At 65.6% G+C, this 110,256-nt stretch carries 112 protein-coding genes and 1 pseudogene (1 of these 113 cut by a window edge); 66 read left to right on the plus strand and 47 right to left on the minus strand.

The features are described from left to right. The first annotated feature begins 103 nt into the window (after positions 1 to 103). The gene (locus ACS5PJ_RS05230) at positions 104 to 418 is read left to right on the plus strand and encodes an ArsR/SmtB family transcription factor (protein WP_439433853.1); all 315 of its coding nucleotides are present in this window, start codon (positions 104 to 106) and stop codon (positions 416 to 418) included. Continuing rightward, positions 415 to 822 carry an SRPBCC family protein gene (locus tag ACS5PJ_RS05235; protein ID WP_439433854.1) on the plus strand — a complete coding sequence of 136 codons (408 nt, stop codon included), beginning with the start codon at positions 415 to 417 and terminating at the stop codon, positions 820 to 822. The genes ACS5PJ_RS05230 and ACS5PJ_RS05235 overlap by 4 nt, the downstream gene beginning before the upstream one ends. Positions 823 to 892: 70 nt before the next feature. On the opposite strand, the gene ACS5PJ_RS05240 is transcribed toward ACS5PJ_RS05235, so the two are convergent. Together ACS5PJ_RS05240 and ACS5PJ_RS05245 are read right to left on the minus strand one after the other, a co-directional pair. Then, a complete protein-coding gene (locus ACS5PJ_RS05240; protein ID WP_439433855.1) occupies positions 893 to 1,759 on the minus strand; it encodes a hypothetical protein in 867 nt (288 codons plus the stop codon). Continuing rightward, positions 1,743 to 3,527 (minus strand): NAD(P)/FAD-dependent oxidoreductase, encoded by a 1,785-nt coding sequence (locus ACS5PJ_RS05245; RefSeq protein ID WP_439433856.1) that lies wholly within the window; start codon positions 3,525 to 3,527, stop codon positions 1,743 to 1,745. Before ACS5PJ_RS05245 ends, ACS5PJ_RS05240 begins: the two co-directional genes overlap by 17 nt. A 150-nt stretch (positions 3,528 to 3,677) precedes the next feature. Between ACS5PJ_RS05245 and ACS5PJ_RS05250 the strand changes: the two genes are divergently transcribed. After that, a complete protein-coding gene (locus ACS5PJ_RS05250; RefSeq protein WP_439433857.1) occupies positions 3,678 to 4,040 on the plus strand; it encodes a UBP-type zinc finger domain-containing protein in 363 nt (120 codons plus the stop codon). Positions 4,041 to 4,077: 37 nt separating this feature from the next. Here the strand turns inward: ACS5PJ_RS05250 and ACS5PJ_RS05255 are convergent, their stop codons facing one another. Beyond that, on the minus strand, positions 4,078 to 5,952 hold the full coding sequence (locus ACS5PJ_RS05255; RefSeq protein ID WP_439433858.1) for a Na+/H+ antiporter: 1,875 nt from the start codon (positions 5,950 to 5,952) through the stop codon (positions 4,078 to 4,080). A 207-nt stretch (positions 5,953 to 6,159) separates the two neighbouring features. Between ACS5PJ_RS05255 and ACS5PJ_RS05260 the strand changes: the two genes are divergently transcribed. Then, the gene (locus ACS5PJ_RS05260; protein WP_439433859.1) at positions 6,160 to 6,801 is read left to right on the plus strand and encodes an NADPH-dependent F420 reductase; all 642 of its coding nucleotides are present in this window, start codon (positions 6,160 to 6,162) and stop codon (positions 6,799 to 6,801) included. After that, positions 6,802 to 7,443, plus strand: a complete 642-nt coding sequence (locus ACS5PJ_RS05265; protein ID WP_439433860.1) for an alpha/beta hydrolase — start codon at positions 6,802 to 6,804, stop codon at positions 7,441 to 7,443. Here the strand turns inward: ACS5PJ_RS05265 and ACS5PJ_RS05270 are convergent. After that, the gene (locus tag ACS5PJ_RS05270) at positions 7,429 to 8,664 is read right to left on the minus strand and encodes an NYN domain-containing protein (RefSeq protein WP_439433861.1); all 1,236 of its coding nucleotides are present in this window, start codon (positions 8,662 to 8,664) and stop codon (positions 7,429 to 7,431) included. The genes ACS5PJ_RS05265 and ACS5PJ_RS05270 overlap by 15 nt on opposite strands. Positions 8,665 to 8,673: 9 nt before the next feature. After that, positions 8,674 to 8,997 carry a hypothetical protein gene (locus ACS5PJ_RS05275; RefSeq protein WP_439433862.1) on the minus strand — a complete coding sequence of 108 codons (324 nt, stop codon included), beginning with the start codon at positions 8,995 to 8,997 and terminating at the stop codon, positions 8,674 to 8,676. Positions 8,998 to 9,158: 161 nt separating this feature from the next. Between ACS5PJ_RS05275 and ACS5PJ_RS05280 the strand changes: the two genes are divergently transcribed. Together ACS5PJ_RS05280 and ACS5PJ_RS05285 are read left to right on the plus strand one after the other, a co-directional pair. Beyond that, positions 9,159 to 9,950, plus strand: coding sequence for a GOLPH3/VPS74 family protein (locus ACS5PJ_RS05280; protein ID WP_439433863.1), 792 nt, complete (start codon positions 9,159 to 9,161; stop codon positions 9,948 to 9,950). A 102-nt stretch (positions 9,951 to 10,052) separates the two neighbouring features. After that, positions 10,053 to 10,424, plus strand: coding sequence for a VOC family protein (locus tag ACS5PJ_RS05285; RefSeq protein ID WP_439433864.1), 372 nt, complete (start codon positions 10,053 to 10,055; stop codon positions 10,422 to 10,424). Between the two features lie 3 nt (positions 10,425 to 10,427). Here the strand turns inward: ACS5PJ_RS05285 and ACS5PJ_RS05290 are convergent, their stop codons facing one another. Beyond that, positions 10,428 to 11,048, minus strand: coding sequence for a TetR/AcrR family transcriptional regulator (locus ACS5PJ_RS05290; protein WP_439433865.1), 621 nt, complete (start codon positions 11,046 to 11,048; stop codon positions 10,428 to 10,430). A gap of 83 nt (positions 11,049 to 11,131) precedes the next feature. On the opposite strand from ACS5PJ_RS05290, the gene ACS5PJ_RS05295 reads away from it, so the two are divergent. Beyond that, positions 11,132 to 11,911: an SDR family NAD(P)-dependent oxidoreductase gene (locus ACS5PJ_RS05295; RefSeq protein ID WP_439433866.1), complete on the plus strand. Its 780-nt coding sequence runs from the start codon at positions 11,132 to 11,134 to the stop codon at positions 11,909 to 11,911. Positions 11,912 to 11,997: 86 nt separating this feature from the next. Here the strand turns inward: ACS5PJ_RS05295 and ACS5PJ_RS05300 are convergent, their stop codons facing one another. Further along, complete coding sequence (locus ACS5PJ_RS05300; RefSeq protein ID WP_439433867.1) at positions 11,998 to 12,594, minus strand: hypothetical protein; 597 nt, start codon at positions 12,592 to 12,594, stop codon at positions 11,998 to 12,000. 544 nt (positions 12,595 to 13,138) lie between these two features. Between ACS5PJ_RS05300 and ACS5PJ_RS05305 the strand changes: the two genes are divergently transcribed. The 5 genes from ACS5PJ_RS05305 to ACS5PJ_RS05325 all read left to right on the plus strand — a co-directional run bounded on the left by ACS5PJ_RS05305 (position 13,139) and on the right by ACS5PJ_RS05325 (position 19,073). Then, complete coding sequence (locus ACS5PJ_RS05305; protein ID WP_439433868.1) at positions 13,139 to 14,161, plus strand: LacI family DNA-binding transcriptional regulator; 1,023 nt, start codon at positions 13,139 to 13,141, stop codon at positions 14,159 to 14,161. A gap of 140 nt (positions 14,162 to 14,301) precedes the next feature. Further along, positions 14,302 to 15,597: a sugar ABC transporter substrate-binding protein gene (locus ACS5PJ_RS05310; RefSeq protein ID WP_439433869.1), complete on the plus strand. Its 1,296-nt coding sequence runs from the start codon at positions 14,302 to 14,304 to the stop codon at positions 15,595 to 15,597. Between the two features lie 78 nt (positions 15,598 to 15,675). Continuing rightward, positions 15,676 to 16,641: a carbohydrate ABC transporter permease gene (locus ACS5PJ_RS05315; protein ID WP_439433870.1), complete on the plus strand. Its 966-nt coding sequence runs from the start codon at positions 15,676 to 15,678 to the stop codon at positions 16,639 to 16,641. 46 nt (positions 16,642 to 16,687) lie between these two features. Beyond that, a complete protein-coding gene (locus tag ACS5PJ_RS05320; RefSeq protein ID WP_426228307.1) occupies positions 16,688 to 17,530 on the plus strand; it encodes a carbohydrate ABC transporter permease in 843 nt (280 codons plus the stop codon). A gap of 46 nt (positions 17,531 to 17,576) precedes the next feature. After that, complete coding sequence (locus ACS5PJ_RS05325; protein WP_439434117.1) at positions 17,577 to 19,073, plus strand: glycoside hydrolase family 32 protein; 1,497 nt, start codon at positions 17,577 to 17,579, stop codon at positions 19,071 to 19,073. 17 nt (positions 19,074 to 19,090) lie between these two features. On the opposite strand, the gene ACS5PJ_RS05330 is transcribed toward ACS5PJ_RS05325, so the two are convergent. The 7 genes from ACS5PJ_RS05330 to ACS5PJ_RS05360 all read right to left on the minus strand — a co-directional run bounded on the left by ACS5PJ_RS05330 (position 19,091) and on the right by ACS5PJ_RS05360 (position 25,594). Beyond that, positions 19,091 to 20,371 carry an alkaline phosphatase family protein gene (locus ACS5PJ_RS05330; RefSeq protein WP_439433871.1) on the minus strand — a complete coding sequence of 427 codons (1,281 nt, stop codon included), beginning with the start codon at positions 20,369 to 20,371 and terminating at the stop codon, positions 19,091 to 19,093. After that, positions 20,368 to 22,020, minus strand: a complete 1,653-nt coding sequence (locus ACS5PJ_RS05335; protein WP_439433872.1) for an alkaline phosphatase D family protein — start codon at positions 22,018 to 22,020, stop codon at positions 20,368 to 20,370. The genes ACS5PJ_RS05330 and ACS5PJ_RS05335 overlap by 4 nt, the downstream gene beginning before the upstream one ends. Positions 22,021 to 22,103: 83 nt before the next feature. Further along, the gene (locus ACS5PJ_RS05340) at positions 22,104 to 22,358 is read right to left on the minus strand and encodes a CDGSH iron-sulfur domain-containing protein (protein WP_439433873.1); all 255 of its coding nucleotides are present in this window, start codon (positions 22,356 to 22,358) and stop codon (positions 22,104 to 22,106) included. Next, the gene (locus tag ACS5PJ_RS05345) at positions 22,355 to 23,422 is read right to left on the minus strand and encodes an iron-containing redox enzyme family protein (protein ID WP_439433874.1); all 1,068 of its coding nucleotides are present in this window, start codon (positions 23,420 to 23,422) and stop codon (positions 22,355 to 22,357) included. The genes ACS5PJ_RS05340 and ACS5PJ_RS05345 overlap by 4 nt, the downstream gene beginning before the upstream one ends. Before the next feature lie 275 nt (positions 23,423 to 23,697). Then, positions 23,698 to 24,306, minus strand: a complete 609-nt coding sequence (locus ACS5PJ_RS05350) for a DUF3618 domain-containing protein (RefSeq protein WP_439433875.1) — start codon at positions 24,304 to 24,306, stop codon at positions 23,698 to 23,700. Beyond that, a complete protein-coding gene (locus ACS5PJ_RS05355; RefSeq protein ID WP_439433876.1) occupies positions 24,303 to 24,734 on the minus strand; it encodes a phage holin family protein in 432 nt (143 codons plus the stop codon). The genes ACS5PJ_RS05350 and ACS5PJ_RS05355 overlap by 4 nt, the downstream gene beginning before the upstream one ends. Beyond that, positions 24,731 to 25,594, minus strand: coding sequence for a hypothetical protein (locus tag ACS5PJ_RS05360; RefSeq protein WP_439433877.1), 864 nt, complete (start codon positions 25,592 to 25,594; stop codon positions 24,731 to 24,733). Before ACS5PJ_RS05360 ends, ACS5PJ_RS05355 begins: the two co-directional genes overlap by 4 nt. A 261-nt stretch (positions 25,595 to 25,855) precedes the next feature. On the opposite strand from ACS5PJ_RS05360, the gene ACS5PJ_RS05365 reads away from it, so the two are divergent. Then, positions 25,856 to 26,305: a MarR family winged helix-turn-helix transcriptional regulator gene (locus ACS5PJ_RS05365; protein ID WP_439433878.1), complete on the plus strand. Its 450-nt coding sequence runs from the start codon at positions 25,856 to 25,858 to the stop codon at positions 26,303 to 26,305. Between the two features lie 25 nt (positions 26,306 to 26,330). Here the strand turns inward: ACS5PJ_RS05365 and ACS5PJ_RS05370 are convergent, their stop codons facing one another. Both ACS5PJ_RS05370 and ACS5PJ_RS05375 read right to left on the minus strand, forming a co-directional pair. Beyond that, positions 26,331 to 27,581: a hypothetical protein gene (locus ACS5PJ_RS05370; RefSeq protein WP_439433879.1), complete on the minus strand. Its 1,251-nt coding sequence runs from the start codon at positions 27,579 to 27,581 to the stop codon at positions 26,331 to 26,333. A gap of 187 nt (positions 27,582 to 27,768) precedes the next feature. Continuing rightward, the gene (locus ACS5PJ_RS05375) at positions 27,769 to 29,235 is read right to left on the minus strand and encodes a hypothetical protein (protein ID WP_439433880.1); all 1,467 of its coding nucleotides are present in this window, start codon (positions 29,233 to 29,235) and stop codon (positions 27,769 to 27,771) included. Positions 29,236 to 29,426: 191 nt separating this feature from the next. Here ACS5PJ_RS05375 and ACS5PJ_RS05380 point away from each other — a divergent pair, with 191 nt between their 5' ends. After that, positions 29,427 to 30,170, plus strand: a complete 744-nt coding sequence (locus tag ACS5PJ_RS05380) for a GAF and ANTAR domain-containing protein (RefSeq protein ID WP_439433881.1) — start codon at positions 29,427 to 29,429, stop codon at positions 30,168 to 30,170. Here ACS5PJ_RS05380 and arsA read toward each other — a convergent pair. Then, on the minus strand, positions 30,167 to 31,930 hold the full coding sequence (gene arsA, locus ACS5PJ_RS05385) for an arsenical pump-driving ATPase (protein WP_439433882.1): 1,764 nt from the start codon (positions 31,928 to 31,930) through the stop codon (positions 30,167 to 30,169). The two genes, ACS5PJ_RS05380 and arsA, sit on opposite strands and share 4 nt — an antisense overlap. A gap of 8 nt (positions 31,931 to 31,938) precedes the next feature. Further along, positions 31,939 to 32,331: an arsenite efflux transporter metallochaperone ArsD gene (gene arsD, locus ACS5PJ_RS05390; protein WP_439433883.1), complete on the minus strand. Its 393-nt coding sequence runs from the start codon at positions 32,329 to 32,331 to the stop codon at positions 31,939 to 31,941. A gap of 141 nt (positions 32,332 to 32,472) precedes the next feature. On the opposite strand from arsD, the gene ACS5PJ_RS05395 reads away from it, so the two are divergent. Then, complete coding sequence (locus ACS5PJ_RS05395) at positions 32,473 to 33,255, plus strand: oxygenase MpaB family protein (protein WP_439433884.1); 783 nt, start codon at positions 32,473 to 32,475, stop codon at positions 33,253 to 33,255. Here the strand turns inward: ACS5PJ_RS05395 and ACS5PJ_RS05400 are convergent. From ACS5PJ_RS05400 to ACS5PJ_RS05415, 4 genes are all read right to left on the minus strand, one after another. Further along, positions 33,232 to 34,191: a DMT family transporter gene (locus tag ACS5PJ_RS05400; RefSeq protein ID WP_439433885.1), complete on the minus strand. Its 960-nt coding sequence runs from the start codon at positions 34,189 to 34,191 to the stop codon at positions 33,232 to 33,234. The two genes, ACS5PJ_RS05395 and ACS5PJ_RS05400, sit on opposite strands and share 24 nt — an antisense overlap. After that, the gene (locus tag ACS5PJ_RS05405) at positions 34,188 to 34,793 is read right to left on the minus strand and encodes a TetR/AcrR family transcriptional regulator (protein ID WP_439433886.1); all 606 of its coding nucleotides are present in this window, start codon (positions 34,791 to 34,793) and stop codon (positions 34,188 to 34,190) included. The genes ACS5PJ_RS05400 and ACS5PJ_RS05405 overlap by 4 nt, the downstream gene beginning before the upstream one ends. Positions 34,794 to 34,903: 110 nt before the next feature. Beyond that, the gene (locus ACS5PJ_RS05410) at positions 34,904 to 35,476 is read right to left on the minus strand and encodes an MOSC domain-containing protein (RefSeq protein ID WP_439433887.1); all 573 of its coding nucleotides are present in this window, start codon (positions 35,474 to 35,476) and stop codon (positions 34,904 to 34,906) included. Positions 35,477 to 35,507: 31 nt separating this feature from the next. Then, entirely contained in the window at positions 35,508 to 36,182 is a 675-nt protein-coding gene (locus ACS5PJ_RS05415; RefSeq protein ID WP_439433888.1) for a DUF2306 domain-containing protein, read from the minus strand. Between the two features lie 141 nt (positions 36,183 to 36,323). Between ACS5PJ_RS05415 and ACS5PJ_RS05420 the strand changes: the two genes are divergently transcribed. Continuing rightward, positions 36,324 to 37,070, plus strand: a complete 747-nt coding sequence (locus tag ACS5PJ_RS05420) for a TetR/AcrR family transcriptional regulator (protein WP_439433889.1) — start codon at positions 36,324 to 36,326, stop codon at positions 37,068 to 37,070. Here the strand turns inward: ACS5PJ_RS05420 and ACS5PJ_RS05425 are convergent. After that, positions 37,059 to 38,105 (minus strand): hypothetical protein, encoded by a 1,047-nt coding sequence (locus ACS5PJ_RS05425; protein ID WP_439433890.1) that lies wholly within the window; start codon positions 38,103 to 38,105, stop codon positions 37,059 to 37,061. The two genes, ACS5PJ_RS05420 and ACS5PJ_RS05425, sit on opposite strands and share 12 nt — an antisense overlap. A gap of 173 nt (positions 38,106 to 38,278) precedes the next feature. Between ACS5PJ_RS05425 and ACS5PJ_RS05430 the strand changes: the two genes are divergently transcribed. Next, positions 38,279 to 38,986, plus strand: coding sequence for a Pr6Pr family membrane protein (locus tag ACS5PJ_RS05430; RefSeq protein WP_439433891.1), 708 nt, complete (start codon positions 38,279 to 38,281; stop codon positions 38,984 to 38,986). A gap of 23 nt (positions 38,987 to 39,009) precedes the next feature. On the opposite strand, the gene ACS5PJ_RS05435 is transcribed toward ACS5PJ_RS05430, so the two are convergent. Further along, the gene (locus tag ACS5PJ_RS05435; RefSeq protein ID WP_439433892.1) at positions 39,010 to 39,591 is read right to left on the minus strand and encodes a hypothetical protein; all 582 of its coding nucleotides are present in this window, start codon (positions 39,589 to 39,591) and stop codon (positions 39,010 to 39,012) included. Positions 39,592 to 39,739: 148 nt separating this feature from the next. Further along, a complete protein-coding gene (locus ACS5PJ_RS05440; protein WP_439433893.1) occupies positions 39,740 to 40,663 on the minus strand; it encodes an AraC family transcriptional regulator in 924 nt (307 codons plus the stop codon). 277 nt (positions 40,664 to 40,940) lie between these two features. Here ACS5PJ_RS05440 and ACS5PJ_RS05445 point away from each other — a divergent pair, with 277 nt between their 5' ends. Genes ACS5PJ_RS05445 through ACS5PJ_RS05470 form a run of 6 tightly spaced genes read left to right on the plus strand, consistent with a single transcriptional unit; the run spans position 40,941 to position 47,740 of the window. Continuing rightward, positions 40,941 to 42,287: an ABC transporter substrate-binding protein gene (locus ACS5PJ_RS05445; protein ID WP_439433894.1), complete on the plus strand. Its 1,347-nt coding sequence runs from the start codon at positions 40,941 to 40,943 to the stop codon at positions 42,285 to 42,287. A gap of 26 nt (positions 42,288 to 42,313) precedes the next feature. Continuing rightward, positions 42,314 to 43,282, plus strand: a complete 969-nt coding sequence (locus ACS5PJ_RS05450) for a carbohydrate ABC transporter permease (protein ID WP_439433895.1) — start codon at positions 42,314 to 42,316, stop codon at positions 43,280 to 43,282. Continuing rightward, positions 43,279 to 44,199, plus strand: a complete 921-nt coding sequence (locus ACS5PJ_RS05455; protein ID WP_439433896.1) for a carbohydrate ABC transporter permease — start codon at positions 43,279 to 43,281, stop codon at positions 44,197 to 44,199. The genes ACS5PJ_RS05450 and ACS5PJ_RS05455 overlap by 4 nt, the downstream gene beginning before the upstream one ends. A 35-nt stretch (positions 44,200 to 44,234) precedes the next feature. Then, the gene (locus ACS5PJ_RS05460; protein ID WP_439433897.1) at positions 44,235 to 45,296 is read left to right on the plus strand and encodes an NAD(P)-dependent alcohol dehydrogenase; all 1,062 of its coding nucleotides are present in this window, start codon (positions 44,235 to 44,237) and stop codon (positions 45,294 to 45,296) included. After that, positions 45,293 to 46,264, plus strand: a complete 972-nt coding sequence (locus ACS5PJ_RS05465; protein WP_439433898.1) for a carbohydrate kinase family protein — start codon at positions 45,293 to 45,295, stop codon at positions 46,262 to 46,264. Before ACS5PJ_RS05460 ends, ACS5PJ_RS05465 begins: the two co-directional genes overlap by 4 nt. Before the next feature lie 3 nt (positions 46,265 to 46,267). Continuing rightward, positions 46,268 to 47,740 carry a mannitol dehydrogenase family protein gene (locus ACS5PJ_RS05470; RefSeq protein WP_439433899.1) on the plus strand — a complete coding sequence of 491 codons (1,473 nt, stop codon included), beginning with the start codon at positions 46,268 to 46,270 and terminating at the stop codon, positions 47,738 to 47,740. 76 nt (positions 47,741 to 47,816) lie between these two features. Here ACS5PJ_RS05470 and ACS5PJ_RS05475 read toward each other — a convergent pair whose 3' ends face one another. Further along, a complete protein-coding gene (locus ACS5PJ_RS05475) occupies positions 47,817 to 47,993 on the minus strand; it encodes a CsbD family protein (RefSeq protein ID WP_439433900.1) in 177 nt (58 codons plus the stop codon). 203 nt (positions 47,994 to 48,196) lie between these two features. Here ACS5PJ_RS05475 and ppk2 point away from each other — a divergent pair, with 203 nt between their 5' ends. Next, complete coding sequence (gene ppk2 / locus ACS5PJ_RS05480; protein WP_439433901.1) at positions 48,197 to 49,135, plus strand: polyphosphate kinase 2; 939 nt, start codon at positions 48,197 to 48,199, stop codon at positions 49,133 to 49,135. Positions 49,136 to 49,182: 47 nt separating this feature from the next. Continuing rightward, positions 49,183 to 49,695, plus strand: a complete 513-nt coding sequence (locus ACS5PJ_RS05485; RefSeq protein WP_439433902.1) for a hypothetical protein — start codon at positions 49,183 to 49,185, stop codon at positions 49,693 to 49,695. Between the two features lie 88 nt (positions 49,696 to 49,783). Here the strand turns inward: ACS5PJ_RS05485 and ACS5PJ_RS05490 are convergent, their stop codons facing one another. Continuing rightward, positions 49,784 to 50,920 carry a glutamate--cysteine ligase gene (locus ACS5PJ_RS05490; RefSeq protein ID WP_439433903.1) on the minus strand — a complete coding sequence of 379 codons (1,137 nt, stop codon included), beginning with the start codon at positions 50,918 to 50,920 and terminating at the stop codon, positions 49,784 to 49,786. Between the two features lie 168 nt (positions 50,921 to 51,088). Between ACS5PJ_RS05490 and ACS5PJ_RS05495 the strand changes: the two genes are divergently transcribed. Together ACS5PJ_RS05495 and ACS5PJ_RS05500 are read left to right on the plus strand one after the other, a co-directional pair. Then, positions 51,089 to 52,138, plus strand: coding sequence for a metallophosphoesterase family protein (locus tag ACS5PJ_RS05495; protein ID WP_439433904.1), 1,050 nt, complete (start codon positions 51,089 to 51,091; stop codon positions 52,136 to 52,138). A gap of 91 nt (positions 52,139 to 52,229) precedes the next feature. Next, positions 52,230 to 53,261 carry an LLM class flavin-dependent oxidoreductase gene (locus tag ACS5PJ_RS05500; protein ID WP_439433905.1) on the plus strand — a complete coding sequence of 344 codons (1,032 nt, stop codon included), beginning with the start codon at positions 52,230 to 52,232 and terminating at the stop codon, positions 53,259 to 53,261. A 41-nt stretch (positions 53,262 to 53,302) separates the two neighbouring features. Here ACS5PJ_RS05500 and ACS5PJ_RS05505 read toward each other — a convergent pair whose 3' ends face one another. Both ACS5PJ_RS05505 and ACS5PJ_RS05510 read right to left on the minus strand, forming a co-directional pair. Then, the gene (locus tag ACS5PJ_RS05505; protein WP_439433906.1) at positions 53,303 to 54,670 is read right to left on the minus strand and encodes an MFS transporter; all 1,368 of its coding nucleotides are present in this window, start codon (positions 54,668 to 54,670) and stop codon (positions 53,303 to 53,305) included. A gap of 254 nt (positions 54,671 to 54,924) precedes the next feature. Next, a complete protein-coding gene (locus ACS5PJ_RS05510) occupies positions 54,925 to 56,283 on the minus strand; it encodes an MFS transporter (RefSeq protein ID WP_439433907.1) in 1,359 nt (452 codons plus the stop codon). Between the two features lie 172 nt (positions 56,284 to 56,455). On the opposite strand from ACS5PJ_RS05510, the gene ACS5PJ_RS05515 reads away from it, so the two are divergent. The 6 genes and pseudogenes from ACS5PJ_RS05515 to ACS5PJ_RS05540 all read left to right on the plus strand — a co-directional run bounded on the left by ACS5PJ_RS05515 (position 56,456) and on the right by ACS5PJ_RS05540 (position 64,094). After that, positions 56,456 to 57,289: a PaaX family transcriptional regulator gene (locus ACS5PJ_RS05515; RefSeq protein WP_439433908.1), complete on the plus strand. Its 834-nt coding sequence runs from the start codon at positions 56,456 to 56,458 to the stop codon at positions 57,287 to 57,289. A gap of 63 nt (positions 57,290 to 57,352) precedes the next feature. Then, positions 57,353 to 58,036, plus strand: coding sequence for a DNA alkylation repair protein (locus ACS5PJ_RS05520; RefSeq protein WP_439434118.1), 684 nt, complete (start codon positions 57,353 to 57,355; stop codon positions 58,034 to 58,036). A 108-nt stretch (positions 58,037 to 58,144) separates the two neighbouring features. Beyond that, positions 58,145 to 60,352: a PaaX family transcriptional regulator C-terminal domain-containing protein gene (locus ACS5PJ_RS05525; protein ID WP_439433909.1), complete on the plus strand. Its 2,208-nt coding sequence runs from the start codon at positions 58,145 to 58,147 to the stop codon at positions 60,350 to 60,352. Beyond that, complete coding sequence (locus ACS5PJ_RS05530) at positions 60,345 to 62,381, plus strand: acetate--CoA ligase family protein (protein WP_439433910.1); 2,037 nt, start codon at positions 60,345 to 60,347, stop codon at positions 62,379 to 62,381. The genes ACS5PJ_RS05525 and ACS5PJ_RS05530 overlap by 8 nt, the downstream gene beginning before the upstream one ends. Continuing rightward, a pseudogene (locus ACS5PJ_RS05535) lies at positions 62,378 to 62,788 on the plus strand (AMP-binding protein); the annotation flags it as partial. The gene ACS5PJ_RS05530 and the pseudogene ACS5PJ_RS05535, both read left to right, overlap by 4 nt. A 100-nt stretch (positions 62,789 to 62,888) precedes the next feature. Continuing rightward, positions 62,889 to 64,094, plus strand: coding sequence for a (2,3-dihydroxybenzoyl)adenylate synthase (locus tag ACS5PJ_RS05540; RefSeq protein WP_439433911.1), 1,206 nt, complete (start codon positions 62,889 to 62,891; stop codon positions 64,092 to 64,094). Between the two features lie 101 nt (positions 64,095 to 64,195). Here ACS5PJ_RS05540 and ACS5PJ_RS05545 read toward each other — a convergent pair whose 3' ends face one another. Together ACS5PJ_RS05545 and ACS5PJ_RS05550 are read right to left on the minus strand one after the other, a co-directional pair. Beyond that, positions 64,196 to 64,369, minus strand: a complete 174-nt coding sequence (locus tag ACS5PJ_RS05545) for a hypothetical protein (protein ID WP_354149141.1) — start codon at positions 64,367 to 64,369, stop codon at positions 64,196 to 64,198. Between the two features lie 195 nt (positions 64,370 to 64,564). Then, entirely contained in the window at positions 64,565 to 65,107 is a 543-nt protein-coding gene (locus ACS5PJ_RS05550; RefSeq protein ID WP_439433912.1) for a TspO/MBR family protein, read from the minus strand. A 252-nt stretch (positions 65,108 to 65,359) separates the two neighbouring features. On the opposite strand from ACS5PJ_RS05550, the gene ACS5PJ_RS05555 reads away from it, so the two are divergent. From ACS5PJ_RS05555 to ACS5PJ_RS05570, 4 genes are all read left to right on the plus strand, one after another. Next, positions 65,360 to 65,953, plus strand: a complete 594-nt coding sequence (locus tag ACS5PJ_RS05555) for a hypothetical protein (protein WP_439433913.1) — start codon at positions 65,360 to 65,362, stop codon at positions 65,951 to 65,953. 81 nt (positions 65,954 to 66,034) lie between these two features. After that, positions 66,035 to 66,289 (plus strand): hypothetical protein, encoded by a 255-nt coding sequence (locus ACS5PJ_RS05560; protein ID WP_439433914.1) that lies wholly within the window; start codon positions 66,035 to 66,037, stop codon positions 66,287 to 66,289. A 61-nt stretch (positions 66,290 to 66,350) separates the two neighbouring features. Further along, positions 66,351 to 66,683 carry an ArsR/SmtB family transcription factor gene (locus tag ACS5PJ_RS05565; protein ID WP_439433915.1) on the plus strand — a complete coding sequence of 111 codons (333 nt, stop codon included), beginning with the start codon at positions 66,351 to 66,353 and terminating at the stop codon, positions 66,681 to 66,683. 12 nt (positions 66,684 to 66,695) lie between these two features. Continuing rightward, positions 66,696 to 67,196 (plus strand): SRPBCC family protein, encoded by a 501-nt coding sequence (locus tag ACS5PJ_RS05570; protein ID WP_439433916.1) that lies wholly within the window; start codon positions 66,696 to 66,698, stop codon positions 67,194 to 67,196. 90 nt (positions 67,197 to 67,286) lie between these two features. On the opposite strand, the gene ACS5PJ_RS05575 is transcribed toward ACS5PJ_RS05570, so the two are convergent. Next, positions 67,287 to 68,018, minus strand: a complete 732-nt coding sequence (locus tag ACS5PJ_RS05575; RefSeq protein ID WP_439433917.1) for a GntR family transcriptional regulator — start codon at positions 68,016 to 68,018, stop codon at positions 67,287 to 67,289. A 150-nt stretch (positions 68,019 to 68,168) separates the two neighbouring features. On the opposite strand from ACS5PJ_RS05575, the gene ACS5PJ_RS05580 reads away from it, so the two are divergent. Genes ACS5PJ_RS05580 through ACS5PJ_RS05595 form a run of 4 tightly spaced genes read left to right on the plus strand, consistent with a single transcriptional unit; the run spans position 68,169 to position 72,808 of the window. Beyond that, positions 68,169 to 69,551, plus strand: coding sequence for an MFS transporter (locus ACS5PJ_RS05580; RefSeq protein WP_439433918.1), 1,383 nt, complete (start codon positions 68,169 to 68,171; stop codon positions 69,549 to 69,551). Beyond that, positions 69,548 to 70,570 carry an L-idonate 5-dehydrogenase gene (locus ACS5PJ_RS05585; protein WP_439433919.1) on the plus strand — a complete coding sequence of 341 codons (1,023 nt, stop codon included), beginning with the start codon at positions 69,548 to 69,550 and terminating at the stop codon, positions 70,568 to 70,570. Before ACS5PJ_RS05580 ends, ACS5PJ_RS05585 begins: the two co-directional genes overlap by 4 nt. A gap of 49 nt (positions 70,571 to 70,619) precedes the next feature. Then, positions 70,620 to 71,831, plus strand: coding sequence for a D-mannonate dehydratase ManD (manD, locus tag ACS5PJ_RS05590; RefSeq protein ID WP_439433920.1), 1,212 nt, complete (start codon positions 70,620 to 70,622; stop codon positions 71,829 to 71,831). Positions 71,832 to 71,878: 47 nt separating this feature from the next. Further along, the gene (locus ACS5PJ_RS05595; RefSeq protein WP_439434119.1) at positions 71,879 to 72,808 is read left to right on the plus strand and encodes a PfkB family carbohydrate kinase; all 930 of its coding nucleotides are present in this window, start codon (positions 71,879 to 71,881) and stop codon (positions 72,806 to 72,808) included. Here ACS5PJ_RS05595 and ACS5PJ_RS05600 read toward each other — a convergent pair. Further along, positions 72,805 to 72,942 carry a hypothetical protein gene (locus ACS5PJ_RS05600; protein ID WP_439433921.1) on the minus strand — a complete coding sequence of 46 codons (138 nt, stop codon included), beginning with the start codon at positions 72,940 to 72,942 and terminating at the stop codon, positions 72,805 to 72,807. The two genes, ACS5PJ_RS05595 and ACS5PJ_RS05600, sit on opposite strands and share 4 nt — an antisense overlap. 6 nt (positions 72,943 to 72,948) lie before the next feature. Here ACS5PJ_RS05600 and ACS5PJ_RS05605 point away from each other — a divergent pair, with 6 nt between their 5' ends. Then, entirely contained in the window at positions 72,949 to 74,292 is a 1,344-nt protein-coding gene (locus tag ACS5PJ_RS05605; RefSeq protein WP_439433922.1) for a mannitol dehydrogenase family protein, read from the plus strand. Next, positions 74,285 to 74,914, plus strand: a complete 630-nt coding sequence (gene eda, locus ACS5PJ_RS05610; protein WP_439433923.1) for a bifunctional 4-hydroxy-2-oxoglutarate aldolase/2-dehydro-3-deoxy-phosphogluconate aldolase — start codon at positions 74,285 to 74,287, stop codon at positions 74,912 to 74,914. Before ACS5PJ_RS05605 ends, eda begins: the two co-directional genes overlap by 8 nt. A 17-nt stretch (positions 74,915 to 74,931) precedes the next feature. Here eda and ACS5PJ_RS05615 read toward each other — a convergent pair whose 3' ends face one another. From ACS5PJ_RS05615 to ACS5PJ_RS05625, 3 genes are all read right to left on the minus strand, one after another. Then, complete coding sequence (locus tag ACS5PJ_RS05615; RefSeq protein ID WP_439433924.1) at positions 74,932 to 75,681, minus strand: ABC transporter permease; 750 nt, start codon at positions 75,679 to 75,681, stop codon at positions 74,932 to 74,934. Positions 75,682 to 75,761: 80 nt separating this feature from the next. After that, positions 75,762 to 76,805, minus strand: coding sequence for an NAD(P)-dependent oxidoreductase (locus ACS5PJ_RS05620; RefSeq protein WP_439434120.1), 1,044 nt, complete (start codon positions 76,803 to 76,805; stop codon positions 75,762 to 75,764). Next, the gene (locus ACS5PJ_RS05625) at positions 76,700 to 78,013 is read right to left on the minus strand and encodes a GntP family permease (RefSeq protein WP_439433925.1); all 1,314 of its coding nucleotides are present in this window, start codon (positions 78,011 to 78,013) and stop codon (positions 76,700 to 76,702) included. The genes ACS5PJ_RS05620 and ACS5PJ_RS05625 overlap by 106 nt, the downstream gene beginning before the upstream one ends. A 236-nt stretch (positions 78,014 to 78,249) precedes the next feature. Between ACS5PJ_RS05625 and ACS5PJ_RS05630 the strand changes: the two genes are divergently transcribed. After that, positions 78,250 to 78,795: a hypothetical protein gene (locus tag ACS5PJ_RS05630; protein WP_439433926.1), complete on the plus strand. Its 546-nt coding sequence runs from the start codon at positions 78,250 to 78,252 to the stop codon at positions 78,793 to 78,795. Here the strand turns inward: ACS5PJ_RS05630 and ACS5PJ_RS05635 are convergent. Then, positions 78,776 to 79,141, minus strand: a complete 366-nt coding sequence (locus ACS5PJ_RS05635) for an EamA family transporter (protein WP_439433927.1) — start codon at positions 79,139 to 79,141, stop codon at positions 78,776 to 78,778. The genes ACS5PJ_RS05630 and ACS5PJ_RS05635 overlap by 20 nt on opposite strands. An 18-nt stretch (positions 79,142 to 79,159) precedes the next feature. Further along, positions 79,160 to 79,642 (minus strand): EamA family transporter, encoded by a 483-nt coding sequence (locus tag ACS5PJ_RS05640; protein WP_439433928.1) that lies wholly within the window; start codon positions 79,640 to 79,642, stop codon positions 79,160 to 79,162. A gap of 85 nt (positions 79,643 to 79,727) precedes the next feature. Here ACS5PJ_RS05640 and ACS5PJ_RS05645 point away from each other — a divergent pair, with 85 nt between their 5' ends. Then, entirely contained in the window at positions 79,728 to 80,579 is an 852-nt protein-coding gene (locus ACS5PJ_RS05645; protein ID WP_439433929.1) for a LysR family transcriptional regulator, read from the plus strand. 33 nt (positions 80,580 to 80,612) lie between these two features. Here ACS5PJ_RS05645 and ACS5PJ_RS05650 read toward each other — a convergent pair whose 3' ends face one another. From ACS5PJ_RS05650 to ACS5PJ_RS05660, 3 genes are all read right to left on the minus strand, one after another. Next, positions 80,613 to 81,323, minus strand: coding sequence for a substrate-binding domain-containing protein (locus ACS5PJ_RS05650; RefSeq protein ID WP_439433930.1), 711 nt, complete (start codon positions 81,321 to 81,323; stop codon positions 80,613 to 80,615). A gap of 276 nt (positions 81,324 to 81,599) precedes the next feature. Continuing rightward, positions 81,600 to 82,892 (minus strand): MFS transporter, encoded by a 1,293-nt coding sequence (locus ACS5PJ_RS05655; protein ID WP_439433931.1) that lies wholly within the window; start codon positions 82,890 to 82,892, stop codon positions 81,600 to 81,602. A gap of 25 nt (positions 82,893 to 82,917) precedes the next feature. Continuing rightward, positions 82,918 to 84,141, minus strand: coding sequence for a M20 metallopeptidase family protein (locus ACS5PJ_RS05660; RefSeq protein WP_439433932.1), 1,224 nt, complete (start codon positions 84,139 to 84,141; stop codon positions 82,918 to 82,920). A gap of 150 nt (positions 84,142 to 84,291) precedes the next feature. Here ACS5PJ_RS05660 and ACS5PJ_RS05665 point away from each other — a divergent pair, with 150 nt between their 5' ends. Both ACS5PJ_RS05665 and ACS5PJ_RS05670 read left to right on the plus strand, forming a co-directional pair. Then, complete coding sequence (locus tag ACS5PJ_RS05665; protein ID WP_439434121.1) at positions 84,292 to 85,326, plus strand: Lrp/AsnC family transcriptional regulator; 1,035 nt, start codon at positions 84,292 to 84,294, stop codon at positions 85,324 to 85,326. A gap of 96 nt (positions 85,327 to 85,422) precedes the next feature. Next, positions 85,423 to 86,019 (plus strand): DnaJ family domain-containing protein, encoded by a 597-nt coding sequence (locus ACS5PJ_RS05670; protein WP_439433933.1) that lies wholly within the window; start codon positions 85,423 to 85,425, stop codon positions 86,017 to 86,019. A gap of 42 nt (positions 86,020 to 86,061) precedes the next feature. On the opposite strand, the gene ACS5PJ_RS05675 is transcribed toward ACS5PJ_RS05670, so the two are convergent. Continuing rightward, a complete protein-coding gene (locus tag ACS5PJ_RS05675; RefSeq protein WP_439433934.1) occupies positions 86,062 to 88,413 on the minus strand; it encodes a transglycosylase domain-containing protein in 2,352 nt (783 codons plus the stop codon). 232 nt (positions 88,414 to 88,645) lie between these two features. Here ACS5PJ_RS05675 and ACS5PJ_RS05680 point away from each other — a divergent pair, with 232 nt between their 5' ends. Further along, entirely contained in the window at positions 88,646 to 89,281 is a 636-nt protein-coding gene (locus ACS5PJ_RS05680) for a PadR family transcriptional regulator (RefSeq protein WP_439433935.1), read from the plus strand. On the opposite strand, the gene ACS5PJ_RS05685 is transcribed toward ACS5PJ_RS05680, so the two are convergent. Further along, a complete protein-coding gene (locus ACS5PJ_RS05685) occupies positions 89,260 to 90,561 on the minus strand; it encodes an ammonium transporter (protein ID WP_439434122.1) in 1,302 nt (433 codons plus the stop codon). The genes ACS5PJ_RS05680 and ACS5PJ_RS05685 overlap by 22 nt on opposite strands. Positions 90,562 to 90,823: 262 nt before the next feature. Further along, positions 90,824 to 91,057, minus strand: a complete 234-nt coding sequence (locus ACS5PJ_RS05690) for a DUF2630 family protein (RefSeq protein ID WP_439434123.1) — start codon at positions 91,055 to 91,057, stop codon at positions 90,824 to 90,826. 99 nt (positions 91,058 to 91,156) lie between these two features. On the opposite strand from ACS5PJ_RS05690, the gene ACS5PJ_RS05695 reads away from it, so the two are divergent. The 6 genes from ACS5PJ_RS05695 to ACS5PJ_RS05720 all read left to right on the plus strand — a co-directional run bounded on the left by ACS5PJ_RS05695 (position 91,157) and on the right by ACS5PJ_RS05720 (position 99,875). Continuing rightward, positions 91,157 to 91,555 carry a hypothetical protein gene (locus tag ACS5PJ_RS05695; protein WP_439433936.1) on the plus strand — a complete coding sequence of 133 codons (399 nt, stop codon included), beginning with the start codon at positions 91,157 to 91,159 and terminating at the stop codon, positions 91,553 to 91,555. Between the two features lie 75 nt (positions 91,556 to 91,630). Continuing rightward, entirely contained in the window at positions 91,631 to 95,341 is a 3,711-nt protein-coding gene (locus tag ACS5PJ_RS05700) for a nitrate reductase subunit alpha (RefSeq protein ID WP_439433937.1), read from the plus strand. Next, complete coding sequence (narH, locus tag ACS5PJ_RS05705; protein WP_439433938.1) at positions 95,341 to 97,053, plus strand: nitrate reductase subunit beta; 1,713 nt, start codon at positions 95,341 to 95,343, stop codon at positions 97,051 to 97,053. The genes ACS5PJ_RS05700 and narH overlap by 1 nt, the downstream gene beginning before the upstream one ends. After that, on the plus strand, positions 97,050 to 97,670 hold the full coding sequence (gene narJ / locus ACS5PJ_RS05710) for a nitrate reductase molybdenum cofactor assembly chaperone (protein WP_439433939.1): 621 nt from the start codon (positions 97,050 to 97,052) through the stop codon (positions 97,668 to 97,670). The genes narH and narJ overlap by 4 nt, the downstream gene beginning before the upstream one ends. Before the next feature lie 2 nt (positions 97,671 to 97,672). Next, on the plus strand, positions 97,673 to 98,527 hold the full coding sequence (narI, locus tag ACS5PJ_RS05715) for a respiratory nitrate reductase subunit gamma (RefSeq protein WP_439433940.1): 855 nt from the start codon (positions 97,673 to 97,675) through the stop codon (positions 98,525 to 98,527). A gap of 34 nt (positions 98,528 to 98,561) precedes the next feature. Further along, positions 98,562 to 99,875, plus strand: coding sequence for an MFS transporter (locus tag ACS5PJ_RS05720; RefSeq protein WP_439433941.1), 1,314 nt, complete (start codon positions 98,562 to 98,564; stop codon positions 99,873 to 99,875). 38 nt (positions 99,876 to 99,913) lie between these two features. Here ACS5PJ_RS05720 and ACS5PJ_RS05725 read toward each other — a convergent pair whose 3' ends face one another. Next, positions 99,914 to 100,252, minus strand: a complete 339-nt coding sequence (locus tag ACS5PJ_RS05725; protein WP_439433942.1) for a DUF202 domain-containing protein — start codon at positions 100,250 to 100,252, stop codon at positions 99,914 to 99,916. Between the two features lie 2 nt (positions 100,253 to 100,254). Further along, a complete protein-coding gene (locus ACS5PJ_RS05730; protein ID WP_439433943.1) occupies positions 100,255 to 100,659 on the minus strand; it encodes a YidH family protein in 405 nt (134 codons plus the stop codon). Between the two features lie 107 nt (positions 100,660 to 100,766). On the opposite strand from ACS5PJ_RS05730, the gene ACS5PJ_RS05735 reads away from it, so the two are divergent. From ACS5PJ_RS05735 to ACS5PJ_RS05750, 4 genes are all read left to right on the plus strand, one after another. Further along, on the plus strand, positions 100,767 to 101,828 hold the full coding sequence (locus tag ACS5PJ_RS05735; protein WP_439433944.1) for an LLM class flavin-dependent oxidoreductase: 1,062 nt from the start codon (positions 100,767 to 100,769) through the stop codon (positions 101,826 to 101,828). 92 nt (positions 101,829 to 101,920) lie between these two features. Next, positions 101,921 to 102,124 (plus strand): hypothetical protein, encoded by a 204-nt coding sequence (locus tag ACS5PJ_RS05740; protein ID WP_439433945.1) that lies wholly within the window; start codon positions 101,921 to 101,923, stop codon positions 102,122 to 102,124. A gap of 166 nt (positions 102,125 to 102,290) precedes the next feature. Further along, on the plus strand, positions 102,291 to 103,388 hold the full coding sequence (locus ACS5PJ_RS05745; RefSeq protein ID WP_439433946.1) for a ferredoxin reductase: 1,098 nt from the start codon (positions 102,291 to 102,293) through the stop codon (positions 103,386 to 103,388). 14 nt (positions 103,389 to 103,402) lie between these two features. Continuing rightward, complete coding sequence (locus ACS5PJ_RS05750; protein ID WP_439433947.1) at positions 103,403 to 104,572, plus strand: fatty acid desaturase family protein; 1,170 nt, start codon at positions 103,403 to 103,405, stop codon at positions 104,570 to 104,572. Between the two features lie 75 nt (positions 104,573 to 104,647). Here the strand turns inward: ACS5PJ_RS05750 and ACS5PJ_RS05755 are convergent, their stop codons facing one another. Next, entirely contained in the window at positions 104,648 to 104,905 is a 258-nt protein-coding gene (locus ACS5PJ_RS05755; RefSeq protein WP_056626479.1) for a metal-sensitive transcriptional regulator, read from the minus strand. Positions 104,906 to 105,026: 121 nt separating this feature from the next. Between ACS5PJ_RS05755 and ACS5PJ_RS05760 the strand changes: the two genes are divergently transcribed. The 7 genes from ACS5PJ_RS05760 to ACS5PJ_RS05790 all read left to right on the plus strand — a co-directional run. Next, the gene (locus ACS5PJ_RS05760; RefSeq protein ID WP_439433948.1) at positions 105,027 to 105,644 is read left to right on the plus strand and encodes a rhodanese-like domain-containing protein; all 618 of its coding nucleotides are present in this window, start codon (positions 105,027 to 105,029) and stop codon (positions 105,642 to 105,644) included. After that, the gene (locus tag ACS5PJ_RS05765) at positions 105,641 to 106,399 is read left to right on the plus strand and encodes a sulfite exporter TauE/SafE family protein (RefSeq protein ID WP_439433949.1); all 759 of its coding nucleotides are present in this window, start codon (positions 105,641 to 105,643) and stop codon (positions 106,397 to 106,399) included. Before ACS5PJ_RS05760 ends, ACS5PJ_RS05765 begins: the two co-directional genes overlap by 4 nt. 30 nt (positions 106,400 to 106,429) lie before the next feature. Continuing rightward, entirely contained in the window at positions 106,430 to 106,771 is a 342-nt protein-coding gene (locus tag ACS5PJ_RS05770; RefSeq protein ID WP_439433950.1) for a rhodanese-like domain-containing protein, read from the plus strand. Positions 106,772 to 106,844: 73 nt separating this feature from the next. Then, entirely contained in the window at positions 106,845 to 107,141 is a 297-nt protein-coding gene (locus tag ACS5PJ_RS05775) for a rhodanese-like domain-containing protein (RefSeq protein ID WP_439433951.1), read from the plus strand. A gap of 69 nt (positions 107,142 to 107,210) precedes the next feature. Further along, positions 107,211 to 107,573, plus strand: a complete 363-nt coding sequence (locus ACS5PJ_RS05780; RefSeq protein WP_439433952.1) for a thioredoxin family protein — start codon at positions 107,211 to 107,213, stop codon at positions 107,571 to 107,573. 111 nt (positions 107,574 to 107,684) lie between these two features. Then, a complete protein-coding gene (locus tag ACS5PJ_RS05785; RefSeq protein WP_439433953.1) occupies positions 107,685 to 109,091 on the plus strand; it encodes an MBL fold metallo-hydrolase in 1,407 nt (468 codons plus the stop codon). A 9-nt stretch (positions 109,092 to 109,100) separates the two neighbouring features. Continuing rightward, positions 109,101 to 110,256, plus strand: partial view of an MFS transporter gene (locus tag ACS5PJ_RS05790; RefSeq protein ID WP_439433954.1) — the 5' portion only. The gene runs 89 nt beyond the window's last position; 1,156 of the gene's 1,245 nt are visible here — the first part of the coding sequence; the start codon lies at positions 109,101 to 109,103; its stop codon lies beyond the right edge, outside the window.

The following is a 110,256-nucleotide window of genomic DNA, read 5'->3' on the forward strand; positions in this document are numbered from 1 at the left end:
GGCATTTGCACGCGAACGCACGACGGCGGAACGTGCCGGCGTCGTTCGTGCACTCTCACGCCGATGGTCGATATGTCGGAAATTTCCGACGTATACTGATTTGGTGCTTCCTGATGTGTTCGGCGCTGTCGCAAACCCCGCCCGGCGGATCATTCTCGACGAGCTGTGCAATGGGCCCCGGACGGCAGGGGAACTTACGGGGCTGTTGGATCTCAGCCGTTCCGCGGCGTCCGAACACCTGGCTGTGCTACGCGAAGCCGGGCTTGTCCGGGAAGAGCGGCATGGCCGAAACCGGCTGTACCATCTCCAGCCTGCAGGCCTCGCCGAGGTCAGCGGCTGGGTGAAGCACATTGAGCATTACTGGAACCGGCGCCTCGACGCGCTGGCAGAACTTCTGGACGAGGAGAAACCGTCATGACCGAAAACGCGATCCGGCTCGAGCGCCGCTTCCCGCACCCGACGCCCGCTGTGTGGGCCGCCCTGACTACGCCCGAACTGCTGGCGCGCTGGTGGGCGCCTGGAGATATTGCGCCGGTGGTGGGCCACCGCTTCACCTTGGACATGGGCGCCTGGGGCCAGCAGCAGTGCGAAGTCCTGGCCGTGGAACCGGGCAGTTCAATCACCTTCCTGTTCTCCGAGGGCAACCTGGACACCACCATTACGTGGCGGCTCGAGTCCGTCGAAGACGGGACCGTCCTCCACTTCGAGCATGCCGGCTTCCGTCTGGACACGCCAATGGGGCGGCAGGCCCTTGAAGGCATGGGCAACGGTTGGCCGGGCCTGCTGAACCGGATCGACGGGCTACTCGCCGAGGTGTCCTGACCCTTCCGGGCTGCCGACGCAGAACGGGTTTCCATCGGACCGGAGGATTAATCCCCTGCGGGTAGGCCGCTCACGTCATTCCGGTCCGGGCCGCCGGCGAGCGGGACAGTGCGAGTGCCCATGCGCCGGCCATTCCAATGGCGAGCAGTACGGTGACGAAGCCGATCGCCTGTGCGCTTGGCCAATTCAGGGCGCTGCCATACCGCAGCAGGGCAAGCGCCTGCAGAATGACGAAGGCCACGGAGGTCAGGGCCACAGGGCGGACGGTGCGGAGGTCGCGGCTGAACTGGCCCTGGGCGGCCGACCACCCCAGACCGACCAGCCACGCTCCCACCGCCCTCGCCGTGAGCTCGGACAGCTGCCACGGCCACCACGTCGCGGCTGGAACGGGTACTGCCAGGAGCGCCACTCCGTATAACAGCAGTACTCCGGCGATTCCCACCATGAGCAGCCGGAGTGCAGGGGGCAGCACTGGCCGTCCCGCCGTTACAGACTGGGGGCCAGGACGCCGCGACCGGATCTGCATCCAGCCGATGACCAGCATCGCCACGGGCACGATGGCGTAGATTGCCAGCCACGCCCAGGTGGCTATCTGGGCAGTGGGGGCAGTGTTTGGCGACAGATGGAAGCGATCGAGATGAAGCAGGGTGACTCCGAGGGTCAACGTCGTGAAGATGAACACCGGCCAGACCGCCAGCCTCGCTGAACCCCAGCTCGATGACCGGGCCCCCGTCACCTCCAAACCGGCAGCCGACCAATATGCCGCCCCGAGGAAGACCGCCGTCATGGGCGGATTGACTGTCCACGCGAAGAATTCATCAGTCCGGAGCGGAAACACGAACAGCACCAGCCCGGCAAGAAACACGAGGAATGCAGCGACGTAGAGCAGCCACCGCATCGGCGGAATCAACGGTGTGACCTCAGCTAAAGGGGACATCACTGGGCGACTCTTCGGGTGCGGCTGCCTGACCAGGGGCAGGGGCAGGGGCAGCGGCAGGGGGCGAGGCAGGCAGGGGGTTCTCCGCCAGGTAGGTGTGCAGCATCGAGACCACGGTGGCGCCGTCCCCCACGGCGGTAGCCACCCGTTTGATCGAACCGGCCCGCACGTCGCCGATCGCGAAAACGCCGGGCACGCTGGTCTCCAGGGCCAATGGCGGCCTGTCCGGCCCAAAAGACCCGGCCTTCTGGACATCACGGCTGACGCCCGTGCGCAGGAAACCGGCTGGGTCACGCTCTACGGTGTCGGGCAGCCAGGAGGCCCGCGGCATCGAACCGATCAGCACGAACAAGCCGACCGCTTCGATCTCATCGCTCGGGGTTGCATCAGTGGCTCCCGATGGGGCGAGCCTGACGGCGGCCAGGAACCCGTCCTGATCGCGGGCCCCCACAACCATGGTGCTATAGCGGATGGCTACGTTCCGGGTGGCCTCAAGTTGGGAGATGAGGTACTCCGACATGCTGGCCGCCAGAGTGGGTCCGCGCACCAGCAGCGTCACGTCCTTTGCGAATTTCGCAAGGTGCAGAACCGCCTGTCCGGCCGAGTTGCCGCCACCCACAACACAGACGTGTTTTCCGGCCATCGACGGCGCTTCGGAGACCGTGGCCCCGTAGAAGACGCCTCTGCCGACCAGATTCTCCAGCTGGGGTATGCCCAGGCGGCGGTAGTCCACCCCGGTGGCCACCACGACGGTGCGGCACTTCACCACGTTGCCATCGGAAATGGCCACGGTGTGCAGTACTCCGTCGGCGCCGAGCCCCTCCACCTTCCGCAAAAACAGGAAGTCCGTGCCCAAAGTCCAGGCCTGGTGGAATGAGCGGTAGGCCAGGTGGGCGCCGCTCACACCCCGGGAGAAGCCGGGGTAGTTGCGGATCAACGAGCTGGTGCCGGCCTGGCCTCCCACAGCCTCTCCCTCCACCACCATGGTGGAGAGGCCCTCGGAGGAGGCGTACACGGCGGTCGCGAGACCGGAGGGACCGGCGCCCACCACCACCACATCGAAGATCTTGTCTGCCGGTGGCGGCCGCGTGACACCCATCGCTTCGGCAATCTCCAGGTCGGTGGGGTTCTGGAGGACAACCGGTGCGGCGGTGAACTGCAGCACCATGACCGGTAGCACCGGGTCGCGGAGGCCCAGGCTCTCCAGCGTCCGTTCCGCGGTCTCGGTCCCCACAGCGTGGAAGCCCACCGGGATGTGGTTCCGGTTCAGGTTGTCACGCAACATATGGGTCCGTTCGTCGCCCACCTCCCCGATCAGCCGGACCGCCTCGAATCCGACCCCTTGGGCCAGGTGCCAGTCGTCGAGGGCGTCGGTAATCGCACCATGGAATTCTTCGTCGCGCGTTTTTTCGGGACGTATGATCAACAACTCGGCGTGGCCCTGCGCGATCGCGCGGAAGATGGTGGGGGCGCTGGCGAAGTCACCCCATGTCACCACAACAGCACGCTTGGCGGCCGGGTGAAAGCCATAGGCGCGCCGGAGGAAATCGAGGCCACCGCGGTCAGCCGGTCCGTAGCACCCGAGGATGAGCGCGACCGGGCGATCCCAGCGCCGGAGCCCCTCAAGTGCTGCCCGTCCGTGGGCGTAGCCGGCGCAGGCCACCACCTCGTAGTCGGCCCCGTAGCGTCGGCGTAACTCATCTTCGAGAATCCGCCGGGAATCCGGGTCTGTGGTGGCAATCAGCAAGATCGGAACCGAGTCATCCATGGCCGCCGTCTTTCCGGTTCAATGGTTCGGTGGCGATCACGATACTCGCGCTGGGACAGTGGGGACAAGGGCTGTTTGTCGCCTCCGTCCTGACATTCCAAGGACGCGGAGATTCTGCCAGAATTGCTCCCTACGGAACAGGAGGAGCCCATGGAAGATCGCCCTATTCCGGGAATCAGCCTCGCCGCCACGCCCAGTGGAACAGGGTGTCTGGAGTGCCTTAGCGGTGACGGCCCGGGATGGTGGCTGCATCTTCGCCGCTGCGCCCAATGCGGCCACATCGGATGCTGCGATTCATCACCCTCACAGCATGCCAGTGCCCACGCACGTACCGAAGGTCACCCCGTCATGAGGTCCTTTGAACCTGGGGAGGACTGGTTCTACGAACAGACCACGAAGAAGTTCTTCCGCGGCCCGAGGCTTCCGGATCCTCAGTCCAGGCCGCCGGAGCAACCTTCACCTGCACCGGCAGAGAAGGTACCCGCAGACTGGCGGGAGCGCATACACCGGTAACTGCGGATCCAGAACCCACCCGCCGACGCCGGGAGAGTCACCCCAGCAGGTCGTCCTGGTAGCACCAGCGCCAGTCCTCGCCGGGTTCGATGCTGCGCATCACCGGGTGCCGGGTGATCCCGAAGTGCTTGGACGCGTGGGTGCCGGGGGAGGAATCACAGCACCCCACCTTCCCGCAGCCCAGGCACATCCGCAGGTGGACCGGCGTCGTGCCTTCCCTCAGGCAGTCGTCGCAGTACGCGTCGCGTGGCACCTCCCGGGACCGGGCTGACTCGAGGTGGGCGCACACCCCGCCGGGCCTCGCGATCCCCTCCCCGCCGCCCTCGCCGGACGTGTCCACCTCGTCCAGCGACAGGTCCAGCATGGATTCCTCAATATCCAGCCGGTCGAGCACTTCGCTGAGGACCTCCTGCGCATATTCGCCGCCGCTCCGCAGTTCCAGCACCTTGGCCCGCTCCGCCTCCAGCATGGCGAGCCGCAGCCGGGCGTACCGCTGGCTGGGCGTCGCGGCCTCCGCAGTGGGCCGGCCGAGCCGCTCCCAGGCCGCCAATCCGCGCTCCTGGGTGCGCCGTTTCAGCATGGCCACCACCTCCGGAGGATCGTCCTCGGTGCGCAGTTCCTGCAGGCGGGCCACGCCGGCCGCGGTGGCAAGCTGCATCAGTGAAGCCTGGTTCAGCGCGTCCTCGCGCGGATCCGGACCTTGGACCCGGAGGGCCCGGACCAGCGCCGGAAGCGTGAAACCCTGCAGCACCAGCGTGCCGCCCACCACTACCAGGGCAGCGAGGATCAGCACCGAACGGTGCTCCAGGTCCTCGGGCAGCACCAGCACTGCTGCCAGGGTGACCACGCCGCGCATCCCGGCCCACGAAACCACCGCGGCGTACTGCCACGGCGGAGCCGGGTCGTGCCGCCGCACCGCCGGGATCAGCCGGGGCAGGTACGTCGCCGGGAACACCCAGACCGGCCGGAGCACCAGCACCGCAAGCAGGATGATGGCGCAGCCGGCCCAGATCCGGCCTGCCCCGAGGGAGTCATCCTGGACGCCGTCGATGATGGTCCGCACCTGCAGGCCGATCAGCAGGAACACCGTGTTTTCCAGCAGGAACTGCACGGTGTTCCAGTTGCTGCGCTGGCTGAGCCGGGCGGCGCCGTTGGGCATGGACGGCGCCTTCGTGCCCATCACCAGCCCGGTCACGACGACGGCGAGCACGCCGGACGCGTGGATCGCCTCCGCCGGAAGATACGCCACCAAGGGGGCCACCAGCGACGTCGAGGTATTGATCGGGACGTTCCTGATCCGCTTGCGAAGCTCGGTCAGCATGTAGGCGGCGGCCAGGCCCACCACCACCCCGCCGCCGGCTGCGAGCAGGAATCCACCGGCGATCTCCGCGGCTGACACCGCCCCCGCGATGGCGGCGATCGCGGCCCGGAGGCAGATCAGTGCGGTGGCGTCGTTGACCAGGGACTCGCCCTCGAGGATGGTGACGATCCTGCGCGGCATCCCCACCTTCCGGGCGATCGCGGTTGCGGCCACGGCGTCCGGCGGCGCCACGACGGCACCGAGCGCGATGGCTGCCGCCAGCGGAATTTCAGGAAACAGCCACCAAACCACCAGGCCCACGGTGACGGTGCCGAAGATGACATAGCCCACCGACAGCAACCCGATGGCCCGGCGGTTTGAACCGAAATCGAAGAGTGACGTCCGCAGCGCCGCGGCATACAGCAGCGGCGGCAACAAGCCCACGAGGACCAGTTCCGGGTTCAGCTCGATGCGCGGAACGAAAGGCAGGAAGGAAGCTGCGACGCCGGCCAGTACCAGCAGCAGCGGAACGGAAATGTTGAGCTTCCTGCCCACGGCGCTCCCGGCGCAGACCACCGCGACGAGAGCCAGAAGTCCCAGCGCGATGTCCATTGGGCCATTGTCTCAGTCAGGCGGAAACGGGAACCAGAGCAATTCCTCGGGCAGAGTTCCAGAGGACCGATGTGGAGGGGAAAGAAGACTATTGACACTTCAACCTTCGACGCCTATATTTAGTTGTAGCTTCAAGTAACCAACCAGCAGACAGAACAGAACCTGATGAAGAACCTCCTGGCACGCATATTCGGAAAGAAGAATCCCATGACGAACATCACCATCATCGGCAACGGCAACATGGCCCGAGGCATCGCCACCCGCGCACTCGCCGCCAACCAGAGCGTGGAGATCCTTGGCCAGGAGGCCGGCAAGGCCCAGGCCCTCGCCAGCGAGCTCGGCGCCGGAGTCACCTTCGGCACCACCGCCCAGGCCCCCAAAGGCGACATTGTGGTCCTGGCCGTCCCGTTCGATGCCGCGAAATCCCTGATAACCACCTACGGTGAGGCTTTGGCCGGCAAGACCATCGTGGATATCACCAACCCGGTCAACTTCGAAACCTTCGACTCATTGGTCGTGGCGCCGGGAACGTCCGCCGCGGAGGAGCTCGCCAAGCTCGCCCCCGCCAGCGCCCACGTGGTCAAGGCCTTCAACACCACCTTCGCAGGCCCCCTGGTGGCCGGCGAATCCGGCGGCCAGCCCCTGGATGTGTTCATCGCCGGTGACAACGCCGACTCCACCAATGCCGTTGGCAGCTTCGCCAGCGCCGCAGGCATGCGGCCCCTGGTGGTGGGACCGCTCAAGCGGGCCCGGGAACTCGAAGGCTTCCAGTTCGTCCTGATGACAATGCAGGCCAACCCCGAGTTCGCCGATTTCAACTGGGACACCGGACTCCAGGTCACCAAGTAGATGGCAACCACCGACACCGGGCACGTCGTCGCCACCGCAGGATCCACCGATCCGGCCAAGCCACTGGTGGTTCTGCTGCACGGCCGCGGCTCCAACGAACGTGACATCATCGGCCTCGCCGACCACCTGCCGGAAGGCCCCGCCTACGCCGCGGTGCGGGCACCGATTGCCGAAGGCGGCGGCTACGCCTGGTTCGCCAACCGGGGAATCGGCCGCCCCACCGTGGAATCACTGGCCGAGACCATGGCCTGGTTCCGGACCTGGCTTGATGCTGCGGCTCCGGCCGGCCGGCCCGTGGTGCTGGTCGGGTTCAGCGGCGGGGCAGCCTTCGCGGGCGGCCTGCTGCTGGCGGACCCGTCACGCTTCGCGGGTGCCGCCATCCTGTACGGCACCCTGCCGTTCGACGCCGGCGTGCCGGTTACGCCTGCGCGTTTGGCGGGCGTTCCGGTCTTCGTTGCCCATGGCGAGCAGGACCGGGTGATCCCCGCGGACCTGCTGCAGCGCACCTGGGACTATCTGCACGGTGAATCCGGTGCAGCCGTCTCATCCCGCCGCGACCCGGGCGGGCATGGCATCACCGGCCAGACGCTGGCGGAGCTCGGCGGCTGGATTGCGGGACTTCCGTTGTTACGCGCCGAGTAGGCCGCCGCTGGCCCAGCGGCGCACCGCGAGCTTCTCGCCGGCGTCGAACTCCAGCAGAGCCACCCGGCAAAGTTCCTCAACGTTCGCGGTCCACGCCGCCGCCAGTTCCGCCGCCGTCGGCTCGTCATTGAGCGGAAAATTGACGTAGGCGAGGCCCTGAAGGACGAAGCTCACGGCGTTGCGGGAGACGGGCTGGCCGGCACTGACGCAGTCATCCCGCACCGTCCGGGAGAGTTCGGTGCGGTTGGCCGGATGCTCACGGAGCCTGGCTTCCATTGCCTGGAACATCTGCCGGAACTGCGCCGCGGAAAGCGCCGGTACGTCTGTCACCCGCGTGACCTGCTCCTCGATGCCGGGCTGCAGTTCGGCCGGGGAGGGAAGATCCTCGGCGGAGAACCTCTTCGCGTCCCAGACCCAGCCGCCCTGAGCCGGGGAGTACTCGATTTCCTGGCCGATCTGGGAGACCCAGGTGCCGAATTTTCCGTGGCCGCCCCAGTCTGTCTTCAGGGACGGGTCCGCTGTCAGTGCGCGGTGGGCCACCAGCGCGCCCACCACCGGCCCGGGAGCGGTACGGACGAACTCCAGGACCTCCCGTACCCCGGGCGAGGCCTTCTTGGCCTTGGTCTTGGCAACCGTGGGGGCATTCTGCTGTTTGTCGGAGGCCACCGCATGAACAGGCTCCACCGCTGTCCCGTTGAGGATGGCGACGAAGTCGTGGGATTCCACCACATGGTCAGCCATCTCGCGGTAGGCGAAGGCCACGGCGCCGGCTGCGATGACGGTGGTCATCCGGTCGGCGGCCCGGAAGCGCTGGATCAGGGAGGTGAAGTCGGCGTCGGCCGAGGCGATGAAGAACTCCTCGATGCCAACGTTGCCCGAGAGCGCATCCATGGCATCGAGCACCAGATTGATGTCCGTGCTGCTCTTTCCCCGCTGGGTCAGGGACGGGCAGTCAATCACCCGGAACCCGGCGCGGGTCCAGTACGTCCGGTACTTCGAGTAGACCACCGGGTTCAGGTAGCAGTTGCGGATCAGGAAGCGGCGGGCATCCTCGCCCGATCCCCCCGAGGACAACGCATCGGCCCAGTGCTTGGGGTCTTCGGCAAACCGTTTCGCTGCCATCGGGTCAAGAGCCTGCAGGCCGGTGAAGACATTGTCGAAGTCAACGAACATTGCGGCGCGGATGCCGGGCCTGCGGGAAGGTGGGACGGCCTCATTCATTCGTACAGCCTAGGTGCTGAGGTCCCAGTGGACTCGGATTGCCTCGGCAATGGGGCCGGTGGCGGCGTCCACCCGGAAAGCAACGGGCGCTGTCCCGGTCTCTTCGATGACCGCGTCACGGTACACGCGGCCGCAGGAGGGGCACAGGGTGTAGAGATCCTCATCCGCAGGCCATTCCGCCAGCCCTGAAGGGACCGCGGTGTTCTCGCCGATGTACACGGGGACGCCCTGTGAATTGGCCTGGATCAGCCCGTCCTTGCTGACGGTGTTGCCGCACACGCAGGTGATGGTGGTGACATCATGATCCACCACTTCGGCGGTTTCAGTGTCCATGATGAACCTCCCGGCGCTGGACGAGACGTGCTGGTACCAGCTTATGCCTGCTGATCCCCGCGAGCGCCTGGCGGATTCCAAATAGCGTGGACGCGGACGGCTCCGTCAGTCCCTTGCAAATTCTCATTGTGATGGGTGCCCAACAGGGCCACCATGTTGATATGAACGCTGACATACCGAAGGCGGCGGAGCTGAACCTTCCCCAGGCCTTCCTCCTTCTGGCAACGAATGACAAAGACGGCAAACCTGAAGTGCCGGTGTTCGCACTCAGGACCACCTTGGCAGGGGCGATACTCGCCGAGCTGGACCTCATCGGTGCAATAGAGCTGCAGGGAAAGCGCGTCAGGGCTACCGGCGACGCCCCGCAAACGGACCTCCAGCACGAGCTGGAGCTCATCCGCGGCAAATCCAGGCCCCACACGCCCAAGCGTTGGGTCTCCATGCTGGAGGGCCGGGCCGAAGTGCAGCGCTTCTACGAGGGGATGGCGGCGCAGGGCATCATTGAACATGTCGGCGAAAAGCGCCTGGGCCGGTTCCGGGCCGTGCGGTACCCGGAGAAGGACCACGCTCCTGAAGCCGCGCTCCTGGAAAAAATCCAGGCCGCACTCAGCGGTCCGGCGTCCCATCTCGTGGCCCCTGATTCCGGGACGGCCGATTCTCCGGCCGCTGACGCCGGTGCGCCTGACTCTGGTGAACCCGGTGCTGGGGCGGCTGATGCGGGAGCGCCCGATGCGGGAGCCGCTGAGGCAGCGAAGCCGGCTGCCAAGGCACCCGACGCCAGGACCAAGGCGCTGATCGCCCTCCTTCAGGCGGCCGGGCTGCTCGGCAAGCTCTTCCCGGCAGCAGACCGGGTCCGGGCAAGCCAGCTGGCGAAGGAATACTGGCCAACCCGTGCGGTGGAGGACGAACTTCGGCTGATCAGGCTGGCGCAGGAAGAAGCCGCAAACCTCTGATAGAGGCTGCAGGAGCACTGCGCTGGCAGCAGGGCGGGGGAGTCATCGGTCTGCAGCCACGTAACATCGGACGCATCCGTCCCTTTGAGAGTGGAGTAAGCAATGGAGCTCGGCGCTTTTTCGATCAGCCTCACAGTCAAGGACATCGCGGCGTCCGCTGCGTTCTACGAGAAGCTGGGCTTCAGCAGTTTCGGCGGCGACATCACGCAGAACTGGCTGATCCTGAAGAACGGCGAGACGGTCATCGGCCTGTTCCAGGGGATGTTTGAGCAGAACATGCTCACGTTCAATCCGGGCTGGAACCAGAACGCGGAAGCCGTGGAGTCGTTCACCGATGTTCGCGAACTCCAGCGGGATCTCAAAGCCAAGGGCGTGGAGTTCCTCTCCGAGGCGGACGAGGGAACCTCCGGGCCGGCGAGCTTCATGCTCGCGGACCCCGACGGCAACCCGGTGCTGTTCGACCAGCACGTCTGAGGACTAAGCCTCAGGCACCCGGAGCACCCTGACGGCTGCCTCCAGGTAAGGCGCCGGATCGGGATCAGTTCCGGCGGCCCACTGCATCCACGCCTCAAAGGTTGCCCCGAGGTACGCGGCACAGAGATACCCGGCCGCATCTTCCCGGACCCCCGCCGCAACCAGGTAGGTCCGGGCCACCTCGCGCTGCGGTGCAAGGGACGCGTAGCTCTGGCTGCCCAGTTCGGGGTGTTCGGCGATCAGGCGGAGCCGGCCGCGGGTCACCGCGAGATCGGGCAGAACCGCAACCCCGGCGACAGCTGCCTCGCGCAATCCCGCCAGGATGCTGCCGTCGGCCAGGATGCCGCCGTCGTCCGCTGACGCGAGTGCTGATTCCAGAATCCGGCCGGACGCCTCGACCACGGGTTCCATCCCGCCCCAAATGAGTTCCGCCTTGCTGGAGAAGTACCGGTACAGGCTCTTGCGGCCAACGCCGGCCTCGCGGGCGATGTCCTCCATGGAGGTCTGCTCGTAACCGCGCTCGGCAAAAAGCCGCAGGGCGATGGCGGCCACGGCATCGGGATCGATGGTCGCCGGGCGGCCCGTGGGGCGCGGAACTGAGGTCTTCGCAGCATCCGAAGGCATCGCATCAGTATTCACCCTTACATAATGACACAGGGTGTCATAAAGTAGTTGGCATCAGCTCCAACAACGTTCGGGAGGACACCATGGGCACCGAAGCCACCTGGCAAGAAGCCATCACCAGCGGCCGCTTTTCCGGCAGGACGGTCATCGTCACCGGCGCGGGGTCGGGCATCGGTCAGGCCACAGCCCTGCGGATCGCCAAGGAGGGCGGGCGCGTCATCGCCGCCGATATCAGCAAGGAACGCCTGGACGATCTGATGACCGCGAACGCCGGACTGGACCTGGTCCCCGTGGCCGGCGACATCTCCACCGAGGAGACGGTGGCCGCCGTCGTGGCTGCCGCGGGCGGAAGGGTTGATGCCCTGGCCAACGTTGCCGGCATCATGGACAGTTTCGCGCCCGTCCATGAAGTGGACGACGACACCTGGGACCGCGTCTTCCGGATCAACGTCACTGCGCTAATGCGCCTCACCCGCGCCGTGGTGCCGCTGATGCTCGAGGCCGGGACCGGCTCCGTGGTCAACGTGTCCTCCGAGGCGGGCCTGCGCGGTTCGGCCGCCGGCGCCGCCTATACCGCCTCCAAGCACGCCGTTATCGGCCTGACCAAGAACTCGGCCGTGATGTACGGGCCCAAGGGACTGCGTTTCAACGCCGTTGCACCCGGCGCCACCATTACCAATATCGTTGCGAACTGGGGATCGCAGCTGGCGGCCGAACGCCTGGGGCCGCTGATGCAGGTCAACATCCCCACGCCCGCCACCTCGGCACAGCTCGCTGCCTCGATCACCTTCCTGCTCAGCGACGACGGCACCAACCTCAACGGCGCGGTCCTGGCGTCCGACGGCGGCTGGTCGGCACTGTAGGAGAGCGGCACTGTAGGGGAGCGGCACTATAGGGGAGCGGCAGAGTAGGGGAGCGGCACTTAACAACAGCGGGCAAGCCCCGGGGATTACCCGCGAGCAGATTTACCCGCTTCGTCGACGAGCTGCTGCGCGACCTGCTCCATGAGGGCGAGCGCGTCTGCGTCGGACACCCCAAGTTCCCTGTTGGAGCCCATGTCAATGGAGAGGGTCCCGGCGAGGACGCGAAGCCCGAGCCTGATGTCGTTCCCCTGCCACGATGTCTTCATGGCGTAAGCCTTCTCTCCAATCTTGGGCGAGGGCAGCAGATGGACGGTAAAGACCTCGGGGCCACGAGTATCGGTAACTGTGGTGTCGAAAGTCGCGCAGCGGGACAGGAGCTCGTCGGTGTAGTCGAAGTCAGCTTTGGCGAGGACGTCCCTCGGGGCGCTGCGCAGGTCGAGCAGGATCAACCCCGGGCCCGGCCAGCCACCAATCGGCACGAGGCCCAGGGCCAATCCCATCGTCAGGTCCAGCTGCGGTTCATGCTGCCAGGGCTCATGGAATACGGCGCATTCGCTTGGTTCAGCTGGGCGTGGGTACCACCCTGGTGGCGGTGAAGGCATCAGGGCGTACGATTTCCGGACCTGTTCGCTGTCTGCCATCGGGCGGCCGTGTTGCTGCAGTACGGCATTACCGATCGTCATGAGTTCCTGGTCTGTGAAGACCTTCGAAGGCATTCCGTCCGTTTCGGCGGGCGAAGAGCTGCTGCTCGGTGACGCTTGACTGGTTGTTAACGCTGGACTGGTGGCTGGTTCAGATGTGCATGCCGGCAGCACCAGCAGGATCCCGGCCGCGGCGGCTGCCACGACGGACCGGCGCAACGCACCAGGGCTTCGGCTGTCCGATAAGTAGCCCATGGCATCCACGCCTCCACGAATTCAACGGCCGCAGGGGTCGCGAAATCACTCCCCGTCAGGGCCTGGCGATTCCCACCATCCGTGAGTGACGCACTGGGGCAAGCGTCACTGATTTTGCGGCGATGGAGAAGGGCCGATGGTCCTGATCCCAGTGAAATGCCCAGAAGGGCCGGAGTGTACCGACCGGTAAAGATTTGCAGTGACGGCGCCATTCTTGCATCCGACGGCGGCTGGCCGGCGCAAAGATTAAGCGTCAGGGCTTGACAGTTGCAAAACGTTTTGGCTACTGTGATCAACACAACAAGCAAAACGTTTTGCAAAGGAACAGTCAATGGCGACAAAGATCGGCATCCGGGAAGTGGCCAAGGCCGCCGGAGTTTCAGTGACAACGGTTTCCCACGCCCTCAATGACGCCACAAGCGCCCGGGTCAACCAGCAGACCCAGCAGCATGTCCGGGCCGTGGCGAGGGAACTCGGCTACGCCCCCAACAGGCTTGCCAGCGGACTGCGCAACCAGCGGTCGCAGATCCTCGGCCTTGTCAGTGACGAAATCACCACCACCCCCTTTGCCGGCGCGATGATCCGCGGAGCCCAGGATGCCGCCTACGAACGCGGCTACGTGCTGATGGTGGTGAATTCCGGGCTGGACAGCGAGCTGGAAAAACGCGAAATCCGCATACTCCAGCAGCACCAGGTGGACGGCATTGTCTACGCCAAGATGTACCACCAGGGCGTGATGCTGCCGGAAGAACTGGACGGGCTGCCCACCGTCCTCCTCGACGCAGTCTCCACCGATGCGTCGGTCTCCTCGGTGGTGCCGGACGAGACCGCCGCTGCCGAGGCGGCAGTTGAAACCCTGATCAATGCCGGCCACACCCGGATCGGAATGATCAACAACGTGGACGACATCCCGGCAACCCATGGCCGGTTGGCGGGATTCCAGAACGCCCTCCGCCGGCACGGCCTGACGCCTGATCCGCGGCATATCACCGCCGGAGTGGCGGATACAGCGGGTGGACGGGAAACGGCGATGGATCTGCTGGCGCTCCGGGACCGGCCGTCGGGCCTGTTCTGTTTCAGCGACAGGGTGGCGATGGGCGTGTACCAGGCGGCCTCGGCCCTTGGGCTGCGCATCCCGGAAGACGTCTCGATTGTCGGAATGGACAACCTTGAGCTCATCGCCGACGCCCTGTGGCCCGGGCTCACCACTGTGGCCCTTCCGCACTACGAAATGGGGCGTTGGGCCGTGGTCCGGCTCCTCAACGATATCGAAGGCCCAGTCTCACCGGCGGTCCAGGAAAAACTCGACTGCCCGGTGGTCCACCGCGGTTCGGTTGGCCCGCCACCGCTCTAAGGCGGTTCCAGCCCTCAAACCCCAAACACGTCACGAACCCCGCCTCCGCCAGCAAGAAGGGACGCAGCCGTTGCACCGGCTACGCCCCTCACGGAAACGGGCTACTCATCCATGCACGAAATCAGCAGAAAGACTCAACCATGAACAAGCGATTCACCCGTATCCTGGCCACCAGCCTAGCCGCAGCCTCACTCCTCGGCACCCTGGGCGCCTGCAGCAAAGGAAGCGCCTCATCCTCCTCGGAGGGCGCCAACGAAATCACCATGTGGACCCACAATGCAGGCAATCCCGAGGAGCTGAAGGCCATCGAGGACGTTGTCGCCGCCTACAACAGCAGCAGCAGCGCGAAGGCAAAGGTCAAGGTCCAGGCCTTCCCCCAGGATTCCTACAACGACTCCGTGGTGTCCGCCGCATCCGCCGGGAACCTCCCGTGCATCGTGGACATCGACGGTCCCAACGTTCCCAACTGGGCCTGGGCGGAATACCTCACGCCGCTGAAACTGTCCGCAGACCTTGCCGGCAACCTCCCCAGCACTGTGGCCAAGTGGGACGGAAAGACCTATGCAGTGGGTTACTACGATGTCGCCCTGGCCATGATGGCCCGTGCCTCGGACCTCAAAGCAGCCGGGGTGCGCGTGGCCACCATCGAGAAGCCGTGGACCGCTGACGAGTTCCAGGACGCCCTCACCAAGCTCAAAGGCCTGGGCAAATGGGAGCACCCGCTGGACATGGGAACAGCCGGCACCGGTGAATGGCTGCCCTACGCCTACTCGCCGCTGCTGCAGTCCTTTGGCGGGGACCTCATCAACCGCGACGGATTCCAGTCAGCGGACGGCGTCCTGAACGGTGACAAGGCCGTTGAGTGGGCGGGCTGGTTCCGGGGCCTTGTGGACCAGGGCTTCATGGCCCAGAAGAGCGGCAAGGACTCCACCCAGGACTTCCTGAACAACAAGAGCGCCATCCTGTACACCGGGTCCTGGGCCGCGGACAAAGCCAAAACCGCCCTCGGCGAGGACCTGGTGGTCATGCCCACCGTGGACCTCGGCAACGGCCCGAAAATCGGCGGAGCGTCCTGGCAGTGGGGCGTAACCAGCGGCTGCGAGAACGCCGAGGCCGCCATGGACTACCTCTCCTACTCCCTGAAGCCGGAGAACCTCGCCGCCGTGGCCAAAGCCACCGGCACCATCCCCGCGACCAATGACGCCGCCGCACTTATCCCGGCCTTCGCCGAAGGCGGCGCCAACCGCATCTTCATGGAGTTCTCCCGCAACTACGCCGTGATGCGGCCGGAGACCCCCGCCTATCCGTTCATCGCCACCGAATTCGGCAAGGCAGCCCAGGACGTCCTGGCCGGAGCTGATCCCCAGGGTGCGCTGGACAAGGCCGCCAAGGCGATTGACGCCAACATCAAATCCAACGGCGGCTACAAGAAATAGCCAGCGATCAGAGGGTACGGACGACGGCGGGCACGCGCCGCCCTCGTCCGTACCCCAGGTCCTGTCAAGGAGACCCGCATGACACTCAGCCCACTCCCCACCCGTCCACCCCGGGCCGCTACCGAGCCGGCACAGGCCAGCGGCCCAACCCGCTCCCGCCGCACCCGCCCCGGTTTCCTCCGCGAGCAGATCAGCGGCTGGGGCATGATCGCCCCCGCGGCCGCTTTACTCCTGCTGTTTGTTTTCCTGCCCGCAATCATGGGCTTCGGCCTGGCCTTCACCAACGCCCGCCTGATTTCACCGCGGCCGGTGGAGTTTGTGGGGGCGGATAACTTTGCCCGGCTCTTCGCTGATCCCACGTTCTGGCGTGCTTTGCTCAACGTCACCTACTTTGCGGTGATCGTGGTGCCGGTGCAGTCCGCCCTTGCCCTGGCCATGGCCCTGCTCATCAACAAGAAGTTCCGCGGCGTGAACTTCTTCCGGACCATCTACTTCCTGCCGGTGGTCACCTCCATGGTGGTGGTGTCGCTCCTGTGGATGTTCATGTACCGCCGTGAAGGCCTGATCAACGAGCTGCTCTCCACGTTCAGCTTCGGCCTGATCCAGGGCGCCGACTGGCTCAACGACCCCGCCACGGCCATGCCGGCCATCATCGCACTGTCGATCTGGCAGGCAGCCGGCTTCCACATGATCATCTGGCTGGCCGGGCTTCAAAGCGTTCCGGGTGAGCTGTACGAGGCTGCACAGCTGGACGGCGCCAGCCACTGGCAGCAGTTCCGGTTCGTCACCTGGCCGGGCCTGAAGCACACCCGCAGCCTGGTCCTGGTGACCATCACCATCCAGGCGCTGGGACTCTTTGACCAGGTCAGCGTGATGACCCAGGGCGGTCCCCTGGATTCGACCACCACCATCATCTACGAGGCGGTGCGGTCCGGGTTCAAGCAGCAGGAAACCTCCTACGCCTCGGCCATCTCGCTCGTATTCTTCGTCCTCGTGCTGCTGGTTTCCGCAGTGCAGCGCTACCTGACCCGAGAGAAGGACTGACGTGAAACCGACCCTCATTTCCACGAACCTGACCAGCCTGGGGACCATGGCTGTGCGCGTACTGTTCGCCGCCGTCGCCGTTTTCCCCATCGTGTTCATGCTGGTGTCCTCGCTCAAGCCGGACCAGCAGATCTTCGGTGACATGTCCTCCGTGGCGGCCTTCCTGCCGATCGGGAACATCTCCTTCGATAACTACGCCGCAGTGTTCGACCGCGTCCCCGCCGCCCGCTTCCTGGTCAACTCCATCGGGGTCTCGGCGGTGACGGTGGTGCTGGGAATCTTCGTCAACAGCCTCTGCGCCTTCGCACTCTCCCGCATGGAGGTCCGCGGCAAGCGGATCGTCTTCAGCGCCATCCTCGCCACCCTGATTGTGCCGTTCCAGACCCTGGCGCTGCCGCTGGTGTGGTGGGTCAACCAGTTGCCCTACTTTGAGCTGGACGGCTTCAGCCTCGAGTTCTCCAAGGGCTGGCTGGACACCTACCAGGTCCAGATCATCCCGTTCATTGCCAATGCCTTCTCCATCTACCTGTACCACCAGTACTTTGAGTCCATTCCCAAGGAACTGGATGAGGCGGCCCGGATCGACGGCGCCGGGTGGTTCAAGATCTACCGGCAGGTGGTCATGCCCCTCGCCGGGCCGGCCACGGCCACCGTGGCCATCCTGACCTTCCTGCCCGCCTGGAACTCCTATCTCTGGCCGCTCATGGTGGTCCAGTCCGAGGAGCTGCGCCCCGTGATGATCGGCATCCAGTACTTCTTCCAGCTCAACGTCTCCTGGGGCGAAGTCATGGCCTACGCCTCACTCATCACCGTGCCCGTGGTGATCCTCTTCATCGCGTTCCAGAAGTCCTTCATCAACAGCATCGCCTCCAGCGGCGTCAAAGGCTGATGCCCTCATGACCTCAGCCCTCAGTTCGAAAGAAGCACACGCAGCCATGGCAGCAGCCCTCACCGTAGACTCCCGGTTCCGGCCGGAGTACCACTTCACCGCCGCCCGCAACTGGCTGAACGATCCCAACGGGCTGCTCTACTCCAACGGCGTCTACCACCTCTTCTACCAGCACAACCCCCACGGCGTGGACTGGGGCAACATGTCCTGGGGCCACGCCACCTCGGCGGACCTGGTGCACTGGGACGAGCAGCCGGTAGCCATCATGTGCGACGCGCAGGAAGCCATTTTTTCCGGTTCCGCCGTCGTTGATGTCCACAACACCAGCGGATTCGGAACCGGGGGCACCGCCCCGCTGGTTGCCATTTACACCAGCGCCTACTCCGCCGGGTCCCCTTTGGCGGGACGCCAGGCGCAGTCCCTCGCGTACAGCACCGACGACGGCGCCACGTGGCGGAAGTACGCCGGGAACCCCGTGCTTGACCGGGCCTCCGCCGAGTTCCGTGACCCGAAAGTCTTCTGGTACGACGGCGGCGTGGAGAGTTACTGGGTCATGGTGGCGGTCGAGGCGGTGGACCGGGAAGTCCTCCTCTACAAGTCCCACGACCTGAAGACCTGGGACTACCTGAGCACCTTCGGCCCGGCGAACGCCACCGGCGGCGTGTGGGAGTGCCCGGACCTCTTTGAACTGCCGGTCGACGGGGAACCCGGCACGTCCAAGTGGATGCTGGTGGTGAACCTGAACCCCGGCGGCATCGCCGGCGGTTCCGGCGGCCAGTACTTCCTCGGGGAGTTCGACGGCGTCCGGTTCCGTTCCGAAAGTACGGTCACGGAAGGGATGCAGGAGGACGGCAGCAGGATGGGGGAGTACGGCTGGCTCGATTGGGGCCGGGACTACTACGCCGCCGTCTCCTTCAGCAATGCTCCGGACGGGCGCAGGCTGATGATCGGCTGGATGAACAACTGGCAGTACGGTGCCTTGACACCCACCGGCGGCTGGCGGGGCGCCATGACCCTGGTGCGCGAAGTCACCCTTATCCGGCAGTCGGGGCAGGTGGTGCTGAAGCAGCAGCCGGTTGATCCCTTTGCGGTAACCGGTGACGTGGTGTGCTCGCTACCACTGCGGCAGCTTTCCGGTTGTTTCCCTATCCCTTTGGATGGTCCCGCAGAGGTGCTGCGGATTGATGCCGAGTTTGTGCCTGGCACGGCGGACGAGGTTGGCCTGGTGCTGCGCGAGGGCACCGGCGAGCGGACGGTCCTGGCCTACAACGTCGCCCAAGGGGTGCTTCGCCTGGACCGGGCAGCGTCCGGGGAGACCCGCTTCCACGAGGACTTTGCCTCCGTGGAGCGGGTCCCCGTGGAGCTGGAGAATGGCCGGTTGCGGCTTCAGGTTTTCCTGGACCGCTGTTCGGTGGAAGTCTTCGCCCAGGACGGGCTGGCCACCATCACGGACCAGATCTTCCCCAGCGAAACGAGCACGTCGCTGTCTGCCTTCGCCAACGGTGAGGGTGCCACCCTGGTGGGCCTCGCCGTCGTCCGTTAGCTGTCCAGGGCCCGAAGTCAGAGCCGCAGGGCCCCGGAGCGGGCAGTTCCGTCGTACCCGCCGCGGGGATCTTTGAGTCCGTACACGGCGCCGACAGTCGGGGCCACGTCCACAGTCCTTGCCGGTTCCGACGACACTGCCCCCGGGACCACCAACGGGCTGCCGCCGGAGATGAAGAACGGAATCGGCTCGGTGGCGGGGTGCCCGTGGTTACCCGGGATCGGGTTGGAGGCCACGTACGGGTCGGAGAAGCGCCAGCCGGCCCGGCAATAAGCCACCAGGTCTCCGGCTTCGGCCCCCAGGCGGAGATCGCCCGGCCTGTTGACCGAGAGCACGCCCTCATGCGCACTGACCAGTTGTTCGACGGCGGCCAAACCGGCCGCGCGGTCTGCGTCCGGCCCGGTCCAGTAGAGCAGGTCCGCCCCGCCGTTCTGCGCAATCCTGATGTTCGACTGCAGTTCCGGCCGGGACTGCAGGATCAGGTCGACCGAAACCACGTTCGTGGGGATGGACCAGTCCATGGAGTGGTCTGCGAGCACCATCACCACACTGGACTCCCACTTGCCGGTGGCCTTGAGGTGGTCGATGAAGCGGCCCACCTGGGTGTCGGTGTCTGCAAGGGCGGCCGTCCGGGCCGCCCGCAGGGTGGTACCGGAGAGGTCGGAGTGGCCCACGCGGTCAATGTCGCCCAGGTTGGTGAACACGAAGTCGGGGTCCGGCCCGCCCACCATCGCCAGGAGGGCGTCCATCGTGGCCGCATCGGGCGCATGACCGGTCACCGGAAGGAGCGGCTGGGGCTCCCACCGGTAAGTGGCCCGGGTTCCGAAGACGCCGTACAGGTACTTTTTGCTGAGCACCGAAGCAGTGGTCAGCCCCTGCTCCTGGAGCCGCTCCAGCAGGGTCGGAAAGTGCAGGTCAGTGGGCCGGTCGAGGTCGCGGACCACTCCTTCGGCGCTGTCGTATACGGAGTTGGCAGGAACGCCTGAGCGGTCCGGACGCACGCCCGTCATCATCATCACGTGGTTGGGAATTGTTTCCATCACGGGGAGGGATCGTGCGGCCGGAAAGTTCGTGCCCGCCGCACGCAGGCCCGCCAGCCGGGGTGTCAGCGTGGTGGTGATCTCGTCCGGGCGGCAGCCGTCCACCACCAGCACATAGGTCCGGGTGCGTCCCGCCGCCGGGGCGGCCCACGCCGTTCCCGGCGCGGCGGAAAGTACGACGGCGGCGCCCCCGGCAGCGGCGAACTGCAGGAACTGCCGGCGTCCCGGCGTCGGGCGTGCGGATGCTGAATAGGTCACTGGAGTCCTCCCGGAGTGGGCGTAACTTTGCTGGTGCCGGCAGGCACCGTGAACGATGTGGACAGGCTGGAGCCCGAACTCGCGGACGTGCGTTCGGCCAGCACGTACCAGTCCATCCGGACACCGGCAGGGGTCACGTCCAGGACTGAGTAGCCGTGCGAGTCGAAATCAAGGTACTTCACGTGCGGGTTGGCTGCCTTGATGGCGTTCTCGACGGCAAGGGACCCGGTGCGCGGCGGAACGTTGAGGATGTCGTCGAGGTTATCGCTGGTGACTGAGGTGCAGACCAGTTCCGCAGCCACGGAGTCGCCCGTGAGCGGGTACGCGGCCGGATCCGCGGGAATGTCGCAGGCCCAGCCGGAGTGGATGTCGCCGGTGAGGAAAACGGTGTCCTTGACGGCGTTGTCCCGCAGGTGCCGGACCACGCGGTTGCGGTCCGCCTCGTAGCCGTCCCACTGGTCCACGTTGTAGGGGACGCCGCTGATGCTCGTCCCGCCCATCAGCTTCTGCACACCGCCCAGTTCCGCGGTGCTGAGGGTCGAAGGAACCCTGACCGGTGCGATCATGACCGGATTGCCCACCAGCTTCCACTGCGGCCCGGCGGACTTCAGGTTGCCCAGCAGCCAGTCCATCTGCGCGGCACCGGTGATGGTGCGGTTGGGATCCTTAACCGCAGCGTCCGTTCCGTTGACGGCCTGCTGGTCCCGGTAGGACCGCAGGTCCAGCATGGACAGGCTGGCCAGGGAGCCGAAGTCGAGGCGCCGGTAAATCTGGCCGCCCGGCTCGTAGCGGACGGGCATCCATTCCGCGTAGGCCCGGTGCGCGGCGGCAAACCGTTCGCTCCAGGCACCTTCGGCGCCCTCGGTGTGGTTCTCAGCGCCGCCCTTCCAGGCGTCGTTTGCTGATTCGTGGTCGTCCCAGGTCACGATGAACGGCGCGGCGGCGTGCAGTGCCTGCAGGTCGGGATCCGTCTTGTACTGGGCATGACGGCGGCGGTAGTGGGCGAGCTGGGTCATTTCGTGGGCGGGCTCGTGCGGACGGACCACCACGTCGCGCGCCTGGTATTCGCCGGGTCCGTATTCGTACAGGTAGTCGCCGAGGTGGAGCACGGCGTCGAGGTCTCCCCGGGCGGCAAGTTGGCGGTAGGAGGAGAAGTATCCTGCCTGCCAGTTGGCGCAGGACACGACTCCGAACTTCAGCCGGTCCACCGCGGCCCCGGCCGCCGGGGCCGTTCGCGTGCGGCCCACAGGGGACACCCACTGATCAAGTGTGAACCTGAACCAGTACCTTGTGCCGGGCGTGAGGCCGCCCGCGATGACCTTGACCGTGTGGTCCCGGGCCGCTCCTGTAGTGGCCTTACCCCGGGCAACGATTTTCCTGAAGTCCGCATCAGCGGCAACTTCCCAGCCCACCGGAACATCCTTGCCCAGTCCGCTTCCGGGCAGGGCCTCGGGCGACGGGGTGACACGGGTCCAGAGCAGCACGCTGTCAGCCATCGGGTCACCGGAGGCAACACCGTGACCGAACGCTCCGGCGCTGGCAGCGGCAGCAGGGGAGAGCGCAGTTCCTGCCCACGCGGAGCCCGCGGCCCCTGCGGCAGTGACAGCTGCGGCAGAACGCAGTATTTGACGACGAGTTAAGTTAGGCATTATTCGAGTATTCCTACTCGCGAGTAGCGGATCAGGCTTTCCCGGCTTTTGTTCCCCCGCTGTTTGCCCAGTGTTTGCTTTGGCTAGGCTTCAGGCCCTGCAGGGCCGGGCGGTTCGGTCCGGAATTTGATCAGCTTGTGTGTCCCGTCGCAGTAGGGCTTGATCGCCGACGCGCCGCACCGGCAGAGCGCAACGGTCCGGCGCTGCCGCGGCACCGGCTCCCCTGAGGGCGTGAGGATTTCGAAGTTTCCGCGGACCAGCAGCGGGCCGTCCGGGCAAACGATGATTTCCCCGTCGGCGGGTTCCCGGTCCGCTTGGCCGTCCTGAGGCGTTCTCATGCGGCTGCGGCTCCGGCTGCGGCGAGGCCGGAGCGGAGCGACGACTGCCCGTTTTCCCACGCATCCATCATGCGAAGGGTGAGCCGGGCGTCCACGGCGATGGCCGCCGTCGCGCCGAACAGGACATCGGGGAGCAGGTCCGGCTCCGCCTCCACCAGGCCGCCTGCGAGGTCCCGTCCGGCGATCTGTTCGTGGACAGCGTCTGCCTCGACGTGCTCGTCGAAGTAGGCCGTTGCTGCGGCGTCAAAGTTGAGGCGGCGGAACCCGTTGCCGTAGAGCTGGTTGGGCCGGGAGGACGTCATTTCGTACATCGCCAGATGCCCGGCGATGGCACCGCGGAGCCGGCGGTTCAGCCCGAAGAGCGACATCATGTTCACGGACGCGAGGGCGATCGCTGGCACGGTGTCTACGTACGCGCCGTACCCGTCGTCGAGTCCGAGGGCACGCATGGTGCGGGCGAACAGGGCGCTGTGCATCCGGTCCGCGCGGCCGCCGCCGTATTCGTCAGCCTGGATCTCCACCAGCGCGGCCTTTGCCCGGCCGGTCAGGCGGGGAATGGCCCACGTGTGCGGGTCCGCTTCCTTCAGCTGGTAGATGGACTTATGGACAAGGAACTCCCTGAGCTGGGAGACGGTGGCCTTCTTTGCCACATGCTTTGAGAGGCTGGGTCCGGTGTCCAAAGCTGCCAGTGCGAACAGGACCGTGGCAACGCCGTCGCTCACCGGACCTGCAGCCGGCACCTGAGGGACGTCAGAAACCGCCGCCGAGGACGCCGCCCGCAAGGCCTGTTCGAACGGCTGCTCAAGGAGCCGGCGGACGGTGATCACGCCAGGGTGCCATTCCCAGCCGTCATCCACGCCGTCCAGCCCGCCGTAGTGGAGCTCGTAAAGACAGAAGAGGGCCAGCTGGACGTCCTCGTCCTCGACCACGTCCCCAGCCTCGGCAAGCCGGGCGGTGACGAGGGACGGAAGGCCGGCCAGGCCCTCAGGGATGTCTTCAGGCCGGCCGGCCAGGATTGCGAGCAGGGCGGCGCTGATGGGGCCCCGCGGTTCCGGGATGTGCAATTGCGCTCCTAAAGAGTCTTCGGCTCATGCAGAGCGTCTCCGTGCGGCATAGCTGGCAGGGTCAGTACCGGTTCCGGCTGCGCGTCGGCGCCGCCGTGGGGTTCTGCTTGGCCCGGCGGGCACGCAGGATGCGGCTGATGATGGCCGGGAGGACAGCGAAAAGCAGTTTCTTCATGACGGTGGGTTCCTTCGAAGTGATGAACGCATAGGTGCCGTAAAGCAGCCAAGAGGGCCGCCCTTCCCTGAGGAAGGACGGCCCTCTCAGAGCTCAGGGATCAGGTGTTCTGGACGTGGTCCTTGGCGTCTGTGGCGCGGTCTTTGACGTCTGCTGCTGCGACCTGGCCTTCGGCTTTGACGTGTTCGGCGGCGTCGGTGGCGGTGGCTTTGACGTTTTCCATGGCCTCGCGGGCTGGTTCCTTCAGTCCCTGGCCCATGTCTTTGGCGGCCTCGGTCAGTTCCGTGGTCATCGGTTCCGCGGCGGTTCTGAGGGCGTCCGCGGCTTCGCGTTCCTTTTCGCTGGCCGGGATCAGGGAGGAGAGCAGCATTCCGGCGCCGAACGCGACCAGGCCTGCGGCCAGGGGGTTGCCCTGGGTTTTGGCTTTGACCTGGGCCGGGGCGTCGCCGATGGCCTCGCCGGCATCGTGCAGGGCGTTCCCGGCGCTGTCGGTCCGGGCGTGGACACCGCTGTGGACGCCGGTGGTGGCGTCGTCGGCTGTTCCCATGACTTTCTCCTTCACGCCGAAGACGGCGTCTTTTACCTTGTCCGTTTGCCGGTGGACGATGTTGGACGGGGTGACCTTGTCGGCCACGGCGTCCACGTTGGTGCCCAGGCGGGCGCGGGTTGCTTCAATGTCTGAACGGATTGCGTCCGGGTTTTCGCTCATCGTTTTACCTCACCGGGTTTCAGGGTTGGGGGAATTTCTGAGAGTGTTTCGGCGGTCTGGGGCATGCCCTGGACCTGCTTGAGGTTCTTCCGGCCCACCGAGGCCAGGACCGCGGCGATGATGGCCCAGATGAGGGCGACGACGACGGCGGACCAGCCCAGGCCCATCAGCGCGCCCAGGGCGTACCAGAGGGCGATGGAGAGGAACAGCAGGACGAAGTGCCCCGCGACGCCGGCGCCGGCGAGCATGCCGCCGCCCTTGCCGGCCCGGGTGGCGGACTGCTTCAGTTCGGCCTTGGCGAGCTCCACTTCCTGGCGCATCAGCGTGGACAGGTCGCGGGTCACCTCACCGAGCAGGTCACCAAGGGAGGTGTTGTCCGCCTTCACGTGCGCCGCACTTGGCGGCGACTCGGGAATCTGGCTGCTCACAGGTGACGCCCTTCCGTGTCGCGTTCAGCCTGGCTGCGGAACGGATCGTCCTCGTACCGCAACGGCTCATCGTCGTACCGCAACGGAGTGTCTGCGGCGGTGCCGGTCGGCAGGGACTGGGTGGAATTCGGGTAGCCTGCGGCGATGACCGGTTCGTCAAAGAGGCCGCGGTCATCCCCTGCGGCGAAAACTGTCTCCTGGCGGATGGGGGCGCCATGCTGAACCGGGGCAGTCCTCGGAACGGGAGGAAGGGTCTGGCCGGTGGCGCGGCCCTGGGTCTCCGGTGCACCGGCGGCCAGGCCCCGGGTGAGGCGTCCGGCAAGGATGCCGGCTCCGGCCGCAAGCAGGAGGAAAGTGCCGGGACGCTGCCGGGCAAACGACTTGACCTCGGTGAGCAATGAACCCGGATCGCGGCCGTCAAGCCATGACGCCACAGACTGTGAACGCTCGGCAGCCTGCCGGATGAGGTCGGAGGCAACACCGGGCTGGTCGGAGGCGTCCGCCATGGTGCGCAGTTCGGAGGAGATGGTGCGGATGCCCTCTGCGACCTTCTGCTGCTGGGTGCCTGCCTGGCTGGTGAGGTCCGACTTGGCCTGGTACAGGAGTTCCCGGGCGCTGGTTGAAACTTCGGCGGCGACATTGGAAGCCTCGGCCTTGGCCGTCTCGGCGACGTTCTGGGCCGCGCCGGCTGCCTGGCTGGCAACCTGTGAGGCCTCTTCCTTAGCCGTGTCGGTCTTGGATCCGGAGTTGGCGCTGGTGCTGACGGGAGTCGCCGGGACCTGGTTTCCGTACTGGTCAACGTTTCCGTAAGGGTCGACGCCGGCCGGGGAGCCCGTCTGGGGCCATTGGTTTTCAGTCATGGTCGCTCTCTCTTTCGTGAAGGGTTCGCTGACAGGAGCTGCCAGCGTTACTGGCTTCGCAATAGTAAGCAAGGTTACTAACTAGATACTAAGCACACTTGCTATTGGATGCGCAAGGCCTGCCTCTAATTGGGCCGACGTGCATGGATGAATGCGGCGTGGGGATTTGCGGCTGACGCCAGGCCTGCTTGCCAAATGGATACTAAGCATGCTTATGGTGGGTTGCATGCCGGAGGCTCTCTAGGGAAGGAACAGCTTGCCATGACAACTGAATCAGAGCGCGAACTCCGGAACTTCTGCCAGCTCCTCTCGCAGGCCGCGCGCTTGGTTCAGCGCCGCCAGGATGACGTCCTCGGACCACTGGGGCTCACCCGCGCCGCGGTCATAGCCCTTGAGGGTCTCGCCCCCGGCGCTCTGAACCAGGAACAGCTGGCCAGTTCCGTCCACGCCAAAAGCCAGACCATGGGCAAAATCCTGGCGAGGTTGCAGCTGGCCGGGCTTGTCAGCAGGAGCAGGCACCCCCAGGACCGGCGCCAACTCATCATCGGACTCACCGGAGCGGGCCGCGAGGCACTTAAGGCTGCGCAGGAGGCCGAGGCCCACGCCCTCCCGCCGGAGGTGGACGTCCGGGGCTGGCAAACTTTGCAGGACGAACTTGCCAGGTTCGTGAAGTCACTGCAAAACCGGGAAATGAACGGGCGATCTGCGTAGGCACAAACACAAACGGACGGCGGCGCTAGCCAGCCTTCTCGAGAACCTGCCCGATGATGGTCGCCGCAGCGTCGGCGGCCGGCTGGACCTCGCTCTCCTCGAGCGACCGCCACTTCACGCTGGAAACCTCTATTGACGTTGTTCCCTTTCGGGCGCCCAGGCGGATCTGCCAGTGGCCGGGTTCCCCGGCGGTCTGGTAGCGGAAAGCGTAGCTGGAGTCGCCGTCGAGCTTCACGTCCAAAGGCTGCACCGGCTCCAGTGTGATCGCGCCCTGGCCGATGATATTGGCCTGGACGGTGGTGCACTTTTTGATGGCCAACGTCCGGTGATCGAAGGGGTACGGCTGCCGGATCGCCGTGCCCATGCTGATGAGACTGAGGTCAAATGCGATCGCCTTGTCGCCTGTGGAGGCTATCGCCTGGGCCATGGCGGCATTGCCCGCCAGCGCTGCGAAGTAGGTGGCGTCGTCATAGGCGCAGCCGGTTTGGGACGGCGCCGGCGAGCCCGGCGCTCCGGTGATCGCCCGGGCTTCGGTGGGGCTCACGTAGTACTTCGTGTCAGCCGGGCCTGTCACCCCGGCGAGCAGCCGGGCCAGCTCGTCAGGGGTGCGGGCGCCGGCAGGATTCGGCTGCGGGGAGCTGGGCGGGTTCTTCACGGCCTGATCGATGAGTTCGCGGGCGAAGGCAGCCATGGAATCCAGGGCCCGTCCGGTCGTCTCCGCATTCACCGGCCAGAGGCCGAGGGCCAGGTCAATCGAGACGGTCCCGGCCAACACCTGCATCCCCGCGGTTCCCATGTCCGCCGTGCCCAGGCCTTTCGCCTTCTGTACGGTTGCGTAGGCCTTCTGGCCAACCGGCGGCGGGGTGACCAGCCGGACGAGGTAAGTGGTGGTCAAACCCCCGGCAGGTCCGCCCGGCACTGACATGGTGGACGACCGTTCGAATTCGGCGCACTGCGACGCCAGATCATCGGTGCCGTTGAAGTCAGCTGCCAGCTTCCCGTCCGCCGCACTTTTAACCGTAAACACAACGGTGGATTGAGGAGACTCAGTGGGGCCCAGCGGGAGACGCCCCTGCGCAAAACTCACCCCGGTGTCCGTCATCCAGGCGCCGGTTTCCCCGCCGCCAGGCAACCGGAACGGCGTGCACCGGTCCGGGATGGTGGCATTGGTGGCCTCCGCCCCCGGGGCCACCCCGGCCGTGCTGCGGAGGCTCCGGGTATCGATCACCATCGCCTTCAGGTTCCGCGAACGCACCACGGTGGTTGCAATGTCCACGAGCTGTTGGTCGCTGTAGATCCATGTCGGAACGGCGGACGAAGGCGATGGTGACGTTGGTGAAGCGGACGACGCCGACGGGTTGCCGGGGGCCGGGCTGCTGGGAGTCGGAGAGCATGCGGCAAGGATCAGCACCGCCATCGCGCCCGTGACCAACCGGCCACGGCGGAAACCGCTGCGGAAACCGCTACAGCCCGGCACGGGAGAACACGCTGCCGAAAAATGCCGCGAAGCCGTCGGCGGTGGCCTGGGCTTCCGCCTGCGAGTATCGCTGGCTGCTGGCCTCCACCGTAAGCGTCCCCTTGCGGGCGCCGGCGCGGACGTGCCACTCGCCCGTGCCATCGGACAACTGATATGCGACCGCGTAGCTGGCATCGGCGGCCAGGGCGGTGTTCAGCTGCGAGATGGCTGACCATGGACGTGAACTGCCCATCATGTCCTCCTGGATGGTGCCGCAAGTTCTGAGGGTGGCGGCCCGGGTGTCAAACGGATACGGCGGTGCGGCTGTCGCGGGCATGCTGATGACGGTGAAATCGCTGTAGGCCATCTTGTTCGCGCCCCCGATCTGCCCTTGGCCGAGCACCGCGCCCGTGAGCGATCCGTAATATGCTTCGTCGCTGTAGGTGCACGGAGCCGCAGGCTGTTGCGGCGGGGGAGCGGCGGTGAAACCGGGCGCGGGGCCGATGACGTTAGCACCACGCAGGGTCACGGGACTCCCGTCAGGTCCCGTGATGTCCTTGACCAGCGCGACGAGATCGTCAGCGGTGCGGGGGTTGGGCGGCGGCGGGGCCACAGTCGGCGGATTCTTCGTGGCCTGGTCGATTAGCTCCTTGGCCAGGCCGGCCATGGAGTCCAGGGCCGGCTGAGCATCGGCCTCCGAGTTGAGCTCCGCCACCGCGAGGCTCAGCGTGATGGACAGCGTTCCCGCCAGCACCCGCAGCCCGGCCGAGCCGTAATCCCCTGGCCCCTTCGGCTTTGTGGTCTGTGTCACGGCGTGCTGCTTTTCTCCGATCGGGGGAGCAGCCAGCAGTTGCACCGCGTACGTGGAAGTCCGGCCGGATTCAGTTGCAGCCAGATCAAACTGCCCGCAACGGGCCGCGAGATCATCCGTATAGTCGAAATCAGCCTTGGCAATGGCGTCCTTCCCGGCGCTCCGAAGCGTGATCATGATGGTGGTGGTGGGTCCGGACTGCCCGGCGATGGGCATGGCCCCCTCGGCAAAATTCACGCTCTTGTCCGCCCACCTGACGAAGGGGTTCTCGGGGACGAAGACCACGCATTCGGCGGGCGTCGCGTCGGTGCTGACCTGCGGAAAGGTCCCGCTGGATGCTCCGCTGCGTTGGGAGGAGGAGTCCCGGGCAGTGGGGTACTGCAGGTTCCGGCTTTGGGCCACTCCGTTGATGATCGCGACGAGTTCAGCATCCGTGAAGACGGTCTCCGGGAATCCGGTAGCTGCAGATCCGCCTGAGGAGGTGGGGGAGGGCGACTCTGGTGACGCGGACGGTGACGCGTCCGATGGGGTGGGGCTCGTCGTCGTACTCCCCGGCGAACAGCCGGCCATCGCCAGCAGGGCGGCCACGGCGCACGCCAACAGCCTTCTGCTGTCCTTGCCTATCCTGAACCCACAGCCTTTTTCAGCTCCGCCAGCGGACATGTTCGGCCTCCTCTGCCGGGCCAAGGCTATGATGCCGGGCATATACGGGCTAGGGTATTTGGGCCTCAAGCAGTCCCCTATTTTGCACCGCAAAAACCCAAGCGCGAGCGGCCGGATAGAGGGATACTCAGTACGACGGCGGATTTTCACGGCGGCGGAATTTCGAAGCCGCATCAGAGGAGGGCGCACCCATGACTCCCGGCAGCGGAAGTCCCAAAGGCACGGCCAATCGTGACGCAGCAGTGGTCGGTGGCCTGGCCAGCAGACTCGGCGATCTGGCCAGGGAGCTTCAGCAGGAGCAGGACACTGAAGCTCTCCTGACGGACATTGTCCACGCCGCGCTGGATCTGATCCCGCACGTTGCCGATGCCTCGGTCAGCCTGGTGATGGGCAGGAGAACCGTGGAGTCCAGGGCAGCCTCCGGTGAGCTTCCCCGGAAAATCGATGCCCTTCAAAGCGCCGCTGGGGAGGGCCCCTGTGTTGATGCCGCCTACGACGAGCGGATCGTCCGGGTCCCGGACATGGGCCACGAGGCGCGCTGGCCAAAGTTTGCCAAGCTGGCTTACGCGGCCGGGGCTCGGAGCATGCTGTCGTTTCAGCTTTTCGTCGAGGGGGACACCCTGGGTGCCCTTAATCTGTACGGCGACGACGTCAACATTTTTGACGAGGAATCCGAACAGGTGGGCTTGCTGGTGGCAGCCCACGCCGCCGTCGCGTTCTCCGGTGCGCAGGAAATCAGCCAGCTCAACCAGGCGCTGGGCACCCGTGACCTTATTGGCCAGGCCAAGGGAATCCTGATGGAAAGGTTCAAGATCAGTCCCCAGCAGGCGTTCCATATCCTGACCAGGGCAAGTTCCGAAACCAACATCAAACTCCGCGACGTGGCAGATCACCTGGCCAGCAGCGGAGAGATCCTCACCCGTAACGGCAGCTAGGCAGGCTGGGTGCTGAACGCGGTCAGCGCCGAGAGCTTCGCCTCCCCGATGGGTTCTTCGGGCAGAAGTGGGATCACGGCCACCCGGTCCGCCAGATTGCGCACCTTGATGATCTGTTCGGTCTCGTTCCCGGCGCGTGCCCGCAGGAACGGGGTCCGGGGGTGGGCAGCGGCGATTGAATTGTTGATCACCCAGGCCCACGGGTGGATCCCGGCTCTTACCAGATCGTCCTGCAGCTCTTCAGCTTCCAGTACGGGGGTGGTTTCAGCGAGGGTGACGAGGACGACCTTCGTCTGCGCAGGGTCCTGAAGCCGCATGAGCGGCGTCACGAAACCCATGGTGTCGCCGACCTGCCGGGAGATCTCCCGATGGTACGAACCCGTGGCATCGAGCAGCAGCAGCGTGTGGCCGGTGGGGGCGGTGTCCATCACCACAAAGTGCCGACGGGATTCCTGGACCACGCGGGAGAACTGACGGAACACGGCCACTTCGTCTGTGCAGGGGGACAGCAGGTCCTCGGCCAGCGCCGCGCGTCCTGCATCGTCAAGGTTCCGGCCCTTGGTTTCCATCACGTGGCTTCGGTATTCCTGGATGGCTGCTTCCGGATCGATGCGTGAAACCTTCAGACCTGGAACGGCCGTCTGGAGTGTTTCGGCCAGGTGTGCCGCCGGATCGGTGGTGGTCAGGTGAACCTCGTGCCCGCGTTTGGCCAGGGCAACGGCGATCGCAGCAGCGACAGTAGTTTTCCCGACACCGCCCTTGCCCATGCACATCACCAGACCGTGGCCGTCCAGTTCCACCTCGTTGACAAGCGCTGCCAGGGCGGCATCCCCAACCTCGGAGGCGTGCGCTACGTTGCCGGTGATGCCGGCGTCGGAAGTGCCCTCGAACAGTGACTCCAGCGCCGGGATGCCCACCATGTTGTTTGGTTTCAGGTCCAGGACATCGCGGGGCAGGCCGGCGACACCCGGGGGAATGGCGGCGACCGCCGCTGCTTCCCGGGCGCGCAGGGCCTGCGCCAACTCCTCGTCACCGGCCGCTTGCGGCAGGACGCCGTTCACCACGACGTAACCGCTGCCTATGCCGATCTGGTTGAGTTCGAGGTAGGTCCGCTCAATCTCACTCAGTGAGGAAGTCTGGGCGCGGCTGACCAGCACGAGCCGTGTGCGGGCCGGATCAGTTAGCGCCTGGACTGCCTTCGCATACACCTGCTTGTGCTTCTCGAGGCCTGAGAGCGGGCCCAAGCAGGACGGGTCGCCTTTGCCGGCCGCCAGGAAATCCGTCCAGGACCCGGGCAGCTGCAACAGCCGGATGGTGTGGCCTGTCGGGGCGGTGTCAAAGATGATGTGGTCATACTGGCCGTAAGAGTTGTCGTCCGCGAGCAGGTTGGTAAATTCGTCGAAGGAGGCGATCTCGGTGGTGCAGGAACCCGAGAGGCTTTCCGCGATGCCGACCAATTCGGCCTCGGGGAGGAGGCCGCGGACGGGCGCGATGATCCGTTCCCGGTACGCCTCGGCTGCCTGTTCCGGATCAATTTCCAGCGCAGACAGACCCGCAACGTCGTAGATGGCCGTGACGGAGTTCCCGATGGTCAGGCCGAAGACCTGGCCGACATTGGACGCGGGATCCGTGCTGACCAGCAGGACTTTCCTGCCTTTCCTCGCAAGGGCGAGTGCTGTTGCGCACGCGACGGAGGTCTTACCCACCCCGCCCTTGCCGGTGAAAAACAGGAACCGTGGCGGGTCCTCGAGAAACTTCATAGTTGGACCTAGCAGCAGCCCGTTGAGCCGCCGCAGCAGCCGCCGGACTTTTCGTGCAGGCCCAGCAGGGCCCGGGACCCGGGCGCGACCGCAGCGTCGCCCAAGCCGGCGAAAGCCAGTAACTGGCTCCTGTCCGGGTAGGTGCCGGCGGCGACCGTCACGCCGTCGACGACGATAAGCGGAAGGCCCTTGGACCCCACCAGGTGCATGAACCCACGGACCGTCTCCTCCTCCGCGAAAGCGGTCGGCTCGCTGGCCAGGTTGTAGCGGGCGATGTCGGCACCCAGACCTTGGAGGTGACGCACGTCTGCGGTCACGTCCACCAGGGACTGGTCAACATCGGGGCCGCAGACGCCGGTGTCACAGCACAGGGCGGACTCGTAAATTCGGATGGCGGGCATGCGGCTCTCCTTGGCTGGTGTCATGGTTCCCTCAGTGTATCGACAATCATCGATACGCTAAAGGTGCACGAAGGACGCGCTGGGTGCGATTGCACAGGTGACCAGGTTTCTGCCGTCCCAACGCTCCGGTACCCTGTTGCAATGGTGCGTGGACTTGCGGACATGGGCGCGGAGGGAATCCTGCTGGCCGGGGCAGGGCGGGCTATCCTCATGCAGCTCGCCGATCCTGCCGTGGGCCATGGCGTGGCCGAGCACAGCACATTTACCGAACGCCCCGTCAACAGGCTCCGCGGCACCCTCACGTACGTTTACGCCATCGTGTACGGCACCGACGAGCAGGTGAAAGAGGTCCGCCGCAGGGTGAACCGGGCGCACGCGCCGGTACGCCGCGCTCCGGATGAAACCTCCGCCGGCTACAGCGCCTTCGACGCGCACGCGCAGCTGTGGGTGGTCGCTACGCTGTACGACACCGCCGTCACCGTCTTCGAAAAAATCTATGGCCCGTTCGACGACGGCACTGCCGATGAGATGTACCGCGACTACGCGAAGCTCGGGACAGCCCTGCAGCTCCCCGAGGAATTGTGGCCCGCGGACCGCGCAGCCTTCCGCCGCTACTGGGACGAACGCGTCCAGGCCCTGCGCGCAGACGACGCCGCCGTACGCGTGGGCCGCGGCCTCCTCTATCCCGGCAGCGCGGCGCTGTGGTACCGCGCCGTGATGCCGTTCGCACGGTTCCTGACCGCAGGCCTTCTGCCCGATCAGCTCCGCCGGGACTTCGGGCTGCCATGGAGCCCTGGCCACGACCGCCGGTTCCACCTCACCATGCGCGGCCTGGCAGTGTTCTACCCTCGGCTGCCCAGGCGCATCAGGCACTGGTTCAAGGACTACTGCCTGGCCGGGTTAGCGGCCGACCTCGGCCATTAGGCGCCTGCGCGACGGCGCGACGGGCAGCGTCAGGACGAAGAGGCTGCCGGTGATCAGGGCGGCGCCCACCCACGCGAGTGCCGGAAGCCGTTCACCCACCACCACCACTGCCAGGACGGCCGCCACCACAGTCTCCGCCAGGGAGACGGTGGTGGCCGTGCTGGCGCGGACCCGGGCCAGGCCCCAGCCGAACAGCACGTAACCGGCGAACATCGGGACGATTGCCATGTACGCACCGACCGCAAAGTTCTGCGGGGACGCCAGAAATGGCGCTCCGGTGGCTGCGAGAACCGGCATCAGCATCAGGCCGCCAACGCCGAAGACCGTACCCATGACCGCCCGCGAAGGTAGCCCGGTGCTGATCAGCCGGTGGGCAGCCCACGAATACAGGGCGTAGGTGAGCCCGGCCAGCAGCCCAAGTGCGATGCCCGCGGACGATTCCCAGGCCGAACCTGTGGCCCGCGCCTCGCCGGAGTTTCCTGCTTCTGCGAGACCTTCGGCGAGACACAGCAGGACAGCCCCGGAGACGCCGAGCACCGCGCCGACGGTCCACCGCCGGGTGAATGGTCTCTTGTCCACCACCCGTTCGACGACGGCGGAAGCCAGCGGGGCCGAGCCGATGGAGACGACTGTCCCCACCGCCACCCCGGCCAGATGCATGGAGGAGTAGAACGCAAGCGGGTACAGGGCAACGGCCAGTGCGCCCAACCCCACCGTGGCCCAGTTGCCGCGCAGTGAAGGGCTGAAAGCCAGCATGGGCCGCGCGGCGATCGCCGCCTGCAGCAGGCCGCCGAAACCCATTGCTGCCGCGCCGATTGCCAGCGGGCTGACCTCCGGAGCGAATGTCGCAGCAGTGCCGGTGGTGCCCCACAGGACCGAGGCGGCGAGGACAAACAGCGCACCCCACGTGGTTCCCTGGTACCGCGCGGGCTTCACAAATTATCGATCAGGGTGGTGGCGATCCGGCGGGCTTCCAGGATGCAGCTGTCGTCTCCTTCGAGCCCGGCGCGGGCCATGGACCCCTCAAGGAGGAAAGCCAGGTGCCGTGCCATGGACGCAACCCGCCCGGGTGCATTCGGCAGCAGCTCTTCCAGATGATCGGAGAGCAGCGCTTCGACGTCTTCCTTGTGCCGCCGGACCACTGCCCGGCCGGGGTCGCCGGCCGGCAGTTCGGCGGCTGCGTTCAGCAGGCCGCAGCCGCGGAACCCGTTCTCGTAGGCCAGATCGGCGTGGTCAGCGTACGCGTCGAAGACGGCAAGGATGCGCTCTTCAGGGGTGGCCGCCGTCTCCAGCCTCGAACGGTACAGCCCCAGCCATTCCTCATGGCGGGCGTAAAGGTACGCCGTCACCAGATCGGCCTTCGAGGCGAAGTTGTTGTAGAGGCTCTTTTTCGCCACGCCTGCTTCGGCGGTAATGGTATCGATTCCCGTGCCGGTCAGGCCGTTGGCGTAGAAGCGCCGGGAAGCCGCCTCGAGGAGGGCATCGCGCGCAGGCCTGCGGGCACGGGCGCTTGGGGCCACGGTCTGTTTCTCGGTCACTGCCTGTCCTTTGGCTGCTGCTGCGGTGTGGGTAGGTAGACCAGTCTACCTACTTTTCTACGCAGCCGCCAGAGACGTCTTCAAGGCGGGAAGCGCGGAGTCCGCGGGGCCTAAGGAAGCCTCGACGGCCGCAGGAGGGTGGGTGTTCCGGCGCTGGCGGGGTCGAGTGGAACGGGGCTGGTCAGAACGGCCGGGCCCCGGTGGAGGATGCCGTCCGAGAGCGGAGTGCAGCGCACGCCGCCCCGCCCCCGCATGGCCTTGTGCGCCCCCGGGGCGAGCATCTGGTCCATCCAGGCGCAAGGATGGGCGGGCCGTCCCGCCCGGATCTGCACCAGTTCCCCGCGCGATGCCAACGTGAAGTCCTCGCCGATCAGGGGAGCCAGATGGGCGCCTCTGAGCACCACATTGCGGCGGGTCAGCAGCGGGTCCAGCGGGCCGGACCCCAGCTCCGCGGCGATGGCTTCGAGGGCCTCGATCGAGAACAGCGTCACCGCGGCATCCATATGCGCGGCCTTGCCGAAGAACCGGTCGCCGACAATGCCTTTCCCGGCCACCAGTTCCACCCGGTCGGCATCTGAGGTGGGGACATCCGCAGCGCCTTCGCGGGCACGGCCGAAGTAGGCGTGAGCCGGCGACACGAGAAGGTGGAGGATCTCGACGTCGTACTTAAAGCTTTCCGTCATGACTCAAAACTATCCCTCCGGGTCCCGGCCATCACGCCACATGCCGCCTCCGGATGCGGTACTCCGCCACGGCGAGGTTGATCACCCAGGCGGCTCCCATGAGGACGGCCCTCGTGGTGGCGTCCGGCGGGCTCGCCAGGAGTTCCGGCACGATGAGGATCACGGCCTGGGTTCCGGCGCCGAGCGCAATGGCGTAGGCCCGCGTCATCCACGCCCCGTGTTGAATGAAGTCCCGGCGGACGATTGCCATGACGGCGAGAATGAGGCTCACTGCCATGGCCGAGCCGACAATGAGTCTGAGGATGAGGAGGAGCTGACCATCGCTGGGTGGCAGCTCGTAGAAGACTGCCATCCACAGGCCGGAGAGGGCCGTCAGTAAGCCGGCGGGCAGCAGGATCATTCCGGCGACCCGATGCCAGCTTCGCCTTCCCGTGCGGAGGGACGGGACGAACTGGAATGCCCCGAGCAGCGAGTAAATGGTGACGCTGACAATGTGGATCACCACGGGGACGGGCGAGTCGAAGAACCTGGCGTTGCGCTCCGTCACGGCGGCGCCAACCGATAATTCGGTCAGCCTGGCAGCGCCGGCGATGACAGGGATCAGGCTCAGGAGGATCAGGCCGGCGGGCACCAGCCATGACGGCCGACGCCGGCGGGAAGCTTTGATCTGCGGCTGATGGGGCGCAATCTGTCTGGTGACGTTCACGGTGGTCCTTTTCCTGTGGGTCTGGTCCAAAATATTTGCCGGTTCACTTCAAGGTGTACGGCGTACACCTTCCTGTGACTCAGGTTAGGTGTACGCCGTACACTGGTCAAGGGGTCAAGAATTATCGGGAAGGAAATTCACATGGGCGAGCCAGCTGCCGCGTCCGGGCGGCCGCGTCTGAGCAGGGACAGGGTGCTCCGGGCCGCGGTCTCATTGGCTGATGAACTCGGCATCGGCGAATTGAGCATGCGCAGGCTCGCCCAGGAGCTTGAGGTGGTGCCGATGGCGCTCTACAAGCACGTTGCCAACAAGGATGAACTTCTCGACGGCATGGTGGATGTGATCGTCAGGGAAATTGATCCGCCGGCTGATGAGCCAGGGTGGAGGGACGTTGTCCGGCGCAGGATCCTTTCCGCGAGGAGCGTGCTGCAGCGGCATCAATGGGCACGGCAGGTCCTCGAAACACGAACCAGGATGACACCTGGCGTCCTCGCATATATGAACTCGTTTATCGGCATCTTCCTTGACCGGGGCTTCTCGGACGATCTGACCCATCACGTCATGCACGCCATGGGCAGCCGCATGTGGGGTTTCACCCAGGAACTGTTCAATGAACCTGGCGATCCAGCGGATGGCGAAATGAACGGGGCGGATGGTGCCGCCCAGCAGGCCATGCTCCAGGAGCTGGCGAAGCGATATCCGAATCTCGTGCGGATTGCCAGGGCTTCCGCACACGATGAAGGCGGGGTGGTGGGGCAGGGGTGCGACGACCAGTTCGAATTCGAGTTCGCCCTTGATCTCCTGCTGAACGGCATCGAAAAACTGCACGCAGAAGGCTGGACATCGGCGCGGTCTGACAGGGCGCCGACGATGACCTCAGCTGTCTAACTGTTTCCCGAACCGGCTGACCGTAGGGGCAATCGCTGATCGGACGTCGGGACGGTCATGCCAGGTGCGGAGGTTCTCGGCTGCAGCGTCGCCGATGAAGGATATGACGTCCACAGCCGTGAAGAGGCCTACGCCGCGAGGGGACCATCTGCCGCCGCTGATAATCGCAGTGCCTGATGCGATCGTGATGAGGGGGATGACCTTGACGTCTTGACCCAGAACGGCTCTGTAGCGTTCGGCGGCGTCAGCTATCGCGGTATGACGGTGACCGTCGTCACCCTTGACCAGGATCGCCCGCCCTCTGCGGTTCGTGGCCCACTCATAATTTGTGTCGTGACCGAACCATGAGTCAATCAGACAGACATTGCTCCCGTGAGTTACTGCGTGCTCCACGTCCAGCCGCCTGCCTCCCGGCGACTTGAGTCCATGGAATATGTACACGCCGGGAATCCTCACGAGTTTGTTCAGTAGAAATCCGATGACCCAGATACTGCTCCGAGTGGAATCGCCGGCGCCCCTGCCCCACTCGGTTGGCTGCATCCCATAGAGCCTTTGGCCGGGAGCAAGAACAATCTCCCCCGCCTTGAAGATGGGCGCTCCGAACCAGCCGATACCCACTGCGGAAGCCAGACCAAGAAGCATCACCACGGCGCTGCTCACATTCCCGTTAGTCAACGACCAGACTGAAGCAGCCACGAACAGCGAAGCCACCACCGAGCCAATTACAACAAGGACTTTTCCCCCGGTCCAGATGAAAAGAGCGGCCATGAGCATCGCAGCTCCTCTGGAAACGTTCAGAAACAATGCGCTTTCCCCGCTGTCCTGCGCTGGTCCCAACAGGCCCATTAACGACAGGAAACCGGCGACGAGAACAATGAACGCCAGGCCCCTGCCGGAATCAGATTTCCGCTTCGAATCCTGCTCTGACGATCCTCGAGTGGGTTGTTGCTCGTAATTGCTGTAACCGGTGTTCAGCCATTTCCACTGAGGCGTCTTGATACCGAGCCGCTCCAGTTCCGCTTCCATGCTGTCCATTAAGGAATTCCGTATCTACTTTTGCCAGGTGTTCCCGGCAAGGTGGCGGTTGCGTGCCTCGATCAGTTGCCGGAGCCGCCGAAACGGACCCTTGACCTGATCAACATCCCATGCTGACAGCCACGGGCCGAAAGGCCGTTCCGACGCGCCCCTCTGCCTGCGACACTGGGCGAATGAACGGCTCTCCGGTGTTGATCCCCCCGATCGAGCGTCACCTTGACGCCAACCATGCCCTGCACCCTGACAACCTCTGGATCCGTATCGTCCGGTTCTCGCTTGGCATCGTCGTGCTCGTCGCCCTCATGCAGAAAACGTTCGACGCGACGCTGCCGGGCAACGACGTCGATGTCGTGCAACTCTTTTCGGAGTTTACGGTCCAGTCAAACCTTGCGGTCGGGCTGGTGCTCATCGCATCCGCGGCGTGGCCGAGGGCGCAGTTGCCGGCGTGGTGGGACCACGTTTTCGGTGCCCTGGTTGTTTATCTGGTGATGACCGGACTCATCTACGTGGTCCTCGTGGCGCCACCGGACGAGCCCTGGTGGAGCCTGGACATGTACTGGCCGCAACTGGTGCACCACCGGCTCGCTCCGCTGGCCGTTGCGCTCGACTGGCTTGTGGTCACGAGGACGGTCCGCGGTCCGTGGTGGCGGCCTCTCATATGGCTGGGCTACCCGGCGGCGTTCCTTGTTTTTTCCTGGGTGCGCGGATCCATCGATGGCTGGTACGTCTACGACTTCCTCGATCCCACGGTCGACGGCGGCTGGTCGGCCATGCTGCTGGTCATCGCTCAGGTGCTGGTTGCGTTCCTGGTGGTCGCGCTCCTCGTGCATGTCGCCGGCAACCGGCGTGCCGCGCTCGCGGCAGGGCCCCCGCGGCGCTGACCACGGGGGCCCTGGCACGCTCCTTAGACGTTGGAGATGATCACCTGCATTGAGGAGCCAGTTGAAGCTGAGATGAAGGCGTTCTCAAATGACAGCGTCCCTGTGACCACCGCCTGCTGGGTGGTGCCGCGGATGGAGTTTCGCTGCACGAACTGTCCGGGCAGGATATCCCTCGAGATGCTGCCCCCGCGTTCGACAGTTCCCGTTCCCTGCCAGGTGAGGTCAAGGTAAATCTCGGTCCCGTCAGAGAGCGGCACTGTGGCGGTGGCGTGCACCGACGAGCGCGCGAAATCGAAGAGTTCGGTCGGCGCCTCGCCATAGGTTGAGTAGCCCTCACCGGTGCACTTGTTGTAGGTGGAAGAAGAGTAGAACATGGCGGTGCCGCCGTCATACATGGTTCCGGCGCCAGCCGCCGTGGAGCTGTACGTGCAGCCGTCGGCTGAGAGGGCGCTCGTATAGCCCTGCGCGAACTCGGAGCTGTAGTGCACCTGGAGGACAGCGGCGGCAGAAGCCGGCGGTGCCACCAGGATGGCGCTCCCCAAGGCGGCGAGCAGGCCCGCGATCGTTGCAACGCGGGTTCTTGGGCTTGAATTTGGTGCACGCATGACGCGCCTCTTCTTCCATTCGTCGTCGTCCCCGGACGGGGTGGATCCCCGAAACGTACTCCCGCACCGGGCGCGCAGGTAGGGTCCTTCGGCGGTGCCGACGGCGGACGTTCCGACGTCGGGCGTTTCCCTTTGGTTGACGTCCCGGTCAGCCCTGCAGGCGCTGGCGGTATAGCCGCGGCGTTTCGCCGGCGTCGTTGAGGAAATGACGGTTGAAGTTGGACAGGTTGGAAAAGCCGACTTCGTAGCAGATGTCGGAAATGGCTTTGTCGCTGCGCTCCAACAGGCGCCGCGCGTGGGCCAGGCGCAGCTTGCGGACCAGGTCGCTGAAATTCTGGCCGGTGGCCCGTTTGAAGTACTTCGAAAACGTCGGTTCCGGCATGCCAACCAGGGCAGCGGCCTCCGCCATCGAGACGCTGCCCGCATGGTTGCTGAAGACATACTCCAAAACGATGTCGACGACCGCGGCCGCCTGACCGTCCAGCTGCGGCCTGAACCATTCGTCCGCGAGGTAGCGCCGCTCCTCCTGCGGGGCCCCGGCGAGGATTCCGAACAGCGCAAAGAGGTGCTCAAGGCGCTGGAGACCGGTGGTGGTTCCCATGGCCTCCATGGCCGCGGCCGCCGTTTCGGCTGATTGCCCCAGGAACTCGATTCCCCGGGCAGACTGTTCCAGCAGCGGCTTGACCTCCGCCATCTCCGGGATCAGGGACGCGGCCTGTTCCACCCACTTCCCGTCGAACTGGATGACGACATCCCGGTCTTCGAGCACTTCACCGGGCTCAAGGTCACTGACCCAGTCGTGCGGCAGTCCCGACCCGACGATGGACACATGGCCCGCCTCGAACGTGCCGATGTGGTCCCCGACGATGAACTTTCCGGTGCCCTTGCGGATGAGGTGGATCTCGTACTCCGGGTGGTAGTTCCACCGGGCCACCGGGCTGGGGTAGCTGTGCTGGTGCCACCGGACCGAGTGGTTGGGGTCAGGCGGGATGACCTCGCGGTTGGCCCGCATCCCCAGCAGCCTCTCGGCCAGCCTGGCTGTTGCTCCGTCCGTTACATCGGCGGCAGTCATGGTGATCTCCGTTGGTCAGGCGGTTATGAAATCCGGACGGCACTTTCGGGGGCCTTCCCCCAGATTAGACCCTGTAATTGCACGAAGCGGGAAAATTAGTATCAGAAACCGGCAACCAGGGCGCTAGTTGTGCCCTATGACACAGGCCTATCGTTGAGGAACACCAGCGGGGTACACCGGATTTCCCGGTTAGCGGCCCCACCTCCGGTCCCCGGTACATCGACATGGCAGTTGATGCACGGTGACTGCGCACCCCCGAAGAACAAAGGAGTCCTAAATGCGCTCAAAATTGCGTGCAGCGACCCTCGCCGCCGGCGCTTTGTGCGTCGCCCTCAGTGCCACGGCCTGCGCGGGAGCCGGCGGAGGCAATTCCGCCGGCGATCCCAACAGCATCAACGTCCTGATGGTCAACAACCCCCAGATGGAGGATCTGCAGCGGCTGACGGCGGATAACTTCACCAAGGAAACGGGCATCAAGGTCAACTACACGATCCTGCCCGAGAACGACGTGCGGGCAAAGATCAGCCAGGAGTTCTCCAGCCAGGCCGGACAGTACGACGTCGCGTCGCTGTCCAACTACGAGATCCCGTTCTATTCCGCCAACGGCTGGCTCGCTCCCTTGGACAAGGTGGCTGCGGATCCGGCGTTCGACCAGGACGACATCCTCCCCGCCTACACCGCATCCCTCACCGGCGCAGACGGAAAGCTCTACGGCGAACCTTTCTACGGCGAATCGTCCTTCCTGATGTACCGGAAAGACATCCTGGATGCCAAGGGCCTGACCATGCCTGAGAAGCCCACCTGGGATGAGGTCGCGGACATCGCGGCGAAAGTGGACGGTGCCGCCCCGGGAATGAAGGGCATCTGCCTGCGCGGCCAGCCCGGCTGGGGACAGGTCTTCGCCCCGCTGACCACAGTGGTCAACACCTTCGGCGGCACCTGGTTCGACAAGGACTGGAACGCCAAGGTCAGCTCGCCGGAATTCACCGAGGCAGTGGAGTTCTACACCAAACTGGTCCGCGAGCACGGTGAACTGGGAGCCGCCCAGGCCGGCTTCACGGAGTGCCTGAACAACATGAGCCAGAGCAAAGTGGCCATGTGGTACGACGCCACGTCCGCCGCCGGAGCCCTGGAAGCAGACGCCTCACCGGTGAAGGGCAAGATGGGCTACGCCCAGGCCCCGATCAAGGAAACCAAGTCCTCCGGCTGGCTGTGGACCTGGTCCTGGGCGATGCAGGCCGCCTCAAAGAAGCAGGACGCTGCGGGCAAGTTCATCGCGTGGGCCAGCTCGAAGAAGTACGAAGATCTGGTTGCCGCCAAGCTCGGCTGGGCGAAGGTCCCCTCCGGCAAGCGCATCTCCACCTACGAGAATGCGGATTTCCAGAAGGCGGCCCCGTTCTTTGAGGCCGAGCGCTTCGCCATTGAGAACGCTGACCCCAAAAACCCCGGCGCCCAGGAACGTCCCGCCGTCGGCATCCAGTTTGTCGGCATTCCGGAGTTCGCCGCTCTGGGCACCAATGTGTCCCAGGGAGTCAGCTCCGCCATCGCAGGCCAGGGTTCTGTGGCTGATGCGCTGGCCAAGGGCCAGGAAGCGGCCCAAAAAATCGGCAATAAGTACAAGTAGCAACAACCGAACCGCAGGAGAACCTCATGACTACCGCAACGGCGCGTATCTCCCGATCGGGGCACAGCGCAGCCAAACCATCCAAGAATGCACGGACGCGGGAACGCGCCCTGGCCTGGGCACGGCGGGCACCACTGCTTCCGGCACTGATCTTCCTCATCGTTGTCACCCAGCTGCCGTTTGTGGTGACCCTGATCATCTCGTTCCTGAACTGGAACAGCCTCAGCCCTGACAAGACCGCCTTCGCCGGGCTGGAAAACTATGCCACGGTCCTCACCGACCCGGACCTGCGCCAGGCGATCTTCACCACGATCCTGCTGACCGTCTCCGTGGTCCTGGTGAGCCTGCTCATCGGCCTGGGCCTGGCGCTGCTGCTGGATAAGAAGTTCATCGGCCGCGGCCTGGCCCGGACCCTGCTGATCGCACCCTTCCTGGTGGTGCCCGTAGCCGCGGCGCTGATCTGGAAGCACGCCCTCCTCAACCCCACCTACGGGCTGATCAACGGCATCCTGACCTGGCTCTGGTCCCTCTTCGGCAGCGCCTCGGCACCCCAGCTGGACCTCCTGTCCCAGGCACCCATGATGGCCGTCATCGTCTCGCTTGTCTGGCAGTGGACCCCGTTCATGATGCTCATCCTGCTCGCCGGCCTGCAGTCCCGCCCCATGGACACCGTGGAAGCGGCGCAGATGGACGGCGCGACACCCTGGGCCATCTTCCGGCACCTCACGCTGCCGCACCTGCGCCAGTACCTGGAGCTGGGTGGCCTGCTAGGGGCGATCTACATCGTGCAGAACTTCGACGCCGTCTTTACGCTGACCGCCGGCGGACTGGGCACGGCCAACCTGCCCTACGCCATCTACCAGACGTTCTACTTCGCCAACGAATACGGCCTGGCATCCGCCGCCGGCGTCGTGGTGGTCATCGGCACCATCATCGTGGCCACGTTCGCACTCCGCACCGTCTTTTCACTCTTCAAGAAGGAGGCAGCACGATGAGCACCCTCACCCCCGCCGCACCCCAAAGCGCCCCGTCCGGGCCCACGGCGTTGAACACCGGCCTCTCTCCGCGGCGTGGAAAATCGCGCATGGACCCCACCCGCAACAACACCGCCGCCGGCATCGGGGCCTGGCTGCTCGCCCTGCTCTTCGCCGCCCCCGTCGTGTGGATGATCCTGACCTCCTTCCACTCCGAAACCGACGCAGCAACCAACCCGCCGTCCATCGCAGCGAACCTCACCCTGGACGCGTACCGGGAATTCTTCGGGGAAACGTCCGGCGTCAGCCCCTGGCCTTCCCTGATCAACTCCGCCACCGCCTCGATCCTGTCCACGGTCCTCGTCCTGGTCCTGGCCATCCCCGCGGCCTATGCACTGTCCATCCGGCCGGTGAAGAAGTGGACCGACGTGATGTTCTTCTTCCTCTCCACCAAAATGATGCCCGTGGTGGCTGCGATCCTGCCGCTGTACCTGTTCGCCCGGACAGTCGGCGCCCTGGACAATATCTGGTTCCTGATCCTGATGTACACCTCAATGAACCTCCCCATCGCGGTCTGGATGATGCGGTCGTTCCTCGCCGAGGTACCGGTGGAAATGCTCGAAGCGGCCCAGATCGACGGCGCCAACCTCCTGCTGACCCTCCGCAAGATCATCGCTCCGGTGGCCATGCCCGGCATCGCCGCCACTGCCCTGATCTGCTTCATCTTCAGCTGGAACGAACTCCTCCTGGCCCGGGTCCTCACCGGCGTGGTGGCAGGCACGGCCCCTGTCTTCCTCACCGGCTTCGTCTCCGGGCAGGGACTGTTCCTCGCCAAGGTCTGCGCAGCCGCCGTCGTCATCTCCCTGCCGGTGCTGTTCGCCGGGTTCGCCGCCCAGGACAAGCTCGTCCAGGGCCTCTCCCTCGGCGCCGTCAAGTAGCGCCGTCCCCTTTCGATTCCCACAGGAGTACTTCGATGACAACCCCCACAGCACAGTCCAGCACGCTCGCACACCCCGCACTGCCGGCCACCATGCGCGCCAACATCCTGAAGAGCCAGGGCGACATGGCGATGGAGACCCTGCCCCTGCCGCAGCTCGACGCCGACCAGGTCCTGGTGCAGGTGGCCGCGGTCGGCGTCTGCGGAAGCGATGTCCACTACTACGAGCACGGCCGGATCGGCCCGTACGTGGTGGACCACCCGCTGATCCTCGGCCACGAACTCTCCGGCCGGATCGCCGCCGTTGGAAGCGCCGTTGACCCGGTCCGCATCGGCAAACGGGTCGCCGTCGAGCCCCAGCGGCCCTGCCGTAAGTGCAAGCAGTGCAAGGCCGGCCGCTACAACCTCTGCCCGGACATCGAGTTCTACGCCACCCCGCCGATCGACGGCGCGTTCGCCGAATACGTCACCATCCAGTCCGACTTCGCGTACGACATCCCCGACAGTGTCAGCGACGAGGCAGCAGCACTGATCGAACCGCTCTCCGTCGGGCTGTGGGCCTGCGAGCGCGCGGAGATCAAACCCGGCAGCCGTGTCCTGATCGCGGGTGCGGGCCCCATAGGCATCATTGCCGCGCAGGCCGCCCGGGCTTTCGGTGCCACGGAGATCTACATCAGCGACATCGCCGAGGACCGGCTCGCTTTCGCCCTCAAACACGGGGCAACGCACGCGCTGAACGCGAAAACGGACAGCACGGAAGGGCTCGACGTCGACGCGTTCATTGACGCTTCCGGCGCACCGCAGGCAGTCCGTTCCGGGATCAAGGCCGTGGGCCCGGCCGGCCGGGTCATACTGGTCGGGCTGGGGGCGGACGACGTCGAACTGCCCGTCTCCTTCATCCAGAACCGCGAGATCTGGCTCTCCGGCGTGTTCCGTTACACCAACACCTGGCCGCTGGCGATCCAGCTGATCGCCGACGGCAAAGTGGACCTGGACATCCTGGTCACCGGCAAATTCAGCCTCGCTGAATCCGAGAATGCGCTCAAAGCCGGCAAACAGCCCGGCCAGCTCAAAGCCGTGGTTTACCCGGGCCGATGACCGCCGTCACCGTGATCGGCGAATCCCTCGTCGACATCATCAGCGATCCGCGCCAGGCCGCCCCCGCCCTGACCAGGTCTGTCAAGGCACACCCCGGCGGCAGCCCCCTCAACGTGGCGGTGGGGGCTGCGCGGCTGGGCCTGCAGACCAGCCTCGTGACCCACTACGCCGATGACCGGCACGGCCGGATGATCGAGCAGCACCTGCAGGCCAACGGTGTCACGGCGATCGTGGGCGGGAGCGCACCCACGTCAACGGCAACCGCCACGCTCAGTTCCGACGGTTCCGCCAGGTACGCCTTCGACATCAGCTGGGACTTCAACGGCGCATCCCTGCCCGCCCTCGCCGCCGTCGAAGGTTCCGCCCACGTCCACACCGGCTCGATCGCCTCCATGCTGGGGCCGGGGGACAAGGCCACCCTGGCGCTGGTGCACGCGGCACGGGACTTCGCGACTGTCAGCTACGATCCCAACTGCCGGCCAGCCATCAGCCCGAACACCGCCGCAACCCGCACACAGGTGGAACTCTTCGTGGCGGCCAGCGACATCGTCAAAGCCAGCGACGAGGACCTGTCCTGGCTCTACCCGGACCGGACCCCGGAGCAAACCCTGGCAGCATGGCTGGAGCTCGGCCCGGCCCTGGTGGCACTGACGCGCGGCGCCTCCGGTCCTGTGGTTCTGACCCGGCGGGGGAGAGTGGAAATGCCCGCCGAAGACATCACGCTGGTGGACACCGTAGGCGCCGGCGACTCGTTCATAGCCGCGCTCATCTCCGGCCTGGCCCAGCTCGAAGCGCTCGGACCCGGCGGAAGGAAACGGCTCGAAATCCTGGACCGGGAAGAACTGCATGACCTCGCCGCCTACGCCAACCGTGCCGCGGCGATCACCTGCTCCCGGCCGGGAGCCAACCCACCCACGTCAGCGGAGCTCGGTTCCTTGACCGGTTCCCTTACTGCACCGGAAGGTTAGGCAATGCCTGCACTCGAATCCAACGTACTTTCCGGGCTGTCATCCTCCGTGGCGGTACCCGCTTACGACCGTTCCGGCCTGACCGCCGGCATCGTCCACTTCGGTGTGGGGGGTTTCCACCGGGCCCACCAGGCCATGTACCTGGACCGGCTGATGAACGCCGGCAAGGCGCACGACTGGGCCATCTGCGGCGTCGGCGTCCTGCCCGGCGATGCGCGGATGAAGCAGGTCATGGACGGCCAGGACTGCCTCTACACCCTGGTGGTGAAGAACCCTGACGGAACAAGGGAAGGACGGGTCATCGGTTCAATCGTCGAGTACCTGTTCGCCCCCGAGGATCCCGAAGCCGTCATCGAGAAGATGGCCTCCGAGGCAGTCCGGATCGTCTCGCTAACCGTCACCGAGGGAGGCTACAACTTCCACCACGTCACCGGAGAGTTCGACCCCGGCACCCCCGACGTCGTCCATGACCTCCAGCCCGGGAATCCGCCACGGACAACCTTCGGGCTGGTCACCGAAGCGCTCGCCCGGCGTCGGGCACGCGGGCTGGCCCCGTTCACCGTGATGTCCTGCGACAACATCCAGGGCAACGGCGATGTGGCCCGCAGGATGTTCACGGCCTTCGCAAACCTCAAGGACCCGGAACTCGGCGCCTGGATAGAGAACAATGTTCCCTTCCCCAACAGCATGGTGGACCGCATCACGCCGGTGACCACGGACGCAGACCGTGCGGCCATCAGCGAAGAATTCGGGATCGAGGACGCATGGCCGGTGGTGTGCGAACCGTTCGAGCAATGGGTACTGGAAGACAACTTCAGCCTGGGCCGGCCTCCGTTCGAGGAGGCCGGTGTGCAGCTGGTGGCAGATGTTGAACCCTATGAACTGATGAAGCTGCGCCTCCTCAATGCCAGCCACCAGGGCATGTGCTATTTCGGCTACCTCGCCGGGTACCGGTACGCCCACGAGGCGGCGCAGGACGAAATGTTCGCGCAGTTCCTGCTCGGCTACATGGACAGGGAAGCCACACCCACGCTCCACCCCGTCCCGGGCATCGACCTCAATGCCTACAAGCGGACCCTTATTGAGCGGTTTTCCAACGAACACGTGCGGGACACCCTGGCCCGGCTGTGCGCCGAAAGCTCGGACCGGATCCCCAAATGGCTGGTCCCGGTCATCCGCATCAATCTCGAACACGGGGGAGAGGTCCGCCGCTCCGCCGCGATCGTGGCCAGCTGGGCCCGCTATGACGAGGGGATCGACGAGCAGGGAAACCCGATCGACGTCGTCGACCGGTTGAGAGAGCCGCTGATGGCAGCCGCGGCACGCCAGCACGAGGAACCGCTCGCGTTCATTTCCAACCGTGAGGTTTTCGGTGACCTGATCGACAGCCCGGTGTTCGTGGCCGCCTACACCAAGGCGTTGAACGACCTGCACGGCAAAGGAGCCCGGGCTGCCCTGGAGGCGCTGACGTCGTGACAACAAGTCCCTGACAGCAGGAAGGGTGCCACCCCGCTTGGGGTGGCACCCTTCCGTTTGCTGTATCTACAGCCGGCTAGTCCCTCTTGAAGGCGTCCTTGACCTTCTCGCCGGCCTGCTTCAGGTCCGCCTTGCTTTGGTCGGTCTGACCCTCGGCCTTCAGGCCCGGATCATTCGTGGCTTCCCCTGCGGCTTCCTTGCCCTTGCCGCCAAGCTTCTCAGCAGTGTTCTCAATCTTGTCATCCAGACCCACGGTGATACTCCCTCCGATTGGTTGCTGCGGGCATCCGCCCGCCGCTTACTCTTTCATCGTAAACCCGAATCGGGCTTAATGCTAAGTATGCTGACTTAATCGGACGACGGCGGGTTGTCCCGCCGTCGTCCGGCCACCGTGGTGGGGGCCGGACCGGCTTGTTATGATTCCGACGACGGCACTCATGTCCGGAGGGAGACCTGATGGCGCAGGGAAGCAGCAGCCCGTGGACTCCCGCGGACCAGTCGTGGGTCCGGGAAAACCTCCGTGAGGCAATCGACCAGCTCGTGGAGCTGGGGTACAGCGTGCGCGGCGGGGAGGGCGAGGATCCGGAGCTCATTGATCCCGGAGGTTCGGCGGTGGAGACCTGGCGGGAGGGCTACCCGTACAACGAGCGGATGTCACGCCAGGAGTATGAACTCGAGAAATACCGCCTGCAGGTGGAACTGCTGAAATTCCAGTACTGGGGCCAGGACCGGGGCCTTAAAAACGTGGTCGTCTTCGAGGGACGCGACGCCGCCGGCAAAGGCGGAACCATCAAACGCTTCACCGAGCACCTGAATCCGCGCTCGGCCAGGACCGTGGCCCTCAGCAAACCCTCGGACCGTGAACAGAGCCAGTGGTACTTCCAGCGCTACATCCAGCACCTGCCCTCCGCGGGCGAAATCGTGCTGTTCGACCGCTCCTGGTACAACCGGGCAAACGTGGAACGTGTGATGGGCTTTTGCACGGAGGAGGAGTACCAGACCTTTATGGGCCAGGCGCCGCTCTTTGAGAAAATGCTGGTCGACTCCGGCGTCCATCTCCACAAATTCTGGTTCTCCGTGACCCGCCACGAACAGCGCACCCGCTTTGCGATCCGCCAGATTGACCCGGTCCGGCGCTGGAAGCTTTCGCCGATGGATCTTGCCTCCCTGGACCGCTGGGAGGCGTACACCCAGGCCAAGGAACAGACCTTTCTGCGGACGGACACGGATCATGCGCCGTGGATCACCATCAAGTCCAACGACAAGAAGCGCGGCCGGATCAACGCCATGCGCTGGTTCCTGAACCAGTTCGATTATGACCAGAAGGACACCTCGGTGGTCTATGAGCCCGACGCCCTCATCGTGCGCCGGGCGCGGGAAGCCGTTGGCGACTGAGCGGGCCGGCTCTGGGAAGCTGCCCGCCGCGGGCGTACGATCGGCCCATGATGGACGCTGATGAGGCGGAACTGCGGCGACGGCTTGAACCGCTTGCACCTTTCCTGCGGGAACTGGGGTTGCGGACGCTGGAGACCTACGCGGCAGCAGGAATCCTCGACGCCATCCCCGGAACGGCCTACCCGGTGGCCGACGCCCTCTTCACTCGGGAGGGCGGGACCTTCACCTACCATCCGCATGGTGCCGTGTACCTGAACGTCACGCACGAGGGGGCGCTCCAGCTCGCCCTCCCCAGCGGGGACGTCCCCCTGCAGGAGGGCATCACGCATTATCTGCAGCTGGCCCATGAGCCGGATCTTGCGGATTCCAGGCCGCTGGACGGAGCGACTGAATGGTTCCCGCCGCCGCGCTTTGTGCTCGTGGCCGAGACCTCCCGGCTGTACATCGCCGCGGCTGCCTCCATCCGGCGTGCCAAGAACACGACAGGTTTCGTGCCACTGGAGCAGTACGTCAACGAGCGGGCGAACCTGTTCGTCGAAGGCTTCCTGGGAGCCATCTGAGAACCATGGATCCGGCAGTTGCCGAGCCGGTGCTTTTCTTCCGGGAGAGCCGGGAATTCATGGAGAGTTCATTCACCCATCCGGCCGCTTAGGCGGCGGCTGCCCCGCCCAGGACCAGGTGATCGGCAGGATCACGGTGGGTCAGGGAAACAGCGTTGGCGACGACGTACGCCAATCCGCCGTGCGGGAAGGCCTGCCGTTGGAGGGTGGAACCCGTGCCGTGGTGGAGGATTCGCTGCAGTGACTCTGCAACGTAACCGGTGTCCCCGGCGTCCTCCAATGCGTCCCGCACATGGTTGCCCAGTGCGGTGAGGACGGTTCGCGCCGGCGCGGGCCGGTGGGTCAGCGGATGGAGCAGCTGGCCATGTACACCGAAGCGGCTGGCAAGCCACGCACCCTGGCGCAGTATTGCCGCGGGGACCATATCCGGTTGCCGGCCCGCCTGCCACTCCCTCGCCGCCGTCTCGACCAGTGCCCGCACCAAAGCCGCGATCAGGACAGCGTCCCGCGCGTCCAGGCAGACATCGGAAACCCGGACCTCGACTGTCGGGTGACGTGCTGACAAGCGGGCATCAAAATCCGGGTTGGCAACGACTCCGGTGACCGCGAGCCCGCGCACCAGTGAGTGGTAGGCGCCTGCGGAGCCGAAGACCTCAGCCGGCCCGGCGCTTGACCAGCGGTTCCAGGCCTGGGTCCGGAAACTGGCATAGCCGCTGTCGGTGCCGTTCCAGAACGGTGAATTGGAGCTCAAGGCAGTCAGCGACGGCAGCCAGGCTCTGATCCGGTCAAGGACCGCGACGCCTTCCTCGTCCGAGCTGACTGACACATGGACGTGGTATCCGCAGGTCAGCTGCTCCCGGGCTGTCAGGGCAAACTTGTCCATGAGCGCGTCGTACCGGTCGTTCCTCGTGGCGTGCGTGGTGACGGGCAGCGGTGACGTGGCCAAGGCCGCGAGCCTGGCTCCGATCCCTTGTGCCAGCGAGTCCGCATAGCTCCGGCCCGCCCGGATGTCGCCGGCCAGTGCGGGCAGGCTGCTGTGGGGACGGGTGATGACTTCAAGCTGCTCCTGATGGAGTTCGGCCGCAAGTTCGGGGACACGTGAGGTGTGGCCGGCGGAGTGTTCGCCGGGATCGTGGAGCCGAAGCAGCTCCCCGGCCAGCGGGAGGGCACGGCCGCTGGTTGGGTCAACGATCAGGAATTCTTCTTCAACACCGAATGTACGCACGTGCTAAGTGTGTGGGACCGGAACGGGCGTGCCGGACGTGTTCATGTCCCGTCTACCTTGGGACTGCCGGGGCGACAGTGTTCACTGCCGCGCAACCTGAGCGTCGGCCGGCGTTGGTCCGCGGCGGGAAGTCTGTTCACGCACCCCTTCATGAAGTTAGGAATCCCCATGCGCCTGAACAGATTCAACACCGCCGCACTAGTGGCCCTCATCGCGGCCGGCATCGGCACGTGGGCCCTGCCCGCCAACGCCGCCGAGGACAAGGCCCCCGGCGAACAGGCCTTCACGTTCGGTGTCATCGGCGACATCCCGTACGGCGCCGCCGAGATCGCGAAGTTCCCCGCCCGCATCCAGGACATCAACGCCGACAGTGACCTGAAGTTTGTGGCCCATGTGGGCGACATCAAGAACGGGTCGTCAGTCTGTTCAGACGAATACTTCGAGCACATCCGCTCCGAGTTCGACACGTTCGAGCACCCGCTGGTCTTCACTCCGGGCGACAACGAATGGGTGGACTGCCACCGGACCAACAACGGCGCATACAACCCCCTGGAGCGCCTGGACAAGCTGCGCGAAGTCTTCTTCAATGAACCCGGCAAGACCCTCGGCGAGACCATGCCGGTTAAGACCCAGGAAAGCCTCGGACTGCCGGAGAACGTCCGCTTCACCCAGAACCGCGTGGCCTTCTCGGTGGTGAACATCCAGGGCAGCAACAACTCGCTCCTGCCGTGGACGGGTCTCCGCAAAACGGCCCCAACGCCGGAGCAGTTGGCTGAAGTGGAGCACAGGGTCGGGGCTGACCTGGCCCAAATCCGCGAAACCTTCAGTGATGCCACCCGCCGCAACGACCGTGCGGTGGTCCTGATGACCCAGGCCGACATGTTCGACCCGTCACTGCTCGACGCCGCCCTCGCCAACCCCGAAACGATGTCCGGTTTCCGGGAGATTGTGCAGACGATCATTGCGGAGACCAACCGTTTTGACGGGCCCGTTTACCTCATCAACGGGGACAGCCACGTGTTCGCCCAGAACCAGCCACTTGCCGAAGGCTCACCCTGGCTTCAGGTCTACGGCGGCGGTTCGGGAGCGGATAACCTGCAGCGCATCACGGTGGACGGCTCCAACAACGCCACCAACTACGTCAGGTTCACGGTGGCCGGGAACAGCGCCGCCGGCAGCGAGGTCCTCTCCTGGGATAAGGTCCCCTTCAGGGGTTAACAACAGATGGTGAGCGGACGACGGCGGCATCCGCCCGCCGTCGTCCGCCCGCCTCAGGAATGTATTCAGAAGATTGAATGTTCAAATAACCATGGACTTTGGCATCATCACCTTCGGCGAACTTTCCCGCAACACCACCACAGGCACCGCCCTCTCCCCGCAGCAGCGGCTCAAGGAAATCATTGAGCTGGCCAAGCTGGCGGACCAGGCAGGCCTCAGCTTCCTGGGGTTGGGGGAGCACCACCGGCACGACTTCGCCATCTCGGCCCCGGAGATACTGCTTGCGGCGATTGCCCGGGAAACCACCAACCTCAGGCTCAGCACCGCCGTCACCGTGCTGTCCACGCAGGACCCCGTCCGGCTTTTTGAGCAGTTCGCCACCCTGGACCTCATCAGTGACGGACGCGCCGAGATCATAGCCGGCCGCGGGGCGTTCATTGAGTCCTACCCCCTGTTCGGCCACCGGACCGAAGACTACGACGGCCTGTTCGACGAGAAGCTCCGGATGCTCCTCGAACTGCGGGACAACGCCACCCTGACCTGGAACGGAGACCTGACCCAAAGCATTCCGGGCATGGACATCGCGCCCAGGCCCCTGCAGGAAAAGCTCCCGGTCTGGGTGGGCGTGGGCGGGACCCCGGCAAGCTTCGCCCGGGCAGGACGGCTGGGCCTGCCCCTGTTCATCGCGCTGTTGTCCGGGCCGGAACGGTTCCGGCGCCTTGCGGAGCTCTACCGGCACTCCGCTGACGAAGCAGGCCATGACTCCGCGGCCCTGCCGGTCGGGGTGGGCGGCCACTTCTACGCTGCGGCCACCTCGCAGCAGGCCCGCGACACCTTCTACCCGCACTACCGGGCCTACTTCGAACAGAACATGCCCCGCCCCGTGGACCACTTTCCGCGCTCCACCTTTGACGACTGGAGCGAGCCGGGCGGCGGGCTGCTGGTGGGAAGCCCGCAGCAGGTCACCGAGAAGCTCCTGGAAATCCACCAGACCCTGGGCAACAGCCGCTACATGGCACAGATCGGCCTTGGCGGCCTGCCGTTCGCTGAAACCGCGCGCTCCATCGAGCTCCTCGCCACCGAAATCATGCCTGCGGTAAACCGCGAAATCGGCGCCGCCTGACCTCTGTGCCCCGGGCGGCTCCACGTGCGTCCAGTAGAAAGTCAGCGGGCGGGTTCATTCTCGAGGGGCATCGTCGGGCTGCTTGCAACCGCAGCGGAAGCTGCGGAGCTACGGACCATCAGCGTCGCCACGCCGGCCAGGACCAGCGGCACGGCCAACGCCATGAAGTAGCCGGAGGCGCCCAGGCTGGTGAGGATCAGGCCACCGAGGGCTGACCCGACGATCGAGCCGAGGCGGCCGATGCCGATTCCCCAGCCCGTCGCCGTGGCGCGCAGTTGGGTGGGATAGGCGTTGGCGATCAAATAGTTCAAGGCCAGTTGCTGGCCACCGATTCCGAAGCCTGCCAAGCCGATGAGGATGAAGACCAGGGCGAAGTTTGATCCGGCCATGCCCAGACCCAGCGCAATCAGTACGCCCGCGCCAAACATTGCCAACAGCAATTTCCGGGCGTTGACCTTCGGCAGGAGGATGGACAGCGGGATGGCAAACAGGATGAAGGCACCATTCACGGTCACGGTGCCCATGGCCGCCTGCGAGGCGGCCAACCCCAAGGTCTTGAGGGCGGTGGGCATCCACAACAGCAGCAGGTACCAGGCGATCCAGTTCAGCAGGTAAGTGGCAAATACTGCGATGGTAACCATGCGATATCTCGCCGAAAACAGGGCCGCAATGGAGCTCCGCTCTTCCTTCTTGTCACCGGTGACAAGTTCGGCCTCCGGGTCCACCAACTTGCCGGAGATGGCTTCCATGATTCGGCGTGCCTCCGCCTGCGCAGCCGGAGTGCGCTTTGTTGCAAGGAAGACCGGTGATTCAGGCAGGAATTTGAGGCAGACCAGCAAAAGGGCAAGCGGCAGCACGCCGCCCACCAGGAAGATGCCTCGCCAGCCCATCACAGGAAGCCAGGCCGCGGCCACCAGGCCGCCGAGCAACGCGCCACCAGGCAGCCCCAGCAGCACCAGTGTCATGAAAGTGCCGCGGCGGGCTTTTGGACTGAATTCCGCGGTGAGAGCAAGCAAGGCGGGCGTGGCGCCGCCCATGCCCAATCCGATCAGGAAACGGAGGACGACGATCTGCTCCAGCGTCTGTGCGAAGGCACCCGCAAGGGAAAAAACGCCGAAAAGGATGAGGGCCAGCAGGATGGTCTTCTTACGGCCGATCCTGTCGCCGAAGGTTCCCAGCGTCATAGCGCCGGCACACATGCCAACTGTGCTCGCGGTGATGACCCAGGTCATGTCGGTGGCCTGGAGGCCGAAGTCCTCAGCAATAGCCGGGCCAATGAAGGCAATCGACTGCGTATCAAACCCGTCCAGCAGGGCGATGATGAAGCACAGGACCACAACGGACCAGCGTTTAACCCCCATGGGCGTGGTGTTGATAACGTCCTGGACGTTATAAGCCGCTTTAGTCACCGATGACTCTCCTTCAACATTGAGGGCTGTGTTGCCCATGAATCTTCCGGCCAGTGACCCAGCGGCACACATCATTGTGTGCCTGGCATCACGTCCGTAACGTGAGTCAGCGTAAGGGATTCATTCGTCAATGAAAAATATCTAATTTCGATTGATTGGTACTTTGAAAGTATGAATGGCAAAGCGTGGCGCAAACGGAAGCGGACGACGCCGGGAGGTCCCGGCGTCGTCCGCTTCTGTCATTCTCGCTGGGGTCAGTGTGAGATGACGCCGGCAGCCGGCTCGCCGGCGGTTGCCTCTGCACCGGAGCCGACCGGCTCGGCGGCCAGGAGCCTGGGGACGCACAGGACGGCGGCTACGCCGATTGCCGCGGCGATGGCCCATACGGAGAAGTTGATGAAGTTGCCCAGGGCTGCAGCCACCAGGATGCCGCCTCCAGAAATGGCCAGTACGGCGCCGATCCGGCCAATCCCGAGTGTGATGCCCAAAGCGGTGGCCCGCGTTGCGCCGGAGAAGTAGGTGGCGACGAACCCGTTGACGAGGATCTGGGCGCCCACCGAGCCGAACCCGACCACGGCGACGAGCAGGTACATGGCCGGCAGGGGCATGATGCCCGTGCCCATCAGGACCAGGGCGAGTCCGGAGCTTGCAAAGGCCACAGCCGTGACCGGGCGGGGACCAAAGCGGTCTGCCAGGCGTGAGGACACAATGACGCCAATGACGGCACCGATGTTCACCGTCAGCAGGAATGTCAGGGACGATGCCAGGGAGTATTTGGCGATAACCATCAGCTGCGGGAGCCAGGTGTTGAGCCCGTAGACGAGGGTCTGTCCACAGATGCCGGCCAGGCAGAAGAGGATCATTGCCCCGAGCAGCCGTCCGGTCAGCAGGGTGCGGAAGCGGCCCGCAGCAGGTGCTGCGCCCTCGGCCGGCGCCGCAGGCAGGGGCTCCAGGCCGTACTCGCTGATGATGCGCTCGGCCCGTGCCCGGTCACCCTTTGCAGCCAGGTATGCAGGGGATTCGGGCAGGAACTTGAACAGTACGGGGACGACGGCGATGAGCGGGATTCCGCCCAAGGCCAGCATCCCTTGGAAGCCAAGGGTGTTCAGGAACGCCAGCGAGAGGAGTGCCGCGAGAATGCCGCCCACCGCGTAGCCGGAAAACATCAGCGCGTTGTTGAAGTTGCGGCGGTTGGACTTGGAGAACTCGACCGTGAGGGCGATCGCCGTCGGGATCACACCGCCGAGGCCCAGTCCGGCCAGGAAGCGGAACAGGCCGAAGAGTTCCGGGGTCGGCGCCCAGGCAGTGAGCATCATCAGCAGCGAGAAGGATGCGATGGACACCATCATCACCCTGCGGCGACCCACAATGTCCGTGAGGTACCCGATGAGGATGGCGCCGATGAACATGCCGGCCAGCGCGTAGCTGCCGATTGCGCCGGTCTCCACCGGTGTGAGGCCCCAGGGCTGGTAGGCCAGCAGCTTGGGGACGATTGCGCCGTAGACCACCAGATCGTATCCGTCGAAGACGATGGCCAGGAAGCAGAGGAAGATGACTGCGGCTGCCGATTTGGGAGGGCGAACCGGAGATGAAGCAGGCGATTTAAAAGCCATTTGGGGGACTCCAGGTGATATACACGACGTTGTGGCTGTGCCAGAGATCGGGTCGGCTGTGATCTGACCCACAACTGAATGTAACACAAACATGTTGCGCGTCAATCATTTTGTTTCACGTTTACCGGCCGCCGGTCGATGCGCCGCCGCACAAAGAATTGGAGGAGCTGCCATGCAGTGGAAACCCAGGGCCCTGATCCTGGACCTGTTCGGGGACTATCTCCGCTACGCCGGGGGCGAGGTCAGGCTTGCGGACATCACAGAGCTCCTGGCTGTCTTCGATGTCGAGGCGGCCACCGTCCGGGTCAACTTGTCGCGCCTGCGGAAAGAAGGCTGGTTCACCACCAGGCGCGTGGGACGTGAAACGCTCTATGCCCTGACTCCACACCTGCTCGAGATCCTGGACGAGGGGCGGGAAAGGATCTTCCGACGGCGGGACGAGCACTGGGAGGGCCGCTGGACCATGGCGATCTACCAGGTCCCCGAGTCCGAACGTGCGGTCCGGGAGCAGCTCCGGAAGCAGCTCGCGTGGCACGGGTTCGGCCAGCTCTCGCCCTCTACTTGGCTGAGTCCGCATGACCTGATGCTGGAGGTTCGCGAGATCGCCGCCGAGCACCCCCTGGCGAAGGTGGATGCCCTCTGGTGCGGGACGGACGATCTTCAGGAGGACAGGGAGCTTGCCGGCCGTTGCTGGGACCTGGATCAGCTGGGCGCGGACTACCGGCAGTTCATCCGCACCTATTCAGCCTTCAATAACGAAGCGGGGAACGCCCGAAGGGATGGCCGGGAAGCCCTCCTGGAGCGGATGCGAATCATCGGTGACTTCCGCCGCTTCCCTTTCCGTGACCCGTACTTGCCGCTCGAGCTGCAGCCCGCTGAGTGGCCGAGCAGCGAGGCTTATCAGCTTTTTGGTGCAGTGCACCGCCAGCTCGGGCCCGCCGCGACGGGCTTTGTCTCCGGCATCATCGGGCAGCCGGTAGGACAAGGCGAGGAAGTGGTGGCTTAGCAGTCCCGCGGCGATCCGGCCGGCCGTAGGCTGGAACCCATGCAAGCTAACCGGGAGGAAAACATGTCCGCGACGACAATGGCCGGGGCGCTGGCCGATGTAATGGCCGAACTTGCCCGGCTGGACGATCCGAAGGTTCGCGCGGCGAACGAGAAGCGCGGCGATGACCACGGGGTGAACCTGTCCCGGCTCCGCGCTGTGGCCACGCGGCTGAAGACGCAGCAGGAACTTGCGCGGGCGCTGTGGGCGACGAACGAGACCTCGGCGAGACTGCTCGCCCTGCTGATCTGCCGGCCGAAGGACTTCGGCCGCGGCGAACTGGATGCCATGTTGCGCGAGGCACGCTCTCCCAAGGTGCACGACTGGCTCGTCAACTACGTGGTGAAGAAGAGCCCGCATGCGGAGGACCTGCGCCTGGCCTGGACGGCTGACCCGGATCCGGTCGTGGCAAGTGCCGGCTGGGCTCTGACGAGCGAGCGGGTGGTAAAGAAGCCGGAGGGGCTCAACCTCACGGAGCTGCTGGACATCATCGAGGCGGAGATGAAGGACGCCCCGGACCGGCTGCAATGGGCGATGAACACCACACTGGCCTTCATCGGGATCGAGCACGCAGAGTACCGGGCCCGCGCGCTCGATATTGGCGAGCGGCTTGAGGTCCTCAAGGACTACCCCACGCCGCCGAACTGCACGTCGCCGTTCGCGCCGGTCTGGATCAACGAGATGGTGGGCCGCCAGGCCAGGATGTAAGGCCGGTTGGCGGGCCCGGGCGGGCATGGCCCCTCTTGGTGCTGTGTAACATCTTGCTGCGTAGCGCTATCTTTGATGTTACATATCACATCAACCAGAGGAATCCCCATGCCGGAGACGCCCCGGTCGCTCGTGCTGAACCTCTTCGGCGACTATCTTCGTTACGCCGGCGGCGAGATCAAACTGGGCGAACTCACCGAGCTGATGGTGGCGTTCGGCATGGAGCCTGCCACTGTCAGGGTCAGTATGTCCCGGCTGAAGAAGGAGGGGTGGTTCACCACCCGCCGGGAGGGCCGCGAGACGGTCTATGTCCTGAGTGAGCACATGCTTGAGCTGCTGGTCCACGGCCGCCGCCGGATCTTCCGCCCCAAGGTTGAGCCCTGGCGGGGGCGCTGGACCATGGTCATTTACCAGGTGCCGGAATCTGACCGCTCGGTACGTGAACAGCTACGAAAGCAACTGGCGTGGACCGGCTTCGGCCAGCTCTCACCTTCCACATGGCTAGCCCCGCACGACCTCGCCCAGGAGGCCCGTGAGCTTGCAGTCCGGTATACCAGCGCACGCCTCGACGTCCTCTGGTGCGGCTCGGATGATGCGGAAGCGGCGCGGGAACTGGCAGCGCGCTGCTGGGACCTGGAATCGCTGCGGAGGGACTATGCGGACTTCCTGGCCGAATATGGGCACCTGGACAATGCGCAGGGCAACCTCGCCAAGGATGGGAAGCTCGCGCTCGTTGAGCGGACCCGGATCACCGATGATTTCCGGCGCTTTCCCTTCCGTGACCCAGAGCTGCCCGCTGAGCTGCAGCCCGCGGATTGGCCAGGCCCGGCAGCATTCAGCCTGTTCAGCCGCGTTCATGGACAGCTGGGGCTCCAGGCCCGCGCGTTCGTGGAGGGCGTTATTGGCAGGCCCGTCCCAGATCCTGTTGTCCGCAACGGGCTGATGGACTTCGGCACCCACTGGGATGACATCGAGGTCTGGCTCAAAGGCGAGCAGAAGTCCTTCGGTGGCAACGGCATGGCGGCCATCAACCGCAAGACTCTCCTTCAGCTGATGCAGGAACGCGCGGCGGAAGCCGGCGTCGACATGCGCTTCGGTGAAAACGTCCCTGATCTGTCAGGGCTGGATGGTTTCGACCTGATCGTGGGCGCCGACGGTGCCAACTCATCCACGCGCGTACAGCTCGGAGAAGACCTGGGCCACACGGCGGAGATGGCCACGGCCAAGTTCATCTGGTTCGGCACGAGCCACAGGTTCAAAGGCATGACGTTCGTCCACCGCAAAAGCGAGTTCGGCAACTTCGCCGTCCATGGCTACCCGATCAGCAAGGACCTGAGCACCTTCATCGTCGAAACGGACGAGGAAACCTGGCGCAGGGCCGGCCTGGACGAGTTCGACGTCAGCCAGCCCCCGGGCGCCTCCGACCTGAAAACCCAGCGGTTCCTCGAAAAGCTGTTCGCTGAGGACATCGCGGGTGAGCCGCTGGTGGCCAACAACTCCCGGTGGGCCAACTTCCGCACCCGCCGCACCCGGACCTGGCATAAAGGAAACGTCGTCCTGCTAGGCGATGCTGTGCATACCGCGCACTTCTCCGTCGGCTCCGGCACCAAAATGGCCATGGAAGACGCCATCACCCTGGTCCGTGAAGTCGCCGCCCACGAGGATGACCTTGAAACCGCTTTCGTCAACTACGAAAACGAGCGTCAGCCGCAAGTCGCCAAGATCCAGAACCAGGCACGCGGCGGACTGAGCTGGTGGGAACATTTCGGCAGGTACTACGACGCTTTCGATCCAGCCCAGTTCACCTTCCACTTCTTCTCCCGCAGCATCACCATCGACAAGATCCGACTGCGCGACGCAGGCCTCGTGGATGCAGTCGAGCAGGACTGGCTCGCCAGGCACGGGCACACACCGCTGGACACACCGCTCGACGCCGGATCCGTGCGGCTCGGCGGGCGCCTGCTGTCACTGACTCAGGAGAACGGCCGGCCGGCACTGAGCGGCCCCGGCGGAAGCATCAGACTGGTCACCGACCCGGCCGACGCCGACGCCACCACCGGAATGCTGCTCACCGCACCCGACACCGAGCAGGGCCTCGCCGCATCCTTTGACCAGCTGCCTGCCCAGGCAGCGGTGGTTGTGATCCAGGGCGGCAACCCGTTCACCCGCACCCTGCTTTCCGAGGAAGCCCGGCTGGGCCGCGGCCTGACGAGCGTCATCGTCGATGACCGGGGCCCGGTGTCCGCGCTGACGCTGGTTCTCTCCGGCCGGGCCGACGCCGTCGCCACAACAGTGGGGGCAAAAACCGATGCATAACCTGAGCCCGCTCTTCGCGCCCCGCGGCATCATCGTCGTCGGCGCATCCTCCAGCCCCGAGAAACTCGGCGCTGTCATGGCGCAGTCGCTCTCAGCCTTCCCTGCCCCAGTGGAACTGGTGAATAATCGCGGCGAGAACGGGATGCACACCAGCATCGCCGGCGCCGCGACCGCCATCCCCGGCGGCCCCGATCTCGCCGTGCTCTGTGTTCCGGCCTCGGCCACCGCCCAGGCCCTGCGCGACAGTGCCGCCAGCGGCGTGAAAGCCGCCTTGGTCTGCGCCGGCGGTTTCGCCGAAGCGGGCGGCCCCGGCATCGGCTTTGCCCACGATGTCGAGGCAGCTGTCCGCGAGACCAGAATCCGGCTCCTCGGACCCAACACCTCCGGCTTCTTCGTTCCGCACCGGAATCTCCGCGCGAGCTTCGTGCCCGGCGTCGCCGAACTGCAACCCGGCTCCGTGGCTGTGGTGGCAGCCAGCGGCGGCGTAAACCATGTCCTGGCCTTCCACCTGCAGCGCGCCGGAGTGGGCGTCAGCCTCGCCGTGGGCATCGGCGCGGGTACGGACATCACCGCACCCGATGTCCTGGACTACCTGATCTCCGACGAACAGACCAAGGCCGTTGCCCTGCATCTGGAAACCGTCGCCGACGGCCCGGCCCTGATCGATGCCGTCGCACGCCTCAGCGCCGTCAAGCCGGTGGTGGCCCTGGTCGTTGGACGGAACGACGTTTCCGAGTTCGCGCAGTCCCACACCGGCGCGTTGGCGACGTCCTGGCGTACTACGCGGTCGGTCCTCAAACAGGCCGGCGCCGTCATCGTCGAGGACGAGACCCAGCTGGTTGCCGCCGTCACCGCACTCGCCGGCCGCCGCCTTGCACCCGCGGCCAACCCCGGCGTCGCACTCATCACCGGGCAGGCCGGCCCCGGCCTGCTCATTGCCGACGCCCTGCACAGCGCAGGCGTGACCCTGCCCCGGCTGGCCCAGTCGAGCCAGGACACCATCGCCACGCTGCTTCCGCCGATCACCTTCCAGGCAAACCCCGTGGACACCGGCCGCCCCGGACCCGGTTACGGACAGATCGTGGCGGCCGTCGCCGCAGACCCGGCCATCGACGTTGTGGCCGTCTATGGGCTGACAGAGCCCGTGGCCGACCTGCCGCTGTCCGTTGCCGAATCCGGCGCAGCACAGGACCTGCCCTTCCTGATCGGCGTGGACGGACCCGACGGCGACGTTGAAAGCGCCCGCAAGTCCGCTCAGTTGCACGGCCTGCCCCTGATCAGTGGACCGACCTCCCTGGCTCACGGCATTACAGCCCTGGTCAACGACGCCCGAGGCCGGTTCCAGCGCTCCCAGGTCCCGGCCGGTACATTCATCTGGCCGGACCTCGAAGGGCCCTGGGACGAGAACCGGGCCAAGGAACTCCTCGGCGCACTCGATATCGCCACCCCCGCACGGCGCAGCTGCGCCACGCGCGCGGAAGCCCATCAAGCACTCACCGAGATCGGCGGCCCGGTTGCGGTCAAGCTGCTCGACGCCGCCGTCCTGCACAAAACCGAGATCGGCGGAGTACACCTGGGCGTGGACTCCACCGCCGCAATGGACCTGGCTTTGGACGGGCTGGAGGCCGCCGGTGCCCGCGAATTCCTGATCGAGAAGATGGCCCCTGCCGGCGTGGACCTGGTAGTCGGGGTGCGCCGCGATCCCGTCTTCGGACCGATCGTTGTGGTGGGCCTCGGTGGCACCGCCGCCGAGGTCTACGCCGATGTTTCCATCCGCTCGGCTCCGCTGTCCGCCCGTGAGGCCGAGGGCATGCCTGCCGAGCTGCAGGCCCGCGACCTGCTCTACGGCTTCCGCTCCGGACCGGTGCTCGAAACCGCCGAACTCGCAGCGGTACTGGTCAGGCTGGGCGAAGCACTGGTCTCCAACGACTCAATCGCAGAGATAGAAATCAACCCCGTACGCTTGACCCGTGACGGGCTCATAGCCCTTGACGCCGTCGTCATCAATGTCGAGGAGGACAAGGAATGACCAGCCACACCAGTGAAGGCACCATAGCCTGGCCGGCGGACCTCGCCGCAGAATTCCGCGCCAAAGGCTACTGGGAAGACCGCCCGCTGGGAGCGTACGTCCTGGACACCGCCGACAGGCTTCCCGGGAAAACCGCTGTGGTGGACGGGGACGTCCGCCTCACCTACGCCGAACTCGCCAACAGAATGGACGCCGCCGCCGAACGGCTCCTCCAGCTGGGCCTGAAACCGGATGACCGCATCATGGTCCAGCTGCCCAACGGCTGGCAGTTCACCGTCCTGACACTCGCCTGCTTCCGGTCCGGCATCATCCCCGTTATGGCCCTGCCCGCGCACCGGCAGTACGAGCTGTCCTTCCTCACCGAACTCTCTGAAGCGCGGGCCATTGCTGTGCCGGACGTCATCAAGGACTTTGAGTACCAGGCCCTTGCGGAAGGCCTCGCGGCAGAAATTCCGTCACTGGAGTACATCCTCGTGTCGGGTGAGGCAAACACCAGGAACCTGCGCCTTGAGGACGTCCTGGCACCGGGCCAGGACGCCGCCGGCGCACGGGCAAGGCGACGTCCTGGCACCGGGCCAGGACGCCGCCGGCGCACGGGCAAGGCTGGACGCTGCGGCGCCGCCGCCGGACTCGCCCGCCCTGTTCCTGCTCTCCGGCGGCACCACCGGCCTGCCCAAGCTCATCACCAGGACCCACAACGACTACGCCTACAACATCAAAGCCTGCTCCATCCCCACAGGTGTCACCGAGGACACCGTCTACCTGGGGACCCTTCCCGCCAGCCACAACTTCCCGCTGGCCTGCCCCGGCATCCTCGGAGTCCTGTTCGCAGGCGGCCGGGCAGTCATGCTGCCCAGTCCCGAGCCGCGCAAGGCCTTCGCCACTATTGAGCGCGAGAAAGTGACGCTGTCCACCGCTGTGCCCGCCGTGGCCCAGCGGTGGATTGAATACCAGCAGGAAACCGGCGGCAGCCGGCTCTCCACCCTCGAGGTAATCCAGGTGGGCGGCTCCCGGCTGCCGGACGAAATTGCCCGGAAGGTCAAGCCTGTCCTGGGCGCCACACTGCAGCAGGTCTTCGGCATGGCCGAGGGGCTCATCAACACGACGCGGCTGGATGACCCGGAGGACGTCATCTGCACCACACAGGGCCGCCCGGTCTCCGAAGCCGACGAAGTCAGGATTGTGGACGAGTTCGGGGAGGACCTCCCCGACGGCGTCGCAGGGTCCATCCTGACCCGCGGCCCCTATACCCCGCGCGGCTATTACCGCGCTCCTGAAGCAAACGCCCGTGCCTTCACTCCGGGCGGCTGGTACGCCAGCGGGGACATCGTGGAGCGCCGCCCCGACGGGAACCTGATTGTCCAGGGCCGCGACAAGGACATGATCAACCGCGGCGGCGAGAAGATCTCCGCCGAGGAAATCGAAAGCCTGGTCTACCGGCTTGAGGACGTGACCATGGCAGCGGCCATTGCGATGCCGGACCAGATCCTTGGCGAACGGCTCTGCCTCTACATCACCGTTAAACCCGGTACCGAGGTCACCCTCGAACAAATCCAGGACCTCCTGCGCCGCACCGGTGTAGCGGCCTTCAAGATCCCCGAGCACCTGGTTGTCGTGGACGAGCTGCCCACCACCAAGGTGGGCAAGATCAACAAGAAGGACCTCCGCGCGGATATCGCCGAGCGCCTGGCCGCAGGCGCCCACGCGAAGTAGCCGGACGCGTCACCACAAAAAGGAAGCGGACGACGCCGGGAGGTTCCGGCGTCGTCCGCTTCCTTTTGTTTTGAACGGTTCAGGCGTCGCGGGCCGAGATGCTAGCCGCGGACGCTGACCGTGAAGGTGTTGGGGCCGCTGCAGTGGACCGCGATGTGGCCCTTGGGGGCGTTTGCCCTGGCTGAGAGGTCGTTGACGATCCCCTCAAGGGTGTGGTCGATGGCAGACCGGTCCCAGATTTTCAGCGTTACGGAGTCAGTGGTTTCAAACGTCATTGTCAGTACTTTCGCTCATGCAGTTGACGGCCCCTTGTCGTCGTTGAAGGAGCCGCATCCTCGTCGGTGAGGATTGCTGATCTTGGTAGTGCGGGAGTGAAGTCCCTTGATCATGGTTCAGGTTCGCCTGGCGCGTTCGCAACCGAAAAGGCGAAAATGTGAGCGATTACACGCCCGGGCACCCCGGCGCGGGCCTTAGTTACGGACGGCCGCGTAAAGGTTCAGGGACGCCGAAAAAACCAGCCATGAAATGTTCGGCAGCATCAACACACCCGCTGTCCGGCTGATGGGGCCGAAGTGCGCCACCGTGAGGATCGCGGCGAGAAAGAGTGCTGCAAGCACCGCCAGCGCCAGCCAAAGCGCCGCGCTGCCCAGCAGGGGATAGAGTCCGAAAAACGTCATGGGCCAGAGCAGATTCAGGGCGAGCTGGATCCCGTAAAATCTGAGCGCGATCCTGCGCGGCAGGCGACGCTGCCGCCACACCAGCCATGCAGCGACGGCCATCGCCGCGTACAGCGTCAGCCAGACGTACGTGAACATCATGCCCGGGGGACTCCAGGGCGCCAGTTCCATTTGCGAGTACCAGCTGCCTGTCGCGATGCGGACCGGGATTGAACCCACCAGCGACACGGCCCAGGACAGCGCCAGGAATCCGAGGAGGGCTGCGAGCTGCAACGGCCAGGAAGGCCCGTCGGATACTGCCGGAGCACTGGTTCCGGTGGGGACATTTGCAGGCACTGACCCACTGTGGTCAATGACGGGCATCCGCGTCAAACCGGCGGTGCCGAGGTTCCAAATTATGGTGGACTCGGCACTCCGCCAAGCGTAATCTTTCAGCTGGGCACCACTCTGAAATGCCCCGTATTCGAAGGTGCCCCGACATCTTATCGGGCGCCGCGTTTGGGTCCACGCGCTGGGGAATGAAGGCCCGTTGTGCCGCCGTCGGCGTCCGTGCCGGCCCCGGCCGAAAAAATTCCATGCACCCAAAGCGTGGAAACCCCTGTTGCTTCACAAAGAGGTCAAGCAATGAAAATCTATGTCCGTCGATTCGTTATGCTCTTCGTCGCTGCGCTGATCGTCTTCATGACGGGCGTTTCGGCCGCACAGGCCGCCAGCCCGCACTTCAAGAAAAACGGTGAACCGGTCTGTACGGTCTCGGTGAACGGGGCCACTTCCTCCACCACGTGCCATACCGTGCTTGCCGGGTTGGGTAATGCTGACCTGCTGGCAAAGGTAACCGTTTCAGGGTTCGCCGTTTATCAGTGCGAAAACAATGGCGGCCAGCAGGCGCCGGGACAGAATAAAGTCGTCGAGGGTCCCGTCACGGCGCCCACTCTGATCCCCAGCGACGCGATCAAGAACGGTAACCTCACGCTCGACACAAACGCGGCCGTCCTGACGGCCAAGGACACCGTAACTGCCGCGGAAGCTGGATGCCCGAACAACAACTGGACAGGTGTGGATCCCGTCCTGACGGTGACCAGCATCTCGCTTGTCATTGAACAGCCCCCCGGAACGGTGATCTTCAGCTGCAGTGCCTCGAATCCTAATGGCCTGAAGGGCGCTGTGCCTCTCAGCTGCTAGTAACCACAATCTATTCACCACGGAACGCTGGCGGGGCTTCGGGCCCCGCCAGCGGTCTGATCTTTTGAAAGGAACGTTGAAATGGGAAAAATTGCGCGGAGCGCCGTGACCGCAGCGGCGTTGGGAATCCTGGCATCATTGAGCGCCGCCCCTGCTGCACAAGCGGCTAACGACCACGCCAGTTGCGTGGGAATTATTGTTTCCACGGAGGCTTCGGCGGGGACGCTGGACGTGAACAACTACAAGGCGTTGGCCGGCGATGGGCCGTTCGGAGAGTTCGTCTCCTTCGGGGCGCAGCTGCATGAGGGGTCATACGAAGCGTGCGTTCCGCAGTAATGCTCCGGCTCTGACGCAACCCGTTGACACCTATGTCCTGCCGGGCGTAATCTACAACCAAATGGTTGTAGATCAGCTCAGTGATGTGGACGTCGACCGCTTGTTCCAGGCGTTGGCTGACGCCACCCGGCGGGACATTGTCCGCCTCGTAACAGCCGGAGAGTACTCCGTCTCGGGCCTTGCTGCGCTCTACGCCATGAGCTTCGCCGCCGTCCAGAAGCACGTGGCGGTGCTGCAGCGCGCTTCCCTGGTGACCAAGGAGAAGCGCGGAAGGGAGCAGATCGTGCGGGGAAACTACGAAGGCCTGCAGAAAGCCCGCCGGCTGCTTGACGAATATGAGCAGATCTGGCGGCAGCGCGCCGATCGGATCGCAGACATTCTGGCTGAAGGATAGGAAGGTTGCGCAATGCCTGTTATCAGTTCCACCAAGAATCTCGAGGCACTCTGCCTCACCCTCGTGGCGGAGTTCGACGCCGGCGTCGAGCGCGTCTGGCAGATCTGGGAGGATCCCCGCCAGCTGGAGCGTTGGTGGGGTCCGCCCAACTATCCGGCCACGTTTGACCGGTTCGACTTCAAGCCGGGCGGAAAAGCAGACTATTACATGACTACACCTGAGGGGGACAAGCCTCGCGGCTGGTGGCGGTTCACCGCAATCGAGGCGCCGCGGAAGCTTGAGTTCGACGATGGCTTCGCCGATGCCGATGGCGCCCCGCAAGACGAATTGGGCAGCTCTCACGCCACCGTGGACCTTGAAGACCTCCGCGGCCGCACCCGGATGACCATCAGGTCCACGTTCGAATCCGAAGAGCAGATGGAGCAGATGGTCCAGATGGGCATGGAGGAGGGCATGAAGGAGGCTGCGGGCCAGATCGACGCCATCCTCGCCGAACACGCCCGGGCCCGGTAACGTCCCGGAACCACAGCGCACAACGGAGGAGTACCGCGGCGGGAAGTCCCGGCGTCGTACTCCTCCGTTGTGTCCACTGCCTGGGCGCGGTCAGGAGAGGCGGGCCACGCTTCGGCGGCTGGGCCGCGGAAGCGTGCCGTCCGAAAAGAGTTCCGGCGTGGCGGCCTGAATCCGTTTCACATCGTCAAAAACGCCCCGAAGGTGAAGGCGCAGCGAGCTGTCGGCATCCTCTGGCCTGTTGGCCTCAAGGGCATCCACCACGGCGGTGTGCTGCTCGATGAGGGTTGAGATGGGCCGTGTGTCCAGCAGGCTCAAGCGGCGTGCGCGGTCAAGATGTGCCTTGGCGGAGTTGACCGCAGCCCAGGCGGACTCGTGGCCGGCCAGGCGGAGGAGTTCGCGGTGAAAGTCCTCGTCGAGGCGGAAGAATTCCTCAATGTCCCCGCCGGCGTCGGCGTCCGTTTGGCTTTGCAGGATCCGGCGCAGTCCGGCGATGCCCTCACTGTCCACGGAGAGATCGCGCATCGAGGCACACTCGATGGCCTCCCGGACAAACTGGGCCTCGGAGACGCGGGCAAGATCCACCAGGGAGACGAACGAACCAATCTGGGGGAAGACCTGCACCAGCCCTTCTTCCCGGAGCAGGATCAGGCTTTCGCGTACCGGGGTCCTGCTGACGCCCAGCTCCTGTGCCAGTTCATTCTCCGAGAGCGGCTCCCCGGGGGGAAGCTGCAGGGAAATAATGCGACGCCGCAGTGTTTCCAGGGTCTGGTCCCTGACGGACAGTCGCGGCGCGTGTCCCTTGCCGTTCTTCTCGGTTGCCATGGACTCATTCTATTCTCTTGACACACTAGAATGGTAGTGCTTGTATGGTAGTTGTAAACGTGGTGCTGGCGGTCACTTTGGCCTGAATGCCGGCACGCTTCTTCCGTTCAGCCTCCCCATTGTTTTTCATCGCCTGCAAAGGAGCACCAGATGACTGAGAGCATCTCGCCGCCCATCACCAAACCGGAAGCAAAACCCACCAAGGAACTCGCCAAAGTCGCAGTTTCCGGATGGCTGGGAACCGCCATGGAATTCATGGACTTCCAGCTGTACTCGCTGGCAGCAGCCATTGTCTTCAACAAGATCTTCTTCCCTGACGTCAGCCCCATCATCGGCCTGATCGCTGCCATGGCGACCTACGGCGTTGGCTACGTGGCCCGCCTCGCAGGAGCCGTCTACTTCGGCCGCATGGGTGACAGGATCGGCCGCAAGAAGGTCCTCTTCATCACCATCGCGCTGATGGGTGCGTCCACCACCCTCATCGGCGTGCTCCCCACCTACGCGATGATCGGCGTCTGGGCTCCCATAATGCTTGTTGCGCTGCGCCTGGCCCAGGGCTTTGGTGCCGGGGCCGAGATCGCCGGCGCCACCGTCATGCTCGCTGAATTCGCTCCCGCCCGCCGCCGCGGCCTCATCTCCTCCCTCGTCTGCCTCGGCACGAACTCGGGCACGCTGGCCGCCTCCGCCATCTGGGCGATCCTGGTCTCCGCACTGCCCGAAGACCAGCTGCTCAGCTGGGGCTGGCGCATTCCGTTCCTCCTCAGCTTTGTCCTGATGATCTTCGCCGTCTGGGTCCGCCGCTCCCTCAAGGAAAGCCCCGTCTTTGAACAGCGTGCCGACGTTGTGGACGGTGTGGCATTGTCCAAGCGGGAAATCGCCGCCGAAGAAGAGCTCGTCAAGACCAGCACCATCGAAGCCGCACTGCACCAGCGCAAGGGCAAAGCATTCCTCATCGCCCTGGGCCTGCGCTTCGGGCAGGCCGGCAACTCCGGCCTGGTCCAGACCTTCCTGGTGGGCTATCTCGCCACCGTCCTCCTGGTGGACAAGAGCGTCGGCACCAGTGCCATCATGTACGGCTCCATCCTCGGCTTCCTGACCATCCCCGTCATGGGCCTGCTCGGAGACCGCTTCGGCCGCCGTCCGCTGTACCTCGTGCTGAGCTCGCTCACAGCGCTCTTCGCCATTCCCATGATGCTGATGATCACCAGTGGAAACACCGCACTGATCACCGTCGCCATGGTCATCGGACTGAACCTCGGTGTGCTGAGCCTCTTCGCCATGGAAAGCGTCACCATGGCCGAGTTCTTCGGAGCCCGCACCCGCTTCACCCAGCTCGCCCTGGCCAAGGAAATCGGCGGCATCCTGGCCACCGCCATCGGCCCGCTGCTGGCCGCCACCCTCACCGCCATCACCGGCCACTGGTGGCCGCTGGCCGCAATGCTCATCGGCTACTCACTGATTACCCTGGTCTCGGCCTTCGTAGGACCCGAGGTCCGGGGCCGCGACATGGTCCGCCTGGAAGACGCCGTATGAAAGCCGTCGTCGTCCACGGCGCGAACGATCTCCGCATTGATGACCGGCCGGAGCCCGTTGCGGGCCCCGGGGAAGTAATCATCGACGTCGAATGGGGCGGGATCTGCGGTTCCGATCTGTCCTACTGGCGCCACGGAGCCTCGGGGACGGCGGCGCTGAAATCGCCGCTGGTCCTCGGGCACGAGGTGGCCGGCCGGATAGCCCGGCTGGGCGCCGGAGTGCAGAACCTCGACGTCGGCCAGCCGGTCACGGTGCACCCTGCGGAACTCGTGGGCGATGGCATCATGCCCGAGCGCTTGGCAGGCCGCACCAACCTGTATCCGCAGATCAGGTACTTCGGATCCGCGGCCTTTGATCCGCACACCGACGGCGGGTTCAGCGAACGCAAGCTCGCCAAGGCATCCCAGATCCGGGTGCTGCCCGAGGGCGTGGACACCCTGCACGGGGCGCTCGCCGAACCGCTCGCCGTCGCCATGCATGCCGTCAAAAGGGCAGGATCGCTGGCCGGCAAGGACGTGCTGGTCAACGGCGCCGGACCCATCGGCTCGCTGGTGGTTGCGGCAGCGAAGTTTGCCGGCGCCCGCAGCGTCACGGCCGCCGACATCAACGAATCTGCGTTGCGGGTTGCGAAGGCCATGGGCGCGGACCGCGTGGTCAACGTGTCCTCAGGCGGCCTTCCGGCGGACATGGAGCTGGTCTTCGAAGCCTCGGGGATCCCCGCAGTCCTGGGCGGTGTCCTGCGGGCCACGGCCCGCGGCGGAACGCTGGTCCAGGTCGGGAACCTGCCCGGCGCACCGGCGCCCGCGGCCCTGGGGGACCTGGTGACCCGGGAGATCACCTGGATCGGTTCGTACCGGTTTGTGGATGAGATCAGCGACGCCCTCCAGGCCATGGCCAACGGGCTGGACGTCTCCCCGGTCATCACGCACAAGTACGGGATCGACGAGGCAGCCGAAGCCATGCGGGTTTTCGGCGATCCGGCGTCCGGCAGCAGCAAAGTCATGCTCCGGCTCAGCTAGGGCCCGTCATCACTCTTTTCCAGACCATCACCACCTGAAGGACCAACCAGTGAAGATCACCGACGCACGGGTAGTGGTTTCGTCGCCCGGACGGAACTACGTCACGCTCGTTATTGAAACCGAGGACGGCATCACCGGAATCGGCGATGCCACCCTCAACGGCCGCGAGCTGGCAGTGGCGTCCTACCTGTCCGAGCACCTCTGCCCGCTCCTGATCGGCCGCGATGCACGCCGGATCGAGGACGCCTGGCAGTACTTCTACAAAGGCGCCTACTGGCGCCGCGGACCGGTGACCATGACGGCGATCGCCGCGATCGACGTCGCACTCTGGGACATCAAGGGCAAGGCCGCCGGCATGCCGGTATACGAGCTCCTGGGCGGTGCCGCCCGCGAGGGTGTGATGGTCTACGGGCATGCCAGCGGCTCAAGCCTGGAGGACCTGAGCGCGGACTTCCAGCACCACCTGGACCTCGGCTACAAGGCCATCCGGGCGCAGGCGGCCGTCCCCGGCCTGGACAAGACCTACGGCATCGCCCCGGTGGACGGGAAGCTCTACGAACCGGCCAGCGGCAACGTCCCGCAGGAGGACACCTGGGAGACGTCCGCTTACCTGGACTTTGCGCCCAGGATGATGGCCCACGTCCGGGAGGAATTCGGCTACGGCGTCCACGTCCTCCACGATGTGCACCACCGCCTGTCGCCGATCGAAGCGGGCCGGCTGGGCGCGTCGCTGGAAGAGTACCGGCCGTTCTGGATCGAGGATCCGACGCCGGCGGAAGACCAGTCGGCGTTCCGCCTGATCCGCCAGCACACCACCACCCCCATTGCGGTGGGCGAGGTGTTCAACTCGATCTGGGACTGCCAGCAGCTGATCACCGAGCGGCTCATCGACTACATCCGGACGTCCGTTTCACACGCCGGCGGCATCACCCACCTGCGCAGGATCTTCTCCCTCGCGGACCTCTACGGTGTGCGCTCCGGATCGCACGGCGCGGGCGATCTCTCGCCGGCTTCCTTCGCGGCGGCCCTGCACGTGGATATGAGCATCCCCAATTTCGGCGTCCAGGAATACATGGGGCACCGGGAGCCGGCAAACGAGGTTTTCACCACCTCCTACAGCTTCAATGACGGCTACATGCACCCCGGGGACGCCCCCGGCATCGGCGTAGAGTTCAACGAGGAAGCTGCCGCCCGCTTCCCGTTTGACGCAAAATACCTGCCCATCAACCGGCGGCTCGACGGATCGGTGCATGACTGGTGAACGACGCAACGCGTGAGCGCGAAAACCAGCCGTTCGACGTCGTCGTGATGGGGGAGATCCTCGTTGAGGTGGCCACCGACGTCGCCTTCGCCCATGGCGTGCCGGCCCAGCTCGGCATTTCCGGCGATGCCCTGAACGTGGCAGCCTCTGCCGCCGCGGCGGGCGCGCGGGTGGGCCTGCTCTCAGTACTGACCGACGACGACCTTGGCCAGGCGATTGCCGCCCGGATCGCGGAACTCGGCATCTCCACCAGCCTGCTGAAGTTCCGGACCGGGCAGCAGGGCGTCTACCTGGTGCACTCCGATCCGGAAGGCCAGCGCGAGTTCTCCTACGCCCGCAGCGGCAGCGTAGGATCCAGCCTCGGCCCCGACGACGTCGACCCGGCAGTGTTCGCGGCAGCCGGCGCCGTGGTGGCCGGCGGGATCGCGTGCGCCATTTCCGAATCGTCCCGCGCTGCGGTCCTCAAGGCAGCGGCGCTTGCCAAACGGTTCGTGTTCGATCCCAACTTCCGCCCCCGGCTGACCACTGTGGAGGACGCGACGGCGGCCCTCCTGCAGCTCGCGCCGCGGAGCTACCTGGTGACTCCTTCCTTTCCCGGCGAAACCTCAGCCCTCCTGGGCACCTCCACTCCGGCGGAAGCGGCTGCCACGCTCCTCGCCCTCGGTGCAGCGAACGTTGCCGTGACCTGCGGGGCGGAGGGGATCCAGCTGGAGGGCGAAGGCCTGGACAGCGCCTGGATCGATTCGGTCCCTGCCCCGGCTGTTGTGGACCAGACCGGCGCGGGCGATGCATTCGTCGGCACCATGGCCGCCCGGCTGGTGCTGGGCGACGCCCTGCCCGCAGCGGCCAGGTATGGTGCCGCGGCAGCGTCCCTGGTGGTGGGCGGCAAGGGCGGGACCGGCTTCATTCCCACCTTCGAACAGACCCGCGCGCATGCTGCCGGGGCCGCCAAAGGAGAACTGACATCGCACGCCTAAGCAACGCCACCCTCGCTGGGCTGGGCACCGGTCCCGGCACGAACCTCTTCGCGCAGCCCCAGAGTCTGCTGCCGCGCGAAGAGGTTCGTGCCGGCGTCGTGCATCTTGGCCTCGGGGCTTTTGCCCGTGCCCATACCGCGGTGTTCACCGAAAATGCCATGCTCGCTTCCGGCGACTTCAGCTGGGGGATCGTTGGGGTCACCCAGCGCTCCGATACTGTCGCACGGCAGCTGGCCCCGCAGGACGGGCTTTTCACGGTGGCCGAGCGGGGTGCAGGAGCCGCGCCCCTCCGGGTGGTCTCCAGCATCGTGGAGGCCATCTCCGGCAGGGACCACCCGGACACTGTGGTGGACCGGATCGCCGCCGCCGCCACCCGGGTGGTGACGCTGACCGTCACCGAGAAGGGCTACCGGATCGATCCGCAGACCGGATCACTTAACACCACTGACGACCAGGTGCAGGCTGATCTCGCCGGCAATCCGCCGCAGACGGCCATCGGGCAGATCGCACGCGGCATCCAGCAGCGCTCCCGCACCGGCGGCGGTCCGCTCACGGTCCTCTCGTGCGACAACCTTCCGGCCAACGGGGAACTGACTGGAACACTGGTCCGCGCCTTTGCCGCCGCCCTGCCCGATGCTGAGTCCGGGCCGCTGCTGGCGTGGCTGGACGCCAACGTCACGTTCCCGTCCACCATGGTGGACCGGATGGTCCCGGCCACCACCGAAGGCGACCTCGACGCCGTCGAACATGGACTGGGCCTCCGGGACGAGGCCGCCGTGGTGGCTGAGCCCTTTATGCAGTGGGTCATCGAAGACAACTTTGCCGCAGACCGGCCCGCCTGGGAGAAAGCCGGCGCGCTGTTCAGCACCGACGTTGCGGCGTGGGAAGCGGCCAAGCTGCGCCTGCTCAATGCCAGCCACTCCATGCTTGCGTACCTTGGCCTGGCCACCGGCAAAACCACCATCAGCGACGCCGTCGGAGAGGACGCCTTCCGTGCCGCATGCAGCCGCATGATGGCCGGGGACGCCCTGCCCACCATCGACCTTCCGCCAGGGCTGGACGGTGCGGCCTACTGCGCCCAGGTCCTGGAACGATTCGCCAATCCGGCCTTGGGACACACCACCGCGAAGGTGGGAAGCGACGGGTCCCAGAAGATCGGCCTGCGGCTGCTGACCACCATCCGCGCCAACCTCGACGCCGGCCGCGAACCCCGCTGGGCCGCACTCGCCGTCGCGGCGTGGATGCACCACGTAGCCTCCACCCCTGCGGCGGACCTGAACGATCCGCTCGCAACCGATCTGCACGCAGCCCTCCCGGACTCGCGCACCGCAGCCACGGTGGTCCCCGCACTGCTTGGCTTCGGCGGTATCTTCGACGCCGGACTCGCCTCGCATCAGGACTTCACCGACCTCCTCCTTCACTGGTACCGCATCATCGACACCCAGGGCCTGGACGGCCTGAGAAATGAGATCAACAATGGCTGACGCCACCAGCGTCCTGAACGTTTCGCCCGTCATCCCGGTGGTGACCATCGAAGACCCGCGTCACGCTGTTCCGGTGGCCAGGGCATTGGCCGACGGCGGCGTCGGCATCATCGAGCTCACGCTCCGCACCGAGAGTGCCATGACGTCGCTGCAGCTCATTGCCGACGAAGTGCCGGAAATCCTCGTCGGGGCGGGCACCGTGCTGACTCCGGCCCAGGCCGACGCCGTTGTGGCCGCGGGAGCGCAGTTCATCGTCAGCCCGGGGGTCACCCCGTCCCTGCTGGACCACCTGCTGACCCTCGGTGTACCTGTGCTGCCCGGCGTTGCCACGGTGGGTGAGGTGATGCAGGTCCTGGAGCGGGGACTGACCGCCATGAAGTTCTTCCCGGCCGGGCCGGCCGGCGGGCCGGACTACCTTGCCGCGATCGGCGCGCCCATCCCGCAGGTGCAGTTCTGCCCCACCGGCGGGGTCAGCATTGCGACGGCACCCAAGTATCTGGCCCTGCCGAACGTTTCCTGCGTCGGAGGCAGCTGGCTCACGCCCCGCGCGGCCATCGAGAACGAGGACTGGCGCGAGATCACCCAGCTGGCCCGCGTTTCGGCCTCACTCTCAAAGCTCTGACGAGGGGCCCGGCGCGGTCAGCCTAAAGCGGCCGGCTTGACGCGGACCGGGGCAAGGAAAGTGATGATCAGGACGGCTGTAACGGCCCCGGCGGCCATGATCGAGGCAAGAACCACCATCTGGAAGCGCCCTGCCTCCAGCGGTGACAGCCCGCCGAAGATCGCGCCGACAAATGCCCCCGGCAGTGTCACCAGCCCGGTCGTCTTGGTCTGGTCAGTGGAGGGGATCAGCGCCGAATACACAGCCCCCCGGGCCAGTTCCAGGGTCGACTGCCGGGGCGTGGCACCCAGTGCGAGCCACCCCTCCACCTCCTCCCAGCGGGCGATCACGGATTCGCTGAAGCGCCGGCCGGCAAGGGTAGTGACAGTCATGGCATTGCCGATGATGATTCCGCCGATTGCCAGTGCAAACCGCGGGGTCAAGGAGATGGCACCGGTGAGAAAAATGATGGCAAGCGTCAAGGTGACGCCCGCGGCCATGGACGAGCCGACGAGAGCAAGTTTCCGCCACGCCCAGCCCAGGCGGCGGGTGGCAACCGTGGCCGCCACGGTGAACATGACCAGCAGCGCAAGCGCCACGAAAAGGGGCTCGGTGATGATGCCGCTCAGGACCAGGCTGATGACAGCGAGTTGAGCCGCGCCCCGCAGGATGGCCACGGCCGGCGCCGTGCTGTGCGGAGCCTTGTAGGCGCGCAGCACTGCAACGGTCAAAACCATCAAAAGCCCCACACCGAGCAGGGTCGGGGTGAAAGAGCCCAGGTCAGTCATTCGCCCAGCCTAAGGCGCAAAAGTGGCGGAGGGCCCCTGCACGGGTCCAGGGGCGCGGTGCAGGGGTTCCTCCGTTGGGGCTACTTGGCCTGCGGCTTCTCCTGGCCCATGGAGTCGAACAGCAGCGTGGAGGACAGTGCGTTGAAGGGCATGGCCACATTGTGCTCGAGGCCCTTGAGGTGCGCGGCCTTCAGGTCCTTGAGCAGGACCGCCAGGGCGGTGTCCGCAGTCCACTCCGAGACGGAGTCCCAGTTCCGGGCAACCCAGCTGTCGCCAGTGCTGACCTTGAACAGGTTCAGCAGCTCTTCCTCCGGCAGGTTGTACTGGGCACCGAACTTGAGCCCCTCGGCGACCGCGTTCATGGTAATGCCGAGGACCAGGTTGTTGACCAGCTTGGCGGCCTGGCTGTTGCCCGGCTTGCTGCCGTAGTAGAAGGTGTTGGAGCCGACGGCGTCGAAGTACGGCCGGGCGGCGGTCACCACGTCTTCCGCGCCCGATGCCATGATCGAGAGGGTGCCCGCCTCGGCGCCGGTGGCGCCGCCGCTGACGGCTGCGGCGATGAGCTTCGCGTAACCGTTTTTCTCGACCTGAGTGCCCAATTCGTTCATGGTGTCGGGGTCCAGCGTGCTCATGACGATGATGGTCACGTTCTTGGGGCCGGCGGACAGCAGGCCGCCTTCACCCAGGATGACATCGACGTTCTGGGCGTAGTCGCGGACCATGGACACGATCGTGTCGTCGGCCTGTTCGGCGACTTCCCGCAGGCTTTCGGCCACGGTGACTCCTGCGGCCCGGGCCTTCTCGCGGGATCCTTCGAAGGCGTCATAGCCGATGACTTCGAAGCCGGCCTTGTTCAGGTTCACTGCCATGGGAAGTCCCATGGTGCCAAGTCCTACGAAACCGATTTTCCTGCTCATGATCAGATCCTTTCGTTGTGTTGCCCGATCCCGGTGTTGGCGCGGGATCCATAGTGCCGGATGATTCTCAGCGCTGATGCACTTTGTTCTAACTTGCCAGGTCAGGCGAGGCCGGTGCTGGCCATGATGACGAGGATGACGATTCCGATGTAGTGGGGGACATGGAAGCTGATGAACCCGCGGATGAAGGAGTCCTTCAAGGTAAATCCTGCCAGCCCGTTGAACACGGCAAGGAACCCGTTATGGGGCAGGAGTGATGTTCCGCCGGAGATCGCGATGGCGCGGTGGACTGTTTCCGGGTTGAGCCCCATGTCCAGATAGGTCGGTGCGAAGGACTTGACCGCAATGCCTTCCGCGCCGACAGAGGAAGCAGTGATGCCTGCCAGGACCATCACCCCGACGCTCAGGGAGATGTACGGGTTTCCGGGAATCGAGAGGATCCCGTCGAACACAGAAGAGAACGCCGGGACGCCGACGGCGAAGCTGCCGAACGCGATGGTGCTGCCGGTGGCAAGGACGGATGTCAGGGAATCTCCCGTTCCCTGGTTGATGACCTCTTTCTGTTTGAGATGCCGCCTGAAGAGAACGGCGCTCATCACGATCGCGACCAGCAGCGCGTAGATGATGACCTGCTTGACGAAGCTCAGAGCCAGGATAAGGGTCAGCAGTGTGGCGATGGGCAGGATGCTCACGGCAAACGACGGCCTTGCGCGGGCGAAGATGTCCGACGCGCCCGTACCCTCCATCTCGGCCTCAAACACCTCATTCCGCTTCAGGCTTCGGTTCAGGGCAACCTTCATGTAGATGAGCAGGAACGCAATGGCCGCCACAGTGGTGACGATACCAACCAGCGGCGCCGCCGTCAGCGGGGTTCCCAGAGCGTTCGAGGGAACAACGTTGTGCAGTGAAGGCGAGCCGGGAACCATCGTCATGGTGAATGTTGCGCCGCCGCCGAAGATCGGCGGGACCACCAGTCCCCAGGAGATGTTGTATTGCTTGAAGATCGGCTTGGCCATGGGGATCAGGATGAAGATCACCACGAAGACGTTGATGCCGCCCAGGGTGAGGACGGATGAAATGACGAACAGCGACACCAGTGCCCGGTAGGGACTGCTGGTTCCCACCAAGGCCATGAGATTCTCTGCAATGGAGAGGGCGGCGCCGCTCTTGTCCATGTACTTCGCCAGGATGGCACCGAAGAGGAACACGGGGAAATTGCCCAGGATGAACGACGCCAGCCCCGACATGTAGGACCTCTCGGGGCCGAACATACTGTCTATGAACGGCAATCCGTTGAAGAGGACCACCACCATGGTCGCCACCGGCGCGGCAATGACGAGGCTGTAGCCCTTGTAGATGAAGAAGACCAGAAGTGCCAGCCCGACGACGATTCCGATCAGGCCCAGTGCAGTCATTGCGACGTGCCTTTCCTCATCCTGCTTCTCCTGTCAGCGGCGCACAGAACGGGATGATCCATGCATATGCATAAAAAATACCCACATTTTAGTTGAAGTCTTAACTAATTCTGCTGTGTGGAATCAGGAGACGCGCCCGGGTTCGTCCGGCCCGGGCTGCGCCGCCGCAGTTAGCGGCAGTGGGGGCAGAGTGCAAGAATCAACGTGAACCGCCGCCGTAGAGTCAGGAGCGCCACATGACCGATTTGCCGGACAGCCTTAATGAATGGGCCGTATTGTGGGGCCGCGTCCGCGGGGCGGACGATGCCGTCGACGGTCATTCCGTCCTCATCGCCCAGGAAACCGTCGCTGACGCCGCTGCCGCAGCTGACGCCGCCCTGGGTCAGGCGCAGTCGCAGGGGCTCGCGCCTGCTGGAGAGCACGTCCTTCTGACGGCGGACACAGCCGAGATCGCTGCAGCCCATTCCCTGCCGGAGAATGCCCAGCTTGCTTCGGCTCCCATGGAGGATTACGACGTCGCCGAGATCTCGGTCTTCGACCATCCGGTCTGCAGCGGGCGCATCAGCGTCGGCGAGGCGGCGGCGGTCATCGGCAACCTCAAGGCGGAGACGGCCCAGGACAGGGACGCATACGAACCTGCCCTGCTGGCCGCACTGGCCGAAGAGGCTTACCTTCATGGCGCCCAGACCCTTATTCTGATCCTTGAAGCCGCCGAGGCGGACCGCTTCGTGGCCTCAGGCTGGACGGTTGCCGGGCGCGTCCTCAGCTTCGGCAAGGCCTGACGCCCCTCAGGAGGGCGCACGCATTCGCAACCACGATGAGGACGATGCCTGTCCACTGAAGTGCGCCCAGTTCCTCGTGCAGCGCCACCATTCCCACGATCGCCGCAAAGACGGGGTTGATGCTCATGAGGATGCCGAAAACGTTCGGCGTGATGCGCCGCAGCGCCACGAGATCTGCAATGTAGGGGACCACCGAGGCCAGGACCCCTGCGCCCACTGCGCAGAGCACGGTGAACGCATCGGGCGGATCCTGGAGGAAGATGACAACGGCAACCGGCAGGAACACGGTGGCCGAAATCCCGGTCGCGGTGGCTGTGCCCTGGACTCCGGGGATCCGGTGGCCCACGGTCCGGTTGAGCAGGATTTAGGCAGCCCAGCAGCAGGCTGCGAGGAGGGCAAAGCCGATGCCGAGGTAATCGGTGGAGGGTTTCGGCTGCGTGATGGCCACGACGCCGATGCCGGCCGCCAGCGCACTGAGTGCACTGGCTTTGCTGCGGGAACCCAGCAGGGCGACGGCCAAGGGCCCTAGGAATTCCAGCGTTACGGCCAGGCCCAGCCCTACGCGGTCGATGGCGGTGTAGAGGCCCAGGTTCATGGTTCCAAAGACCGCAGCGAGCAAGAGGACCGGCCACCATTGACGCCGCGTCAGGGACCTGATGTTTGGCCGGACGATGGGAAGCAGGACTGCCGCGGCGATGAGCTGCCGCACCGCCACCACCCCCACCGGACCCATCCCGGGGAACGCCAACGAGCCGCTGGCAGCCCCGAGCTGATTCGACAGGGCGCTGGCCACCAGCGTTGCCGCGCCCGTTCCGGTTCCCTTGCCTGCCCTGCCGTTGTTCACCATAGATGCAGTGTGCTCGCCGAGGCCGGATCCGCCCAATGCATAGACACACGTATCCATACGCTGCACGCATGAATACACTGCGGGTATGAATCTCGAGCTGCGGCAGCTGCGCTGCCTGGTCGCTGTCATGGAGGCGGGCAGCTTCACGGACGCCGCCATTGACCTGCGGGTCTCCCAGGCCGCAGTCTCCCGGAACGTGGCATCCCTCGAGGAAGCCCTCGGCGTGCGTCTGATCCAGCGGACCACCCGCAGCGTGGAGCTCACCGCGGCGGGGGAGCGGACCATACGGCACGCCCGCCGTATTCTCGGCGCTGTGGACGAGCTGGAACGCGATGCCAAAGCAGCGGGAAATACGGTGCGGATTGGCTATGCGTGGTCTGCCCTGGGAGCACACACCGCCGAGTTCCAGCGCCGCTGGGCTGCCGCCTACCCCGACTGCGAGCTCCGTCTCATCAAGACGAACACCGCCACGGCCGGCCTCCTGGAAGGCACCAGTGACTTCGCCATATTGCGACGGGTCCCTGACACGTCGGCGCTTGAGCTGGTTCTTGTGGGCACCGAAAAGCGGTACTGCGCCATGGCGGCCGAGGATCCTCTGGCCGGCAAACGGTCCGTGACCCTGGCCCAGGTGGCGCGCAGCCCCCTTGCGGTGGACCTCCGCACCGGGAGCACGCGGCTCGATCTCTGGCCCGAGGGTGAGCAGCCCCAGCGCACCGTGCCCATCGAGGACATCGATGACTGGCTGACCGTGATCGGGAGCGGCAAGGCACGGGGGATTACGGCAGAATCCACGGCCCACCAGTACCGCCGCCGCGGCGTGGTCTACCGGCCCGTCCGGGACGCTCCGCCCGTACACGTTTACGCCGCCTGGTCCAGGAAGGATCCGCCTGCCCAGCGCAGGGAGGTCATGGAACTGCTCGCCGGCTTGTATGGCTGACCTGTGGAGGCCGACGGCGGGAAGTCCCTGTGGTCAGGCGGGTTCCAGGCCGTTGGCGGCATAGGCAGCCCGGGCCTGCCGGCTGTGCAGGAACTCCCGGAGTTCTGCCGCACCGGGAGTGGTGGGCACACCGTGGCCCACCGCCGTCGAAAAGTCCGTGTACTCCTGTACGGCCTCAGGAAGGGGACCCACAATTTTCGCTTCCGGCACCAGCATGAGTTCACTCAGCTGGTGGATCGCGAGATCGGCACGGCCATCGAGCAGTGCCAGTGCCGTGGGTCCTGCATCAATGACCGTGGCCCGCGCCTTGACCGCATCCGCAATTCCAAGTGTTTCAAGCAGTCCGGCGAAATAGATTCCGCTGGGGCCGCTGCGGGAATAAGCCACCGAGCGGGCGGCCGTCACCGCACTGATGAACGCGTCCACGGTGCTGATGTCCGGCACCGGAGTGCCGGGCGGAACTGCCACGCCGACGCCGGTCCGGGCCAGCGGACGCACGTCTGCCACGACGTTGGCCGCAGCCAGGTCCGCCAGCGAACCGGTGATGCCCGCCATGACATCAGGGCGGGCGCCGGACCCGATCCGCGTCAGAAGCCGGAAGGTGGGCTCGTAGACGGCTTCAACCCGGGTCCTGCTGACCCCGGCGAATGCGGGCAGCACCACGTCCTCCACAGCCTGCTTGAGGGCAAACGCACAGAAAAAGATCAGGGGCCGGGCGTCGTTGCCGGGAGCATGGGTGTTCATCGGATCCTTAAGGTAGGGCGCGCTCCCACAAGGATGACCTTGCCGAAGCGCACCCTGCGATTGTTACGGGCTACGCGGCCCTCCCCCCACCAACGCGGGGTCACTCCACGCCGGATAACGGGCGTTTACAGCACCGAAAGTGACCCCGCGTTGGTGTTGAGGGGAGCCCATCTACCTGGGCTGAGACGCCCGCGCGGCAGCGCAACACGAAAGAAGATGCCGACGGCGGGACCTCCCGCCGTCGGCATCTTCAGTGAAACTTCCGAACGCTCAGTGTCAGTGCGTCAGGTCCTTGCCCTTCGTCTCAGGGATGGTGAAGACAAACGCGATGCTGATGAGCAGCAGGAGCACGGCGTAGACGTTGAACAGGTTCCCCTGTCCGATCGAGCCGAGCCAGGCCTGCAGGTAGGGTGCCGTGCCGCCGAAGGCCGCCACGCAGATGGAGTAAGGGATGCCGACGCCGACGGTGCGGATCTTGGTGGGGAACAGTTCCGCGTAGACGGCCGGGACGATCGCGGCGCTTCCGGCGATGAAGAACAGCATCACGGACATGGTGACCGCGAGCTGCCACGGGGAATCCTTGAGCAGCCACGTCATGGGGAAGTGGAACAGTGCCGCACCGGCGGCGCTCATGATCATGACAGGCTTGCGGCCGATCCGGTCTGAAAGCCTTCCCCAGAAAGGCAGGGCGGCAATGAACAGCACGTTGGCGATGACGCTGGCCCAGAGGGCTTCGCCGCGGTCCATCTTCAGCACTGAGGCGGCGTAGCTGGGGGTCACCACGCCCCAGATGTAGTAGCTCACCGTCAGGCCGACGGTCAGGCCGATCACCTGCAGCGCCTGCTTGCGGTGCTTATAGATCTGCGGCCACAGCGGTTCGTGCTTTTCCTTGGGGGTTTCCGCCTCGAACGCGGCGGTTTCCTTCATCCGTGCCCGCATGAAGAGGGCGTAGAGGCCCATGGCCCCGCCGATCAGGAAGGGAATGCGCCAGCCCCAGGCGTTCATGTCGCCCTTGCTGAGGACGTTGGACAGGACAGCGCCCAGCATGGTTCCGGCCAGGATACCGACGGTGCCGGAGGTGTAAATGAGGGTTGCCCAGAACCCGCGCTTCTCCTTCGGCGCCATCTCGGAGAGATAAGTCTGCGACGACGGCAGCTCACCGCCGTGGGCGAGGCCCTGGATCAGGCGGGCCACCAGCAGCAGGACCGAGGCAAAGGCTCCGACTGCCTCGAAGGTAGGCGCAACGCCGATCAGCAGGCTGCCCAGGGCGGCAAGTCCCACTGCGAACGTCATGGACGTCTTGCGGCCGATCCGGTCGCCGATCCAGCCGAACACGAAGCCGCCGAAGGGGCGGGCCACGAAGCCGACCGCGAAGATGGCCAGGGTGGCAAGGAACGCCGACGCCGGATCTTCCTTGCTGAACAGGGCGCTCGCGATGAAGGGCGAGAAGGTGGCGTAGATGGCCCAGTCGTACCATTCGACGGCGTTGCCGATACCAGTGCCGATCAGGGTGCGCAGGTGGGACTTGTGGACCTGGACGTCGGCTGGGACGCCTGCTGTTGTGGTCATGATGTTCTCCAGTGGTGAAGGGAAGTCAGTTGGCGGCCGAGGCCAGGGCTGCGATGCGGGAAACGGCCAGCTCTGCGTAGAGTGCTGTTCCGTCAGACAGGACGCCGTCGTCGAATGCGGCGTACGGGGAGTGGTTGAAGGCTGTGGTGGTGTGGTCCGCGCCCGGGGCGACAGCGCTGAGGCCGATGAACGTACCCGGTACTTCCGCGAGGACCCTGGAAAAATCCTCGGAGCCGCTGAGCGGGGTGGCCCAGCGGGAGAGGCGCGAGCTGCCAAAGAGGTTCTCAATGCTCTTCTCGGCGGTACGTGTTTCGTCGTCGTCGTTGACGGTGGGGGGATACTCGTGGCGGTAGTCGACGTCGACCTCCAGGCCGTGGGCGGCGGCGATGCCTTTCAAAAGGGTGGGGACGGCAGCCATCATCCGTTCCCTGGCGGGCTCCGAGAAGGTGCGGACGGTGGCTTCGATGCGGGCCGATTCCGGGATGATGTTGCGCTTCGTGCCGGCCTGGAGAACGCCCACCGTCAGGACAACCGGATCGAAGACGTTGAACTGGCGGGTGATCATGACCTGCAGCGCCGTGACCATTTCCGCGGCCGCGGTCACAGGATCCTTGGCCACGTGCGGGGCGGAGCCGTGGCCGCCGGCGCCCAGGACCGTGACAGTGAGCGCATCCGAAGCACTGAGCATCACCCCTGATTTGGTGGCGAAGCGGCCGTGGGGCTCCAGGGCGGAAAACACGTGCATCCCGTACGCCGCATCGGCCCGTCGTCCCGCCGCGTCCAGCACACCCTCGCGGATCATGTGTGATGCGCCGTCCCAGCCTTCCTCGCCCGGCTGGAACATCAGGACGACGTCGCCGGCCAGCTGGTCCCGGCGCTCGGCCAGGAGGGTGGCAGCTCCGGCCAGCATGGCGGTGTGGAGGTCATGGCCGCAGGCGTGCATGGCGCCGTCGGTTTTCGACGAAAACAGTGCACCGGTGCGCTCCTGGACGGGCAGGCCGTCCATGTCGGCGCGGAGGAGGACGGTGGGCTTGGTGGCCGAAGCGTACGGTGCGCTGCCGCGCAGGACCGCAGTGACCGACGTCGTGCTCTTGCCCAGGGTGATCTCGAACGGCAGGCCCTCAAGCGCCTTGAGGACCTTTTCCTGGGTCCGGGGCAGCTGGAGTCCGATCTCGGGATCCTGGTGCAGTTCATGGCGCAGCCGGACAATATCGTCCTGCAGCTCCCTGGCGTCGGCGGTGATTGACATCTGCTCTCCCTCTGGACCCTTGGCCCGTTGATGGTCTGCTGTCCATTGTGGGGTGACCTGATTCACAACTCTGGAAGTTGCTGGAAAAAATCAAAAGTATGCTGGGAAACGCAGGAATCATTCATACGCGGGGAAGGTCGGATCGACGTGATGCTCAGCGAGGAGGACCTTGCCCTGATCAACGTCCTGCAGGTTGCGCCCCGGATCAGCTGGGCGGACGCGGCGGATGTCCTGGGTGTGCATGCCACCACGCTGGCAGCGCGCTGGGACAGGTTGCGGGCCGCGGGGGCAGCCTGGACCACTGCGCATCTGATCGGCGATCCCAAACAGATGTGCCTGGCGCTGGTGGACGTGGACTGCGAAATGCGCTTGCGGGCCGAAGTCACCGCCGAGCTGGCCGCGATTCCGGATGTGGTCACGGTTGAGGAGGCTGCCAGCAACAGGGACCTCATGCTGACGGTCATTTCGCCCACCCTGGAGCAGTTCACGGATCACGTGCTGCCGCGGTTCAAGGAAATCCCGGGGTTGCTGAAGTACCGGACATCGCTGGGGACCCGCCTGCATTCCGCCGGCCATACCTGGCGGCTGAACGCCTTGGACAACGCGCAGCAGAACGCCCTGCGTGCCGTTGTTGGCCACGAGGCCGCCGGCTCGGCAGGGCCCCGGCCCGGGGCACCCTTGCCGCAGAGCCACCTGGACCTCATTCCGTTCCTCGCGCGCGATGGGCGGGCCAGCGCCGCTGACATTGCCCGGAGCCTGGGCAGAAGTCCGGCAACGGTCCAGCGGCAGCTGAACCGGGTGGTTTCCAGTGGCCTGCTGACGTTCCGCTGCGACATCGCGCAGAACCTTTCCGGCTACCCGGTGAGCTGCCAGTGGTTCGCCAATGTGCCGCCGGGCCAGCATGAGGCTGCCGCCGCAGAGCTCCGCGGCCTGCGGACAGTCCGGCTCAATGCGTCCACCAGCGGGCGGACAAATTTCGTGATCCTGATGTGGCTCAAGTCGCTGGCCGATGTGATGACCGCCGAGCTGGCCCTCCAGCAGCGCATTCCGGAGATTGAACTCGTGGAAAGCGCCGTGATCCTCAGCCGCGCCAAGCGGATGGGCTGGATGCTGAACCCGGACTCGACGGCCACCGGGGCCGTGGTGGTCGCGGACACCGGGGTCCCGCCGCTGGCGCTTGGCTGAGCCTCAGGCGGCCTGAGGCCCCCCGTTGAAACCCTGGCCCCCGTTCTGAATACTGGAAGACAGGCTCGATTTCAGATGCGGAGGCGGTGTTTGGCCATGAGCGGGGCAGGCGACTTCAAGCGGCGCCTGGAGCGGGCGGCGGAACTGCGCTCCTACCGGGGAGCGGGGATCAGCGCCGAGGAGGAGGCCGAGCTCGACGCCGCCGAGGAGGGTGAACGTCAGAAGCGCAAGAAGGTGGACGACGCCAAAAGGGCGGAGTACCTGATCCGCGACGCCATGGCGCAGGGCAAGTTCGACAACCTCAAGTACGCGGGCAAGCCCATCCCCGGCCTGGGTGAGGCCTACGATCCGGACTGGTGGGTCAAAGGACTGATCCAGCGCGAGAACATCAGCGGCCTGGGCCCCCAGGCCATCCTGCTCCGCACCGAGGACGCTGAACTGGACGGCCGGCTCGATGCCCAGTTCACCGAAAAGCAGGTACGCGACATCCTCGTGGACTTCAACGCCCGCGTCATCGACGCCCGCCGCCAGCTCCAGGGGGGCCCGCCGGTCATCACCAAAACCCGCGACGTCGAGGCGGAAGTTTCGCGCTGGCAGGAACGCAGGGCCGCGCGGGGGAGGGCGGAGGCGCCCGAGCCGGAACCGGGGACGGGCCGCCCCTGGTGGCAGCGGCTGTGGCGCGGCACCACCTAGGAGGACGGGACGACGGCGGACGCCTCCCGCCGTCGTCGGGCCTCAGGTTCTGCCGGGCGGGACGCCGTTATGAGGCGCTGGGCCCGGACTCTTGGGCGCCGGCAGCAGGGCGGCGGCGCCCGGAGTGGATGGTGGCGCGGGCGGGGGAGCCGGGGCGGGCGATGGTGCCGGCGGCGCGGGGGCTGGTGGGGCCGGTGCGGGAGCCGGCTTCGGCGCGGATGGCGCGGGAGACGGTTTCGGTGGGGCAACCATGGATTCCGGCGGCAGCGGGAACGGGTTTGCCGGGTAGAGTTTCGCGACCTGCAGCATGTAATTGACCCATTGGGGCCCGGCGATCATGTACCCGTCCAGGCGCGGGTAAAACGTCCCGTTGATGGTCACGTTCTGGCCCGGACGTTTTTGGCCCTCAAGGGCGTCACCGAAAAAGGACGCTGTGGACAGCCCCGTGGTGTACCCGGCTACCCAGGTGGCGCCGTTGTTGTTGGAGGTTCCGGTCTTGGCGGCCACTGGCATCTGGGTATGGATCTTGGGGTTGATCCAGACGCCGGAACCCACCTTGAGGACGTCCTGAAGCACCGCGTTGACCCCTCGGGCCACCTCAGGCTTCACGGCATTGCGGCACTCGGGGACAGGGACGGGAAGCTTGCTGCCGTTGACACTCGTCACTTCCAGCAGCGCGATCGGAGTGCAGTAGCGGCCGTCGTTGGCGAACGTGGCAAAAGCATTGGCCAGGTGCAGCGGGGCCACCCCGATGGCACCGAGGAGATTGCCAAGCTGGTGCATGTTGATCTGCGCGCCGTCCAGGCCGCTGTGCAGGCCAACGGCGTCCACCATCTTCTGGATGCCGCAGAAGTCCAGCTGGCTGGCAGCAGCGAAGGTAGCGGTATTGATGGAGTTGTAGAGGCCGTAGTTGACGGGCATCGGGCGGTAGTAGCCTTCATCAGCGTTCTGCAGGTCATCCGCGGCGCCCAGTTCGGGGTTGTTCTGGGCCGTGCTGTAAGCCCCCATCACCTTCCCGCAGCTGGACCGCCAGGGGAAGCCCAGCGGGTAGACGCGTCGGGAAGCATCCACCACCGTCGTCATCGATTTGCCCTCGTTGAGCCACTCCGCGAAGGTGAAGGGCTTCATGGTGGAACCCGGCTGGAAACCGCCCGCGCCGTTGAGGTCGTTGCCCTGAGGGTCCCGGGAATCCACGTTGAAATTCAGCTGGGTGTCGAACTTTCCTTCCTCCGGCAGGAACACCGTGTTCTGGGCCATGGCCAGGATCCGGCCCGTCCCGGGCTGCACCGACACCAGGGCGGCTCCCCATCGGTCTGGATTCGCTCCGGCCGTGCTGTCCACCTGCGCCTGCGCCGGTCCCTGCAGCCGGCTGTCCAAAGTGGTGGTGATCGTCAGGCCGCCGCGGTACAGCAGGCGCTCCCGGTCGATCAGGCTGCTGCCGTAGGCCGGGTTGTTCAGGATGAGGTGCGAGATGTAATCACAGAAATAAGGGGCCATCGCCGCGTTGGCGCAGCCCTGCCGGGCCGGGCTGAGTTTGAGTTCGATCGGCGTGGCAACGGCCGCATCATGTTCTGCCTGTGTGATTTTGCGCAGCCTGAGCATTTCGGACAGGACCTGGTTGCGGCGGGCGATGGACTTGTCCGGGTTCAGGGCGGGGTTGTAGAAGCTGGGGCTGTTCACCAATCCTGCCAGTAGGGCCGCCTGCGGCAACGTGAGGTCTTTGGCAGTTGAGCTGAAGAAGTACCGGGAGGCGGCCTCGATGCCGTAGGCGTCCCGGTTGAAAAACACGATGTTCAGGTAGCCCTCAAGGATCTGGTCCTTGCTGAACTGTTTCTCCAGCGCGATGGCCAGCTTCATTTCGCGGAGCTTGTCGCCCATGCTTTTCTGGCCGCTGAGGATCACTTCGTCCGGACGGTCCTTGGACAGGAACGCCTCGTTGATCACGTTGGTGACGTACTGCTGGGTGATGGTTGAGGCACCCTGCCGTCCGCTGGAGGTCACATTGGAGATGGCAGCCCGGAGGATCCCCTGCGGATCGATGCCGACGTGATCGTAATACCGGCTGTCCTCAATGGCCACGATGGCGTTGCGGATATACGGGGACATCTGGTCAAGCGGAACCTTCACACGGTTTTCCGCAAAGAACGTCGCGATCGGCTGGCCGTCCGAGGTCAGGACCTTGGTGGATTGCGACGGCGGCTCAACCGTCAGTTCTTCAGGCAATTTGTCGAAGAAGGTGATGGAGCTGCTGACCCCGAACCCGACGGCGGCAACAGCCGGCGCTATCAGCGTGGCAGCCAGGACTCCGCAGAGCGCGCTCGCAGTGAAGTATCCAAGCAGCCTTCCCAGGGCTGCGGCCACGCGGTGGCTGCGCTTCTTCTTTTTCTGCGCCATTTTTCAGCCCTTAAGCTAGCGACGTGTGAACAGGATACGCCGCAGGACCTGCTTCCTCCAGATGTTGGATCAAGTGATGCCAAGCCGAAATTTTCCGGACCGAATCTCATCGGGCTCTTGTCTACCGATACTTACCGATATATCGTTAAGTATCGGTGAAGACATCGACGACAGGATTCAACGCCAACCGGATTCACAGAGTGGATCCATCCCGTAGGAAAGGAAATGCACCATGAAGGGCATTCACGACGAAAAGAATTTGGAACCGGAGTTCGGGCGCGGACGTTTCGGGCGCGGCCGGGGGCATCGGGGACCGCACGGTCACCGCGGTGGAGGATTTGGCCCGGGCTTCGGTCCCGGCGGGTTCGGCCCGGGTTTTGGACCCGGCGGAGGCTTCGGTCCCGGGTTCGGGCCAGGCTTCGGGCCAGGGCCGCGACGGGCCAGCAGGGGCGACGTCAGGTGGGCGATCCTCTCGCTCCTGGCCGAAGCTCCGTCCAACGGCTACGGCCTGATCAAGACCATTGCGGAGAAAACCTCCGGGTCATGGCGGCCCAGTCCGGGGTCCATCTACCCGACGCTGCAGCAACTGGTGGATGAGGAGCTGATCGAACCCATCGGCGAGGGCCGGCGGACCGACTTCACCCTCACGGAGGCGGGCAAGGCGTACGTCGCCGAGCACGCTGAGCAGTTGGAGAACGCCTGGAACACCGAGGCAGAGGGTTCCGGTCCTGCACTCCACCAGAGCATTGGAAAGCTGATGGGCGTGATTCATCAGTTCCGGTCAGCCGCCACGGAAGAGCAGCGGGCCGCGGCAGTGGAAAAGCTGGACGAGACGCGCCGGGCGCTCTACCGGATACTGGCCGACTGAGTCTCGCGTTCGGGCACCGGCTGAAGGCGTGGCGCAGGGCTGAAGTGTCCGGCCAGAATCTCGCCGAAGGCGTAGGCCGTCTCGGCGTGCTGGGTGAGATCCACGCCCATGGTCTCGGCCTCATGGCTGACCCGGAAACCGATGGTCCGGTTGATGGCTGTGCCGATCACCAGGGTCACGATTCCCGACAGCAGCACCGTGACCACGACGGCGGCTGACTGGGCAATAAGCTGCTGGAGGCCGCCGCCGTAGAAGAGGCCTCCACCCTGGCCATCCGCCGGCAGTGCGATCAGGCCCAGGGCGAGAGTGCCGATCAGCCCGGCGCCGAGGTGGACCCCCACCACGTCCAGGGAATCGTCAAGCCCGAAACGGTACTTGAGGTCGACGAAGACGGCACAGGCGGCTCCTGCCACGAGGCCCAGGCCGATTGCGGCCACCGGGCTGATGTTGGCGCAGGACGGCGTGATGGCCACCAGGCCGGCAACTACACCCGAGGCTGCGCCCAGTGACGTGGGGTGCCCGTGGCGGACCTTCTCCGTAACCAGCCAGCTGAGCATGGCCGCGGCGGGAGCTACCAGGGTGTTGATCCAGATCAGGCCTGCCTGCTCGGCGGTGGTGGCGGCGCCGCCGTTGAAGCCGAACCAGCCGAACCACAGGATGGCTGCACCAAGCATGATGAAGGGGACATTGTGGGGGCGGTGGTTGGGGTCCTTGGCAAAGCCGTGGCGCTGGCCCACAATCACCGCGAGCACCAGTGCCGCCGTGCCCGAGCTGATTTCGACGACGGCGCCGCCCGCGAAGTCAATGACCTGGCCGAAGACTACGGAGATGGCACCTCCGGCGCTCATGAGCCCGCCGCCCCAGATCATGTAGGCCAGCGGGCAGTACACCAGCGTGACCCAGACCGGCACGAACACGGCCCAGGCGCCGAACTTGGCGCGGTCCGCGATGGCTCCGCTGATCAGGGCGACGGTGACAATGGCGAAGGTGGCGCTGAAGCCTGCCTTGATAAGGTCCGGGGACCCCATGAGGTTCTGCAGCCCGAAATTGGCGAAGGGGTTGCCGAAAATGCCGAGCACGCCCTCGCCGGTAGTCATGGAGTAGCCCCAGAGGACCCAGACAACTCCCACGATGCCGGCCGAGATGAAGCTCATCAGAATCATGTTCAGGGCGGCCTTGGCGCGCGTCATGCCGCCGTAGAACAGGCCAAGACCCGGGGTCATCAGCAGTACCATCGCGGCCGAAATCATCAGCCAGACATGTTGCGCAGTGATGTCCACCGGCGGGTCCCTTCTCATTGATCCTGAAGGCGGGACCCGTCTTGCCGGCCCGCTCAATCCCCTCGATCAATGTTCCCGGCCGCGTGTTTCCGAAAATGCCGCGCTAAGTTGCAGGCAGGTTACGCAAAGCGCCGTTGCGTGAAGATCGCGTGACCTTTATGTTTCGGCAATGTAAACGGGAGGGCCATAACGGGTCAGTGGGGACCGGGCCGGCCGGTAGGTTTCCTGTTCGTGAACGGCCGCTCACCACCGCATCCCGGGGCTATTGCCGGTATCCCTCCACCTCGTCGACGGGACGGACGGCAGCCTCGTCCGGGTCTTCGCCGGTCTTGATCTTGGCCCTGCGTTGGCGGAGCAGGTCCCAACACTGGTCCAGGCTTTCCTCCACGTGCTTGAGCCTGGCGTGGTCTGTCTCCTTATTGCCGGTCGCATCCCGGAGCTGGTGCTCTTCTTCAACCAGTGCCTTGATGCGGGCGAGAATGTCGTGGTCGTTCATGGCTACCTCTTTTGTCTGAAACATTTCCTTCAGCGTAAGGAGTCGCAATGGAACGCACCAGAGGCCTGCGCACAGCCAACCACCGGTAGCATCGTGACCATGCCCACTGTGCTTGACATGGCAGGTCCCATCCTGGAAATGCTGACCTGGCTGACCCTTCCTGTGGGGCTTGCCCTGCTCTTTTATGCGGGCATCCTCCGGCGCTTTGTGCACCCCTGGACTGTGGCGGAGGCGGTGGTCTACGCGGACGCCAGCGGGACGGGTTTCCGCTGGTTTGACCGCAAGTTCCAGGTCCACCACGCGCCGATGTCCCCCCACGACATCAAGAACCTTGCCGTCGGCGACACCCTGCCGATCTACTACCATCCGAAACGTCCCACCCAGTGGCAGACCGCTGCGCCGGAGACGGTGGGGCACACCGCCGTCGTACTTGGCCGTGTCCTTACCGGGATCGGTGCAGCGGCACTGGTGGTGGGATTCTTCCTGCCGATGTTCTGACCGCCGATGTTCCGGCCGCTCGCTAGGGCCATCCGGCACTGGCGGTGAGGATGGCCCCTCCTTAGCGTGAGGCCCATGGCTGCTGGACCCAACGCGGGGTTAGACGGACCCGCCTCTGATGCAATGCTCAAGCTGGGCCGTTTTTTCACCAAATGGGACCAGACCGACGACGGCCGGGCGGTGTTCCGGGAAGGCGGCCGCAAGGGCGACATCTTCTACCGCGACCGCTGGAGCCATGACAAGGTGGTCCGCTCCACCCACGGGGTGAACTGCACCGGTTCCTGCTCCTGGAAGGTGTACGTCAAGGACGGCATCATTACCTGGGAATCCCAGCAGACGGATTACCCCTCGGTAGGCCCCGACAGTCCTGAATACGAACCAAGAGGCTGCCCTCGCGGGGCAGCCTTTTCCTGGTACACCTACTCACCCACCCGGGTCCGTTTCCCCTATGCGCGCGGCGTGCTGGTGGAGATGTACCGGGAGGCGAAGGCCCGGCTCGGTGACCCCGTTCTCGCCTTCGCAGAGATCGCGGCGGACCCGGAGCGCCGGCGCCGCTACCAGCAGGCCCGCGGCAAGGGCGGCCTGGTCCGCGTCTCGTGGCAGGAGGCGATCGAGATCGCTGCCGCCGCCCACGTGAACACCATCAAGACCTACGGGCCGGACCGGTGCGCCGGGTTCTCCCCGATCCCGGCAATGTCCATGGTCTCGCACGCCGTCGGCACCCGCTTCATCCAGCTCATCGGCGGGGTGATGACCTCCTTCTACGACTGGTACGCCGATCTGCCCGTGGCCAGCCCGCAGGTCTTCGGCGACCAGACCGACGTGCCGGAATCCGGTGACTGGTGGGACGCGCGCTACCTGATGATGTGGGGCTCCAACGTCCCCGTCACCCGCACCCCGGACGCGCACTGGATGGCCGAAGTGCGGTACCGCGGCACCAAGGTGGTCACGGTCAGCCCGGACTACGCGGACAACACGAAGTTCGCCGACGAATGGCTCCCCGCGCAGGCCGGGACCGACGCCGCGCTGGCCATGGCGATGGGGCACGTCATGCTCAAGGAGTTCTTCGTGGACCGGGACGTGCCGTTCTTCACCGACTACGTGAAGCAGTACACGGACCTGCCGTTCCTGGTCAGGCTCATAAAGACCGACGACGGCGCCCTGACGCCGTCGAAATTCCTCACCGCCGCGGATCTCCCGGCAGAGTCCGGGGCTGAGGATGCGGCGTTCCGCACCGTGCTGTTCGACAAAAAGACGGGACGCCCCGCTGTCCCCAACGGCTCGATGGGGTTCCGCTATTCGGGCAGCGGCGAGGGCAAGTGGAACCTGGACCTCGAGGGGATCGATCCCGCGCTGTCCCTGCGTGAAGTCTCCGGTGAGAGCGCCGGGATCCTGCTGCCCTGCTTCGAACAAGCTGACGGCACCGGCAGCGTGCTCCGGCGCGGGGTGCCTGTCCTTGAGGTCGAAGGCCAGCTGGTCACCACCGTTTTCGACCTGATGCTGGCCCAGTACGGTGTGGGCCGCGAGGGGCTGCCGGGGGAGTGGGCTGCCGGCTTTGACGACGCCACCACGCCCTATACCCCGGCCTGGCAGGAGGAAATCACGTCCGTCCCCGCACAGGCCTGCATCCGGGTGGCCCGCGAATTCGCCCGGAACGCCGAGCAGTCCAAGGGCCGGTCCATGATCATCATGGGCGCCGGAATCTGCCAGTGGTTCCACGGCGACACCACTTACCGGGCGGTGCTGGCGCTGGTGATGCTGACCGGCTGCATGGGCCGCAACGGCGGCGGCTGGGCTCACTATGTGGGGCAGGAGAAGACCCGGCCGGTCACCGGCTGGCTGTCGCTGGCCAACGCCCTGGACTGGTCCCGGCCGCCGCGGACCATGATCGGCACCGGATACTGGTACATGCACACGGACCAGTGGCGGCAGGACGGCTACTCCGCCGACGCCCTGAAGTCGCCGCTCTCCACCGGGGCGCTGGACGGCCTGCACACCGCGGACGCGCTGGCCCAGTCCGCGCGGCTGGGCTGGATGCCGTTCTACCCTCAGTTCGACCGCAACCCGCTGGACCTCGCCGATGAGGCGGAGGCCGCCGTCGCCGCCGGGGTGGCAAAGGACACCCCCAGTTACATCGCGGACGCGCTCAAGAACCGCACCCTGAACCCGGCGATCGAGGACGTGGATGCCCCGGAAAACTGGCCGCGGACCCTGGTGCTGTGGCGCTCCAACCTGTTCGGCTCCTCCGCGAAAGGCAACGAGTACTTCCTCCGGAACCTGCTCGGCACCCACAACAACGTCCTGGGCAAGGACCACGCCGAGGGGCTCAAGCCCACCAATGTGAAGTGGCATGAGCAGGCGCCGGAAGGAAAACTGGACCTGCTGGTCTCCGCCGACTTCCGGATGACCTCCACCACGCTGCTCTCCGACGTCGTGTTCCCCGCGGCCACCTGGTACGAGAAACACGACCTCTCCTCCACCGACATGCACCCGTTTGTGCACGCCTTCAGCCCGGCGATCGACCCGCCGTGGGAAACCAAAACGGACTTCGACACCTTCCACCTGCTGGCGCGCGAATTCTCCCGGCTCGCCAAAACCCACCTGGGCATCAGGCGGGACCTGGTCAGCGTTCCGCTGCAGCACGACACCCCCGGCCAGCTCGCGCAGCCCGGCGGGATCGTCCGGGACTGGCGGGAGACCGGCATCCCCGCGGTGCCAGGCCAGAACATGCCCGTTTACTCCGTGGTGGAGCGTGACTACACGGCCATCGCGGACAAGCTCGCCGCCGTCGGGCCGCTGGCCGACAAGCTGGGCTTCACGGTCAAGAACGTCACCTACAAACTCGCGGGCCCGCTGGAGAGGCTCAGCCGCTCCAACGGCGTGATGCTCGGCGGCGCCGCGGACGGCCGGCCGGCGATGGACACCGACGCGAAAATGGCGGAGGCCATCCTCGCCTTCTCCGGCACCACCAACGGTGCCCTGTCCGTGCAGGGCTTCAAGGACCTGGAAGTACGCACCGGACGGAAACTCGCCGACCTGTCCGAGGGCTCCGAGGAAAAGTTCATCACCTTCGCCCAGACCCAGGCCGGGCCCGTCCCGGTGATCACCTCCCCGGAATGGTCAGGCTCCGAAACAGGCGGCCGCCGCTACGCCCCCTTCACCATCAACATCGAACGGCTCAAGCCGTTCCACACCCTGACCGGGCGGATGCATTTCTTCCTCGACCACGACTGGATGACCGACATCGGCGAGGGGCTGCCGATCTATAGGCCGCCGCTGGACATGCACCGGCTCTTCGGCGAGCCCAAACTCGGCGGCGACGGGCGGCTTGAAGTGGTGGTCCGCTACCTGACGCCGCACTCCAAGTGGTCCATCCACTCCGAATACCAGGACAACCTGCTGATGCTCTCGCTGTCCCGCGGCGGCCCGACGGTGTGGATGAGCCCGGCCGACGCCGAGTCCATCCAGGTCAGGGACAACGACTGGGTGGAATGCCTGAACATCAACGGGGTCCTGGTGGCCCGGGCAATCGTCAGCCACCGGATGCCGGCCGGCATTGTCTACGTCCACCACGCCCAGGAACGCACCATCGACGTGCCCAAGTCCGAGGCCACCGGACGGCGCGGCGGCATCCACAACTCCGTGACCCGGCTGCTGGTCAAACCCTCCCACCTCATCGGTGGCTACGCCCAACAGGCCTACGCGTTCAATTACCTTGGCCCCACCGGGAACCAGCGCGACATGGTTGCCACCGTCCGCCGTCGTTCCCAGGAGGTGCAGTACTGATGCGTGTCATGGCTCAGATGGGCATGGTCATGAACCTGGACAAATGCATCGGCTGCCACACGTGTTCGGTGACCTGCAAGCAGGCCTGGACCAACCGTGCGGGCACCGAATACGTCTGGTTCAACAACGTCGAAACCCGCCCCGGCCAGGGGTATCCGCGCCGCTACGAGGACCAGGAGAAGTGGCAGGGCGGCTGGGTGCTGAACAAGCGCGGCAAGCTGGTCCTCAAGGCCGGCGGCCGGGTGAAGAAACTCTTCGGGATCTTCGCCAGCCCGGTCCAGCCCGAGCTCAAGGACTACTACGAGCCGTGGACCTACGACTACAAAACGCTTGTTGACGCGCCGCTGGGCGACGACTTCCCCGTTGCCCGGCCCAAGTCATTGATCACCGGCGAGGACACCAAAATCACGTGGTCTGCGAACTGGGACGATGACCTGGGCGGCTCTTCCGAGTACGGCCACCTGGACCCGATCGTGGAGAAGGTCCGGCGGGACTCCGAGGACAAGATCAAGTTCGCCTACGAGCAGACTTTTATGTTCTATCTGCCGCGGATCTGCGAGCACTGCCTGAACCCCTCCTGCATGGCCTCCTGCCCCTCCGGCGCGATCTACAAGCGGGTGGAGGACGGCATTGTGCTGGTGGACCAGGACAAGTGCCGCGGCTGGCGGCAATGCGTCACCGGCTGCCCGTACAAGAAGATCTACTTCAACCACAAGACCGGCAAGGCCGAGAAGTGTACTTTCTGCTATCCGCGGGTGGAGGTGGGGCTCCCAACGGTCTGCTCGGAGACCTGCGTGGGGCGGCTGCGGTATCTGGGGTTGTTCCTGTACGACGCCGACGCCGTCACCGCGGCAGCGTCGGTCACCGACCCGCAGGAGCTCTACGACGCCCAGATGGACGTGCTGCTGGATCCGAACGATCCGGAAGTCCAGGCGGAAGCCCGGGCGCAGAACATCCCCGAGGACTGGATCGACGCGGCCCGGCGCTCGCCGGTCTACGCCCTGGCCAAGGTCTACAAGGTGGCGCTGCCGCTGCACCCCGAATACCGGACCATGCCGATGGTCTGGTACGTCCCGCCGCTGTCCCCGGTAGTGGACCTGCTGCGGGACCAGGGCCACGACGGCGAGGACGCCGGCAACCTGTTCGGCGCCATCGACGCGCTGCGCATCCCGGTGGAGTACCTCGCGGAACTCTTCACCGCCGGCGACGCGGACCGGGTCAGCGCGGTGCTGAAGAAGCTGGCGGCGATGCGTTCCTTCATGCGCGGCATCAGCCTCGGCAACGACCCCGACGACTCCATCCCCGAAGCCGTGGGCATGGACAGCCAGACCATGTACGAGATGTACCGGCTGATGGCGATCGCGAAGTACGAGGAGCGTTATGTGATTCCCAAGGCCCACGTGGAACAGGCCCACGACCTTGAGGAAATGGGCTGTTCGCTGGATTTCGACGGCGGACCGGGCATGCAGGATTCCTCACCGTTCGGTGAGGCCAGCGGCCGGCCCGTCCCGGTGGCGGTGGAAACGTTCAACGCCCTCCGCGACCGTCAGACCTCCGAATCGGCACCCGGTGAGACGTCCCTTCGGGGCCGGGTGAACCTGCTGAACTGGGACGGCACCGGCGCACCGGCGGGGCTGTTTCCGGAAAAGGCGCTCTTCCCGGACAAGGGGCCTGAGCCGGGCACGCTGGCGGCGGCGGAGGACCAGCCGTGAGCCGCCGCCAACAGGTCCTCTACATTGCCGCTGCCTGGTGCCTGTCCTACCCGGATGAAGAGCTCATCGGCCGGGTTCCGCTGATGCGTGCCGGTTTGGCTGAGTTCCCCGGCGCAGTCCAGGACTTCGACGGCGTTCTGGACCTGCTCGAATCGTCGGAGCCGATGGACATCCAGGCCTACTACGTGCGCGAATTCGATCTTGGCCGCCGCCACGCGCTGCACCTGAGCTACTGGACGGACGGGGACACCCGGCGCCGCGGCGAAGTCCTGGGCAGCTTCAAGAAGACCTACCGGCAAAGCGACATCCTGGTGGATACCCACGGTGAGCTGCCGGACTACCTGCCGATGGTCCTGGAGTATGCCGCCCTGGTGGACATGGATGCAGGGCGTGACTTGCTGATCCGCTACCGGGCGAGCCTGGAAATGCTCAGGTTCGGACTGCTCCGGGACGACCTGCCCCATGCCCGGATCCTGCAGGCCGTCTGCGGCACCCTGCCCGGGAAGTCACCGGCGGATGAACAGGCCGTCATGCGGATGGCCGGCTACGGCCCGCCCACCGAAGCCGTGGGGCTGGACCCCTACGATCCGCGGCTGCTGCCAGTGAAAGGGGCCTGAGAATGCTGACCTCCGAGACAGAGCCCGGCGCCGCCGTCGAACTTACCGCCTGGGACACCGTCCTCTGGGGAGTCCTGCCCTACGTCATGGTGGTGGTGCTCGTGGGCGGCCTCATCTGGCGGTACAAATACGACCAGTTCGGCTGGACCACCCGTTCCTCGCAGCTGTACGAATCCCGGCTGCTGCGGATCGCCTCACCACTCTTCCACTTCGGCCTCCTGGCCGTGATCGCCGGGCACTTCTTCGGCCTGGTCATCCCCATGGCGTGGACCCAGGCGCTGGGGATGAGCCAGGACTTCTACCACTTCAACGCCCTGTTCGTGGGAGGGATTGCCGGAGTGGGGACACTGGGCGGCATCCTCCTGCTGATCTACCGCCGCCGCACCACCGGCCCGGTCTTTATGGCCACCACCAAAAACGACAAGGCGATGTATGTAGTGCTCACCGCCGCCATTGTGTTCGGGCTCTGGACCACTTTGGCCAGCGTCTTCGAGGGCGAGCACGGGCACAACTACCGCGAAACCGTGGCGCCCTGGTTCCGCTCCCTGTTTGTCTTCCAGCCGGACATCGCCGCCATGGCGGCGGCGCCGTTCTCCTTCCACCTGCACACCCTCGTGGGCATGGCACTGTTCGTGATCTGGCCTTTCACCCGCCTGGTCCACGCGTTCACGGCGCCGCTGCACTACCTTTTCCGGCCGTACATCGTCTACCGCTCCCGTGACCGGGACCAGGCGCGGGGGGCCACAGTGACCGCGAAGCGCAAGGAGGGAGCCTCCGCGGCCCGCACCACCGGCACCGCTGCACGCCGCGGCTGGTCCGCCGTCGGGACCCGCGACAGGGACACCAAAAACCGCTAGCCGCCATCCCAGGACCAGGACCAGGACCAGGAACATGCCCACTGACAGTGAAAAGAGGTTCACCGTGGCCGGATCCGCCGCGTCAGCGCCGTCCGCTCCAGCCCGGCCCGTCCCTGCGGGCCGGACCCTGAATCTGGTGCTCGCCACGTCCGCTTCGGTGGTGGGTTTCTGGGCGTGGAACTCGGTGGCAACACTGGGTTCGTTCTACACGCTGAACCTCCATCTCAATCCGGCCGCCACGGGCGTGCTGGTCGCCATGCCGGTGTTCGTCGGCTCGCTGGGCCGGATCGTCGTCGGTACCCTCACGGACAGGTACGGGGGCCGGGCGATGTTCACCTTCGTGCTCCTCGCCTCCATCCTGCCGATCCTGCTGGTGTCCGTCGGCGGCCTCCTGAGCTCCTTCGCGCTGGTGCTCGGGGCAGGCCTGATCCTCGGCGTCGCAGGGACCGTGTTCGCCGTCGGGATCCCCTTCGTCAGCGGGTGGTACGAGCCGTCCAGGCGCGGCTTCGCCACCGGGGTGTTCGGCGCGGGCATGGGCGGAACGGCGCTGGCCGCCTTCCTGAACCCCCGGCTCGTCGGCTGGATCGGGTACTTTCCCACACACCTGCTCATCGCCGGCATCCTGGCCGCAATGGCGGCCCTCGTGTGGTTCTTCATGAAGGAATCCCCGGGCTGGACCCGCAACAACGCCCCCGTCCTGCCCAAGCTCCTGGACGCCGCCAAAACACCCATCACCTGGAAAATGTGCTTCCTCTACGCCGTCGTGTTCGGCGGATTCGTCTCCTTTGCCACGTACCTGCCCACCTACCTGCGGGACGTCTACAGCTTCGACCCCAGCGGCGCCGGCGCCCGCACCGCAGGCTTCGCGCTCGCTGCCGTCCTGGCCCGGCCGCTGGGCGGAGTCCTGGCGGACAGGTTCGGCTCCAAGCCGGTGGTCCTCGCGTCCCTGGCAGGGGTGGCCGTACTCGCCTGGGTGGTCAACCTGCAGCCCGACGGCGAAGTCCCCGCCGGCCTGACGTTCGTGGCCATGGCGGCCGCGCTGGGGCTGGGGACCGGAGGCGTTTTCGCCTGGGTGGGCGTGCTCGCTCCTCCCGGCAAGGTGGGCAGCATCAGCGGCGTGGTCAGTGCGGCCGGCGGGCTGGGCGGCTACTTCCCGCCCCTGGTGATGGGCGCAACGTACGACGCCGCCACCCACAGCTACTCCATCGGCCTGCTGCTGCTGGTGGGCACCGCACTCGTGGCCCTCGCCTTCACCGCTGTGGTCCTGCGGGGTCCATCCAAGACTGTCCACCCAGCAACGCGGAGTCACATCCGGCCCGATAAAGGGCAAAGATTGGGCGGGGAGTGACCCCGCGTTGCGTGGCGAAGGCCTGACCTGCTGAACGCCTAACCGGCCAGCACCACCGCGATACCCAGCGCTCCCAAGGCAATTCCGGCAAAGGCGGTCCACAGCACCGCGGAGGTGTCGGCGTCGACCTTTTCGTGCCGAATTCCCCGCGCGCTGGCGCGGTACCGGCGCCGCTGCGTCAGGTAGATCGCCAAGGCGGCGCCCGCGGACACGGCGAAGAGCAGCAGGATGGGAAAGCCGTGGTGGGGGAGCCAGCGCAGGAAGATGGCACTGACCGTCACCAGCGCCATCATGGTCCGGCCCCAGGCCAGCGTGGTCCGTTCCGGCTGGAGCCCCGGGTCCCCATGAAGGCCGTCCGGGTGCCCAATGGTTGGCATGGTCAGCGCCAGAGGATGGAAACGACGACGACGGCGGCTGCCAGCGCCCCCGCACCGGCCAGCAGCGGCACAATCAGGGGCAGCGGCAACGGCGTGCTGTTCCGCATGCTCCGCTCCACGCGGATCCAGCGCACCGCTGCCCCGCCGCTCAGGAGCATGCCGAGCAGAAGCAGCAGCACAGCCAGGACCTTGCGGACCGGCTCCACGAACAGGCCGGAGGTGAAGGCTTCAATAGCGATGCCTCCCGCCAGCAGCGCCAGCGAGGTGCGGATCCAGGCAAGGAAAGTCCGTTCGTTGGCCAGCGTGAAACGCGGGTCCGGCTCGGTGCCGCCGGGCAGCAGCCGTTCGGCGAGTTTCCCGCGCGACGGCGGCGTGGGACCTTCGGTCGGAGTCTGGTTGCTGGGCACGGGGACAGTTTAGCCGCCGGGCGCGGTGCCGGGCGCGGTGCCGCCCGCGTCCGCCGATGGGCAGGGTGCCTGGGAATGCGGGAGGCTTCCGGGAGGTTGGTGCTGACATGCAACGGATTGGATTTCTGTCCTTCGGCCACTGGGGACCCGGCCAAGGGTCCCGCACCCGGACCGCAGGGGAAGCCCTGCTCCAGGGCATCGAACTGGCTGTCGCCGCCGAGGAATTGGGGATGGACGGAGCATTCTTCCGGGTGCACCACTTTGCCCGTCAGCAGGCCTCCCCGTTTCCGCTCCTGGCCGCGATCGCTGCGAGGACCGGGCGGATCGAGATGGGCACCGCCGTCATCGACATGCGGTACGAGAACCCTCTCTACATGGCCGAGGAGGCTGCCGCCACCGATTTGATCAGCGGGGGACGGCTGCAGCTCGGCATCAGCCGCGGATCACCCGAACCGGCACGCAACGGGGCAGCGGCGTTCGGGTACAGTCCGGAAGCCGGGGAATCTGACGCGGACATGGCCCGCCGGCATACTGCACAGTTCCGGCAGGCCATCAGCGGCGCAGGGGTGGCCGAGGCTGACCCACGGTACGCCGGAGGTGCGAGCGGCCGGCTGCCGGTCCAGCCGCAGTCGCCGGGACTGGACCAACGGATCTGGTGGGGCGCCGGAAGCCGGAACACCGCAGTGTGGGCGGCCGGCCTGGGGATGAACCTGATGAGCTCCACCCTCCTGACCGAGGACACCGGCGTCCCGTTCGACCAGCTGCAGGCCGAGCAGATCCAGCTCTTCCGCGAGGCCTGGACCGCAGCCGGACACGCGCATCAGCCGCGGGTGTCGGTCAGCCGCAGCGTCCTGCCCATCGTGGACGGGGAGGACAGCCGCTATTTTGGCGGCAGTGCGCTCCGGGACGTCCGGGACCAGGTGGGAATCATCGACGGCGTGACGGCCCGCTTCGGCAAGAGCTACGTGGGCGAGCCTGATGCCCTGGCGGAACAACTCGCAGCCGACGCCGCAGTCCAAGCTGCAGACACGTTGCTCCTCACCGTCCCCAACCAGCTGGGTGTCGATTTCAACGCCAAAATGCTCGGAAATATCGCCCGCTACATTGCCCCCGCATTGGGATGGGCACCGGCCGGGCAGGCGGCGCCGGAGCCCGGTCAGTCACGCTGAAAAGCTCCGCTGGGTGTTCTGCGCCGTAGGGAATATTCTTAGAGGGCCGGGCGAAGTGGTTGCCCGGCCCCCATGGCCAGAGAGGCACCCCCATGTCCGAGAAGCTCCACCTCACCCCTGACGATGAATTCCCGGACGATCTCTCCGCTCTTCCCGACGGGGAACTGCAGGTTCTGGACAGCCAGGTCCAGCGCCAGCTCGATTACGAGTACGTCAGGGAGGGGGAGCCGAATCCCGAGACTGAGTTCAGGCACCATGACATCGATGACGAATTCCAGGAGCGGGACATCCGTTGAAAAATCGTCAGTATGCTTACTGATGACAGCAGGACAGGAACTATTCCCCGGTCACAGCCGTTAGGCTTGTAGCGGCGTGGGGGGTTTTACGCCACCCTTAATCCAGCGTGACTGCGGAACGGTCAGGAGAGAGAAATATGGCTCGCGCCGCCTTAGGTACAACTGCATGAACCGTCTACGTCAACTGGCCCAGGCGGCCTCGGTCTTGACCACACCCTTGGCGCCCGAAGATATTCTGGCGCTCTTCAACCCTGTCTTCTCCGCCCGCCAACTGCGTGGCGTGGTGACCCGGGTGGTCCAGGAAACGGCCCAGTCCGCCACCATCTTCTTCCGCCCAGGCCGAGGCTGGCATTCACACCTGGCCGGCCAGTGGGCGCGCATCGGTGTTGAGCTGGACGGCGTCCGGCACTGGCGCTCCTATTCCCTGAGTGCCCCTGCGGGCAAGGATCCCGCCATTACCGTCACCGACGTCGGCGCAGTCTCCGGAACCCTGGTCCGCACCACTAAACCGGGCGACGTCCTGTTCCTCGCCCCGCCGCAGGGTGACTTCATCCTGCCCGAGCACCCCCGGCCGCTGCTGATGGTGACCGCCGGAAGCGGCATCACGCCGGTGATGTCCATGATCCGCACGCTTGTCCCGCGCCGCCCGGATGCCGACGTCGTGCTTGTCCATTCCGCCCGCACACCCAGCGACAGCCTCTTCCGTGAAGAACTTGCCGAACTCGCGGACCAGTTCCCGAACTTCCGGCTGGCCCACTGGTACACCGGCGAGCAGGGCCGCATGGACCTCACGAACACCGCCGAACTGGACGAAATCTGCCCCGACTGGAAAGAGCGGGCCGCGTACGCCTGCGGTCCCGACAGCTTCCTGGACGACGCCGAAGCCCTCTGGAAACAGGCGTCCCTCACAGCCGGGGCGCCGGGTTCGGACGTCGCAGTCGCCGGTGATCCCGGCAACCTGATGATCGAACGGTTCAATACCGCCTTCGCCGGCGGTGTGGGGCACGACGGCGGCCTGGTCACCTTTGAGGCGTCGGACCGGGAGATCGAGGCCGACGGCGACACCCCGCTGTTGGACGTCGGCGAAGACGCCGGGGTGCTCATGCCCAGCGGCTGCCGGATGGGCATCTGCCACAGCTGCCTTACTCCGCTTCTGGCCGGACAGGTCCGTGACCTCCGCACCAACGAGGTCCACGGCGAACCCGGCGAACTAATCCAAACGTGTGTCTCGGCAGCCGCCGGACCCGTCAACCTCGAACTCTGAGGAGCAATCACCGCATGTCAGTAGTTTCAGCAGCCAAAGCAACCTCGACCGGCTCCAGCCGAACGCGCCCCGGGGCACTCGCCGAATCCGGCAGCCCCTCGGTCCGCCCTCCCGCCGCAGCGCACCTTTCCGATGAGCAGGTGGCCGAGATGGGCCGGGAGCTCGATGCCATCCGCGACGAGATCCTCGCCAAGCGCGGTGCCACGGATGCCGCCTACATCCGGCGGTTGATCAAGATCCAGCGCGGCCTGGAGATTTCCGGCCGGGCAGCGTTGCTGGTCAGCAAGAACAAGGCAGCCTGGGTCACCGGGACCACGCTGTTGAGCCTGGCCAAGATCCTCGAAAACATGGAGATCGGGCACAACGTGCTCCACGGCCAATGGGACTGGATGCGGGATCCGGACATCCACTCCACCACCTGGGAGTGGGACTTCGTCACGCCGTCGCGCTCCTGGCAGCACACCCACAACGACCTCCACCACCGCTGGACCAACGTGGTGGGCAAGGACAACGACGTCGGATACAACCTCCTGCGCATGGATGAGTCCCAGCCGTGGGTGCCCATGAACCTCGGCAACCCCCTCTACAATGCGATCCTGGCGCCGCTCTTCGAATGGGGCATCGCCATCTACGACCTCGAACTCACCGATTTCAAAGAGGGCCGGAAGTCCAAGGAAGCGCTGCTCAAGGACCTCAAGGCGCTGGGCAAGAAGGTTGTCACCCAGTTCACCAAGGACTACGCCGCCACCCCCGCCGTTGCCATGCTGACCGGTTCCGGCAAGCAGGCACTCTACGGAACCCTCACTGCCAACGCGGTCCGCAATGTCTGGGCCCACGCCGTCATCTTCTGCGGCCACTTCCCGGAAGGAACGGACACGTTCACCGAGGAAATGGTGGAGGGCGAAACGCGCGGTGACTGGTACGTCCGCCAGATGATCGGCTCGGCCAACATCTCCGGCTCAAAGTTCATGCACCTGATGACCGGCAACCTCTCGCACCAGATCGAGCACCACCTCTTCCCGGACCTGCCGTCCAACCGGTACGCGGAAGTGGCCCCCCGGGTCCAGGAGATCTGCCAGCGGTATGGCCTGAAGTACACCACTGGCCCCATCTGGAAGCAGGTGGGCTCCACCTGGGCAAAGGTCTTCAGGCTGGCGCTGCCGCCCAAGGCCGCGAAGGCCTGAGCTAAAACAGCAAAGCAAAAAAAAGTGGAGTGGCCGGGCAAAATGCCCGGCGGCTCCACTTTTTTGTCGTGTTTTTTAGGCGAGGGAAAGGAAGAGCTTCTCCAGCTCTTTCCTGTCCATGGTGGTGTCTTCGCGGACGATGCACTGCTCCAGGCCGCTGGCGATGATGGCGAACCCGGCCCGGTCCAGGGCCTTGGAGACAGCCGCGAGCTGCGTGACGATGTCCTTGCAGTCCCGCCCTTCCTCCAGCATCCGCGTGACGGCGGCAAGTTGGCCCTGCGCCCGCTTGAGGCGGTTGACCACGGGCGTCAGTTCGGTTGAATCAAGTTGCATGGGGGTCTCCAAGGGGTCGTGTTCCTGGACTCAACTATATACCCACCGGGGTGTTTTGACTACCCCCGGGGGTATCTGTAATACTCGGTGGGGTATTCATCCTTCCGTCGAGAGGCCATCCATGACTTCCCCATCCACCGCCACAGCCGTCACCGCACTTGCACCGGAAACCCTGCGCAGCTGGATCACCGAGCACCAGGACCTCGTGGTCATTGACGTCCGCTCCGCCGCCGAGTTCGAGTCCATGCATATCCGGGGCTCCTACAACGTGCCGCTGCCGCTGCTGTCAGAGCACACCGACGAACTGGCCGCCCGCCTGGGCAGCCGCGTCGTCCTGGTCTGCCAGTCCGGGGCCCGCGCCGAGCAGGCCCGTCAGCGCCTCGGCAAGTCCGGCATTGACACCGCCTACGTGCTCACCGGCGGCGCGCCGGGCTTCGCAGCTGCCGGCGGCGACGTCGTCCAAGGCAAGAACCGCTGGGACCTGGAGCGCCAGGTCCGCCTCGCAGCGGGATCCCTCGTGGTTCTGGGCCTTGCCGGCGGCAAGTTCGTTTCGCCCAGGATCCGGACGCTGGCCGGCGTGATCGGCGCTGGACTGACCTTCTCCGCAGCCACCAACACCTGCGCCATGGGCCAGGCCATCTCGGCGATGCCGTGGAACAGGTCCACCAAAGAGCCAACCCGCGAAAGCGCCATCATGCAGCTGCCGGTGCCCGAAGCCAGGCAGACCCCGGCAGCATGATCGCGGCCCTGTCGCTGGGCCTCCTGGTGGGGGTCGTGCTCGGCGTGGTGGGCGGCGGCGGCTCGATCATCGCCGTCCCGGCACTGGTTTACGGCGTGGGCATGAGCCCGGCCGCCGCGATTCCCACCTCCCTTCTCGTGGTGGGCATCTCGTCCCTGGCGGCACTTATCCCGCGACTGCGCGAAGGCATCAACTGGCCTGTGGTCCTGATCGTCGGTGCCGCGGGAATCCCCGCGGCATGGGGCGGGGCCGCAGTGGGCCGGCTGCTGGACCCGAACGTCCTGATGCTCGCCTTCGCCGTCATTATGGTGATCGCGGGGGTTCGGATGCTCATGCGCACCACGGAAACCGAGGGATCCTGCAGCATCGGCCCCACCCGGGCGTTCCGATCCTGCGCTCCCAAGGCCGTAGGAGTCGGGCTCATGGTCGGATTCCTCACCGGGCTGCTGGGCGTGGGCGGGGGATTCCTCATCACCCCCGCGCTCACGTTGTTCCTCGGCCTGCGGATGAAACAAGCCGTTGGTTCGTCCCTGGCCATCATCGTCATCAACTCGGCGGCCGGCTTCGGCGCCCACGCCGCGGGATTCACCATCGAGTGGCCCACCGTCCTGGGCTTCGCGGTCCCGGCGATCCTCGGTTCCCTCTTTGCCGCCCGTCTCGCCCGCAGGCTGCAGGAAAAACACATCCGGGTCTCGTTCGCGATGCTCATCTTTGCCGTCGCAGCCTGGGTCACTGCGAGCACCGTCACCACCTGACCACCTCACCCGAAAAAACAGGAGAACTCCATGGGCCTCATCAGCTCCCTTAAGAAAGCCTTCAGTAAGCCGTATAAGACCGTCTCGGTTGCCGAGGCCAAGGAACTCCTGGCAGCAGGTGCCGCGCTGATCGACGTCCGCTCGGCGCAGGAATGGCGCTCCGGGCGGGCGCCGCAGGCCAAGCATGTCCCGCTGGACAGGCTCCAGGCCGGTACGGCCGGAATCCAGAAGACCCGTCCGGTCATCGCCATGTGCCAGTCCGGCGTGCGCTCCGCCTCCGCCGCCCGCTTGCTCGCCGGGAAGGGGTATGAGGCGTATTCCCTCCGCGGCGGCATGGGCGCCTGGCGCCAGGCCGGCGAGCCCGTCCGCTGATCCGCAGAACCGCATCTCACCCCGTGCCGATACAGCTCTAACAACACAGCCGAACCATCCGAAGGAGCAGCTCATGTCAGAAATCACCATCACCGAGGCCGACCAGCGCCGTTCAACCGCCACGGTCCTCGACGTCCGCGAGGATTTCGAGGTCGCCGAAGGCATGATCCCGGGCGCGCTGCACATCCCCATGGGGGAGCTGCAGGCGCGGCTCTCCGAGCTGGACCCTGCCGTCCCGGTGATCGCCGTATGCCGCAGCGGAAACCGTTCGGCCCGCGTCGCTGACGCCCTGAACGGCGCGGGCTTCACCGCGGACACCATGGCCGGCGGCATGATCGCCTGGACCCGCGCAGGCCTACCCACCACCTGACCCTCCAGCCGAGGGCCCGCACCATCCCAGCACCTGAGACAACACACCCGGAAGGAAACGAACCTGGTTATGGCAACCATCGACATCACTGAACAGAGCTTCGCTGAAACCCTGGAAAACAACGACATCGTCTTCGTTGACTTCTGGGCAGCCTGGTGCGGCCCGTGCCGCATGTTCGCACCCATTTACGGCACCGCCGCCGAACGGCACCCGGACATCGTCTTCGCCAAGGTGGACACCGAAGCGGAACAGGCCCTGGCCGCCGCGGCACACATCACCGCCATCCCCACCCTCATGGCCTTCAAGGGCAAGACCTTGGTCTTTTCCCAGCCCGGAGCACTCAACGCCACCGGGTTCGAAGAGGTCATCCAGGAAGTGAAAAACCTCGACCTGAACAAGCTCCGCGCCGATGCAGCCCAGCAGCCGGCCTGAGGTCTGCAGGTGCCCGGCAACACCGTTGCTGTATACCCCCAAGGGTATTATTATTGACAGTAGAGCAAACGAAAACTTAACCTCCACCCCCTTCACGAAGGAGAGCACCAGATGCTTATCGAGCGCATTTACGACGAAGACCTTGCCCAGGCCAGCTACCTGATCGGCTGCCAGGCCAAGGGTGAGGCCGTTGTGGTCGACGGCCGCCGCGACATCGCGGTCTACCAGGAGCTGGCCGAGAAGAACGGCATGAAGATCGTGGCCGTCACCGAGACCCACATCCATGCCGATTACCTCTCCGGTACCCGCGAACTGGCCGCCGCCACCGGCGCCACAATCTACGTCTCGGGTGAGGGCGGACCGGACTGGCAGTACGGGTTCGACGGCGAGCGGCTCTTCGACGGTGACAGGATCACCCTGGGCAACATCACCATCCAGGCCGTGCACACCCCGGGCCACACCCCGGAGCACCTGTCCTTCCTGGTCACCGACGGCGCGTTCAGCGACCAGCCCGGCTACCTTCTCTCCGGCGACTTCGTCTTCTCCGGTGACTTGGGCCGCCCGGACCTGCTCGACGAAGCGGCCGGCGGCATCGACACCCGCTTTGCGGGAGCAAAGCAGCTGTTCGCCAGCCTGCGGGACAAGTTCCTGACCCTCCCGGACTACGTCCAGGTCCACCCCGCCCACGGCGCCGGCAGCGCCTGCGGCAAGGCCCTGGGTGCCATCCCCTCCTCCACGGTGGGCTACGAACGCCTCTACGCCTGGTGGGGCCCCTACCTCGCCGGCAACGATGAGCAGGGCTTCATCGACGAACTCCTCGAGGGCCAGCCCGACGCCCACGCCTACTTCGGCCGCATGAAGCGCGAAAACCGTGAAGGCCCGGCCGTCCTGGGCGGGCGCGCGCCGCTGAAGGAACTGGACAATGCCGACGTCGCCAGGGAGCTCGCCGAGGACAAAGTCACCTTCATTGACACCCGCTCCAACAGCCAGGTCCACCAGGGCACCGTCACCGGTTCCCTTAATGTCCCGGCCGGCAAGTCCGTGGCCAGCTACGGCGCCTGGGTGGTCAACCCTGAAACGGAGAACCCCCTGGTGCTGCTCGCCGCGGACCAGGAGCAGGCCCAGGACATGTGGGACCACCTCATCCGGGTGGGCATCGACAACGTGGCCGGCTTCGTCACGAACCTCGACGGGCTGCCGCTGTCCACGCCAAAGCTCATCCAGCCCGCCGACCTGGCTGACTTCGATGCGGCCATGGTCCTGGACGTCCGCAACCGCACCGAGCACGCCGCCGGACACATCCCCGGATCCCACCAGCTCAGCGGCGGCCGGGTCATGTGGCACCTCGACGAGCTTCCCACCGAAGGCACCATCGTGACGTACTGCCAGAGCGGCGTCCGGAACTCCGTGGCCGCCAGCGCACTGCGACGTGCCGGGTACGACGTCGTCGAACTCGACGGCAGCTACGCCGGCTGGAGTGCCTGGCGGCAGGCACGGCAGTCCGTGTCCAGCAAGTAAGCCAAGGCAATGCCCTTGATTGCACTGGGACTGCGCCAGAACCTGGCGCAGTTCCTCCTGCTGGTGGCCGTCAATGCCCTGGTGGGCGGCACCCTCGGCCAGGAGCGGACGGTGCTGCCGCTGCTCGCCGGACAGGTGTTCCACCTGGACCTGTACACGTCCGCCCTGACCTACATCCTCGCCTTCGGTGTGGCCAAAGCCGCCACCAACTACTTTGCCGGCACCCTCTCAGACAGGTACGGCCGCAAACCCGTCCTGGTTGCCGGCTGGCTTATCGCCCTCCCTGTCCCGCTCCTGCTGATCTTCGGAGACTCCTGGGGCTGGATCGTCGCCGCCAACGTGGTCCTGGGCATCAGCCAGGGACTCACCTGGTCCACCACCGTGATGATGAAGATGGACCTGGTGGGACCCGAGCGCCGGGGACTGGCCATGGGCCTGAATGAGGCGGCAGGTTATCTTGGCGTCGCCGGCACTGCCCTGGCCACCGGCTACATCGCCGCCACCTACGGGCTGCGTCCGGGACCCTTCCTGCTGGGGGCGGCATTCATCGCCGTCGGACTGGGGCTGTCCGTCCTGGCCATCCGGGAAACACACCACCACGCGAAGGCCGAAGCCGCCAGCCACGTCTCCGTCCACGCCGGAGCACAGGCAGGGCTGACCAACCGCGAGGTCTTCACCCTGACCAGCTTCCGCGACAAATCCCTGTCCTCAGTCAGCCAGGCGGGCATGGTGAACAACCTCAACGACGGACTGGCCTGGGGACTGTTCCCGGTCCTGTTCGCCACGGCCGGGCTCAGCATTGAACGCATCGGCATCCTCGCCGCGGTCTACCCGGCCGTCTGGGGCGCGGGGCAGTTGGTCACCGGTGCCCTGTCGGACCGGATCGGCCGCAAACCGCTGATCGTCGGCGGCATGATCGTCCAGGGCGCGGCGCTGGCCATGGTGGCCGTCGGTGCGGACTTCGGGATCTGGCTGGCGGCGGTCATTCTGCTCGGGGCAGGCACAGCCATGGTCTACCCCACCCTGCTCGCGGCGATCGGCGACGTCGCGCACCCGCAGTGGCGGGCACGCTCAGTGGGCATCTACCGGCTGTGGCGCGATGGCGGGTTCGCCGTCGGCGCGCTCCTCTCGGGAATCATCGCCGACGCGTACGGCATCCCGGCAG

It is taken from the genome of Pseudarthrobacter cremeus (genome assembly GCF_051857465.1).
In the GTDB taxonomy this organism is placed as follows: Bacteria; Actinomycetota; Actinomycetes; order Actinomycetales; family Micrococcaceae; genus Arthrobacter.

Coding starts and splice junctions, on each gene's coding strand:
- ACS5PJ_RS05420 (WP_439433889.1), top strand. CDS start 36,324: ATGGGCGAGCCAGCTGCCGCGTCCGGGCGGCCGCGTCTGAGCAGGGAC.
- ACS5PJ_RS05595 (WP_439434119.1), top strand. CDS start 71,879: ATGGGGGAGATCCTCGTTGAGGTGGCCACCGACGTCGCCTTCGCCCAT.
- ACS5PJ_RS05560 (WP_439433914.1), top strand. CDS start 66,035: ATGGGAAAAATTGCGCGGAGCGCCGTGACCGCAGCGGCGTTGGGAATC.
- ACS5PJ_RS05700 (WP_439433937.1), top strand. CDS start 91,631: ATGGCTGCTGGACCCAACGCGGGGTTAGACGGACCCGCCTCTGATGCA.
- ACS5PJ_RS05265 (WP_439433860.1), top strand. CDS start 6,802: ATGGCAACCACCGACACCGGGCACGTCGTCGCCACCGCAGGATCCACC.
- ACS5PJ_RS05625 (WP_439433925.1), bottom strand. CDS start 78,013: ATGACTGCACTGGGCCTGATCGGAATCGTCGTCGGGCTGGCACTTCTG.
- ACS5PJ_RS05235 (WP_439433854.1), top strand. CDS start 415: ATGACCGAAAACGCGATCCGGCTCGAGCGCCGCTTCCCGCACCCGACG.
- ACS5PJ_RS05770 (WP_439433950.1), top strand. CDS start 106,430: ATGGGCCTCATCAGCTCCCTTAAGAAAGCCTTCAGTAAGCCGTATAAG.
- ACS5PJ_RS05395 (WP_439433884.1), top strand. CDS start 32,473: ATGGTGCGTGGACTTGCGGACATGGGCGCGGAGGGAATCCTGCTGGCC.
- ACS5PJ_RS05300 (WP_439433867.1), bottom strand. CDS start 12,594: ATGACGATCGGTAATGCCGTACTGCAGCAACACGGCCGCCCGATGGCA.
- ACS5PJ_RS05750 (WP_439433947.1), top strand. CDS start 103,403: ATGTCAGTAGTTTCAGCAGCCAAAGCAACCTCGACCGGCTCCAGCCGA.
- ACS5PJ_RS05425 (WP_439433890.1), bottom strand. CDS start 38,105: ATGGACAGCATGGAAGCGGAACTGGAGCGGCTCGGTATCAAGACGCCT.
- ACS5PJ_RS05680 (WP_439433935.1), top strand. CDS start 88,646: ATGAAGGGCATTCACGACGAAAAGAATTTGGAACCGGAGTTCGGGCGC.
- ACS5PJ_RS05460 (WP_439433897.1), top strand. CDS start 44,235: ATGACAACCCCCACAGCACAGTCCAGCACGCTCGCACACCCCGCACTG.
- narH (WP_439433938.1), top strand. CDS start 95,341: ATGCGTGTCATGGCTCAGATGGGCATGGTCATGAACCTGGACAAATGC.
- ACS5PJ_RS05615 (WP_439433924.1), bottom strand. CDS start 75,681: ATGACTGACCTGGGCTCTTTCACCCCGACCCTGCTCGGTGTGGGGCTT.
- ACS5PJ_RS05435 (WP_439433892.1), bottom strand. CDS start 39,591: ATGCGTGCACCAAATTCAAGCCCAAGAACCCGCGTTGCAACGATCGCG.
- ACS5PJ_RS05250 (WP_439433857.1), top strand. CDS start 3,678: ATGGAAGATCGCCCTATTCCGGGAATCAGCCTCGCCGCCACGCCCAGT.
- ACS5PJ_RS05565 (WP_439433915.1), top strand. CDS start 66,351: ATGGTTGTAGATCAGCTCAGTGATGTGGACGTCGACCGCTTGTTCCAG.
- ACS5PJ_RS05725 (WP_439433942.1), bottom strand. CDS start 100,252: ATGCCAACCATTGGGCACCCGGACGGCCTTCATGGGGACCCGGGGCTC.
- ACS5PJ_RS05575 (WP_439433917.1), bottom strand. CDS start 68,018: ATGGCAACCGAGAAGAACGGCAAGGGACACGCGCCGCGACTGTCCGTC.
- ACS5PJ_RS05290 (WP_439433865.1), bottom strand. CDS start 11,048: ATGCCTTCGGATGCTGCGAAGACCTCAGTTCCGCGCCCCACGGGCCGC.
- ACS5PJ_RS05485 (WP_439433902.1), top strand. CDS start 49,183: ATGATGGACGCTGATGAGGCGGAACTGCGGCGACGGCTTGAACCGCTT.
- ACS5PJ_RS05500 (WP_439433905.1), top strand. CDS start 52,230: ATGGACTTTGGCATCATCACCTTCGGCGAACTTTCCCGCAACACCACC.
- ACS5PJ_RS05645 (WP_439433929.1), top strand. CDS start 79,728: ATGAATCTCGAGCTGCGGCAGCTGCGCTGCCTGGTCGCTGTCATGGAG.
- ACS5PJ_RS05335 (WP_439433872.1), bottom strand. CDS start 22,020: ATGCCTAACTTAACTCGTCGTCAAATACTGCGTTCTGCCGCAGCTGTC.
- ACS5PJ_RS05310 (WP_439433869.1), top strand. CDS start 14,302: ATGAACAAGCGATTCACCCGTATCCTGGCCACCAGCCTAGCCGCAGCC.
- ACS5PJ_RS05270 (WP_439433861.1), bottom strand. CDS start 8,664: ATGAATGAGGCCGTCCCACCTTCCCGCAGGCCCGGCATCCGCGCCGCA.
- ACS5PJ_RS05780 (WP_439433952.1), top strand. CDS start 107,211: ATGGCAACCATCGACATCACTGAACAGAGCTTCGCTGAAACCCTGGAA.
- ACS5PJ_RS05260 (WP_439433859.1), top strand. CDS start 6,160: ATGACGAACATCACCATCATCGGCAACGGCAACATGGCCCGAGGCATC.
- ACS5PJ_RS05745 (WP_439433946.1), top strand. CDS start 102,291: ATGAACCGTCTACGTCAACTGGCCCAGGCGGCCTCGGTCTTGACCACA.
- ACS5PJ_RS05525 (WP_439433909.1), top strand. CDS start 58,145: ATGCCGGAGACGCCCCGGTCGCTCGTGCTGAACCTCTTCGGCGACTAT.
- ACS5PJ_RS05375 (WP_439433880.1), bottom strand. CDS start 29,235: ATGTCCGCTGGCGGAGCTGAAAAAGGCTGTGGGTTCAGGATAGGCAAG.
- ACS5PJ_RS05695 (WP_439433936.1), top strand. CDS start 91,157: ATGCCCACTGTGCTTGACATGGCAGGTCCCATCCTGGAAATGCTGACC.
- ACS5PJ_RS05650 (WP_439433930.1), bottom strand. CDS start 81,323: ATGAACACCCATGCTCCCGGCAACGACGCCCGGCCCCTGATCTTTTTC.
- ACS5PJ_RS05690 (WP_439434123.1), bottom strand. CDS start 91,057: ATGAACGACCACGACATTCTCGCCCGCATCAAGGCACTGGTTGAAGAA.
- ACS5PJ_RS05470 (WP_439433899.1), top strand. CDS start 46,268: ATGCCTGCACTCGAATCCAACGTACTTTCCGGGCTGTCATCCTCCGTG.
- ACS5PJ_RS05320 (WP_426228307.1), top strand. CDS start 16,688: ATGGCTGTGCGCGTACTGTTCGCCGCCGTCGCCGTTTTCCCCATCGTG.
- ACS5PJ_RS05410 (WP_439433887.1), bottom strand. CDS start 35,476: ATGACGGAAAGCTTTAAGTACGACGTCGAGATCCTCCACCTTCTCGTG.
- ACS5PJ_RS05580 (WP_439433918.1), top strand. CDS start 68,169: ATGACTGAGAGCATCTCGCCGCCCATCACCAAACCGGAAGCAAAACCC.
- ACS5PJ_RS05530 (WP_439433910.1), top strand. CDS start 60,345: ATGCATAACCTGAGCCCGCTCTTCGCGCCCCGCGGCATCATCGTCGTC.
- ACS5PJ_RS05660 (WP_439433932.1), bottom strand. CDS start 84,141: ATGTCAATCACCGCCGACGCCAGGGAGCTGCAGGACGATATTGTCCGG.
- eda (WP_439433923.1), top strand. CDS start 74,285: ATGGCTGACGCCACCAGCGTCCTGAACGTTTCGCCCGTCATCCCGGTG.
- ACS5PJ_RS05340 (WP_439433873.1), bottom strand. CDS start 22,358: ATGAGAACGCCTCAGGACGGCCAAGCGGACCGGGAACCCGCCGACGGG.
- ACS5PJ_RS05275 (WP_439433862.1), bottom strand. CDS start 8,997: ATGGACACTGAAACCGCCGAAGTGGTGGATCATGATGTCACCACCATC.
- ACS5PJ_RS05455 (WP_439433896.1), top strand. CDS start 43,279: ATGAGCACCCTCACCCCCGCCGCACCCCAAAGCGCCCCGTCCGGGCCC.
- ACS5PJ_RS05465 (WP_439433898.1), top strand. CDS start 45,293: ATGACCGCCGTCACCGTGATCGGCGAATCCCTCGTCGACATCATCAGC.
- ACS5PJ_RS05325 (WP_439434117.1), top strand. CDS start 17,577: ATGGCAGCAGCCCTCACCGTAGACTCCCGGTTCCGGCCGGAGTACCAC.
- ACS5PJ_RS05570 (WP_439433916.1), top strand. CDS start 66,696: ATGCCTGTTATCAGTTCCACCAAGAATCTCGAGGCACTCTGCCTCACC.
- ACS5PJ_RS05670 (WP_439433933.1), top strand. CDS start 85,423: ATGAGCGGGGCAGGCGACTTCAAGCGGCGCCTGGAGCGGGCGGCGGAA.
- ACS5PJ_RS05510 (WP_439433907.1), bottom strand. CDS start 56,283: ATGGCTTTTAAATCGCCTGCTTCATCTCCGGTTCGCCCTCCCAAATCG.
- ACS5PJ_RS05280 (WP_439433863.1), top strand. CDS start 9,159: ATGAACGCTGACATACCGAAGGCGGCGGAGCTGAACCTTCCCCAGGCC.
- ACS5PJ_RS05740 (WP_439433945.1), top strand. CDS start 101,921: ATGTCCGAGAAGCTCCACCTCACCCCTGACGATGAATTCCCGGACGAT.
- ppk2 (WP_439433901.1), top strand. CDS start 48,197: ATGGCGCAGGGAAGCAGCAGCCCGTGGACTCCCGCGGACCAGTCGTGG.
- ACS5PJ_RS05515 (WP_439433908.1), top strand. CDS start 56,456: ATGCAGTGGAAACCCAGGGCCCTGATCCTGGACCTGTTCGGGGACTAT.
- ACS5PJ_RS05640 (WP_439433928.1), bottom strand. CDS start 79,642: ATGGTGAACAACGGCAGGGCAGGCAAGGGAACCGGAACGGGCGCGGCA.
- ACS5PJ_RS05305 (WP_439433868.1), top strand. CDS start 13,139: ATGGCGACAAAGATCGGCATCCGGGAAGTGGCCAAGGCCGCCGGAGTT.
- ACS5PJ_RS05520 (WP_439434118.1), top strand. CDS start 57,353: ATGTCCGCGACGACAATGGCCGGGGCGCTGGCCGATGTAATGGCCGAA.
- narI (WP_439433940.1), top strand. CDS start 97,673: ATGCTGACCTCCGAGACAGAGCCCGGCGCCGCCGTCGAACTTACCGCC.
- ACS5PJ_RS05255 (WP_439433858.1), bottom strand. CDS start 5,952: ATGGACATCGCGCTGGGACTTCTGGCTCTCGTCGCGGTGGTCTGCGCC.
- arsD (WP_439433883.1), bottom strand. CDS start 32,331: ATGCCCGCCATCCGAATTTACGAGTCCGCCCTGTGCTGTGACACCGGC.
- ACS5PJ_RS05735 (WP_439433944.1), top strand. CDS start 100,767: ATGCAACGGATTGGATTTCTGTCCTTCGGCCACTGGGGACCCGGCCAA.
- ACS5PJ_RS05495 (WP_439433904.1), top strand. CDS start 51,089: ATGCGCCTGAACAGATTCAACACCGCCGCACTAGTGGCCCTCATCGCG.
- ACS5PJ_RS05585 (WP_439433919.1), top strand. CDS start 69,548: ATGAAAGCCGTCGTCGTCCACGGCGCGAACGATCTCCGCATTGATGAC.
- ACS5PJ_RS05450 (WP_439433895.1), top strand. CDS start 42,314: ATGACTACCGCAACGGCGCGTATCTCCCGATCGGGGCACAGCGCAGCC.
- ACS5PJ_RS05765 (WP_439433949.1), top strand. CDS start 105,641: ATGATCGCGGCCCTGTCGCTGGGCCTCCTGGTGGGGGTCGTGCTCGGC.
- ACS5PJ_RS05445 (WP_439433894.1), top strand. CDS start 40,941: ATGCGCTCAAAATTGCGTGCAGCGACCCTCGCCGCCGGCGCTTTGTGC.
- ACS5PJ_RS05380 (WP_439433881.1), top strand. CDS start 29,427: ATGACTCCCGGCAGCGGAAGTCCCAAAGGCACGGCCAATCGTGACGCA.
- ACS5PJ_RS05785 (WP_439433953.1), top strand. CDS start 107,685: ATGCTTATCGAGCGCATTTACGACGAAGACCTTGCCCAGGCCAGCTAC.
- ACS5PJ_RS05720 (WP_439433941.1), top strand. CDS start 98,562: ATGCCCACTGACAGTGAAAAGAGGTTCACCGTGGCCGGATCCGCCGCG.
- ACS5PJ_RS05655 (WP_439433931.1), bottom strand. CDS start 82,892: ATGACCACAACAGCAGGCGTCCCAGCCGACGTCCAGGTCCACAAGTCC.
- ACS5PJ_RS05545 (WP_354149141.1), bottom strand. CDS start 64,369: ATGACGTTTGAAACCACTGACTCCGTAACGCTGAAAATCTGGGACCGG.
- ACS5PJ_RS05755 (WP_056626479.1), bottom strand. CDS start 104,905: ATGCAACTTGATTCAACCGAACTGACGCCCGTGGTCAACCGCCTCAAG.
- ACS5PJ_RS05675 (WP_439433934.1), bottom strand. CDS start 88,413: ATGGCGCAGAAAAAGAAGAAGCGCAGCCACCGCGTGGCCGCAGCCCTG.
- ACS5PJ_RS05775 (WP_439433951.1), top strand. CDS start 106,845: ATGTCAGAAATCACCATCACCGAGGCCGACCAGCGCCGTTCAACCGCC.
- ACS5PJ_RS05600 (WP_439433921.1), bottom strand. CDS start 72,942: ATGGGCACGGGCAAAAGCCCCGAGGCCAAGATGCACGACGCCGGCACG.
- ACS5PJ_RS05430 (WP_439433891.1), top strand. CDS start 38,279: ATGAACGGCTCTCCGGTGTTGATCCCCCCGATCGAGCGTCACCTTGAC.
- ACS5PJ_RS05315 (WP_439433870.1), top strand. CDS start 15,676: ATGACACTCAGCCCACTCCCCACCCGTCCACCCCGGGCCGCTACCGAG.
- ACS5PJ_RS05245 (WP_439433856.1), bottom strand. CDS start 3,527: ATGGATGACTCGGTTCCGATCTTGCTGATTGCCACCACAGACCCGGAT.
- ACS5PJ_RS05665 (WP_439434121.1), top strand. CDS start 84,292: ATGCTCAGCGAGGAGGACCTTGCCCTGATCAACGTCCTGCAGGTTGCG.
- ACS5PJ_RS05240 (WP_439433855.1), bottom strand. CDS start 1,759: ATGTCCCCTTTAGCTGAGGTCACACCGTTGATTCCGCCGATGCGGTGG.
- ACS5PJ_RS05295 (WP_439433866.1), top strand. CDS start 11,132: ATGGGCACCGAAGCCACCTGGCAAGAAGCCATCACCAGCGGCCGCTTT.
- ACS5PJ_RS05365 (WP_439433878.1), top strand. CDS start 25,856: ATGACAACTGAATCAGAGCGCGAACTCCGGAACTTCTGCCAGCTCCTC.
- ACS5PJ_RS05285 (WP_439433864.1), top strand. CDS start 10,053: ATGGAGCTCGGCGCTTTTTCGATCAGCCTCACAGTCAAGGACATCGCG.
- ACS5PJ_RS05440 (WP_439433893.1), bottom strand. CDS start 40,663: ATGACTGCCGCCGATGTAACGGACGGAGCAACAGCCAGGCTGGCCGAG.
- ACS5PJ_RS05630 (WP_439433926.1), top strand. CDS start 78,250: ATGACCGATTTGCCGGACAGCCTTAATGAATGGGCCGTATTGTGGGGC.
- ACS5PJ_RS05360 (WP_439433877.1), bottom strand. CDS start 25,594: ATGACTGAAAACCAATGGCCCCAGACGGGCTCCCCGGCCGGCGTCGAC.
- ACS5PJ_RS05350 (WP_439433875.1), bottom strand. CDS start 24,306: ATGAGCGAAAACCCGGACGCAATCCGTTCAGACATTGAAGCAACCCGC.
- ACS5PJ_RS05760 (WP_439433948.1), top strand. CDS start 105,027: ATGACTTCCCCATCCACCGCCACAGCCGTCACCGCACTTGCACCGGAA.
- arsA (WP_439433882.1), bottom strand. CDS start 31,930: ATGAAGTTTCTCGAGGACCCGCCACGGTTCCTGTTTTTCACCGGCAAG.